At 48.0% G+C, this 115,343-nt stretch carries 109 protein-coding genes, 1 pseudogene and 1 riboswitch (1 of these 111 running past the window's edge); of the genes and pseudogenes, 48 read left to right on the forward strand and 62 right to left on the reverse strand.

What is annotated here, in order from left to right:
* Positions 1 to 243 precede the first annotated feature (243 nt).
* From gcvP to Q4579_RS10480, 3 genes are all read right to left on the reverse strand, one after another.
* A complete protein-coding gene (gcvP, locus tag Q4579_RS10470) occupies positions 244 to 3,126 on the reverse strand; it encodes an aminomethyl-transferring glycine dehydrogenase (protein WP_303563855.1) in 2,883 nt (960 codons plus the stop codon).
* Positions 3,127 to 3,231: 105 nt separating this feature from the next.
* Positions 3,232 to 3,606, reverse strand: coding sequence for a glycine cleavage system protein GcvH (gene gcvH / locus Q4579_RS10475; RefSeq protein ID WP_303563857.1), 375 nt, complete (start codon positions 3,604 to 3,606; stop codon positions 3,232 to 3,234).
* 113 nt (positions 3,607 to 3,719) lie between these two features.
* On the reverse strand, positions 3,720 to 5,015 hold the full coding sequence (locus tag Q4579_RS10480; protein ID WP_303563859.1) for a serine hydroxymethyltransferase: 1,296 nt from the start codon (positions 5,013 to 5,015) through the stop codon (positions 3,720 to 3,722).
* A 558-nt stretch (positions 5,016 to 5,573) separates the two neighbouring features.
* On the opposite strand from Q4579_RS10480, the gene Q4579_RS10485 reads away from it, so the two are divergent.
* Both Q4579_RS10485 and gcvT read left to right on the forward strand, forming a co-directional pair.
* A complete protein-coding gene (locus Q4579_RS10485; protein WP_211651578.1) occupies positions 5,574 to 6,209 on the forward strand; it encodes a helix-turn-helix domain-containing protein in 636 nt (211 codons plus the stop codon).
* Between the two features lie 224 nt (positions 6,210 to 6,433).
* Positions 6,434 to 7,552, forward strand: a complete 1,119-nt coding sequence (gene gcvT / locus Q4579_RS10490) for a glycine cleavage system aminomethyltransferase GcvT (RefSeq protein WP_303563865.1) — start codon at positions 6,434 to 6,436, stop codon at positions 7,550 to 7,552.
* Positions 7,553 to 7,679: 127 nt separating this feature from the next.
* Here the strand turns inward: gcvT and Q4579_RS10495 are convergent, their stop codons facing one another.
* Complete coding sequence (locus Q4579_RS10495) at positions 7,680 to 7,841, reverse strand: hypothetical protein (protein WP_303563867.1); 162 nt, start codon at positions 7,839 to 7,841, stop codon at positions 7,680 to 7,682.
* 232 nt (positions 7,842 to 8,073) lie between these two features.
* The gene (locus tag Q4579_RS10500; protein ID WP_303563869.1) at positions 8,074 to 8,385 is read right to left on the reverse strand and encodes a DUF3081 family protein; all 312 of its coding nucleotides are present in this window, start codon (positions 8,383 to 8,385) and stop codon (positions 8,074 to 8,076) included.
* A 235-nt stretch (positions 8,386 to 8,620) separates the two neighbouring features.
* Here Q4579_RS10500 and Q4579_RS10505 point away from each other — a divergent pair, with 235 nt between their 5' ends.
* Complete coding sequence (locus tag Q4579_RS10505) at positions 8,621 to 9,802, forward strand: amino acid aminotransferase (RefSeq protein WP_303563872.1); 1,182 nt, start codon at positions 8,621 to 8,623, stop codon at positions 9,800 to 9,802.
* Between the two features lie 73 nt (positions 9,803 to 9,875).
* On the opposite strand, the gene Q4579_RS10510 is transcribed toward Q4579_RS10505, so the two are convergent.
* The 3 genes from Q4579_RS10510 to Q4579_RS10520 all read right to left on the reverse strand — a co-directional run bounded on the left by Q4579_RS10510 (position 9,876) and on the right by Q4579_RS10520 (position 12,632).
* Positions 9,876 to 10,886, reverse strand: a complete 1,011-nt coding sequence (locus Q4579_RS10510; protein ID WP_303563874.1) for a sphingomyelin phosphodiesterase — start codon at positions 10,884 to 10,886, stop codon at positions 9,876 to 9,878.
* A gap of 284 nt (positions 10,887 to 11,170) precedes the next feature.
* Positions 11,171 to 11,674 (reverse strand): hypothetical protein, encoded by a 504-nt coding sequence (locus Q4579_RS10515; RefSeq protein WP_303563876.1) that lies wholly within the window; start codon positions 11,672 to 11,674, stop codon positions 11,171 to 11,173.
* Positions 11,675 to 11,777: 103 nt separating this feature from the next.
* Positions 11,778 to 12,632 carry a lipase gene (locus Q4579_RS10520; RefSeq protein WP_303563878.1) on the reverse strand — a complete coding sequence of 285 codons (855 nt, stop codon included), beginning with the start codon at positions 12,630 to 12,632 and terminating at the stop codon, positions 11,778 to 11,780.
* 354 nt (positions 12,633 to 12,986) lie between these two features.
* Here Q4579_RS10520 and Q4579_RS10525 point away from each other — a divergent pair, with 354 nt between their 5' ends.
* Entirely contained in the window at positions 12,987 to 13,640 is a 654-nt protein-coding gene (locus Q4579_RS10525; RefSeq protein ID WP_303563881.1) for a hypothetical protein, read from the forward strand.
* A gap of 286 nt (positions 13,641 to 13,926) precedes the next feature.
* Positions 13,927 to 15,627, forward strand: a complete 1,701-nt coding sequence (locus Q4579_RS10530; RefSeq protein WP_303563883.1) for an SgrR family transcriptional regulator — start codon at positions 13,927 to 13,929, stop codon at positions 15,625 to 15,627.
* A 24-nt stretch (positions 15,628 to 15,651) separates the two neighbouring features.
* Here the strand turns inward: Q4579_RS10530 and Q4579_RS10535 are convergent, their stop codons facing one another.
* Entirely contained in the window at positions 15,652 to 16,884 is a 1,233-nt protein-coding gene (locus Q4579_RS10535) for a D-alanyl-D-alanine carboxypeptidase family protein (protein WP_303563886.1), read from the reverse strand.
* Positions 16,885 to 17,159: 275 nt separating this feature from the next.
* Between Q4579_RS10535 and Q4579_RS10540 the strand changes: the two genes are divergently transcribed.
* Complete coding sequence (locus tag Q4579_RS10540) at positions 17,160 to 18,473, forward strand: endonuclease (RefSeq protein ID WP_303563888.1); 1,314 nt, start codon at positions 17,160 to 17,162, stop codon at positions 18,471 to 18,473.
* Positions 18,474 to 18,532: 59 nt separating this feature from the next.
* On the opposite strand, the gene Q4579_RS10545 is transcribed toward Q4579_RS10540, so the two are convergent.
* From Q4579_RS10545 to Q4579_RS10555, 3 genes are read right to left on the reverse strand one after another with little or no spacing between them, the layout of a single operon-like run.
* Entirely contained in the window at positions 18,533 to 18,988 is a 456-nt protein-coding gene (locus tag Q4579_RS10545) for a hypothetical protein (protein WP_303563890.1), read from the reverse strand.
* Positions 18,985 to 19,926 (reverse strand): ATP-binding cassette domain-containing protein, encoded by a 942-nt coding sequence (locus Q4579_RS10550; protein WP_303563893.1) that lies wholly within the window; start codon positions 19,924 to 19,926, stop codon positions 18,985 to 18,987. Before Q4579_RS10550 ends, Q4579_RS10545 begins: the two co-directional genes overlap by 4 nt.
* A complete protein-coding gene (locus tag Q4579_RS10555) occupies positions 19,923 to 20,771 on the reverse strand; it encodes an ABC transporter ATP-binding protein (protein ID WP_303563895.1) in 849 nt (282 codons plus the stop codon). The genes Q4579_RS10550 and Q4579_RS10555 overlap by 4 nt, the downstream gene beginning before the upstream one ends.
* A 204-nt stretch (positions 20,772 to 20,975) precedes the next feature.
* Between Q4579_RS10555 and nhaD the strand changes: the two genes are divergently transcribed.
* The gene (gene nhaD / locus Q4579_RS10560) at positions 20,976 to 22,418 is read left to right on the forward strand and encodes a sodium:proton antiporter NhaD (RefSeq protein WP_303563897.1); all 1,443 of its coding nucleotides are present in this window, start codon (positions 20,976 to 20,978) and stop codon (positions 22,416 to 22,418) included.
* A 43-nt stretch (positions 22,419 to 22,461) separates the two neighbouring features.
* Here nhaD and Q4579_RS10565 read toward each other — a convergent pair whose 3' ends face one another.
* Entirely contained in the window at positions 22,462 to 24,048 is a 1,587-nt protein-coding gene (locus Q4579_RS10565) for a phosphoethanolamine transferase (protein ID WP_303564157.1), read from the reverse strand.
* Between the two features lie 439 nt (positions 24,049 to 24,487).
* Between Q4579_RS10565 and Q4579_RS10570 the strand changes: the two genes are divergently transcribed.
* Positions 24,488 to 25,015, forward strand: coding sequence for a cytochrome b/b6 domain-containing protein (locus tag Q4579_RS10570; protein ID WP_303563899.1), 528 nt, complete (start codon positions 24,488 to 24,490; stop codon positions 25,013 to 25,015).
* Between the two features lie 76 nt (positions 25,016 to 25,091).
* Here Q4579_RS10570 and ltaE read toward each other — a convergent pair whose 3' ends face one another.
* From ltaE to Q4579_RS10615, 9 genes and pseudogenes are all read right to left on the reverse strand, one after another.
* Positions 25,092 to 26,138: a low-specificity L-threonine aldolase gene (gene ltaE, locus Q4579_RS10575; RefSeq protein ID WP_303563902.1), complete on the reverse strand. Its 1,047-nt coding sequence runs from the start codon at positions 26,136 to 26,138 to the stop codon at positions 25,092 to 25,094.
* Positions 26,139 to 26,383: 245 nt separating this feature from the next.
* Positions 26,384 to 28,105 (reverse strand): glycosyltransferase family 39 protein, encoded by a 1,722-nt coding sequence (locus Q4579_RS10580; protein ID WP_303563905.1) that lies wholly within the window; start codon positions 28,103 to 28,105, stop codon positions 26,384 to 26,386.
* Positions 28,068 to 28,760 (reverse strand): TVP38/TMEM64 family protein, encoded by a 693-nt coding sequence (locus Q4579_RS10585; protein ID WP_303563907.1) that lies wholly within the window; start codon positions 28,758 to 28,760, stop codon positions 28,068 to 28,070. The genes Q4579_RS10580 and Q4579_RS10585 overlap by 38 nt, the downstream gene beginning before the upstream one ends.
* A complete protein-coding gene (locus Q4579_RS10590; RefSeq protein WP_303563909.1) occupies positions 28,753 to 29,502 on the reverse strand; it encodes a glycosyltransferase family 2 protein in 750 nt (249 codons plus the stop codon). Before Q4579_RS10590 ends, Q4579_RS10585 begins: the two co-directional genes overlap by 8 nt.
* Positions 29,503 to 29,708: 206 nt before the next feature.
* A pseudogene (locus tag Q4579_RS10595) lies at positions 29,709 to 29,894 on the reverse strand (hypothetical protein); the annotation flags it as partial.
* A gap of 158 nt (positions 29,895 to 30,052) precedes the next feature.
* The gene (locus Q4579_RS10600; RefSeq protein WP_303563911.1) at positions 30,053 to 31,006 is read right to left on the reverse strand and encodes an Imm49 family immunity protein; all 954 of its coding nucleotides are present in this window, start codon (positions 31,004 to 31,006) and stop codon (positions 30,053 to 30,055) included.
* Positions 30,999 to 35,258: a DUF637 domain-containing protein gene (locus Q4579_RS10605; protein ID WP_303563912.1), complete on the reverse strand. Its 4,260-nt coding sequence runs from the start codon at positions 35,256 to 35,258 to the stop codon at positions 30,999 to 31,001. Before Q4579_RS10605 ends, Q4579_RS10600 begins: the two co-directional genes overlap by 8 nt.
* Before the next feature lie 18 nt (positions 35,259 to 35,276).
* Positions 35,277 to 36,620 (reverse strand): hypothetical protein, encoded by a 1,344-nt coding sequence (locus Q4579_RS10610; RefSeq protein ID WP_303563914.1) that lies wholly within the window; start codon positions 36,618 to 36,620, stop codon positions 35,277 to 35,279.
* Positions 36,621 to 36,635: 15 nt separating this feature from the next.
* On the reverse strand, positions 36,636 to 37,625 hold the full coding sequence (locus Q4579_RS10615) for a hypothetical protein (RefSeq protein ID WP_303563916.1): 990 nt from the start codon (positions 37,623 to 37,625) through the stop codon (positions 36,636 to 36,638).
* Positions 37,626 to 38,147: 522 nt separating this feature from the next.
* On the opposite strand from Q4579_RS10615, the gene Q4579_RS10620 reads away from it, so the two are divergent.
* The 3 genes from Q4579_RS10620 to Q4579_RS10630 all read left to right on the forward strand — a co-directional run bounded on the left by Q4579_RS10620 (position 38,148) and on the right by Q4579_RS10630 (position 41,498).
* Positions 38,148 to 38,450 carry a hypothetical protein gene (locus Q4579_RS10620; RefSeq protein WP_303563918.1) on the forward strand — a complete coding sequence of 101 codons (303 nt, stop codon included), beginning with the start codon at positions 38,148 to 38,150 and terminating at the stop codon, positions 38,448 to 38,450.
* A 253-nt stretch (positions 38,451 to 38,703) separates the two neighbouring features.
* Positions 38,704 to 39,543, forward strand: coding sequence for a 2OG-Fe(II) oxygenase family protein (locus Q4579_RS10625; protein WP_303563919.1), 840 nt, complete (start codon positions 38,704 to 38,706; stop codon positions 39,541 to 39,543).
* A gap of 575 nt (positions 39,544 to 40,118) precedes the next feature.
* On the forward strand, positions 40,119 to 41,498 hold the full coding sequence (locus tag Q4579_RS10630) for a toxin VasX (RefSeq protein WP_303563922.1): 1,380 nt from the start codon (positions 40,119 to 40,121) through the stop codon (positions 41,496 to 41,498).
* A 12-nt stretch (positions 41,499 to 41,510) separates the two neighbouring features.
* Here Q4579_RS10630 and Q4579_RS10635 read toward each other — a convergent pair whose 3' ends face one another.
* The 4 genes from Q4579_RS10635 to torC all read right to left on the reverse strand — a co-directional run bounded on the left by Q4579_RS10635 (position 41,511) and on the right by torC (position 47,604).
* Entirely contained in the window at positions 41,511 to 42,644 is a 1,134-nt protein-coding gene (locus Q4579_RS10635) for an ISAs1 family transposase (protein WP_303563924.1), read from the reverse strand.
* A gap of 406 nt (positions 42,645 to 43,050) precedes the next feature.
* Positions 43,051 to 43,776, reverse strand: a complete 726-nt coding sequence (torD, locus tag Q4579_RS10640; RefSeq protein WP_303563925.1) for a molecular chaperone TorD — start codon at positions 43,774 to 43,776, stop codon at positions 43,051 to 43,053.
* Positions 43,777 to 43,845: 69 nt separating this feature from the next.
* The gene (gene torA / locus Q4579_RS10645; RefSeq protein ID WP_303563927.1) at positions 43,846 to 46,374 is read right to left on the reverse strand and encodes a trimethylamine-N-oxide reductase TorA; all 2,529 of its coding nucleotides are present in this window, start codon (positions 46,372 to 46,374) and stop codon (positions 43,846 to 43,848) included.
* A 63-nt stretch (positions 46,375 to 46,437) separates the two neighbouring features.
* Positions 46,438 to 47,604: a pentaheme c-type cytochrome TorC gene (torC, locus tag Q4579_RS10650; protein ID WP_303563929.1), complete on the reverse strand. Its 1,167-nt coding sequence runs from the start codon at positions 47,602 to 47,604 to the stop codon at positions 46,438 to 46,440.
* A gap of 190 nt (positions 47,605 to 47,794) precedes the next feature.
* On the opposite strand from torC, the gene torR reads away from it, so the two are divergent.
* On the forward strand, positions 47,795 to 48,511 hold the full coding sequence (gene torR / locus Q4579_RS10655; protein ID WP_303563931.1) for a two-component system response regulator TorR: 717 nt from the start codon (positions 47,795 to 47,797) through the stop codon (positions 48,509 to 48,511).
* A 165-nt stretch (positions 48,512 to 48,676) separates the two neighbouring features.
* Here the strand turns inward: torR and Q4579_RS10660 are convergent, their stop codons facing one another.
* From Q4579_RS10660 to Q4579_RS10675, 4 genes are all read right to left on the reverse strand, one after another.
* The gene (locus tag Q4579_RS10660; protein WP_303563937.1) at positions 48,677 to 49,303 is read right to left on the reverse strand and encodes a hypothetical protein; all 627 of its coding nucleotides are present in this window, start codon (positions 49,301 to 49,303) and stop codon (positions 48,677 to 48,679) included.
* Positions 49,304 to 49,534: 231 nt separating this feature from the next.
* Positions 49,535 to 50,170: a protein-methionine-sulfoxide reductase heme-binding subunit MsrQ gene (gene msrQ, locus Q4579_RS10665; RefSeq protein WP_303564159.1), complete on the reverse strand. Its 636-nt coding sequence runs from the start codon at positions 50,168 to 50,170 to the stop codon at positions 49,535 to 49,537.
* A gap of 20 nt (positions 50,171 to 50,190) precedes the next feature.
* Positions 50,191 to 51,201: a protein-methionine-sulfoxide reductase catalytic subunit MsrP gene (gene msrP, locus Q4579_RS10670; RefSeq protein WP_303563940.1), complete on the reverse strand. Its 1,011-nt coding sequence runs from the start codon at positions 51,199 to 51,201 to the stop codon at positions 50,191 to 50,193.
* Positions 51,202 to 51,321: 120 nt separating this feature from the next.
* Positions 51,322 to 52,023: a cupin domain-containing protein gene (locus Q4579_RS10675; RefSeq protein ID WP_303563942.1), complete on the reverse strand. Its 702-nt coding sequence runs from the start codon at positions 52,021 to 52,023 to the stop codon at positions 51,322 to 51,324.
* Between the two features lie 193 nt (positions 52,024 to 52,216).
* On the opposite strand from Q4579_RS10675, the gene Q4579_RS10680 reads away from it, so the two are divergent.
* Together Q4579_RS10680 and Q4579_RS10685 are read left to right on the forward strand one after the other, a co-directional pair.
* Positions 52,217 to 53,341 carry a fatty acid desaturase gene (locus tag Q4579_RS10680; RefSeq protein ID WP_303563945.1) on the forward strand — a complete coding sequence of 375 codons (1,125 nt, stop codon included), beginning with the start codon at positions 52,217 to 52,219 and terminating at the stop codon, positions 53,339 to 53,341.
* 381 nt (positions 53,342 to 53,722) lie between these two features.
* A complete protein-coding gene (locus tag Q4579_RS10685; RefSeq protein ID WP_303564162.1) occupies positions 53,723 to 54,589 on the forward strand; it encodes a L,D-transpeptidase family protein in 867 nt (288 codons plus the stop codon).
* A gap of 143 nt (positions 54,590 to 54,732) precedes the next feature.
* On the opposite strand, the gene Q4579_RS10690 is transcribed toward Q4579_RS10685, so the two are convergent.
* The 4 genes from Q4579_RS10690 to Q4579_RS10705 form a co-directional block, all read right to left on the reverse strand.
* Positions 54,733 to 54,996 (reverse strand): Lpp/OprI family alanine-zipper lipoprotein, encoded by a 264-nt coding sequence (locus tag Q4579_RS10690; protein ID WP_027251090.1) that lies wholly within the window; start codon positions 54,994 to 54,996, stop codon positions 54,733 to 54,735.
* Between the two features lie 224 nt (positions 54,997 to 55,220).
* Complete coding sequence (locus Q4579_RS10695; protein WP_303563947.1) at positions 55,221 to 55,814, reverse strand: SCO family protein; 594 nt, start codon at positions 55,812 to 55,814, stop codon at positions 55,221 to 55,223.
* The gene (locus Q4579_RS10700) at positions 55,811 to 56,272 is read right to left on the reverse strand and encodes a hypothetical protein (RefSeq protein ID WP_303563950.1); all 462 of its coding nucleotides are present in this window, start codon (positions 56,270 to 56,272) and stop codon (positions 55,811 to 55,813) included. The genes Q4579_RS10695 and Q4579_RS10700 overlap by 4 nt, the downstream gene beginning before the upstream one ends.
* 103 nt (positions 56,273 to 56,375) lie before the next feature.
* Positions 56,376 to 57,287 (reverse strand): DUF368 domain-containing protein, encoded by a 912-nt coding sequence (locus Q4579_RS10705; protein WP_303563952.1) that lies wholly within the window; start codon positions 57,285 to 57,287, stop codon positions 56,376 to 56,378.
* A 229-nt stretch (positions 57,288 to 57,516) separates the two neighbouring features.
* Here Q4579_RS10705 and Q4579_RS10710 point away from each other — a divergent pair, with 229 nt between their 5' ends.
* Positions 57,517 to 57,810, forward strand: coding sequence for a hypothetical protein (locus tag Q4579_RS10710; protein WP_303563955.1), 294 nt, complete (start codon positions 57,517 to 57,519; stop codon positions 57,808 to 57,810).
* 16 nt (positions 57,811 to 57,826) lie between these two features.
* On the opposite strand, the gene pdsS is transcribed toward Q4579_RS10710, so the two are convergent.
* The gene (gene pdsS / locus Q4579_RS10715) at positions 57,827 to 60,019 is read right to left on the reverse strand and encodes a proteobacterial dedicated sortase system histidine kinase (protein WP_303563958.1); all 2,193 of its coding nucleotides are present in this window, start codon (positions 60,017 to 60,019) and stop codon (positions 57,827 to 57,829) included.
* On the reverse strand, positions 60,007 to 60,693 hold the full coding sequence (gene pdsR / locus Q4579_RS10720; RefSeq protein ID WP_303563960.1) for a proteobacterial dedicated sortase system response regulator: 687 nt from the start codon (positions 60,691 to 60,693) through the stop codon (positions 60,007 to 60,009). Before pdsR ends, pdsS begins: the two co-directional genes overlap by 13 nt.
* A gap of 239 nt (positions 60,694 to 60,932) precedes the next feature.
* Between pdsR and pdsO the strand changes: the two genes are divergently transcribed.
* Together pdsO and Q4579_RS10730 are read left to right on the forward strand one after the other, a co-directional pair.
* On the forward strand, positions 60,933 to 61,682 hold the full coding sequence (pdsO, locus tag Q4579_RS10725) for a sortase-associated OmpA-like protein PdsO (protein WP_303563962.1): 750 nt from the start codon (positions 60,933 to 60,935) through the stop codon (positions 61,680 to 61,682).
* Positions 61,683 to 61,691: 9 nt separating this feature from the next.
* Complete coding sequence (locus tag Q4579_RS10730) at positions 61,692 to 61,919, forward strand: hypothetical protein (protein ID WP_303563965.1); 228 nt, start codon at positions 61,692 to 61,694, stop codon at positions 61,917 to 61,919.
* Positions 61,920 to 62,010: 91 nt separating this feature from the next.
* Here the strand turns inward: Q4579_RS10730 and Q4579_RS10735 are convergent, their stop codons facing one another.
* Positions 62,011 to 62,967 (reverse strand): chemotaxis protein CheV, encoded by a 957-nt coding sequence (locus Q4579_RS10735; RefSeq protein ID WP_303563967.1) that lies wholly within the window; start codon positions 62,965 to 62,967, stop codon positions 62,011 to 62,013.
* Positions 62,968 to 63,518: 551 nt separating this feature from the next.
* Here Q4579_RS10735 and Q4579_RS10740 point away from each other — a divergent pair.
* Positions 63,519 to 63,872: an NADH:ubiquinone oxidoreductase gene (locus Q4579_RS10740; RefSeq protein ID WP_303563969.1), complete on the forward strand. Its 354-nt coding sequence runs from the start codon at positions 63,519 to 63,521 to the stop codon at positions 63,870 to 63,872.
* An 83-nt stretch (positions 63,873 to 63,955) separates the two neighbouring features.
* Here Q4579_RS10740 and nagA read toward each other — a convergent pair whose 3' ends face one another.
* On the reverse strand, positions 63,956 to 65,104 hold the full coding sequence (nagA, locus tag Q4579_RS10745) for an N-acetylglucosamine-6-phosphate deacetylase (protein ID WP_303563971.1): 1,149 nt from the start codon (positions 65,102 to 65,104) through the stop codon (positions 63,956 to 63,958).
* A 126-nt stretch (positions 65,105 to 65,230) separates the two neighbouring features.
* A complete protein-coding gene (locus tag Q4579_RS10750; RefSeq protein ID WP_303563972.1) occupies positions 65,231 to 65,770 on the reverse strand; it encodes a hydrolase in 540 nt (179 codons plus the stop codon).
* Positions 65,771 to 66,021: 251 nt separating this feature from the next.
* Between Q4579_RS10750 and Q4579_RS10755 the strand changes: the two genes are divergently transcribed.
* Positions 66,022 to 66,708 carry a VC0807 family protein gene (locus Q4579_RS10755; protein WP_303563974.1) on the forward strand — a complete coding sequence of 229 codons (687 nt, stop codon included), beginning with the start codon at positions 66,022 to 66,024 and terminating at the stop codon, positions 66,706 to 66,708.
* 65 nt (positions 66,709 to 66,773) lie between these two features.
* Here Q4579_RS10755 and Q4579_RS10760 read toward each other — a convergent pair whose 3' ends face one another.
* The gene (locus Q4579_RS10760; protein ID WP_303563976.1) at positions 66,774 to 67,640 is read right to left on the reverse strand and encodes a DNA ligase; all 867 of its coding nucleotides are present in this window, start codon (positions 67,638 to 67,640) and stop codon (positions 66,774 to 66,776) included.
* A 363-nt stretch (positions 67,641 to 68,003) separates the two neighbouring features.
* Here Q4579_RS10760 and Q4579_RS10765 point away from each other — a divergent pair, with 363 nt between their 5' ends.
* Together Q4579_RS10765 and Q4579_RS10770 are read left to right on the forward strand one after the other, a co-directional pair.
* The gene (locus Q4579_RS10765) at positions 68,004 to 68,681 is read left to right on the forward strand and encodes a chromosome segregation ATPase (protein ID WP_303563978.1); all 678 of its coding nucleotides are present in this window, start codon (positions 68,004 to 68,006) and stop codon (positions 68,679 to 68,681) included.
* A gap of 20 nt (positions 68,682 to 68,701) precedes the next feature.
* Positions 68,702 to 69,052 carry a cupin domain-containing protein gene (locus Q4579_RS10770; protein ID WP_303563981.1) on the forward strand — a complete coding sequence of 117 codons (351 nt, stop codon included), beginning with the start codon at positions 68,702 to 68,704 and terminating at the stop codon, positions 69,050 to 69,052.
* 22 nt (positions 69,053 to 69,074) lie between these two features.
* Here Q4579_RS10770 and Q4579_RS10775 read toward each other — a convergent pair whose 3' ends face one another.
* The gene (locus Q4579_RS10775; protein ID WP_303563983.1) at positions 69,075 to 70,583 is read right to left on the reverse strand and encodes an FAD-dependent oxidoreductase; all 1,509 of its coding nucleotides are present in this window, start codon (positions 70,581 to 70,583) and stop codon (positions 69,075 to 69,077) included.
* 418 nt (positions 70,584 to 71,001) lie between these two features.
* Here Q4579_RS10775 and Q4579_RS10780 point away from each other — a divergent pair, with 418 nt between their 5' ends.
* Both Q4579_RS10780 and Q4579_RS10785 read left to right on the forward strand, forming a co-directional pair.
* Positions 71,002 to 71,991: an OmpA family protein gene (locus Q4579_RS10780; protein WP_303563986.1), complete on the forward strand. Its 990-nt coding sequence runs from the start codon at positions 71,002 to 71,004 to the stop codon at positions 71,989 to 71,991.
* A 226-nt stretch (positions 71,992 to 72,217) separates the two neighbouring features.
* A complete protein-coding gene (locus Q4579_RS10785) occupies positions 72,218 to 73,549 on the forward strand; it encodes a trypsin-like serine protease (RefSeq protein ID WP_303563988.1) in 1,332 nt (443 codons plus the stop codon).
* 81 nt (positions 73,550 to 73,630) lie between these two features.
* Here the strand turns inward: Q4579_RS10785 and Q4579_RS10790 are convergent, their stop codons facing one another.
* Positions 73,631 to 74,425: a M48 family metallopeptidase gene (locus Q4579_RS10790; protein WP_303563990.1), complete on the reverse strand. Its 795-nt coding sequence runs from the start codon at positions 74,423 to 74,425 to the stop codon at positions 73,631 to 73,633.
* A gap of 117 nt (positions 74,426 to 74,542) precedes the next feature.
* On the opposite strand from Q4579_RS10790, the gene Q4579_RS10795 reads away from it, so the two are divergent.
* From Q4579_RS10795 to Q4579_RS10810, 4 genes are all read left to right on the forward strand, one after another.
* Positions 74,543 to 74,980 carry a hotdog fold thioesterase gene (locus Q4579_RS10795; RefSeq protein ID WP_303563993.1) on the forward strand — a complete coding sequence of 146 codons (438 nt, stop codon included), beginning with the start codon at positions 74,543 to 74,545 and terminating at the stop codon, positions 74,978 to 74,980.
* A complete protein-coding gene (locus tag Q4579_RS10800; protein ID WP_303563996.1) occupies positions 74,977 to 75,213 on the forward strand; it encodes a DUF3389 domain-containing protein in 237 nt (78 codons plus the stop codon). Before Q4579_RS10795 ends, Q4579_RS10800 begins: the two co-directional genes overlap by 4 nt.
* Before the next feature lie 278 nt (positions 75,214 to 75,491).
* Positions 75,492 to 76,382 carry a phosphotransferase gene (locus Q4579_RS10805; RefSeq protein ID WP_303563998.1) on the forward strand — a complete coding sequence of 297 codons (891 nt, stop codon included), beginning with the start codon at positions 75,492 to 75,494 and terminating at the stop codon, positions 76,380 to 76,382.
* A 71-nt stretch (positions 76,383 to 76,453) separates the two neighbouring features.
* Positions 76,454 to 77,116 (forward strand): RimK/LysX family protein, encoded by a 663-nt coding sequence (locus Q4579_RS10810; protein ID WP_303564001.1) that lies wholly within the window; start codon positions 76,454 to 76,456, stop codon positions 77,114 to 77,116.
* A gap of 258 nt (positions 77,117 to 77,374) precedes the next feature.
* Here the strand turns inward: Q4579_RS10810 and Q4579_RS10815 are convergent, their stop codons facing one another.
* The 3 genes from Q4579_RS10815 to Q4579_RS10825 all read right to left on the reverse strand — a co-directional run bounded on the left by Q4579_RS10815 (position 77,375) and on the right by Q4579_RS10825 (position 81,404).
* A complete protein-coding gene (locus tag Q4579_RS10815; RefSeq protein ID WP_303564003.1) occupies positions 77,375 to 78,202 on the reverse strand; it encodes a DUF2797 domain-containing protein in 828 nt (275 codons plus the stop codon).
* Positions 78,203 to 78,402: 200 nt separating this feature from the next.
* On the reverse strand, positions 78,403 to 80,820 hold the full coding sequence (locus Q4579_RS10820) for a fatty acid cis/trans isomerase (RefSeq protein WP_303564005.1): 2,418 nt from the start codon (positions 80,818 to 80,820) through the stop codon (positions 78,403 to 78,405).
* 131 nt (positions 80,821 to 80,951) lie between these two features.
* A complete protein-coding gene (locus Q4579_RS10825; RefSeq protein WP_303564007.1) occupies positions 80,952 to 81,404 on the reverse strand; it encodes a DUF3069 domain-containing protein in 453 nt (150 codons plus the stop codon).
* A gap of 267 nt (positions 81,405 to 81,671) precedes the next feature.
* On the opposite strand from Q4579_RS10825, the gene Q4579_RS10830 reads away from it, so the two are divergent.
* The 5 genes from Q4579_RS10830 to Q4579_RS10850 all read left to right on the forward strand — a co-directional run bounded on the left by Q4579_RS10830 (position 81,672) and on the right by Q4579_RS10850 (position 84,833).
* The gene (locus Q4579_RS10830) at positions 81,672 to 82,610 is read left to right on the forward strand and encodes a diguanylate cyclase (protein WP_303564165.1); all 939 of its coding nucleotides are present in this window, start codon (positions 81,672 to 81,674) and stop codon (positions 82,608 to 82,610) included.
* A 156-nt stretch (positions 82,611 to 82,766) separates the two neighbouring features.
* Positions 82,767 to 83,438, forward strand: a complete 672-nt coding sequence (locus Q4579_RS10835) for a YceH family protein (protein WP_303564008.1) — start codon at positions 82,767 to 82,769, stop codon at positions 83,436 to 83,438.
* A complete protein-coding gene (locus Q4579_RS10840) occupies positions 83,425 to 83,730 on the forward strand; it encodes a GIY-YIG nuclease family protein (RefSeq protein WP_303564010.1) in 306 nt (101 codons plus the stop codon). Before Q4579_RS10835 ends, Q4579_RS10840 begins: the two co-directional genes overlap by 14 nt.
* A gap of 57 nt (positions 83,731 to 83,787) precedes the next feature.
* Complete coding sequence (locus Q4579_RS10845) at positions 83,788 to 84,252, forward strand: hypothetical protein (protein ID WP_211651631.1); 465 nt, start codon at positions 83,788 to 83,790, stop codon at positions 84,250 to 84,252.
* 32 nt (positions 84,253 to 84,284) lie between these two features.
* Positions 84,285 to 84,833, forward strand: coding sequence for a YaeQ family protein (locus Q4579_RS10850; RefSeq protein WP_303564014.1), 549 nt, complete (start codon positions 84,285 to 84,287; stop codon positions 84,831 to 84,833).
* Between the two features lie 117 nt (positions 84,834 to 84,950).
* On the opposite strand, the gene Q4579_RS10855 is transcribed toward Q4579_RS10850, so the two are convergent.
* Complete coding sequence (locus Q4579_RS10855; RefSeq protein ID WP_303564015.1) at positions 84,951 to 85,562, reverse strand: glutathione S-transferase; 612 nt, start codon at positions 85,560 to 85,562, stop codon at positions 84,951 to 84,953.
* Positions 85,563 to 85,664: 102 nt separating this feature from the next.
* On the opposite strand from Q4579_RS10855, the gene Q4579_RS10860 reads away from it, so the two are divergent.
* Complete coding sequence (locus Q4579_RS10860) at positions 85,665 to 86,267, forward strand: TetR/AcrR family transcriptional regulator (protein WP_303564017.1); 603 nt, start codon at positions 85,665 to 85,667, stop codon at positions 86,265 to 86,267.
* Between the two features lie 120 nt (positions 86,268 to 86,387).
* Here the strand turns inward: Q4579_RS10860 and Q4579_RS10865 are convergent, their stop codons facing one another.
* The 5 genes from Q4579_RS10865 to thiD are packed head-to-tail and all read right to left on the reverse strand — an operon-like array spanning position 86,388 to position 90,562.
* Positions 86,388 to 87,059: a TenA family protein gene (locus Q4579_RS10865; protein WP_303564021.1), complete on the reverse strand. Its 672-nt coding sequence runs from the start codon at positions 87,057 to 87,059 to the stop codon at positions 86,388 to 86,390.
* A gap of 46 nt (positions 87,060 to 87,105) precedes the next feature.
* Positions 87,106 to 88,047 (reverse strand): ABC transporter substrate-binding protein, encoded by a 942-nt coding sequence (locus Q4579_RS10870; RefSeq protein ID WP_303564023.1) that lies wholly within the window; start codon positions 88,045 to 88,047, stop codon positions 87,106 to 87,108.
* A gap of 22 nt (positions 88,048 to 88,069) precedes the next feature.
* Entirely contained in the window at positions 88,070 to 88,906 is an 837-nt protein-coding gene (locus Q4579_RS10875; protein ID WP_303564025.1) for an ABC transporter permease, read from the reverse strand.
* Positions 88,893 to 89,663, reverse strand: coding sequence for an ABC transporter ATP-binding protein (locus tag Q4579_RS10880; protein ID WP_303564027.1), 771 nt, complete (start codon positions 89,661 to 89,663; stop codon positions 88,893 to 88,895). The genes Q4579_RS10875 and Q4579_RS10880 overlap by 14 nt, the downstream gene beginning before the upstream one ends.
* 17 nt (positions 89,664 to 89,680) lie before the next feature.
* Positions 89,681 to 90,562 carry a bifunctional hydroxymethylpyrimidine kinase/phosphomethylpyrimidine kinase gene (thiD, locus tag Q4579_RS10885; RefSeq protein WP_303564029.1) on the reverse strand — a complete coding sequence of 294 codons (882 nt, stop codon included), beginning with the start codon at positions 90,560 to 90,562 and terminating at the stop codon, positions 89,681 to 89,683.
* Positions 90,563 to 90,660: 98 nt separating this feature from the next.
* A riboswitch (TPP riboswitch) is annotated at positions 90,661 to 90,758 on the reverse strand.
* Between the two features lie 182 nt (positions 90,759 to 90,940).
* On the opposite strand from thiD, the gene Q4579_RS10890 reads away from it, so the two are divergent.
* Positions 90,941 to 91,297 (forward strand): VOC family protein, encoded by a 357-nt coding sequence (locus Q4579_RS10890; RefSeq protein ID WP_303564031.1) that lies wholly within the window; start codon positions 90,941 to 90,943, stop codon positions 91,295 to 91,297.
* Positions 91,298 to 91,359: 62 nt separating this feature from the next.
* Here Q4579_RS10890 and Q4579_RS10895 read toward each other — a convergent pair whose 3' ends face one another.
* Positions 91,360 to 93,948: a family 20 glycosylhydrolase gene (locus tag Q4579_RS10895; RefSeq protein WP_303564033.1), complete on the reverse strand. Its 2,589-nt coding sequence runs from the start codon at positions 93,946 to 93,948 to the stop codon at positions 91,360 to 91,362.
* A 477-nt stretch (positions 93,949 to 94,425) separates the two neighbouring features.
* Here Q4579_RS10895 and Q4579_RS10900 point away from each other — a divergent pair, with 477 nt between their 5' ends.
* Entirely contained in the window at positions 94,426 to 94,926 is a 501-nt protein-coding gene (locus tag Q4579_RS10900; protein WP_303564035.1) for a hypothetical protein, read from the forward strand.
* A 288-nt stretch (positions 94,927 to 95,214) separates the two neighbouring features.
* On the opposite strand, the gene Q4579_RS10905 is transcribed toward Q4579_RS10900, so the two are convergent.
* Together Q4579_RS10905 and Q4579_RS10910 are read right to left on the reverse strand one after the other, a co-directional pair.
* Positions 95,215 to 95,865 carry a hypothetical protein gene (locus Q4579_RS10905; RefSeq protein WP_303564038.1) on the reverse strand — a complete coding sequence of 217 codons (651 nt, stop codon included), beginning with the start codon at positions 95,863 to 95,865 and terminating at the stop codon, positions 95,215 to 95,217.
* Between the two features lie 249 nt (positions 95,866 to 96,114).
* Positions 96,115 to 96,540 (reverse strand): hypothetical protein, encoded by a 426-nt coding sequence (locus Q4579_RS10910; RefSeq protein WP_303564042.1) that lies wholly within the window; start codon positions 96,538 to 96,540, stop codon positions 96,115 to 96,117.
* A gap of 277 nt (positions 96,541 to 96,817) precedes the next feature.
* Between Q4579_RS10910 and Q4579_RS10915 the strand changes: the two genes are divergently transcribed.
* From Q4579_RS10915 to Q4579_RS10945, 7 genes are all read left to right on the forward strand, one after another.
* Positions 96,818 to 97,582, forward strand: coding sequence for a DUF3450 domain-containing protein (locus tag Q4579_RS10915; RefSeq protein WP_303564044.1), 765 nt, complete (start codon positions 96,818 to 96,820; stop codon positions 97,580 to 97,582).
* Between the two features lies 1 nt (position 97,583).
* Positions 97,584 to 98,918: a MotA/TolQ/ExbB proton channel family protein gene (locus tag Q4579_RS10920; protein WP_303564045.1), complete on the forward strand. Its 1,335-nt coding sequence runs from the start codon at positions 97,584 to 97,586 to the stop codon at positions 98,916 to 98,918.
* Positions 98,918 to 99,463 carry a MotA/TolQ/ExbB proton channel family protein gene (locus Q4579_RS10925; RefSeq protein ID WP_303564046.1) on the forward strand — a complete coding sequence of 182 codons (546 nt, stop codon included), beginning with the start codon at positions 98,918 to 98,920 and terminating at the stop codon, positions 99,461 to 99,463. Before Q4579_RS10920 ends, Q4579_RS10925 begins: the two co-directional genes overlap by 1 nt.
* Positions 99,463 to 99,867 (forward strand): biopolymer transporter ExbD, encoded by a 405-nt coding sequence (locus Q4579_RS10930; RefSeq protein WP_211651894.1) that lies wholly within the window; start codon positions 99,463 to 99,465, stop codon positions 99,865 to 99,867. Before Q4579_RS10925 ends, Q4579_RS10930 begins: the two co-directional genes overlap by 1 nt.
* On the forward strand, positions 99,867 to 100,490 hold the full coding sequence (locus Q4579_RS10935) for an energy transducer TonB (RefSeq protein WP_211651648.1): 624 nt from the start codon (positions 99,867 to 99,869) through the stop codon (positions 100,488 to 100,490). The genes Q4579_RS10930 and Q4579_RS10935 overlap by 1 nt, the downstream gene beginning before the upstream one ends.
* The gene (locus tag Q4579_RS10940; RefSeq protein WP_303564050.1) at positions 100,487 to 101,647 is read left to right on the forward strand and encodes a lipopolysaccharide assembly protein LapB; all 1,161 of its coding nucleotides are present in this window, start codon (positions 100,487 to 100,489) and stop codon (positions 101,645 to 101,647) included. The genes Q4579_RS10935 and Q4579_RS10940 overlap by 4 nt, the downstream gene beginning before the upstream one ends.
* A 215-nt stretch (positions 101,648 to 101,862) precedes the next feature.
* Positions 101,863 to 102,204 carry a hypothetical protein gene (locus Q4579_RS10945; protein ID WP_303564052.1) on the forward strand — a complete coding sequence of 114 codons (342 nt, stop codon included), beginning with the start codon at positions 101,863 to 101,865 and terminating at the stop codon, positions 102,202 to 102,204.
* 43 nt (positions 102,205 to 102,247) lie between these two features.
* Here Q4579_RS10945 and Q4579_RS10950 read toward each other — a convergent pair whose 3' ends face one another.
* Positions 102,248 to 102,724: a hypothetical protein gene (locus Q4579_RS10950; protein ID WP_303564053.1), complete on the reverse strand. Its 477-nt coding sequence runs from the start codon at positions 102,722 to 102,724 to the stop codon at positions 102,248 to 102,250.
* 214 nt (positions 102,725 to 102,938) lie between these two features.
* Complete coding sequence (locus Q4579_RS10955; RefSeq protein WP_303564056.1) at positions 102,939 to 103,613, reverse strand: MaoC family dehydratase; 675 nt, start codon at positions 103,611 to 103,613, stop codon at positions 102,939 to 102,941.
* Positions 103,614 to 104,089: 476 nt separating this feature from the next.
* Between Q4579_RS10955 and Q4579_RS10960 the strand changes: the two genes are divergently transcribed.
* The 6 genes from Q4579_RS10960 to Q4579_RS10985 all read left to right on the forward strand — a co-directional run bounded on the left by Q4579_RS10960 (position 104,090) and on the right by Q4579_RS10985 (position 109,308).
* Entirely contained in the window at positions 104,090 to 105,199 is a 1,110-nt protein-coding gene (locus Q4579_RS10960; RefSeq protein ID WP_303564057.1) for a serine hydrolase, read from the forward strand.
* 89 nt (positions 105,200 to 105,288) lie between these two features.
* Positions 105,289 to 105,510: an alternative ribosome-rescue factor A gene (locus Q4579_RS10965; protein ID WP_303564060.1), complete on the forward strand. Its 222-nt coding sequence runs from the start codon at positions 105,289 to 105,291 to the stop codon at positions 105,508 to 105,510.
* 128 nt (positions 105,511 to 105,638) lie between these two features.
* Positions 105,639 to 106,403, forward strand: a complete 765-nt coding sequence (gene modA, locus Q4579_RS10970) for a molybdate ABC transporter substrate-binding protein (protein ID WP_303564061.1) — start codon at positions 105,639 to 105,641, stop codon at positions 106,401 to 106,403.
* A gap of 25 nt (positions 106,404 to 106,428) precedes the next feature.
* Entirely contained in the window at positions 106,429 to 107,127 is a 699-nt protein-coding gene (modB, locus tag Q4579_RS10975; RefSeq protein WP_303564062.1) for a molybdate ABC transporter permease subunit, read from the forward strand.
* The gene (modC, locus tag Q4579_RS10980; protein WP_303564063.1) at positions 107,127 to 108,212 is read left to right on the forward strand and encodes a molybdenum ABC transporter ATP-binding protein ModC; all 1,086 of its coding nucleotides are present in this window, start codon (positions 107,127 to 107,129) and stop codon (positions 108,210 to 108,212) included. Before modB ends, modC begins: the two co-directional genes overlap by 1 nt.
* Positions 108,213 to 108,621: 409 nt before the next feature.
* A complete protein-coding gene (locus tag Q4579_RS10985; RefSeq protein ID WP_303564064.1) occupies positions 108,622 to 109,308 on the forward strand; it encodes a CAP domain-containing protein in 687 nt (228 codons plus the stop codon).
* Between the two features lie 19 nt (positions 109,309 to 109,327).
* Here Q4579_RS10985 and Q4579_RS10990 read toward each other — a convergent pair whose 3' ends face one another.
* From Q4579_RS10990 to Q4579_RS11015, 6 genes are all read right to left on the reverse strand, one after another.
* Positions 109,328 to 110,557: a site-specific integrase gene (locus Q4579_RS10990; protein WP_303564067.1), complete on the reverse strand. Its 1,230-nt coding sequence runs from the start codon at positions 110,555 to 110,557 to the stop codon at positions 109,328 to 109,330.
* Positions 110,554 to 110,742 carry a helix-turn-helix domain-containing protein gene (locus Q4579_RS10995; protein ID WP_303564070.1) on the reverse strand — a complete coding sequence of 63 codons (189 nt, stop codon included), beginning with the start codon at positions 110,740 to 110,742 and terminating at the stop codon, positions 110,554 to 110,556. Before Q4579_RS10995 ends, Q4579_RS10990 begins: the two co-directional genes overlap by 4 nt.
* A 421-nt stretch (positions 110,743 to 111,163) precedes the next feature.
* Positions 111,164 to 112,081, reverse strand: a complete 918-nt coding sequence (locus Q4579_RS11000; RefSeq protein WP_303564072.1) for a retron St85 family RNA-directed DNA polymerase — start codon at positions 112,079 to 112,081, stop codon at positions 111,164 to 111,166.
* Positions 112,075 to 113,037, reverse strand: a complete 963-nt coding sequence (locus tag Q4579_RS11005) for a retron St85 family effector protein (protein WP_303564074.1) — start codon at positions 113,035 to 113,037, stop codon at positions 112,075 to 112,077. Before Q4579_RS11005 ends, Q4579_RS11000 begins: the two co-directional genes overlap by 7 nt.
* 362 nt (positions 113,038 to 113,399) lie before the next feature.
* Positions 113,400 to 115,046, reverse strand: a complete 1,647-nt coding sequence (locus Q4579_RS11010; RefSeq protein ID WP_303564075.1) for a lambda-exonuclease family protein — start codon at positions 115,044 to 115,046, stop codon at positions 113,400 to 113,402.
* On the reverse strand, positions 115,043 to 115,343 hold the final stretch of the coding sequence (locus Q4579_RS11015) for a hypothetical protein (RefSeq protein ID WP_303564076.1). It continues 467 nt past the right edge of the window; 301 of the gene's 768 nt are visible here — the last part of the coding sequence; its start codon lies off the right edge, out of view; the stop codon is at positions 115,043 to 115,045. Before Q4579_RS11015 ends, Q4579_RS11010 begins: the two co-directional genes overlap by 4 nt.

Here is a 115,343-nt window from a genome sequence, read left to right on the forward strand (position 1 = left end):
CACCTGTTGCCTGCTCTCAGGTGACACAGGGAATCCAACCGCGGCCCGCGAACCTGAATCGGGCCGTTTTCATTGGTATAAGCAACCCTATGAGCAGCACCACCCGAAACCCTAATGTGGACGGAGTTCTAATGGTCCTGAATAAAAGGGAGAGTGAAAGCAGTTTTTATCTCAATGGATTGATAAAAAAGCAAAAGCGAGGCCAGCTGGCCTCGCTTTGTTAAACACTGAGATCAAAAACCATCAGTCCTCAATATAGTTCTCGATGCTTGGGCATGAGCAGACCAGATTCCGGTCACCGAAGACGTTGTCGACGCGGTTGACGGTTGGCCAGTATTTCGCACCTTTGGTGTGTGCCGATGGGAAGCACGCCAGCTCGCGGCTGTAGCTGTGGTTCCATTCTGCATCCATCAGGTCAACCTGAGTATGTGGTGCATTGACCAGCGGGTTGTCTTCCAGTGGCCATTCACCAGCCTGAACGCGGGCAATTTCCTGACGGATGGCGATCATTGCATCGCAGAAACGATCCAGTTCAGCCAGATCTTCCGATTCAGTCGGTTCGATCATCAGCGTGCCAGCAACCGGGAAGGACATGGTTGGCGCGTGGAAACCGTAGTCCATCAGACGCTTCGCGACATCTTCTTCAGAAATACCAGAGGCTTCTTTCAGCGGACGGATGTCGATAATACATTCGTGCGCGATACGGCCCTGCGTACCCCGGTACAGGACAGGGTAGTGGTCACGCAGACGTTCCATCACATAGTTTGCGTTCAGAATCGCCAGCTTGGTTGCCTGAGTCAGACCTTCTGAACCCATCATCGCGATGTAAGCGTAAGAAATTGGCAGAATCGATGCCGAACCCAGTTCAGCCGCAGACACCGCGTACTGAGAACCTTCTGTGGCATTTACAGATTCCACGTGACCTGGCAGGAAGGGAGCCAGATGCGATTTCACACCAATCGGACCCATACCCGGACCGCCACCGCCATGCGGGATACAGAAGGTTTTGTGCAGGTTCAGGTGCGATACATCGGAACCGATAAAACCAGGGTTGGTCAGGCCAACCTGTGCGTTCATGTTTGCACCGTCCAGATAAACCTGGCCGCCAGCCGCATGAACCAGTTCACACACTTCACGCACTGCTTCTTCGTAGACACCGTGCGTCGACGGGTAAGTGATCATGATACATGACAGGTTGTCGCGGTGTTTTTCAATTTTCGCTTTCAGATCTTCAACGTCGATGTTGCCGTTTGCATCACAGCCAACGACCACAACTTTCATCGACACCATTGCCGCAGAAGCCGGGTTCGTGCCGTGCGCAGAGCTTGGAATCAGGCACACGTTCCGGTGCGCTTCCCCATTGGCGGCATGATAACGCTGAATTGCAATCAGACCGGCATACTCGCCCTGAGCACCAGAGTTTGGCTGCAGAGAGAATGCATCGTAGCCCGTGACAGAGCACAGCATTTCAGACAGCTTGCTCGCCAGTTGCTGATAACCTTTGGTTTGATCCGCTGGCGCAAACGGGTGCAGGGCACCGAATTCAGGCCAGGTGACCGGAATCATTTCTGCCGCAGCGTTCAGCTTCATGGTACAGCTGCCCAGTGGGATCATACCGTGTGTGAGTGAGTAGTCTTTGTTTTCCAGTTTCTTCATGTAACGCATCATTTGCGTTTCGCTGTGATACTGGTTAAAGACAGGGTGCGTCAGGTATTCACTGGTGCGGCGGCAGTTTTCCGGAATTGCGGCGAACTCATTTGCTGCAATGTCGTCGGTAAACGCGGTGGCTTTCAGCGACTGGCCAGTGAAAATTTCCAGCAATTCTTCAACATCAGAAACCTGCGTGGTTTCGTCCAGGCTGACGCCCAGTTTGTCACTGTACTTGCGAAGATTGATTCCTGCAGCCAGCGCTTTTTTGTAGATAGCGTCGGTTTGTTTTGCCGTGTTGACGGTGATGGTATCGAAGAAGGTGTCATTCACCAGTTCAATGCCAGCGTTTTTCAGGCCAGCAGCCAGAATTGCAGTCAGGTGGTGTACGCGACGGCCGATTTTACGCAGGCCTTCCGGACCATGATACAGGGCATAAAATGCAGCCATGTTCGCCAGCAGTGCCTGAGCCGTACAAATGTTCGAGGTCGCTTTTTCACGACGGATATGCTGCTCACGGGTTTGCATCGCCATGCGCAACGCCTGATTGCCTTTAGCGTCTTTTGATACGCCAATGACACGGCCAGGCATGGTGCGTTTGTGAGCATCTTTGGTTGCCATGAAGCCAGCATGCGGGCCACCAAAGCCCATTGGAACGCCGAAGCGCTGTGCGCTGCCGATGACAACGTCTGCGCCCATGTCGCCCGGTGCTTTCAGCAGCGTCAGTGCCAGCAGATCAGAAGCCACAGCCACCAGCGTCTTCTTGGCATGTGCTTTTTCGATGATGTCAGACAGGTCGGACACGGCACCTGTTGTGCCCGGGTACTGAACCAGTGCACCGAATACATCGTGATTGTCCAGTTCTTCTGCTTTGCCGCGGATGATTTCGATGCCGATGTATTCGGCACGGGTCACAACCACATCAATCGTTTGCGGATGCAGGTCTGTCGAGACGAAGAATGTTTTGCTCTTGCTTTTGCTCGCACGCTGACACAGGGTCATCGCTTCTGCAGCAGCAGTCGCTTCATCCAGCAGAGAAGCGTTCGCCAGTTCCATGCCGGTCAGATCCATGATCATTTGCTGATAGTTCAGCAGGGATTCCAGACGGCCCTGAGAGATTTCTGGCTGATAAGGCGTGTATGCGGTGTACCAGCCTGGATTTTCCAGCACGTTGCGCAGAATCACGTTCGGCGTGAAGGTGTTGTAGTAACCCTGACCGATGAAACTGCGGTTGATGACGTTTTGGCTCGCAACGACTTTCAGCGCAGCGAGCATATCTGCTTCGCTTTGTGGCTGATCCAGCTTCATGGCTTCTTTCAGACGAATGGAAGCCGGGACAGTTTCTTCAATCAACTTGTCAATGCTGTCGACGCCGATGGTGTTCAGCATGGTGGCTTGCTGTGCTGCATTCGGGCCGTTGTGACGGGTGGCAAAGGCTTTGTCGTCACTGAGTGCATGTAAAAGGTTCATGTCGGTCATGGTTCTTTCCTGAACAGTTACTACACATTGCCAGCCAATTGCCGGCAATGGCGAGAAATCTCTTGGGTGGAAAAACGGCTTTCAATCCGAAAGCCGTGATGTTCCTTAGTCTTCAATCGTCGCCTGATACTGGTCTTGATCGATCAGCTTGCTCAGTTCTTCAACATCAGCAATCTTGATTTTAGCAATCCAGCCGCCTTCGAACGGTTCTTCGTTGATCAGCTCCGGGCTGTCCGACAGATCGTCGTTGATGGCAACAATTTCACCTGTAACAGGCGCGTAGATATCAGAGGCCGCTTTCACAGACTCAACCAGAGAGAAAGACTCACCGGCTTCAGTGCTGTCACCGACTTCTGGCAGGTCTACGAAAACCACATCACCCAGCAGGCCTTGAGCGTGGTCTGTGATACCCATGGTGATTGTGCCGTCGCCGTTGTCGCGTACCCACTCGTGGCTTTCAGTAAACTTCAGGTTGCTCATTTGAATCTCCTTGCGCAATGTTTCCGCATCTTTTGTTATTTATACCGGCAGGAGCAGGGCTTCCGCCGGTTGATTTCCTTCATCCGCTGCGATGTTAAATCACAGCGGCCTGATTAATGGTACAGCGGGAAGCGGCTGCACAGCTTTTGGACCTGCTGCTTCACGCGTTGTTCAACTTCACTGTTATCCTCTGGATTTGCCGCCAGGCCATCCAGCACATCACCAATCCATTCACCGATTTGTTTAAATTCGGCTTCACCAAAGCCACGGCTTGTCCCGGCAGGGGTGCCTAAACGAATGCCAGACGTGACCATTGGTTTTTCCGGATCAAACGGAATGCCGTTTTTGTTACAGGTGATGCCAGCGCGCTCCAGTGCTTCTTCAACCTGATTGCCTTTCAGACCCTTCGGACGCAGGTCGACCAGCATCAGGTGTGTGTCGGTGCCGCCTGTGACAATGTCACAACCACGTTCCTGCAGGGTTTCTGCCAGAACTTTGGCGTTGTGAATCACACGCTTGATATACAGCTTGAATTCTGGTTCCAGCGCTTCACCCAGTGCAACGGCTTTACCCGCAATCACATGCATCAGCGGGCCACCTTGCAGCCCTGGGAAAACCGCCGAATTAATCTTCTTATTGATGTCTTCGTGGTTGGTCAGAATCATGCCGCCACGAGGACCACGCAATGTTTTGTGCGTTGTTGTTGTCACCACATGTGCATGCGGCAGTGGCGACGGATGCTCACCAGCAGCAATCAGGCCAGCAATATGGGCCATGTCGACCATCAGGTAGGCATCGACTTCATCAGCAATGGCGCGGAATTTTTCGAAATCAACCTGACGCGGAATGGCCGAGCCACCTGCAATAATCATTTTTGGTTTGTGCTCAAGCGCCAGCTCACGTACTTGATCGTAGTCGATATCGCAGCTGCCTTGCTTCACACCATACTGGACGGCATTAAACCATTTACCCGACAGGGCAGGGCGTGCACCGTGTGTCAGGTGACCCCCCGCATCCAGAGACATGCCCAGAATCGTATCGCCCGGTTGCAACAGCGCCAGCATCACCGCCCCATTGGCCTGTGCGCCAGAGTGTGGCTGAACGTTGACGTATTCGCACTGGAACAGTTGTTTGGCACGTGAAATGGCAATGCGCTCAACTTCATCCACATGTTCGCAACCGCCGTAGTAACGGCGACCTGCGTAGCCTTCTGCATATTTGTTTGTCAGGCAAGTGCCTTGCGCCTGCATCACAGCCTTGGAAACAATGTTTTCGGATGCAATCAGCTCAATTTGCTGGTTCTGGCGGTTCAGCTCTGCGGTAATCCCGGCATTCACGGCGCCATCAACCTCAGCAAGGTTGGTTGAGAAGAACATCTCAAGATCATGGTTTTGGTATGAAGCTTTCATTTCACGTTATCCTCAATTCGCACTCTGAACCGGTCAATCAGCGCGGCTTGCAGAGCGGTGACTATTGTTATCGTCAGTGGTCACGCTTTGGCTTTCAGGTATGCATCTTGGTGTGCTTGCCTAACAAATGCGTAACATACGCTTCTATTGATAACGGATCAATCCGGAATTTCCAATAGTGGATATCTGTTCACTTTAGTGTCCGTAATCTTACGCAAACGTTTGCTTCTTGTCATGTAAATTTCTATGATGTGCACCAACTTTTCGGATTTTTCAGGTGAGTCATGGAAAGCTTCAACGTGCTTTTGACCCATGTAATGCCAGAGGTAGCAGGGTTTTCTGGCAAATTTTGAAATCAGTCCGCGTTTCATACAGCAACATTGAAATCTGTTTGGAAACCACAGTTGAAGGATAAATAAGATGATTTTTTGCACAAGGTTTCCTATTGGAAACTAAATTTCAAATTTGATGCATTGGTCATGTTTTTGTTATTAGCTTGCTTTCCTGTTGTGAATAGGGTGTGCCAGAATGTGCACAGAATCGCCATGGAGGGCAGAGATGAACAGTGATGACAATCATGTGGATCCATATCCATCGCTCACGGTAGCCAGGGATCAGGAAAACGACAAAGAATCCATTGAGCCTATGCAGTTAGGGAAGCGTCTGAAAGAGATCCGGATGGCGCACGGGCTGACACTGGAAGAAGCCAGTAAACGGACCGGTCTGGCCCGTTCGACATTGTCTAAGATTGAAAACGAACAGATTTCTCCGACTTTTCAGGCGATGCAAAAACTGGCCACAGGGTTGCAGATTGATATTCCGCAACTCTTTGCGCCCCCCAAACAAATTGTTGCAACGGGTCGCCGTGATATCACCCGGAAAGATGAAGGGAAACCGCACCCGACAACAACCTATGAACATGAGCTGCTGGCAACACAGCTCCGAAACAAGAAGATGATGCCGTTCAAGTCACGCGTTCGTGCCCGGCATTTCGAAGATTACCCGGACTGGATTCGCCATGACGGGGAAGAGTTTCTGCTGGTGCTATCTGGCAGCATCACTTTCTTTTCAGAGTTTTATGAACCGGTCCAGCTCGGGGAAGGGGATTCGGTGTATTACGACGCGACCATGGGCCACATGCTGGTGTCGGTGAGTGAAGAGGATGCCCAGATTTTGTGGGTGACCGCATCTTAACCAGAGAATCTTTTGAATTAAATCAATAGGGGCATTGGGTTCTGTCGCATTTTGTGACCTGCTCGGTTGAGTGACTGGAAACTTTGTCTACTATTGGAAATATGAAAACATTTTCGCTACATGCTGTCTTCATGAGAGCAACATCTTCGCAGTGATCGCCTGATTGAGGCCGTCACAAGAATTGATGGAACAACCGCAGTGCGCGGTGAATGGAGTAAAAATCAATGTCTCAGGATCTTCTCGTAACACCTCTGCATGCCCTGCATATTGAAATGGGCGCTAAAATGGTTCCGTTTGCGGGCTATGATATGCCGGTTCAGTACGCACTGGGCGTGCGGAAAGAGCACATTCATTGCCGTGAATCTGCCGGCCTGTTTGATGTGTCGCACATGGGTCAGCTGCGTTTACATGGTACGAATGCCGCCAAAGCGCTGGAAGCACTGGTGCCAGTTGACATCATCGACTTACCTGAAGGTAAGCAGCGCTACGCATTTTTCACCAATGAAGCGGGTGGTATTCTGGACGACCTGATGGTCACCAACTTTGGTGATCACCTGTTTGTGGTTGTGAATGCGGCCTGTAAAGATCAGGATATTGCACACATCAAAGCGCACCTGCCTTCGGATGTCACGCTGGAAGTGATTGAAGATCGCGCGTTGCTGGCGCTGCAAGGCCCGAAAGCAGCAGCGGTTCTGGCGCGACTGAATCCTGCTGTCAGCGAGATGCTGTTTATGGATGCCATCAAGCTGGAGCTTCAGGGGGTTGAATGTTACGTCAGCCGTTCCGGCTACACGGGTGAAGATGGTTACGAAATTTCAGTTCCTTCTGCACAGGCGGAAGCACTGGCGCGTACGCTGTTGGGTGAAGAGGAAGTGGAGTGGATTGGTCTGGGTGCGCGTGATTCGCTGCGTCTGGAGTGTGGCTTGTGTCTGTACGGACATGACATCGACACCACGACAACACCCGTAGAAGCAAGCCTGTTGTGGGGCATCAGCAAACCTCGCCGTGCAGACGGTGAGCGTGCGGGCGGTTTCCCGGGTGCTGAGCTGATTCTGAAGCAGATCGAAACCAAAGATGTGTCCCGTAAGCGTGTGGGTTTGATTGGTCAGTCCAAAGCGCCGGTTCGCGAAGGCAGTAAATTGTTTGACGCGAACGATAACGAAATTGGCATTGTCACCAGCGGCACTTTTGGTCCGACTAAAGAAGCACCGGTTGCCATGGCGTATGTCAAAACTGAGTTTGCCACGATTGGTACTGAGATTTTTGCAGAAGTTCGCGGTAAGAAACTGCCAATGACTGTTGAGAAGATGCCGTTTGTCCCGCAACGCTACTACCGCGGTTAATCGGGCACGCTTGTATCATGTGCGGGCACTGCTCAGATGCCTGTTCATGATCTTCGTAAAAGCGGAAAGTTCAGAACGACAAAAGGAGCGCCTAGCGCTCCTTTTGATCTGATACTGAGTGAAAGTGTTAGTGATCAAGCATGTTATAAGCTGATGTAAACATCAGGCTGAATCCGTCCTGAGTGATTTCCTGAGGTGTCAGCTCGGCTGCCTCTAAACGTCGGTAACACTCACACAAAGCTGCAATCACGCGCTCTTGCTCTTGTTTGTTCAGTAATTCTGCGTTCATTTTTTGCTCACTTTTGATTTTTGCTTTTATTCTTCAGGCTCATACGGCAATACGAAAACCGTTTGAGATGCAGAAAACGCTGTGATTGTCTTTGTTCAGGATGGGGCACAAAGCATATGACAGCTATTTCTGTCGGTTACATAACTTGTGATACAGAATAGTAAGTAAACCGAAAGCCATTGTCAGGAGCAGGTCAAACCTGTTCACTGACAATGACTATCAAAATCAAAGATTAATACCGCTGATTGATGTCGTGCAACTTATTCATGAAACGCTGAATCTGAGTTTCATTGTTATTGTGGAATTCAGAGGTGGTCTGATTGATCACTGTGTCCGGATCTTCATTCAGGGTATGGAAGCGATAGGTGTTGTGGAAATTCACATCCACACTCACCTGACCATCCGATAAGCTCACGCTGTATCCGTCATAGCTTTCTGTACAGATGATATCTTCCAGCTGCTTACCATTTTCAATCGGCTTTCCCTGAGTTTTCACTTTCTCATAGACGTTCAGCAGGGTTCGGATATCGACACTGTTTTTCATCTTGGCCTCCCATTCGAAAACGCCATCCTTTCTTAAATTTAGGTGTTCGGTAGATGCTTGCAAGTGAATTTGCAAGGAGGTTAATCTGGATCAAATTCCGTTGTAACATTTAAATTACATGGCGTTGTTCAGCAGACGAAACACTTGCTCAGACTATTTCAGAACAAGGTAGTGACCTCTGTAAAAGCGCGTGTTAATTTGAGTGACATCACAATAACTAAACGGAATTTTACTGATGTTCAAGCAGCTTACTGAGGCACAACTCGATCCGATTTTATCCCTGACGCAATTGTTCCGCGCAGATGCCCGTCCAGACAAAATGGATCTCGGCATAGGGGTGTATAAAAACAGTGCCGGCGAAACGCCGATCATGCAGGCCGTGCTGCAAGCCGAGCAACAACTGCTGGAAACTCAGAAAACCAAGGCCTACGTTGGCCTTGCCGGGGATGAAGTCTTCAATCAGTCGATGATGGATCTGCTGATTCAGGGCACCTCGGCCCATGGTCGGGCAGCCGCTGTTCAGACACCGGGTGCCAGTGGTGCACTGCGTATGCTGGCCGACCTGATGCGTTTGGCACAACCGGACACCACGGTCTGGATTTCAAACCCGAGCTATGTGAATCACAAGCCAGTGATGGAAGCTGCGGGTCTGAACGTGAAGTTTTATCCGTATTTTGACCCTGCGACTAAGCAGGTGAATCGTGATGCCATGCTGACAGAACTGGCAAAAGCCGGTCCGAAAGATGTGGTACTACTGCATGGTTGCTGCCATAACCCGACGGGTGCCGATATTGCGTTTGAAGACTGGCAGGCGATTACAGAGCTGGCGAATCAGAATGGTTTCCTGCCATTTGTCGATATCGCATATCAGGGCTTTGGAGACGGGCTGGAGCAGGATGCAGCCGGACTGCGTTATCTGGCTGAACATGTTGAAGAAATGATTGTGGCGACCTCTTGCTCGAAGAATTTCGGTTTGTACCGTGAGCGGACTGGCGCAGCGATCGTGATCAGTGATTCACTGAAAGAAGCCCAGAAGGCGAAAGGTCGTATTTTGCAACTGGCCCGTGCGTCTTACACCATGCCGCCTGATCATGGTGCCGCACTGGTTGCGACGATTCTGAACGATGAAGCATTAACGGCAACCTGGAAAACAGAGCTGTATGACATGAACCAGCGCCTGTTACGCTTACGTGCCGGACTGACGCAAGCTGTGCGCGATCAGGGGTCGACTGATTTTGACTTCATTGAAAAACACAAAGGCATGTTCTCTGTCACTGGCCTGAGTCCGGAGCAGATTCTGAAGATGCGTGAGCAATTCGGGATTTATGCCGTGGGCGATGGCCGGATTAATATTGCAGGCTTGCAGGAAGATAAACTCGATTATCTGGCGACAGCACTGCTGAGTGTCAGCAAATAATCAGCCGAGTCTGAAGACGAAAGATGATGACAGCAGAAGGAGCCGAAGGGCTCCTTCTTTGTTTTCAAAAGCGCTATTGTCCCGACGATGGATCCGGAAAAGTGAACATGGCCTGAACCGGATAATGGTCCGACAGATCGCTGTAATAGCCATTGTGCCAGTATTCGCCTTCAGGCAATGGCCATTTGCCTTTCAGATAATGCCAGTACCATTGCTCGTGAGACTGCAGCTTGATCACTTGCATGGCTGTTGATACTGAAGGTTGCAGGTAATCGCCATGCCACAACACGTAGTCCAGGGTGTCGTTGTAATTCAGAGAATAGCCGTCACGATAGGCGCCCGATTTTGTAACCCAGTTATATTTGGCTGAAAAGCTGCCCACCGAATCATCGGGAAAATTGAGTTTGCTGTGAGTGGTGGCGAGCATGTCCTGAATCTGATCCTGACGACGCCATTCAACGTTCAAATCACCGGCAATGATGACAGGCTCTGTGGCAGGGATTTGCTCCGCAGCAATAAAGCGTTGCATTTCCGCTAACTGAGCCATCCGGACCGGATGTTCCTTGTCGGGATTATCGGTGCTGGATTGCAAATGCGTGCCGAGCACGTGAAACCGCTGGCCGTTTTTCTCGAGAGTGATATAAGCAAATCCTTTATTGGAATAGTAATCCCAGGTGCCTCGCTCACTGGCCTGATAGACATGGGCTTTTTGGCTCAGAATCGGATAGCGGGAGAGAATTGTGACGCCCCCGCGAACCACGACAATCGAATTCGAGCAGTCACCGGTGAGTGCATCCCAGCCCTTGCCGCTGCAATCCAGGCCGACAACCGGCGTTTGATAAGGATAAAGTATCCCCAATTTACTGAGCATGTTTTCGGAATCTGCATTATACGCTTCGTTGATGATCAGGACATCTGGTGTGTTGCTGAGTGCTTCGATGGCTGATGGAATACGCTGCGCACGGTTTGCCTGATCCCAGTCACCCAATGGCAGTTGCATGGTGTTATAAGCCATGACATTCAGGGTTTCTGCAAATGTCGCAGCAGACAGCAGCAAACAGGCTGCGCCTAAAACTTTCTTCATTACTTCTTTCCTGCTTCCGATTGATTTTAGGGGTTAATCTCGAGGAAAGAGCATAGAAGCGAATATGTTAAATCAGTGTGAATTATTAGTGAAACTTGATGCGTACAAGCAAAACTGTCAACCGAAATGAGAAGTGCCTCGAAGAAACTATTTCGTTGAAAGCAGGTAAGATGCCAGCGAGGTGGCGTCAAGACAGGCCATGATGCATTGCGTTTCAAGGCGGTGGGGCAGGCTGTTCAGGAAGGAAGGTGGGCCCGCTGAACGAATGGGTGCAGGCCGAGCGATCAGCACTGCCAGATCTGGGGAGCGAGTGTCGCCGCCTGAGTCGTCAGCCATGCAGTCATGGCGTGTTCGAGTGCTTGCTGATTGGGCAGAGGAAAAGCACACACATCACTGATCAGAACATGATCCGGTACATCCGGATGGGTGAATAACATGCCGCAAGCAACAGGTTTACTCTGAAAAAAACCCACGAATAATTGCGCCGGGCTGGATTCATCCAGCATGATTTGAGTCAGAAACTCAATGATGGCTTCAGCATCCTGTTCGTCCCACTGGCTCGCCTGAACCAAGGCATAACGGATCGTCAGCGGGTGGCAATCCACCGGATAAATACTGAGCAGTGATTGTGGGGTTGTGGCAGGTGCTGGCTGGAATGGGACAATATTTCGGGCTTGCTGTGATGTCTGATACAAGGCCAGCCCTTGTTTGCTGAGCGATGTCGGAAACTCAGCTTCAGTGATGTGACTGCCCATCCAGGCGTTTTTCAGCGTAATTAATTGAGTCACTTGAGCATGCATAGGTTTTGGCTTCTTCTGAATTCAGCCCCAAACATACAGGAAAGCGCTGCACGAGGGTATGCTAAATTGCTGAAAAAAGATCATTCAAGGCTCAATGCTTGTCGAAGTAGTCTTTATTGCGGATATATTTATGCATGTAATGATAAGTGATCGGCCTGAGAAGCCAACTGACTAAAGATTTGTACAGTCGGTTTGGCGTTGAAATGTTGTCATAGATTTTTTCATTATGAAGCCACAGCATTTTTCCCACATGCCAGTACAGCAGCGGAATCGCCGGTAAGAAAGTGACGATATCCAGATCGCAGCAAATCCTGTAGGTGCAGTGCTGATAGCTGTACGCCCGTTTAAAGCTCCAGAAGCCTGCGGCGGGTTGTCCGAAGGTCACAATCCGTTTGATTGCGTCCGGAAACTCGAGGCCAAGTCGCTCTGCGGTTAATACCGCCATGGCACCGCCCGAGGAGTGACCCGTTAAAGACACGCGTTTTCCCTGCTGGATCAGTGGCGCTAACGTGTTCCGGATTTGCTGATATAAGGACTCCGCCTGAAAGTGGCGTGCATCAGTTGCCTGAAGAAAGTCGGCTTCCTGAGATGCCGACATGGACGGACGCGATTGCTCATAAGGATTGCTATCGACTTTGCTGCTTTGCTGAAGTAAAAAGTGGTAGCCCCAATGCACATGATAAGAGCGTTTACCGCTGATCATTTTTTTGGGAAAACAGGCAAAATTGAGCAGCCAGTCCCACAGATTCTGCGACCCCTTAAAGACAACAATCACCTCGTTTTTCTGACCCCATAAGACCCGGATGATGGTGCGTCCCCAGCGGTCTGTGATATCGCGCCTGCCTTCGGCCTCGAAGCCATATTGGATATGGTCAAAATCCGCGGGGTAGGCTTCCCGGCACAGGATCGCATAGCGCTCGTACTGATAGCGTTTAAGTTTCTTCATATCTGCCGGAAGGGATACCTCTGAATCACAATTCACTTCAGCAGCTTAAATTGTGAATATCGCAAATTCATGACAATGCGGTGCTCCGAAAAATTTTGTCTACACTTGAGCCAGAACGCGCTGTCAAAAATATGAATGTCGTCAATCAGTAAGCGCATCAGAGGAGTTTCAGAGAACAAGTCTATGCATGCTTGTTTTTTGTTCAAGATGCTGTCATTTTGTGTGGGTAAACTATGCGTATCAGGTATTGTGCGTAGGATGCGCCTGACTGTTGAGGGCAGACAACCTGGGTGCGGCGCCCGGGAAGTTACAAGGACAATTGTGATTGAGAAGCCAATTTTAGGAGAATGACTGATGGACAACGGTTTACAAAAGGCTTTAGAACAAAAGTGGACTTCACCCGTATTTGACCCGACTGCTTATTTCAAACCCGTGGAAACCTGGATGCAGGTTCACCGTGTTTGGGAATCGATCGCAGCCAAGCAGTTTAAAGCAGCAACACACGACAGTTTCGACAACGCGCTGAAAAATATTGAAGCAGCAGACAAAGCCTTTCATGAAAAGGTGCAGCAGACGAAAGAGCAGGGACTGGTGTTTCCTTTCGATATGATGCAGTTGGCCAGCGACAATATGGTTGCGGGCTGGAATGCCATGGCGGGTCTTACTGAAGAAAGTTCGGTTGAGCAGATTGAGCTTCTGGAAGATGCACTGGCTCAGAAAGCCGTGGAATGTGAGAAAGCCCTGAAGGCGAAACAGACAGCACAGCGGAATCAGCGGAAAGCCAAAACTGATCTGGATGCTGCCAATGAAAAGCTGAAAGCATTGAATGAGGATCTGAAGGCATCTAAAACCGAACTCGATTCTGAAAAGAAATCGGTGAAAAAGCTTCAGTCTGAATGGCAGACAGAACAGCAAAAGCTTATCAAAGAAAATGATTTGCTGAAGAAGCAGGTGGCTGAATTACAGCAAAAGCAAGCGGCGTTAGCGAAAGTTTCAGACGCCTCCTGATATTCCACGATACGTCAAAAAGAGTGAAGGGCGCCCTCGGGCGCTTTTTTTGTGGTTCGGATACGCGCAGAAAGGGCAACCGGACAGGCACTCAGGCGCTGAATATCGGGGGAAAGCATCCATCCTGACCGGTTGCCAGAAACCCAAAAACGACGGAGTAAGTCGCTCATTTCCGGATGGAAAATCAGCTGTCCGCTGTCACACGCCGGTTTCATGGTGATTTAATTTAGACTAAAATAGGGAAACAAAAAATTGAACAGTTGAAACAAAAAGGTTCCTCTTTTTTATGAGCGGTCAGCGCCTTAAAACTCAATTTCAGCGTCTTTACACCCATTTTTCCGGTCAGGACAGCGATACTAACCTCCAGGATATCTCCGAAATATTGTTCTGTACGCGGCGCAATGTGCGGATGGTCATCAATAAAATGGTAGATAAAGGCTGGATTGAATGGGAACCGGCGATCGGCCGGGGAAAGCAGTCCCGCTTGGTTTTCCAGAGTACAGATACTGAACTTCAGTATCATCATGCCCGCAAGCTGGTCGCTGATGGCAAGCTGGAACCGGCACTGGAGGCGCTGGGGAACGACGCCAACCGGCTGGCACAGCTGATTCAGGAGCAGCTTGGGCTGACCACACAGAAAGGACGGCAGATTGTCCGGGTGCCTTATTATCGGGCGTTTACCAATCTGAATCCGCTCCGGCCACTGCGCCGATCCGAGCAGCATCTGGTTCGGCAGATTTTCAATGGCCTGACCCGGATGAATGAGGAAAAAGAGGAAGTGGAGGGCGATCTGGCCCATCACTGGGAATCATTTACGCCGCGGCACTGGCGATTTTATCTGCGTCCGGCGGTTCGTTTTCATGATGGCAGTCTGCTGGACAGCCAGGATGTGTTAGTCAGCCTGGAACGGCTGAAATCACATCGCTTATTCCGTCATCTGGAGACAATTACTTCACCGTTTCCGAACACCATTGATATTCGTTTAAGTCATGATGATCGGCGGTTGCCTGATTTGCTGACGAACATTATGGCCGTCATTCAGCCCGCAATGCTGGATACTGCCAGAGAAGCCGAACTGTTTCCTGTCGGCACCGGGCCTTATAAAGTGGTCCAGAATGATAAACAGCGATTGATTCTGGAAGCCTTTGATCAATATTTTGGATTCAGAGCGCTGATTGATGTGGTTGAAATCTGGATTCTGACCGGCGTTACAGCGTGCTACCTGCAACCCAGTACGGATAAAATCGCCACACCGGTCCATGAAGTGCCCGAGCGGTTAACGCTCGATGAAGGCTGTAATTATCTGCTGATGAATCGGGTGAACGGTCTGGCCAGTGATCCGGAATGGCTGGCTTACTTCCAGAGCCGGCTTGGCCCGGTGCCTTTATTGTCGCGGATGAACCCCGGTGAAATTGGCGAAATCCGATTGATCAATGCCTATGGTCTTTTACCGGGCTGGACAGACACCAATCCGCTCATTTCACCAGCGCCGGTTCCTGCAAAGCGCATGGTTACTCTGGCATTTCCGCAGCATCACCCGGTTTATCATGAAGTCGCCAGAGCCATCGAAAGTGTGCTGGCTGAAGATGGCTTACGACTGAAAGTCATGGAAATGAGCAATACAGATGTCCTGATGGGGAAACATGCGGAAAAGATTGATCTCTGGCTGAATGGTATGAGTATGAGCCATCACAGGGATGATGCATTTCTGGCATGGTTTTATAGTTTTGACCATATTTTCCGTGTGATGCCAGAAACAGAATTTGAGGCACTGGATCAACAAGTGGTTCACTGGCGGGCAATGGCGTCGCAGCCTTGTCCGAGCCATGACATTGGTTCGATTCTGGTTCGGAGCGGGCAGGTGATTCCGCTGTTTCATGCCTGGCTGGGCGTAAACAGTGCCGGGCCAGTGCAAGGCATGGAGCCAAATTCGATGGGATGGTTTGATTTCAAATCGGTATGGCTCAAACCGGGATCAACATCCTGACCCCGGCAGATGAGGAAAGCTAAGTTATTGGGTGGTTTTCATGGTGGGTTGATCATCCCTCGAATCCCAGTCTTGCTCACTGAACCAGTTGCCAATCGGACGCCAGACGGTATCCAGAATGGATTTATACCAAGGGGCTTTTTCAGAGGCTTCCGCAGCCAAAATGGGTTGGACGGTGATCAGGCTGTCCCCCATATACCATTCGACTTTACCCACCTGCTGCCCTTTGGCAATCGGGGCTTCAAGGTTACTGTTATAAAACACCTGATGCTCTAAATTGGTTCGCTGACGCCGGGGCACGGTAATCACACCGCCATCCCCCAATTCGACCTGAACATTCGAAGGCGAACCGTACCAGACTCTGGCTTTTTTCAGCGTTTTGCTATCCAATTTCGGATTGAGATCCTGATAAAACCGGAAACCCCAAGTCAGAAGTTTTTTGCTTTCATTTCGGCGCGCGTTGACATCTTCAGTGCCTAACACCACCGCAATGAGCCGCATGTCACCCTGAATCGCAGAAGAAACCAGGCTATAGCCAGCTTCTTTGGTGTATCCGGTTTTCACCCCGTCGGCATTCAGGCTGGCATCCCAGAGCAGCGGGTTCCGGTTGCCCTGTTTGATATTGTGGTAGGTAAAGGATTTCAGTTTGAACAAATCGTAGATCTCCGGCATGTCCTGAATCAGGGCCCGGGTCAGCAATGCCATGTCGTAAGCTGAGGTTGACTGAGAGTCACTGTCCAGCCCGTGCGGATTCGTGAAGTAGGTATTTTTCATCCCGATTCTTTCCGCTTCGCGATTCATCATTTCAATAAACGCTGAAGAATGCCCGGCGATATGCTCTGCCAGTGCAACAGTGGCATCGTTCCCGGAAGAAATAATGACACCGTGGTTCAAATCATCAACCGTGACTTCATCCCCAATGTTCAGGAACATGATTGAAGAACCGGGAAATTTTTTCCCCCAGGCATTTTCACTGATCACAACTTTGTCATCCTGATGGATATGCCCGGCTTTCAGTTCCTTTCCGACGACATAAGAGGTCATGATTTTGACAAGGCTGGCGGGGGCGTGAGGCTTGTTTTCATCACTTCCGGCAATGACCTGACCGGACTCATAGCTCATCAGAACCCAGGCATCTGCCGCAATCTCGGGCGGACTCGGCATGATCGTCTCATCCGCCTTCGCAGGCGATAACCAGAAAACCGGCAGGCTAAAAGCCCAGCACAGCACAGCGGGTTTTAAGCACGTTTTCTTCATATTCCAGTGTCCCCATCGGATGACGTCGACTTACTTTCAGCTTAGTCAAAACTCTGTTCCTGAGGATAATTTTTACATGGGCGGCTAACATGAAAGTCACAGGAAACCTCACGCTGATGCATGTCATCATTCATTGATGCGAGGATTGTTATTTATTGATTCATGTATCAAAAAGAAATCAAGGTTTTCATACATTTGTTTGCGTTTTGCGATAAATGTGTAACTTTATCGCAGCACAATCATGTCATGACACCGGATGAAAGGAACCAACTGCCATGAAGCGCAACGCAATTTTGCTGGGATTACTGACTTTGGGAGCGGCGGCAAATGCATATGCCGAGATCAGAAATGGTGATTTTGAAGACTGGAATCAAACCAGCGCGGTGGGTTGGACGACGGTCGACTCGGGCATTCGTCTTCGTGAAACCAACCAGCAAGTACGTTCCGGCAATCGAGCGGCTGAGGTTACGGTGATGACGGGCGCGCAGGATGCAACGGACCTGCGCCAAAGTATTCAGGTGACTGCGGGCCAGACGTATGACTTTTCAGTCTGGGTCTTACATACCGAAGGGCAGGTGGCGGCCCGTCTTTATGTGGATGGTTATCAGGGCTACTCATTGCCTGCGAATACAGGCCAGTGGCAGCAGTTAACGTATCGTTATACTGCGTCTGTGAGTCAAACCATTGAAGTTGGACTGCGGTTCTACGATCAGCCTGGATTTGACGGCGCAGAAGTGGTTTATGTGGATCAGTTTTCACCCGCTGAAAACGCAGGAGAAGCAGGGAATCCACCGGAGTCGGGCAACGGGATTGAAAACCTGTCGAGCTACTACCAAAGTGCTGCCGGATTGAGTGGCTATGCGCTTAAAACAGCGCTTCATCAGATTATTCAGAATCACAGCGTGCAGAGTTACGGCGATCTCTGGACCTTTTATTATTCCGGCGACCTTGATTCGAGTTATGAAAAAGACGGCAGTATTCTGGATATTTACTCCGAAAAGCCAGCCGGGGCAGATACTTTCAGTTTCTCTCCAGGCAATGATCAGTGTGGCAGCTATCGTGGAGAAGGGGACTGCTATAACCGCGAACACAGCTTCCCCCGCAGTTGGTTTGGTGGGGCCGTCAGCCCGATGAATACGGATGTTCACCATATTTTCCCGACCGACGGTTATGTGAATTCGAAACGGAGCAGTTATCCTTATGGCGAAGTGATCAGCGCCGTTTATACCTCATCGAATGGTTCGAAATTGGGTGCAGCACGCGCAGGATTAGGCTATACCGGCACGGTCTTCGAACCGATTGATGACTTCAAAGGGGATATTGCCCGTGCCTATTTTTATATGGCGACCCGGTATCAGAATGTGATTGCCGGATGGGAGTCTCAAAGTAATTTTGGCGATGCAGTTCTGGATGGCAGCCGCGATCAGGTTTTTGAAGACTGGTTTTTAGTCATGTTATTAGACTGGCATCAGCAGGATCCGGTTAGCCGGAAAGAAAGGATTCGGAACGAGGCCGCATATCTGTTTCAGGGGAACAGGAATCCCTTTGTCGATTACCCGGCATTTGCGGCCGAGATTTGGGAAGACTGAATCTTGTCTCAGTGGCGCAGGACCAGAATCGGTCCTGCGCTTGTCGGGCTTGCCTTCTTTTAAGGCTGCTGATAGGCCAGATTCAGATGATTCTGACCTGACATAAATGCCACATGTAAATCAATCAGATGTTTCGATTCTTCTAACCACTTTTCATTGTGTTGGTGCTGGCAAAAATCAGACATGGCCACAACCAGCCGATCCAGTTTTTTCAGCGCCCAGCGTCTTGCGTCCGGTTGAAGGGACGTTTCAGTACTCATTGCCTGTAATTTGGCATAGGCAAACTGGAGATAGTTGTAACCCTGATCGGCATCGCCGAGATCGGTGTAATAGATACTGAGCCGCTGACAGGCGTCTAACCAGTAAGCCAGTGCTTCGCTGTCATGCGGCGTTTCGAGTTGCATAAATACACGGTCTGGTACCCGATGCACGCCACGGCGCAGAATATCAATATCCCGGTGATTGCCGCGCTCGTACCAGGCTTTGAGGTCGGTTAACCAGATGTTCAGATTCATGCGACTTGCTCCTGTGTGTGATCATAGTGGGCAACAAAGTGGTTGTCGCCAATTTGACGATATCCAGCAATGGGTTGAAGGCTGAACTGACGAATTTTTTCAGCATCCAACGCATAATTGGGTTCATGATCCACCAATTGCTGGAAGGGAAGATCCGGATTGGGCATGGCTGAGATCAGCAATTGCGTATACGGGTGCGCGGGTTGGCGAAGAATGGCTTGTGTGTCACCCCGCTCAACAATTTTCCCGCGATACATCACCGCCGTTTCTTCAGCGATGTAATGTGCTGTTGCCAGATCGTGTGTGATATATAAGAAACCAATCCCCAGTTTTTGTTTCATTTCTTTCATCAGATTCAGAACCCCCAAGCGAATTGAAACATCCAGCATGGAGGTGGGTTCATCGGCCAGAATCACCTTCGGATTGACGGCTAACGCTCTGGCTAAATTGACCCGTTGTCTTTGTCCGCCGCTGAGCTGGTGCGGATATTTGGTGAGATCATCGACCGGCAGTTCAACTTGCGTCATCAGGGATGCCAGTTTGTCACGAAGACCGGATTGACTGACCTGCTTGTGGATCAACAAGGGCCGGGTGAGATGATGTGCGATGGTATGCGTGGGATTCAGAGAGCCAAACGGATCCTGAAAAATCATTTGCACCTGACTTCGATATGATAGCAATTGCTTACGCGATTCAATGGTCCGGATATCCTGACCATGAAAGAGAATTTCACCGGAAGTCGGGGCGTGTACTTTGGTGATCAGACGGGCACAGGTACTTTTTCCGCATCCGGATTCCCCGACCAGCGCCAGTGTCCGGCCAGCATGAAGCTGAAAACTGACATCATCAAGCGCCCGAAAAGTATCTGAATGGCTGAAGCCTCCGCCAGACTGGAAATCTTTGACGATATGCTTGAGTTCAATGACGGGCTGGCTCATGCGTTGCACCCCTCTGGGTTTATGTGTGATGGCGTCGCCTCAAGATGATGGATATCCGGAAAAGATGCCCACAGTTGCTGAGTGTAGGCATGCTGTGGGTTTTCCCGAATGGCACGAGCGGTGTTGACCTCAACAATTTGCCCCTGGCGCATCACGGCAATGCGATCACACAGCTGGGTCATCAGCGCTAAATCATGGGTAATAAACAGAATCGAAAAATCAAACTCACTGCGCAATTGGTAGATTTGCTGCAGGATTTCACGTTGAACAACGACATCCAATGCGGTGGTTGGCTCATCCATAATGATGAGCTTGGGATTCAGGCTGAGTGCAATTGCAATGACCAGACGCTGACGCATGCCACCGCTGAACTGGTGTGGGTAATCTGAAAGCCTTTCCGGTGGAATATTCACCAGCTGTAAGAGTTTTTCTGCTTTGGCGACCGCCTGTGCTTGTGTATAGCCCAGATGATGACGCATCACATCGCAAAACTGTTCCCGAACGGGGAGTACCGGGTTCAGCGAGTTCATGGCACTTTGAAATACCATGGCGATGTCTTTCCAGCGAATGGCCCCCATGGCACGGTCGGACAGGGGGAGCAAATCCTGATTCTGGAAGCGAATCTGACCATTGGTGATCAGTGCGGGTGGCTTATGCAGCCGGTTGATTGCAAAGGCAATGGTACTTTTTCCGCAGCCTGATTCACCAGCCAGCCCAAAAATTTCACTTTTGCCAATATCAAAACTGACACGATCCACCGCCGTAAAGTCTCCTTTATCGGTGATGTACGTCACCTCCAGATCCCGGACTTCAAGCAATGGTTCCGGGTGAAAAGCCTGCTCCATCATTCTCTCCACAAAAATAACAAACTAAAAAATAAGAATAGAAACTATTATCATTTGCGTTTGCTGTAAAGATCAAATCAGGGATTAGTGATCCGTGTAGGGAATTTTTTCTGATTTTTCATCTCATTATTATCGGCTTGAACCAAACTGTATGTAACGAAACAGTGTGTTTTTAAAGTAGTGGGTTGTCTCAGGGAGTCGAGCATGCGAGTAGGGCTGAGTATTTTTGTTTTGTTTTTTGGTCTGGCGATGCTGCCATGGACGGCACAGGCCAGCACGGGATCCGGAGGACTGGATTTAACGCAAACCTCTTTTGGCTATCTGGCGATTGTGATTTTTGTGGTTGCGTATGGATTAGTGATGGCTGAAGAATACATTCAGCTACCGAAATCTAAGCCGATGTTGCTCGCAGCGGGTCTGATCTGGATCCTGGTCGGCTGGGCCTATAAAGAGCAGGGAATGTTAGATGTCGCCCACACTGCTTTAGAGCACAACCTCCTTGAGTATGCGGAACTGATGCTTTTTTTGCTGGTGGCCATGACCTATATCAGCGCGATGGATGAACGTCGTTTGTTTGACGGACTGCAAGGCTGGATGGTCAGCAAAGGGTTTCACTTTCAATCCTTATTCTGGCTGACAGGCTTCCTTTCTTTTTTCATTTCTCCGATCGCCGATAACCTGACAACGGCGCTGCTGATGTGTGCCGTGGTGATGAAAGTCGGGGGGGATAACACCCGGTTTATCAATCTGTCGTGTATCAACATCGTGATTGCAGCCAACGCAGGGGGCGCATTCAGCCCGTTTGGCGATATCACCACCCTGATGGTCTGGCAGGCTGGGCTGGTCCGTTTTTCTCAATTCTTTGAACTGTTTGTCCCTGCGTTGGTGAATTACCTTGTGCCCGCGTTGGTGATGTCTTTCTTCGTCCCCCGGACGAAGCCGGAAACCGTCAGTGAGTTCGTTGAACTCAAGCGAGGCGCGAAACGAATCGTTGGCCTGTTTCTGCTCACCATCATGACAGCCGTGGCTTTTCATACCTATCTGCATTATCCGCCGGTGATGGGCATGATGATGGGGATGGCGTATCTGTCTATTTTTGGTTTTTATCTTCAGAAGACGTTGCCGCGTTCACTGGAGAAAAAGCGAATGGCAGCCCTGGCGAAGAATGATAATGCTGCATTAGAGCGATTAGGTTCCGTTGTTCCCTTTGATGTCTTCCGTCGGATTTCAATGGCGGAATGGGATACCTTGCTGTTCTTCTATGGGGTGGTGATGTGTGTGGGTGGCCTGAGCCTGCTGGGCTATCTGAGTGTGGCGTCTCATATCATGTATACCCAGTGGGATCCGGTGTGGGCCAATATTATGGTCGGGGTCTTGTCGGCCATTGTCGATAACATTCCGGTGATGTTTGCGGTCTTAACCATGAATCCGGATATGTCGATTGGCAACTGGTTACTGGTGACGTTAACGGCCGGTGTCGGCGGCAGTCTCTTATCCATTGGATCGGCAGCGGGCGTCGCGCTGATGGGGGCGGCCCATGGCCGGTATACCTTCTTCGGACACCTGAAATGGACGCCTGTGATTGCTCTGGGCTACATACTGAGTATCGTCGTGCACTTACTGATGAATTCTGCGGAGTTTGGTTAATATAAAAAGGGATCACTGAGAAAGTGATCCCTTTTTGCCGCTATCAGGAACTTTTGCAGGTTTCGGTAATATCCAGCGACGGATTCTTCGCTGAGGTGACGACACCAAATAAACCAATCAGGGTATGGAAAAAATTATCCTGAGAGAAATGACGGTTTTTGGCCAGCTTTTCAAGACAGCTTTTATCAATACCTTTAGCATTGGCATATTGTTCTGGGATCCACATTAACCAGGGCACGATTGTTTGTTCATCGGGTGCAATGGTATACGGTGTCCCATGCAGATATAGACCATTTTCACCCAGTGATTCGCCATGGTCTGAAATATAAATCATGGCAACATTATATTTGTTCTGATAGGTTTTTAATTGAGTGATGAGTTTTGATAAAAAATAATCAGTATAGGCAATCGTATTGTCGTAGGTATTACGAATTTCTGCATCTGAACACTTTTCAATGTCTTTTCTTTCACAAGCCGGTGTAAATAAGCTCATCGATTTTGGGTAACGTTGAAAATAGGTTGGTCCGTGGCTACCGAGGGTATGTAAAGTAATCAGTTTGTTGCCCGGCCGATCAGCAATTTCTTCGTCTAATGCAACCAATAACTCTTCATCATGGCAAGTATCACCATCGCAGTGAGGACTGTCTTGTGTCGGATCGGTAGCAATTTTGTCAAAATTACTGGCGACTCCTTTATCGCCACCATCATTGTCTTTCCAGAGTAAGTTGACGCCAGCATGACCTATGACATTCATGACGTTGTCTTGATTAGCCGCCTTGCTCTTTTTGTAGTCAGTACGATTCATATTCGAAAACATGCAGGGGACAGACACTGCGGTAGCCGTGCCACAAGATGAGACTTGTTGGAATGAAATCAATCCCATATCGGCTGTGTAAGGATTTGTGTTTCGTTGATATCCGTTGTAGTGAAAATTCATAGAACGTGCTGTTTCACCGAGCACAACAACGAAAAGGGTCTCTTTGTTGTTAGCTGAAGGGGTGAGTTTTGCATCTTTACCAAGAGTCTGGTATGGCTCAGGGGTAGTGAAATAGGTGTTATTGATATACTTAAATGTGTTAAATGCATGAGCCGGGTTGATCATTTTGTTTAAATAAGAGTTGTTCCTGCCCACAGATGCGTAATCTTTATAAAAGAAAATAGCGATAATACAGATACCAATCAAGGCCGATAAAACTAAGGCAAGCCGTTTTAATATTTCTTTTAACCATGACTGAGAATAGACAATATCAGTCAATAAAATCAGTATGGACGGCAACACGCCGAAGAATAGGAAATAGAAGACAGAGTCGAGGTTTAAGTAAGAACCCGCTTCACTGGTATTGGTTTCAAAAATGTTTTCTATCATGCCGTAATCAAACATGACTCTGTACTTCATTGATGCATAAAACGCCATTGAAGAAGATAAAATTAGTAATATTGTGACTGGCTTATAAACATATGGCAGGCATAACACCGAGAAAATAATGATAAAACAGCAAAATAGCAGCAGAGGCGCACTGATGACAAAGTAAGAAATTTGATATGATGTCAGCTGATAAATCTTTGTTATTAAAGGGAGGTTTAATACAAAGGCGTAATAAAAAGCAGTCAGCAAAATAAAGCTGGTCATGCTGATGGGAATGCGAAGCGATTTTATTTTATCTATCATCTCATGCAAACACGTTGAACACAGACTTAGTTCATTATTGTGTCCTATGAATCTTAAGAATGCCTTAAGATTCATTACACGCCAATGTAGCTTAGTGTTCAGTGTAACAATTTACCCATATTGGTTATGAAGGATTACAGGCAACATGTGCTGATTGAGAGAGCACAATGATTATTATGTAATTCAAGGTGTTGATGATTACAGCTCAATCTGAGGTTTTACATTCATACTGTTGTTAATGTATTGATTAAAATTGAAAATACGAAAATCATCCCTAAATCTTTATTGATTCACGTTTCTTAAGTCGTTCTTAAGATTAGGAACTAATACTAGTGTGACTCAGGTGTGCAGTTTACGCCACCGGTATAAAGTCTGAATCGATTTACGCGGAAGGTCGAAGATGGAAAAGTCAAAACAACATGAGATTCTATGGGATAGATTCGTCAGGCTTATACATTGGTCTGTTGCAGCTCTGTTTTTTACCAATTTCTTTTTTACCAAAGAAGGCGGTGAGACCCATGAATGGGTAGGCTATGCTATGACAGCACTGATTATCGCACGATTGCTTTGGGGCTGCAGTGTTGATGGCGCTGCAAGACTGAGCAGTTTCAAACCGTCTGTTGAGAAAGCGCGGCTGCATATTAATGAGTTGGTGCAAACAAAAAAAGATGATCACCATGGGCATAACCCGTTAGGGGCCATGATGGTGTGGTTCCTTTGGGGGGCATTATTATTGTGTGCCTTATCAGGTTGGGCTGCACACGAAAAACTATTTGATGCCAAAAAATTGTTTGAAGAGATACACGAATTCTTAGTTAACATGACATTGGCCGCGGTGATTCTGCATATTGCAGCTGTGCTGATCATGACTAAACTGACCGGAAATAATTATCTGCGTGGCATGTTAACCGGTAAACGGAGCCAGTAACTTTGGTTTGCTGCGATGAATGTTTTGCCGACATGAATGACCTGACGCAACGAATGGGTTGCGACAGGTCAGGGGGCTATACGATTGCTTTCAATTCAGCAATCAGAGAGTCAATATCATCTCGATTGATGTCCAGATGGGTGACCAATCGCATCGGATTACCGGGGCTCAGGAGAATCCCTTTTTCTTTCAGGGTTGAAAGCAACTTAGCCTGATCTATCGCTTCATCCACTTTTGCGAACAGAATATTGGTTTCAACAAATTCAGGCTTGGTGCTGAAGCCCGTCACTGTATTTAGTTGTTGTGCAAGATAGCGGGCATTGTTGTGGTCATCGCCTAGCCTGGATACATTTTCTTTCAGGGCTATCTGGCCTGCAGCGGCGAGTATACCGGCTTGTCGCATACCACCGCCCAGCACTTTGCGCCAGCGTCTTGCTTTCGCGATTAAATCATGACTGCCGAGCAGCAGTGAACCAACAGGTGCCCCCAATCCTTTCGACAGGCAGATGGTAAACGAATCGAAATACTGAACTATTTTGGTAATATCAGCATCTAGTGCAGTAGCCGCATTGTAGACACGGGCACCATCCAAATGAAGCTTCAGTTTATGCTTGTTCACAAATTCTCTTGCTTCGGCAAGGTAAGAAAGGGGTAACACTTTGCCATTGATGGTGTTTTCCAGACTAAGCAATGTGGTTCGTGCGAAGTGGGGATCTAAAGGTTTGATGGCGGCTTCCAACTTATCAAAAGGTAATGTGCCATCTGGATTGTTTTCGATAGGCTGTGGTTGAATAGAGCCCAGCACAGCTGCGCCGCCGCCCTCAAACTTGTAATTATGTGCTTGTTGTCCGCACAAGTATTCGTCGCCACGTTCGCAGTGTGCCATCAGCGCCAACAGGTTTGCCTGCGTACCGGAACTGCAAAACACGGCTGATTCAAACCCATGCCGTTCAGCAGCCCATTGTTCGAAAGCGTTGACAGTCGGGTCGTCACCATACACATCATCGCCCACTTCTGCGTTGGCCATCGCCTGGCGCATGGACTGAGAAGGGCGTGTGACAGTGTCAGAACGAAAATCGATGTATCGTGAAGCAGATATTTGAGCGGAGTGGCTTTCTGTCATAGTGGAAATTCCATGTATTGGATGAAGGTGGCTGTCGTCACCGATACGAAGTGGTTCAATATAGCATGAAAAGTGGCTTGTTCAGTGAGTCCCATGCCATCTACGCAGCACCTGAGTTGAGCATAAATAGTTAAAAGTTAATCAGGTGTAAATGAATCTGTTTCTTACATTTTTACTCATCACTATGTTGGCTAAGGCGATATTTTCATCAGAGAGTGTATATTTTCGTCCGCACATAGAAGTTATTACCAGGGATACGGCCGCTGAGTGACGAATTTTCGCATGGATTGTGGGGGAGTACATTTAGGCTCTGCTGATGAGGGATCAAACAGAATCCAGTGACGTCGATGGGCCAGCCCCATATCTTTTCCTTTGCTCATGACAAAGCAACTGACTTCCGCAGAATCCGGGATAAGTACATACCGATCCGGCGCCTCATGCAGCCAGACCCAGGCACGTTGTTCCTGTTCGGCAATTGGGGCAAGGTAGCTGAAGTGAGTTACGGTTTGAGGTGAAAACAGAATATGCTGCTCTTTGAAATTGACCAAACCGAGCTCAGAACCATGGCCGACACTGTGAGCAATCTCTGCCATCATAGCCTTTGGAGTACGGTTTGGGTCCAGTAAATGGTATCCCCAACTGGCAAAGATCATCCAGGTGACTGCGAGTAATGATCCCATGGTCAGATAGGCGTTACGATCGCGCCTGTACCAGAGTGTCGCCAGCCAAATCCCACCTGTTATGCACAGCATGACACCGGCTTGTAAAGTCTGTTCTTCAAGCTCGCGAACGGCTTTTTCCAGCCCAGCGATACCCGCGATACCGCCGATAAACAATACGACGCCAATCAGGGTCAACACACCCATAATCAGCCAATGGAGCCACCGCTTGTTGTCCAGAAGGTTAACGGCCGGGCTGAGTGCGAGCGCCAGCATTGGTAAAGCAGGCAGGACGTAAACACCGCGTTTCCCGGGGCTAATGCTGAAGAAAAGAACCACCAGAACAACCCAGCTCAGGAGCACCCAAACAATAGGGTATTGTTTCCATGAATCGCGTAAGGGTTTCCAGAAAGCAATGACCATGAAGGGGAGTGGAAACCAGAATGCTGGGATCACCGACGAAATAAAGTAATGCCAGGGTTGCAGATGTCCCAGTGAATTGGCATAGCGCTCTGCAGTCTGCCTGAACAAAATGTTATCCCGATATGCCTGAAATTGCGGGTCTTCGCTACTTCCGGTCAGAATAAGGAGGGGGATCAACCAGACAGCAATAACGGCTAACATGACCAACGGACCAAACCAGGCTTTTTTAGCAAACGATGCAGGCAGTGCATGACGGTTCTGAAAGGCATAGATTGCAATGGGGATGAACATGAGGGCGGGTAAAAACCCCACCCCTTTTGTGATTACACCAAGCCCCATCATCACCCAGGCCAGAAAATAGAAACGCCAGTTTGGAGAGATAAAAAAGTGACGAATTAAACAATAGCAGGAAACGGTTATCCAGCAGGCAACCATGGCATCGATTTGGGCATTTTTTGCCTGAATCAAAAACTGAGGCGCCAGTAACAGCAGGAAAAGGGCGGTCCTGGCGGTTTTAACATCCCATAATCTGCGGGCTACATCCCAGACCAACACGAGCGTTAACAAGCCACATAATGCGTTCGGAAGCAGGAAAGAGACTTTTAAATTACCTGTCATCCAGTAAAAAAAAGCGATACTCCACATGAAGACGGGCGGTTTGTCCGGGTATAGTTCGCCACCTCGCATTGGAAAGAACCAATGTCCGGTCGCGACCATTTCACGGGCAACTTCGGCAAAACGTGGCTCATCAGCTGGCCAGGGGGCCCGCCAGCCAATTCCCCAGAAAAGTAGGATAATTGCTATCGAAAATAGCAGGATGCTCAGTTTATCCCACTGAAAATTTGATTCACTGATCGTATGGCTTTGAACCTGGTTTAATGGCATGCGTAGCGTCCCTGGTCGATTTTTCCCTGTTGAAGTACAGATAGATCCCTAATGCACTGGATAGCACAAAGAGTAAAATGCTGATAGTCATCTGGTTATGGTCAGACAGCCGAACGCCTGAACCAGCCATCGCAAAAACAGCGGTTTGCGGTAAAAAGCCTAAAAGAGAGCCTGTCACGAAAGCGCCCGTTTTGAGCTTACAAGCACCGGAAAACAAGTTGGTGAACAGGTTGCTGCCGATAGGGAGCAAGCGAATAATGAGAATTTTCTTGGTCGGATCACGAAGCAAGGATTTCTCGAACAAACGCAGATATTTGGAAAACCGCTGTTCAAGTATCGGACCGATGAGATGCCTTGCCAGAAGGAAACAACCCATCGAACCTGCCAGAGTGACCAGCAAAGCGATCGCGATGCCAAGTGGCCCACCAAACAAAAAACCAAACAAGAATGCGATGGCTTGACGCGGTCCGCCAATTCCGATGAAAACAATGGCTGAAACATAAAGTGACAGCCACTTCAATGGTCCGGCATGCTCCAGCCAGTGTGCAATCAGATGATGATCGGTAAATGACGGTATCCAGTCATTGCGAATCACCAGGTAAAGTACCAGAAGACAGACCAGAGTCACCGTCGCTTTGACATACAGTTTACTCATTTGTTGCCTGTTGGCTGATGCTTTCTATTTGCGGATTTTTGCTGCGGCGACTGAGCCATACCACACCACACATATCAATGAACCCAACCCAGGCACGGTTGAGTGCATTGTATTTTGATACACCTCCCCAGCGGCCCCTGTGGTTGACTGGCACCACCTCAACCTGGCCAGGTAAGCGACGGATCAGAGCCGGTAAAAAACGGTGCATGTGGTCAAAATAGGGAAGCGCAAGGTAACTGTTTCGGGGAATGAGTTTCAGGCCACAGCCTGTATCTTTGACGCCATCTTTGAGTACAGCTTGACGAATGGCATTGGCAAATCTGGACTGAAAGCGCTTCCATTCAGTGTCCTGCCGGTTTGTGCGGTAGCCTGCAATACAAAAGTGCGGGTTGCTTTGTTTGGCTGCGGCGTCCAGTAACGCCGGAATATCGGCTGGGTCATTTTGCCCGTCGCCATCCAGCGTGACTATCCACTTTCCTTTGGCCTGATGTATCGCGGTTAATAAAGCCGTACTTTGACCGACAGAACACTGGTGACGAACTATGGTTAACGCCACATCGGGGTGGTTCTGTCCCCATTCCTCACAAACGCCATAGGTATTGTCACTGCTACCGTCATCAACAACGATAATCTCGTACTGGTAGTGATCGGTCAGCGCTGATTGAATTTCACCCAGCAACGTTGGCAGATTCATTGATTCATCTTTGGCAGGAATTACTGCAGAAACAAACGGGTAGGTCACAACACATCACTCCATGAAATTCAACAATTGCGGTTTTCTGTCCAGATGAGTTGCGAGCGGCAGCGGTCCATCTGAAGCAGAAAGTCACTCATAACATATCAGCCTGATTTGACTGTTTTGTTATTCTTTTTTCACATTCAGTATCAATTGATATGGCATAAAAATCAAACGGATGGGTGAAAGGTATATCGATGATATGTATTTCATCACAATCTGGAATAATTGATAAAGCCGGAAATAAGAATGGTTTCGTCTACTTTTAGTAAACCATGACCTCCGCCAGGAAATGGTGAGGCATTGTCCATGAAGTAGCGTACCTGCTGGAGTTTCCATATTGTCTTGCATTGGTGATTGTGTGTGATTGTCTAGTGCCACGCATGCCAGAGTTTCTCGAACTGCTGCGTTTGACTTTGGATTTGGGGGGGGAGTGACAGTAGTCGGTTGCACCAGTTTGTATCACGATTGTAGTAAGGCAAAGGTGGTTGATGATTGCCACAAAAAAGACTCCGGGGAGTTCCCGGAGTCTGGTGGTTATAGTGAAACGGTCAACTTAGTTATCATATTGATGACCAAACACTTCCCGATAGGTTTTTCGTTTCGAATCAATATTGGGTTCTTTCACAATCCATTCCGGCATATACAGCGTCTCAATCTGAGGCTCAAGGCCCCAGCGGTGATAGGCGAGAGCAGCCAGACCGGTGATCGTCATCGCAAACCAATAGCCTGCATCGTATGCTTTATCTTCGCTCCCGAAATAGCTTTTGTGATCTTCCAGAGCAGCCTGAAGCTTTTCGGGATAAGCCGTTTCCCTGTTTGGGCTGTACATGGCATGAATCAGCGGGATCAGGGGTAAAAATTTGTAATTGACCGCTTCTTGTCGCTCCTCATGGCCGACGCATTCAGGCTTGAAAATTTTCTCGGCCGCATCCACCAGTAAAGCGTTCATGTCTGCATCGGGGTACAAAATGCCTTTCAGCAGGTTAAGCATGGCTTTATCAAATGCCCGATTTGAAGGACCGTTTTGCCTTGCATCCAGATCAATGAGTGCTTCATTCAGCTCACACAACTCATAGGCACCTGAATAGTCCTGCAATATCAGGCAGCAGGCAAACACCAGTACCCAGTCATCCAGATTCAGGCGGAAGTCAGTTGGTTTGCCAAACCCATCATAATGGTGCTGGTTGATACTGAAGGGGACAAACTCTCCCTGATTAAATACCAGACGGTAATAGGCCAGACCATGATCCCTGAATGATTTTAAAAACCATTCGATCTGATCTTTCGGTGCCTGTTTCACGACAAGTCTGCCAAGAATCCATAGAAGAGATTCTTGCCTAATGCCAAGGATATTTTGATGCCCTTCTGGTGCTATACCTTCCAGCGCTTCTGAAGGCATATCCCTAGCAATTAAAGGGTCAAGCCAGGCATTTATACGGCTGATAATTTTTCCATCATCAATTTCTTCATCCAGAATGTGATGGCTGAGAGTAATGATGTTATTCAAAAGCGTCTTCCTTATAATCCACAGTGATGCCATTGGCTTTCAGAGAGCCGTCTGAGTTCAGTTTGGTTGTGATTTTAATAAATGAAGCCGTCGGTGGCTTTCTATCTGTGTGCTGGGTTATCTTCTTCAGTGTTTCGTTGTGCAATACCAATTCATTTGGATCGACGGTATTAGAATGTCGGTTAGCACCTTCGTTCCATTTCTTCATGGCTTTGATGGTATCCAGTGTGTGCTCCTTATGCCCCTGCACATAACAGTTACTGCCAATCACACGACAGTTGTCAGATGGATTGGAGCCTCCTTTATACTCAGCAAAAATGAGCCTTTCACTGCCGTCATCATGCTCAATCAGATAGATGTCGTCAAACTGGTCATTCGCCTTCTTGCTACCAGGGTAGGACGCCTGGAGTTTTCTCACGCGCTTCACACCGTTCTGACCTTCAACGAACAGCTGGTTCTGAATCATGGCTTCACCTGCAAGTTTACCAATGGTATGACTCAGATTGCTCATTTCGATGCTGGCATCCACAAAGGCTTCCTGCTGGGCCGGTGTTTCCTGATGCTTGTTCGCTTCTTTTGTTGCTTTGGCTTTCTGACGCATTTCGCCTAACTGGGTCACGGTGAGTTCTTTTGTCTGTCCGTCAACATGATAAGTTGCCTTCAGCTCCCCTTCACAGTTTGGAAAACGACATGCATCGACTGGATTCATTGGTTTACTGGTGTCATAACCATTGACAGTATCGTCTTTGAATACAGGGGATACTTTGGTTGTATTGCCACTTTCCGGTTTATGCCAGCCTCTGCCATGCTCGAATTCCCAGCCATTTCGGACATAGAATTCGAATTTACTTGGCGAAATTGTCACTTTTCCAACGGAATCAATATGCGCCTGATAAAGATCTTTGATATCTGTGTCGGTCAGTTGTTCGACAGGTTTGTTGGGTTTTTTGTTTCCGCCGGAATGATTCGGATCCCCACCTGAACCAAAACCTGAGCGTGGTGCATCGTGGCTCAGTTTCTCCATCAGATGTTTATCATTTTTGACCATTCGGAGAAGGTCTGTCAGTTGCTCAACACCTTCAGCAGCGCCTATTTCACTATATTGACCATTGAGTAGCTCAAGGACCTGAAGCGTTGTCATTGCAGCGATGGTTTTTTTCCACCCCAGCATGTGCTTGGCTTTATCAACGGCACCCTCTTCAATGGAATTGACCGCATTGTCATAGGCAATTCTTTTGAGTTCTTCTGTCGCTTTTTTTCTGTCTTCTGGATTATTCGATTTCAGTAAGTCATAAACATCTGTGGCCGACTTTAATAAATCGGGTAATTCCATAATGGCGAGATAGGCACTGGCGGCAATTGCAGCGGTGTACAGGGAATCAGCTAGTAACCATAGTAAGAATGCAGCATTATTTTCGGCGGCATTCCCCGCGGCTTTCATCCCCGCTTCAACATCCCCCTGTGCTGCAAAAATCATAAGACCGCTGACAAGTCTGGAGATATCGACGCCCATTTTTTGCAGGCGGGCAATCTCTTTATCAAACTCAGCCTTAGAGATTTGGCCGCCTTCTTCCTGCATTTGTGTCAGAACTTTGGTTGCAAAAGCTTCTGTACTACCTTGAAGGTTGTCGATTTGTTCCTTGTAACCAATGTCTTCTTTATATTTTTCAGCAATATATTCCCCAATCACACCACCAGCTGCACCGCTCATACAGCCGGAAAGGGCTTCTTTACGGTTTGCGCCTTGAATACTGTTTGTAATGGATCCCAAACCGCAGCCTAAGGCTGCATGGGCAATATACTTCGCGCCGGTAGAAATTGGGTCTATCCCGGTTTCTATGACTTTTCCACTTTCGTCGACTTTAATGCCACGGCTTGCTTCACCAATCTGATTGGCTAAACTTTTGCCCAGAACATTAACGGTTGAACTGGCGATGGCATAGATAACGGTTTCATCAATGTCTTTTAAGCTCCGCAGTCCGTCACCACTTGCCAGACTTTCGAGCTGTGAGGCAACAATGGTATGAAAGACCTGTTGGCTGGCTTGCTCAGCGATAGTGCCAAGCATGCCATTTCCAATAGCATCGGAAGCTGCACTACTGACGTCATTAAACAGGGAAGTATCCAGTTGCTCCAAAATACCTGCGGTGGCTGCTGCTAATGCAACCGATTTGAGCGTTTCGGAACTGGCCATCTGATCAAGCGTTGATTTGATATCAAAACCATTCGCCAACAATGATGCGGACGCCTGAAACGCCAGGCTGTTCACTGCAGCCGCCATCACAGTATTCGTGACACCCATAAGGCCAGCAACGCCTGCTCCACCTGTTGCGACCGCGACCGCAACGGCCAGAATTGCCATTGCAGCTGGGCTTAAACCACTTTGGTCATAATCCCATTCATCCAGAATGAGTTTCACTTCCTGCCAGTTGACATCGGGGGAGTCTTTTACTTGCTTAAGCCAACTCATGCCATCTGAGTCAGCCATATGATCGATATAGCTGTCCAAATCAACAAACGGTTGGTTGGGGTAGGTGGGAAATTCAACTTTAATGCCGTGTCTGGCATCAAGCATTAAGCCACCCTGAGTTCTGAACAGGTTGTAATAGGCGATTTGCTTCTTGAATCCGTTGCCTTGAAACCTGAAGCTGAGTGATCCTTCATAGGATTCTTCATAGCTGTAGACATGGTCTGCAAGCTCTAAATCAAAATCGATATTGTCGGCAATGATTTTGGTAACGCCCTGACTGTCGACTTCAACAGCCCGGAGAGTGACAGGCCCAACTTCCGTATGAAGCGTGATGTCATTCCCGGCACGAAGGAGTGTACGAACGACCTCAGCACGTTGCTCACTTTCTGCTGTTTTCTCTTTGGAGCCGAAAATACCACCCGATTTGCTTTCAAATGATTTACTCCAACTGAATTCATCTTGAGCTGCGGTTAAATAGATTCCTTCGCCAGCAAGCAACTCCAGCATGCCTTCACTTTCGATGATGGCACCTTGGGTGATGATCTTTTCATTGGCGACGATCGAAATCATATCCACTGCAGAAAGCTTGGTTTGCAAATTCACCAGAGACTGACTGGAATCCGTCCATTTCTTACCGGATTGTGCATGTTGCTGGCGGACCTGCTGGGTTAACAATTGAACACTGCCACCGGCATTGATTTGCAGGGTTCCCTGTGAATCAAACTGGCCACCTTTGCTGATCACATCACCCGCCGTGCTCAGGTTGAGTGAGTTTAAGCCCGTAATTTTGGCGAGATTCCCTGCTAATTCTGAAAAGCCGTATTCATAGTCGTGTCGGAAAACGAGCGTTTCATTTTTAATGGCATTGGCAATCAGTTTGGTGTCCCGGCCTTGAATTGTACCGGAATAGTTTTCAATATTATTGCCTGCCTGTATTTTCAGATTTTCCTGAGCTTTGATATTGCCCTGGTAATTGATGAAATCCTGTTTGGTTTGAATGAACAGATTTCGTCTGGCTAAAACTTCTCCACCATTGACCGTAAAACTTCCTGCATTGATCACGCCATTGCCGACACTGAAGGTGGTTTTATCAACTTTATTGGTCGCAATGGTTGTTTTCGACAGATACACAAAAGGAATGACAACTTTCTTTCCTGTCGGTAATGTTCTGAACTCAGGCCAGATCACATCGCTGGAAATACTGTTAATTTGTGCGGAGGTCAGATTCTGGCCAAATTTGTAGCCTTTCTCTTGCATCAATGTCAGGGCGTTGTCATACAGCGACTTGATCATGTCATTGTAATTTTCATATTCGCCTTCGCCGACAATATAACTACGATTTAAAAGCTGATTGAGCTGCAGGCGAACGATATCCCGCTCGACATAAGGGGTGCCAATGAATAGGGGCTTTTGGGGAGCGACTGGGATCATGGTGGTAATATCACCCACACCAATCGGCACCCATTTCATGCCATTGAATTGTTTAGGATGCTTGGAAGCCGCAAGTTGATAAAAATATCCGAAACCATCGAAAATATCTGCCAGTGGTGACATGAAGACTTCTTCATAGAGATGTTCGGAGACACGGCTGGCTAACTGATAGCGTGCAGATGAATCCAGTGCGGACTGTAACTTATTGACATCCCGGGTCAGTTGAATATTTGCATAAGCCGGAAATGCCAGCTGCATCGGAATCACCCAGGTTAAAACTGATGCCGTTGCTTTTCTCCAGACAGGGGGTTGTTTCATCTGGGGATGGATAGGTTGATTTTGTTTTTTCATGTTGATTGTCATCCCTGATTATTTGCCGAAGGTGATATTGCCGGTCGTGATTTTACCGTTTGCTACATTGATATTCGCTTTATTGATATCAAAAAGGGCAGGGAATTGTGCTGTTACATCATGCTTGATTAATTGATGGCTTGTTGTCGTCCATCTTTCAGTTTTTCGTTTTAAACACGCCCCAAATACACGTCGTGAGCAGTAACGTTTTTCATGCTGTGTGATCTGTTGTTGAACAATTTTTTCTTTCAAAACTAAACCGAGTGACTTAATTTCTTTAAGAGAGCCATTCATTTTACCCCAAATTTCAAAGTTACTGGCTTCGTTCAGAATCTTGTTTCCATTCAGAATGAGGTTGCCTGCAACCAGCATACGGCCAACGGGAGATAAAGCACTAATATATTGCTCATCAATGATATCGGTTGTGTTCTTAATTTTACTACATTTGCTTTTGATATCTCTGACTTCTTCATGCATCTCTGGGTAGTCAATTGGCGCCATTACATCGTCATAACCCATATCAACCATCCATTCCCAGAATCCATTCTCTGTACAAATGTGTGGTAGTGGTTTCTTCACATGTTTGGTATGGGTTTTTGCATGGATAAAGTAGCGCTGATTGTTAATGGATGGAGCGTTGATTGACATATTCCCATTTAGAACTTCAATAACACCGGAACCATTTTTTAATGCATTTTTTGCATGAATAACCATTGCATTTTCTGCTGATATGGAAACAGTGTTAGAATCTGTTATTTGCATATTTACAGTAGGGTCTTTGTATTCTTTTCTTTGTTTAATGTAAGGATTCGAGTTAATGATTTCAGGTGCACTTAGCGATAAGTTAAAACCAAAAATACTGGCTGTTCTCTGCGATTTACTCCAGTCAGTGAGTAAAGCAGAACCTTTGCAAGTATTGATGAAATCTTTGATGATTCCTTTCCCGGATCCGATTTCAATTTCATCTTTCGGATGGTGAACATTGCTGCCAAACTGTGATGAGCTGCGAGGTTTCTGGCAATTCCATGGCTTGAATATGCCATTGATGATTGTATTTTGACTTGTTAAGGCCACATTACTTCCAACAAATATGCCTTGATGACTGTTTTGAATCGAAGTGATACCGTTCACATAGAGAGAATCAAGCGCAAAGGCTTCACCGCCAGAATGGACGATTTTGTTGGCTGCAATTTTTATATTTTCAGCATAAATCAATCCGGAGGATATATATGATTTCTCTGCAGATATTTCTATATTTCCAGCTTTGATACTATATTCTTTATAATGTTCGTTAGGCTGGATTGTGATATTCTCTGATTCCAAGTAAACATTAGATTGTGTTTGTACCGTGTTTTCTCTCATTGAGAATTGACTAAATTATTTTATATGGATGTTTCCATTTGGAATAATGTGATTGCCACGATAGCTATCGACTAAAGAAACATCGCCACTGGTGTTCACATTTCCTTGGATATTAATTTGAGTATTTAATCCCGTTGATTGGATAAAAACACTTCCTGAATCAATATTGCCATTGATCTGCAGGGACCGCGGAAGTTGTTTTGCGTTATTAATCGTGACTGACGCCGTGTGGTAATCCATCGATGTCAGCCCCGTAATCATCTGCAGATTCCCTTGCGACGCCATGAATTTACCGTTGTCTGGTGCCACTTCGTATTGGCCCGCTGAGTTTTTGTTGACGCGGGCAAAGGTATTAATGTCGGCATTGATATTCATTCGGTCGGCGAGTAAATCAACGAAGACTGCATCCTGTGTTCTCAATCCGCTACCGATGATCTCCAGTAAACCTTGCTTGGTTTTGGTGCTTGCCAGATTACCGTTATTGAAAATAGGCGAACCTGTTGTCAGGACCACACGTTTCGCATTTGTAAATTGACAAGAATCGCAGATCAGTCCGGCAGGGCTGGCAATCACAATATCGCTCGCGGGTCCCAGCACTTCAACGTCGCGAATCGACAAGGGTTTGGCTGAGGTATTGTGAATCACGGTCACTTGTGCTGGCTTGGCTTTGACGCCCCGGTTCAGGATTGGGTTATTGACTAGTAACAGGCGCTTGACGGTTTGACCATCGCTGGCCACCTGAACGTTTGCTGTACCATCCGGGCTGAGTTTCCCCATAAATACAAGCGTTTCGTCTTGAAGTGTGTCAGCTTTTTCAGACGTCACAATCTTTGTGTTTTGCGAGGTAAGTGATGCGAAAACGGTATGGGGCAAGAAAAGGGAACAGGTGACCAGCACGACTACTGGCCACTTTTTGCGCAATTTTATTGTCATGATATTTAGAATAACCTTTAGGGTAATTTCTCTGTGAGTGAAAAACTTCTTAACTGCATGAAAAACAGTCAATTCTTCCTTGTGCGAATAGGTGAACGATAATACTTCTCACTTCAATCATGAGCAAGTTGATTCATGTGCAAACGGAATGATTTTTGCTGGCGCATTGATTCGGGTCATTTTTGGGGAGGGAGAGCGGACACGAAGCAAAGAACTTTCCCTGCCTGTCTGACAATTGAGACACGCAATTCGTTTTTCTCAGGCTTCAATCATAAGAAGTATGAATATGAAGAAACGATGACAATGCATCATCGTGACGTGTACAGCATCCCGAGGAAATTGTGTCGTGATATTTCCGGAGTGATGTATTGCTAAAACCAAAGTATTGAGTGAGAACAACATGATATAGCATCTTCCTCACCAAATTGAGTGATGTATTGTTTTTAATACGAGTGGCTCGATGTGTGGTGTTTACGAGAAAAAGTATTATTTTTCCTGTGTTTAGAAGGTTTTCTGGCTGGGAAGAAAATCCTCGCGCGTCAGAATCTTTGACTACACTTTTAGTTGCGAGTCAACTGAGTGGAGGAAAGGAGGATGTTAGCTGAACACCGGCAATACCTGTTACCAGAGGGTAACGGAAGCCATTTGGATGTGACAGTCATACCCACTGGCTTTCTTGAAGTTGAAATTATGGAAGAACACGATAAATATCAGGCAGAATTTGATGAGCTGTTATTTTTAGCGAACGGCAAAAAGACTGAACTCATTTGCCGTGATCATGCCGGTGGTGAATGTGTACGCTGGCAAGTTAAAATGGCTAGTGAAGATGCCCGGGAGCTGGCCAAATTAATCGAACTTGCTGAAGATGAATTTGAGCTGTTAATGCGTGATCTCTGACGGATTGCCAGCATCAAAATCCATAACAATTAGCCCTGCTTTGGCAGGGCTATTTCTTTGGCGAAAATTCTTTGGCGCGCAATCGGTTGGGCAATCGATTGATTGTTGCGTGAGGTCAACACTCTGTTTCTTCAAGGCCCCGCCTTTCGGGTTGTTCATGCTGTGGGGACGGTCTAAAATTCCCGTCACAATATACGAAAAACGTATGATTCATAAAAACCTACGCCCTACCGCCGAGATAAAGAAGTACACCATGAAATTAGAAGCAATTGATTTTACCGCACCCGACGCTCAAGAACGTTTCGTTGAATCCCTGCGAGAAACTGGATTTGGCGTTCTGAAAAATCACCCGTTGCAGCAAACCCTCGTCAGTTCGATTTATAACAACTGGCAGGGCTTCTTCGATTCGGAAGCGAAATATGACTTCCGTTTCAATGTCGAAACTCAGGACGGTTTTTTCCCGCCGGACGTTTCTGAGACGGCAAAAGGCCATACGCAAAAAGATATTAAAGAGTTTTTTCACTATTACCCTTGGGGCCAGTGTCCTGAAGCACTGAAAGCTGAACTGCAAGATTACTATGATCAAGCGAATGCGCTGGCATCAACACTGCTGGGCTGGGTTGAAAAACACTCGCCAGCGGACGTTTCTGCACTGTACACGCAATCGCTGTCGAGCATGATTGAGAATAGCGACAGCACATTGCTACGCGTGCTGCATTATCCGCCACTGAAAGGTGAAGAAGAGCTGGGCGCCATTCGCGCTGGCGCGCATGAAGACATTAACCTGCTAACTGTTCTGCCAGCGTCGAATGAGCCAGGCTTGCAAGTGAAAGCGAAAACCGGTGAATGGCTGGATGTACCGTGTGAATTCGGGAATCTGATCATCAACATCGGCGATATGCTGCAGGAAGCTTCCGGCGGTTATTTCCCATCGACCACGCACCGCGTGATTAACCCGGAAGGTGCGGATAAGACCAAATCCCGCATCTCTCTGCCGCTGTTCCTGCATCCGAAGCCAGAAGTGGTACTGTCTGATCGCCATACCGCGAAAAGCTACCTGATGGAACGCCTGAAAGAACTGGGCCTGATTTAATCTCACTCTCCATCTGATTTGACCAACGCCAGCCATTCGCGCTGGCGTTTTGACGTGGTGCGCCTGCCTCACGTAATGATTGCGTCCTGCTCAACCTGCTCATACGGGATGGCTTTTTCAGCGAAGCGTTTTTCCAAAAGTTGATGCAATGCTTCAAGATATTGGAAAAATTTCTGAGTTTTTGGAAAGGTCTGCCACGAAAATACTGTAACATGCTGATTTTTATAGCGCTGAATTGCTGGCGCGAATCTTGCTCTTATGCATGCTTGAATCGTAATCCGAAGCAGAGAATTTCAGTATGACAGGTAAAAACTTCCCTTATCCACCCAAGGCATTCAATGTACTGGGACGATCATCAGTACACATATGACGAAGCAAAAAACTTGTATGAGCAAGGGGAAATACCTGTTTCTCACCCGAACGATCTGAGTGCAAATGGTGGAGAGGCTGTCACGAATCCGCCGAAAAATTCGATGATGTGGGAAAACGAGAAGCTTGAGTAGCCGGTTATTGAACCGCAAGAACCGATGAGAAAAAGACAGAAAAAGTCGGTTGTTCCCTGTCATTTTTTCCCGGTGCGTTACGCGCTGGATGAAAATGATGATGCCGGAGAGCCAAAACACGGGCTACCGGACGCCTGGCGTGGCAGGGGATATTTCTCTCATCGTTCCACAGACCCCTACCACTATACATTGCGTCAAATGCGTGATGGTTGGTTGTATGTCTATAACGAAACCGATAAAACGCTGGATGAGTACGAATTTAAAGGGGTGACGCTGACACAATACGTCCTGGAAAATTACGATTATAAGACCTTAGATCCGGTTCAACGCCCGACAGAGCGGGGAACGCCTGGAATCAGTCAGCCATTCCTGACTTATCAGAGTGATGCTTCTATACGTCTCGTCTGGAGCAAAACGCGCTGGTCATGGCCCATGTTTTATCGTTTTGCCACAAACCCTGATGCTCGATTCTTTGCACGCCACATTGATGTTTCCCGAGTCGCAGTGTATCCGGGGGACCATATTGGCAGTTTGGACCTGCTGGAACAGGTGTCTGATATTGATCCGCAGGGCGGTGAAATCGAGCGTTTTTCTGGTCTGATGAGCACCAAGATGCCAGAAGAAAAAAGTTTTGTTTTTGAAGACCCGGATTTACCCGAAAAAATTGAAGTGACTCTCGAACTGGAAATCAAGCCTGTTGCATCTTCTTCAGAGATTACAGAGAGCATTCCGGCAGATGAAGCGGCTTACCTGGTTGCAATCAATGATTTGTTCAGTGATTTGGGCGAAATGGGCGTTCGTTTTACGGCTATTGTTACTGAGTGGCAAGACTGGTTGGAAGGCCAGGCACTCCATAATCAGGTTTTGGAAGCTGCAATGCAGCTCACGGCGACCGGCATTCCGAAAGGAATGGATATTCCGCATCCTACTTTGTTAGAAGAATTACCTCGGAGTGAACAGTTAACTGTATATCAGGAGATTTGTGCGCTCTATGAACAACGACGTATGTATGAAGCCGCAACAGAACTGGGTGGAAACAATACAGTAACTCGAGCGGAAGGCTTGTGGGTCGAGTTGCAGAGAATGGAAGAAGCTTTCAGGAAAAAACACGGTTCTATTGATTACCGGCAATTTTATAAAGATTGGTTTAACCTGAGAAAAAATCGCCGCATGGTCGATCCTGAACAATTGGTGAAAGACAAAATTACTTACTATGAACAGGAAGATTTTCGGTTCCCCTGGGTTGAAAAACACCGGGATGCGACGCTCGCAATGCTGCGGCAGTTTGGAAAAGATGTCACTGAAAAAGGATTCGTTGATATTTTTTCTCTCTCTGGTCAGATGGTCATGCAGTCTTTGCATCAAAGCCTTGCTACTCCGTTATTATTCAGCAGACTTACCCAGCCACAGAGTGAATGGCTTGGGAGTGAATATGATAATCCAACAGGGTGAGAGCATGAATGCTCATTTTTTACTCGCCGCCTTAAAACCAGCCAGTAATACCTTATCCAGATAAGTAGTATTCATGGCTGCAATGTTCTGTTTGCGTCGGATGCTAGCTTTTTTCGAGGTTTCTGCTCGCAGTATATTCAGTGCAATGTGCCGAAAACAGGCCATGATCTCAGCGGCATCTCCACGGTAAATCTGGCAAGCATCTTCGTTCATTGATGCATCAAGTACCCAGTGCAGGTTGTTTTCAATTCCCCAGTGACCACGCACTGCGGCGGCAAAACGCTCTTTCTCCAACTTAGCAGAGCTGATGTAGTAGCGGTATTCAAGTGATTCTTTACCCGCTTTATCAATGCGATAGCCAACAGCGACACCGATGCTCTTTAGCCCTTTCCAATCAGAAAACTGGTGAGCCAACTCACCTGCAGGTAGTACATGGTATTCTCGGGCTTCGATTCGTCCGTGACTTTGTTCAACTGTGACATCTTCAGGGTGACTCTGACCCGCAGTCTTCGCAGACAGCGCCTGACGTACAGCTTTAGCCAGTGTTTCCTGGTTACCTTTAACGGCAAGTAAATAATCACCACCGTTATCAATGATGGTTGAAGCAATGTTGGTCTGGCAGGCTATCGCATCAATCGAAACCAGGCAGCCTTTGATGTCCAGCAAGTTAAGCAGTTCCGGTATTGCCGTGATCTCGTTCGACTTCGCATTGGTTTTGAGCTGGCCCATAACTACGCCGTTGGCCGTGGCGAAAGCACTAACCATATGAATAGTGGATTGTCTGCTTTCACGGTTATATGAGCCGCGCAACACCTTACCATCGATAGCGATCAACTCACCGTCTGAGCGCTCAGTAACGGCTTGCATCCAGTTGATAAAACACTGCTGAAACTGACCTGGATCTAGGCGCGAGATAACGCGAGCAATGGTGTCGTGAACAGGAAGTCCGGATGTAAAAAGACCTTTTTGCTGAAACCACTGAAAATGCGCTTCACCGAAATCTTCAATGTCTTCCCAGCCTTCAGCTCCGGCAATCGTCGCACAAACAGTAAGAAACAGGACATCGAAGAAGGGATAACTGATTTTCGCAGACTGACGTGGGTCTTTCAGATCACCAAAATACTGAGAAAATGCCTCGATACTCACTTTAGAACTCCCGAAAAAGGGAGTATAAGATCATAATTCGATCTGCCGGTCAAACTCACATAATTTGGTCAGAAAACGTTCGTGATCTCACCCTGATATACCGCCATCATTTATCACGAAAAAAGTGAGATTGACCTCTCCCTATGAGGCGCATGAATTAGATGATTGGTGACGGATTGGAAGTAATATCCGTAATAAATTTGGATATGAATTGATGTTAGGTAAAGATTGGTCATCGAAAAATCAGCCATCCCTGAAGACGTGATTTCATCCCTATGAACAAATCCCCAGTGATCATAAGAACTTTTTAAAGCTGGGGAAGCCTTGTGCCAGATGATGCCAGTGTGCTTAAGAGAGCCACATTTCCTTATCGTGACTCACTCAGTGATGGATAAATGACTGATATTTACATCGGATGGCTTTCAGATGAGCTGATGCCGGAATCAGCCGCATGATGATGTGAGCCAGTTGAGTCCATGCCACTCTCTGTCCCTTGCAAGAAGTGCTGGTCAGCCTGACAAAAGGCGAGCAGTAATCCGGCAGCAGCCGCGTAAAAACCGAATTTATCCTTTTGGCGGATATCAGCGACAAAGTCTGGCAACCAGTTCAGCAGCATGGTTTGCAGAAGATTGAGTTGGCTGAGCATGCCTTGTTCTGCATCAGTTTCGTTTCCGTGCTGATTGGTCAGCAGGATGAGGTTCCCCAGATAATCCAGAATGACGGCAAGATGATCGGCCGGCTCATTGAAATGCTTCCGTTGCGCTAAACCACTGTGAGCCAGCCACGCTTCCATGTCGCAGGCGGGCTGGCTGTTCATCAGGCCTGAGCCCGGTGTATAGACCGAGGCATAAGGCAGCGCGCCGGTTTTCGGAGAACACAGAAATAAACCACAGAAATCAGCGGCCAGTTCAAGTTGTGCATCCTGGCGGCGATTCAGGTGTTGCACGGCTGTTTGCAATGCCATGGCTGGCTGGGACAATGCAGGGGTTTGCGTGAGCACCTCAAACAAGGTGTTCATTGCAGGGCCTTGATACAGCCTGATATGTTCGGATGTTAATTCCTGCGCAAACAGGGTCGACATCCACCAGTAAAATTCTGCACGTTCTTCGTTAAAGGCGATGAAATCTTTCATGGTCATCCTTACAGTGATTGAACATGGCAAAGGAAGCACCGAAGTGCATTCCTTTGATGTCAGGTTGGATCAGAGGTCCATTGCCGGAAACAATGGGTTGATATCTGTGACTTCCGATGGTCCGTGAAAACCGGTGACGGCAGGGACAGCGCCGGTATATTTTTCAATGTCCACCAGTGCTGATGCCGCCGAGGTTGCCTGCGCCAGCCGGGATGAACCGATGTCCTGCGTGAGCACATTCGGATCGCCATAGGTGCATAAAGTGCCTGGTTTTCCGCCTTCCAGCGGACTGTACCAGGCGCCTTCATGGATCCGGCACACGCCCGGCATAAAATCGTCGGTGACGACGGCCCCTGCCAAAACCTGCCCGCGATCATTAAAGACCCGGACAACATCTCCGTTGCGAATGCCGCGGCTTTTTGCATCCTGTGTGTTGAGATACACAGGTTCCCGGTCTGCAACCGCATAGGTCGCACGATGCTCTGTCGAGGAGCAGAGCTGCGAGTGCAGCCGGTGCTTGGGATGCGTGCTTTGCAGGTTGAGCGGGTAGGCTTGTGAGCCGGGTCCGCCATGGCTGCGTTCATTTTTTTCAAACCACATGGGATGCCCCTGACAGTCGTCATAACCCATGTCGGCAATCGTTTTACAGTAAATCTCGATGAGGCCAGATGCGGTGCCCAGAGGTTCGAGGTCAGGTTCTTTCCGAAAAGATTCATGACGTACCCAGGGTTGGCCGCCCGAAAATTCGACAAAGCCTGTTTCGTCCCAGAACTTTTTAAAGTTGGGTAAACGAACACCAAGACCTCGGCCCTGCAATCGGGCGCCATTGTAGATGTGTTCAATCCAGTCCATTTGAGATTTGCCTTCAGTGAAGGCTTCTTCCCGATCAAAACGGCGACAGAGTTCACGGAAAATGTCGAAGTCATCCTTCGCTTCAAACATGGGTTCAACCACCTTTGGCAGGGCAAGAATCCCGGCATTGGAGTGGTTGCCATATTGTTCAATATCATCCCGTTCATGTGTGGTTGTGGCAGGCAGCACAATATCCGCAAAGCGGCAGGTCGCGGTCCACTGATGATCCACGCAAATCACGGTTTCCAGCTTTTGCCAGGCGTTGATCATTTTGTTGCGATCCTGGTGATGATGGAACGGATTATTACCGCAGAAAATGGCCATTTTCATCAGCGGATAAGTGATGTCGTGACCATTCCACTGGATGGTCTTTCCCGGATTTTCGATGCAATCGACAAAACGGGCCACCGGGATGTACGGAGAGTATCCCCGATATGAACCGTTATGAATGGGGTTGACGCCCGTGACACCGCTGAACCCGGACATGAGCGGTCCAGTGGAGGTCATCGCCCCGGCATCGTTGTAATGCCAGCCGAAGCCGAACCCACCGCCGGGCAGGCCAATATGGCCGAGCATCGCAGCGACGACAACCAGCATCCACGCATACTGTTCGCCATGCTGCATGCGTTGCAGACACCAGCCTCCGATGATCTGAGTTCTGCCTGAAGCCATCTGACGGGCAAGTTTGCGGATCTCATCGGCGGGCACGCCACAAAGTTGCGCCGCCCATTCAGGCGATTTCGCAATACCGTCGTTTACGCCCAGTAAATACGGCAGAAATTTATCAAAGCCGGTGGTGTAATCGGCGATGAAGTCTTTGTCATATCGCTGCTCCGTATACAGCGTGTGGGCGATGGCCAGCATGAGAGGCACATCGGTTTGCGGGTTCAATTTGATCTGGGTGCCACCGACCATTTTTTGTGTTTCGGAAACCACGGGGTCAACGTAAATCACCTTGATTTCACCGCGTCTGACTTTTTCTGCCAGCTGCTCATAATAAGCATAAGGGCTGTGATCCGGTACAAGCCAGCCAACCTGAAGGTTTTTCACCGGATCGGATCCCCAGATCACAATGGTTTTGGCATGTTCAAGCACCAGTGGCCAGGACGTTTGCTGCTCATAGACTTCCATCGCGCCAGCCACGTAGGGCAACACCACCTGCGCCGCGCCGGTAGAATAGTCTCCGGCTTTCGACAGGTAGGTGCCATGCAGACCAATGGCTCGCATCATCATGGTGCCTGCCGAATGCAATTTTCCGACGGACTGCCAGCCTGTATGGCCAGCATACAGGGCGCTCGGACCATATTCGTTCTGCACCCGCTCAAGCTCATGGTAGAAAAAGTCCAGCGCCTGAGACCAGGGCACCCGGACGAAACGGTTATCACCGCGCTGGCTTGTATCCGAGCGAAAGCCATGTTTCAGCCAGTCCAGACGGACCATGGGATATTTCACCCGGGCCGGGTTATAAACCACTTCGCGTACGGCCTGGATCATGTCTGTCGGATGTTTGTCTTTTTCGAACGGCACCGTTTCAACCCAGATGCCATTGACGACTTTGGCGCGAAATGCGCCCCAGTGGGAACCGGAAAGGACGTGACGATCCATGATGGGTTTCATTTCCGAGGCGGCCAGCGCGTTTCGGGGGGCCAGCAAACTGCCGCCAATCACCGACGCGGCTGTGGTTGCAATCATACCTGCCAGAAAGCGGCGGCGGCTCACGCCTTGATTCATTGTCTCAGTCGACATGATATTCTTCCTTCATTCAGTAGCTGAAGTGAGGGAGAGTCTGGCTCTCCGTCAATTCTGGAGTCAGTGGCTGTTCGCGCCACCTGTGTCTTTTCCGTGGTTTTGCAGGTATTTGAGTAACGTCCGCTCTTCGGTTTTACTCAGGCGATAGTAGGCACTCATCGCGTTCAGACCGGAAATCCAGCCATTGGCCGTGAAATGAGCCGGGTCGGGCGCGGCATGGCAGGCATTACAGGTCGCGTCATACATGGTATTGGCGTAATTCCAGACTGGCTGAAGACTGTCCAGCATGTTGTCAGCTGTGATCCAGGCTTCAACGGTCACCTGCTGCCAGACGATCTCTGTCGTCGGGTCGGTCTTTTCTTCGAGCAGGGTTTGTGTGGCTTTGACTTTGTCCCGTATCGTGGCTTTGAAAACACGTTTCCCCATGTATTCTGTCAGAACACGCCCTTTCCCGGATTTTTCCAGCCAGCCATCAATGCGAATTCTGAGCATGTCATTCCGGCGTTCCAGCACGGTGACTTCTGATGCTGGCAGTAGCTGACCTTCAGCTTTGCTTTGCGGATCGGCACTCGCATAAAGAGATTTCTCGCTGAGTGAGTACAGCGTGTCTGCTGCTGCGCCCTGAGATTGGGCCGTTTGCTGCAGGTGTTGGAAGTCTTTCTGGAATCCGCCTGCCATGTTTGGCAGTTCATGGGCAATGCCTTTATGGCAGGCAATACAGTTCATCTGTTCTGCGGCAGCCTGCTGCATTTCAAATGCAGCTTTAGCGGATTGTTTGCTGTGATCCATATTCTCATAGGCATGGCAGCTCTTGCAGGTCTTTGAGTTCTGACTCTCCATGCGATCCCAGACTTTCTGCGCCATTTCTAACCGGTGATCTTCGAACTTTTCCGGAGTATCTATTTTTCCTGTGATGAAGTGGTGATAGAGATCTTTCGCTGCTTCCAGTTTTCGCAGCACTTTCCCGGGGAAATCTTTGGGCTGATGGCAGTCCGTACACACAGCCTGTACACCTGAGGCATTTTTGAAGTGTACCGATTGACGGTATTCCTCATAGTTCTGCTGCATGGTGTGGCACGACGTGCAGAACTCAAGTGATGAGGTCATTTTGAATCCTTTGTGAACCACAAAGGTGCCAGCGAGACAAAGACCGATGCCAATCAGGAGTAAAGCAAGAAGTGAGTATTTTGTGCTCGGTCTGGTGAGTTGATGCCAGATGTGTTTCATAGTGACTACCCGTAAAAGAATATATCCCGCATCTAAATCAATAATGCAGGTGATTTTCCCGGGTAAGCTTACGGAGTATTTATGAATAAGGTTATTAGTAGCGGTGAACAGGGAATGTGGATTTGTGAAAGATCATGAACAGGAAGAATAACGCATCACACGAATTTGTTCGTAATCTTGTGAGGTTGTAATGAATCAGCATATTCTCATTGTCGAAGATGAAATCGTGACCCGGTCTCAGATGGCGGCATATTTTAAAAGTGAAGGGTATTGTGTCAGCGAGGCAGAAAGTGGCACCGAGATGCAGGAAATACTCGTAAAAGAGCGTGTTGATCTGGTGCTGCTGGATATTAACCTGCCGGGTGATGATGGTTTGATCCTGACCCGGAGGCTGCGCGGCCAGTCAAACGTCGGCATCATTCTGGTGACTGGCCGCAACGACAACGTTGACCGGATTGTCGGGCTGGAAATGGGGGCGGATGACTATGTAACGAAGCCATTTCAACTGAGAGAGCTTCAGGTGCGGGTGAAGAATCTGTTATGGCGTATCTCATTGATAAATAAGGCAGTCAGGCCCGACGAAACCGCGAAGGATCACAAAGGGGTGTTCCGGTTTGACGGATGGACGCTGGATACGCACAGACGTTTGCTGACCTGTGGTGATCAACCGGTCAAGCTGACGAAAGCAGAGTATGAACTGATGGTGTCATTTACATCAAACCCGAATACGGTACTGACCCGTGAGCGACTGCTGAATATGCTCAGTCACCGGGTCGACGCACCCAATGATCGGGTTATTGATGTATTAATTCGGCGTATGCGTTCAAAAATGGAAAAAGACCCCAAGAACCCGCAACTTTTTATTACTGTTCACGGTGAAGGGTATTTATTTGCCACGAGCGAATAGGCGCATGAAGATGCGTTGAAATAAATGGTTACATTTAGGGTTTGGCATAATGAATGGCTGGTGAATGAATCAAAAGATTCATTGACTGAGATCAATTTCTATCGAGTGGTATCGCTCACATGAAAATAGATCATGCCGGGGCTGCGCCGGGCTAAAAAGAAACAATTAAAAGGCGGAAAAATAGGCCGTCATTACGGCATAGCGATGTAAGGTTTGCTGGCTGTTCAGCCGCTTTAAGGGGTGATGCAGACTCGGTTTTCCATCCAGCAGACCAAACTGAAGCTGGAGCTGATCGCACAGGGATAGCTCGCAGGGAAGCAGTTTGATCCCATCCTGTAAGTAGCCCTGAATGTTGTCTGGCATTTGCCCCAGCCACCAGGACGGCAGCTGTTTACTGGCCTTGCTGCGATCAAACCAGTGATCGGTCAGCAGCAGTAACTGGTTGTTTTCATCCCGGTTCAGTTGTTTCAGGGTGAGATCGACGGCCTGAAGCAACGCATTTCTTCTCGCTCGGTTCGCACTCTGTAACCGGTGCGCGATGACCCAGAGCGTGACGTCCGGGGTCTGGATACGGAAAACAGGCGGCATCACAACATCTTCCGTTTGGCGCTGTTCAAGGTTGGCCGTCACACCGGCTTTTTCTAGGGTCGCCAGAATCCGACGGCACATCAGCCGCCCTAAGTGGCGATCACGCATCCCCCGGTTATGGACCGTTGGGTAGTGTTGTGAGCAAAGCTGTAAGCAGTCTGATTGAAATTCTTCAATACTGGCGCTGATAAAATCGCTGAACAAAGACGTTGAACCTCAAACTGAGTTGAATTGAAGCCTTTTCATATGTTGGTTAATCATATTGCCAGAAAGGATGGCAGAAAAGTGTTATGTGCCTGAATAACCTGAAGCTGTATCAAATTTATGCGCTCGCGTTGTATCGCTACGTGCGAGAAACTTCAGTTAGGCATCAGAGAACACGGGTTCAGCGGAGTCTAACAAAGACGTCCGCTGATTGGCAGATGTGACAGGGAATTAACTTTCGCTGGATATCTGACGGAAGGATTTGGGCACCCAGCGAAGCAGGGTTTTCTTGCGGAAGCTTAGTAAAATCAGTGCGCCGAACAGATACAGTGCCGGTTCAGTCACGCCGGATTTGACGGACCAGAAATAATGCACAGGGGCGAGCAACACGGCCAGATAAACCCAGTTGTGTAACTGCTGCCAGCGTTTACCCAGCTTGCGCTGTATCTTTTGTGTGGAAGTCACAGCCAGTGCACACAAAATCAACCAGCATACCGCACCCACAGTCAGATAAGGCCGCTCGGCAATTTCGCTGGCCAGTAATGCCCAGTCCAGATTCAGATCCAGCAGGATATAAACCAGTAAGTGCAGCACAGCCCAGAAAAAGCTGTAAAGACCGAGCACACGGCGGACTTTGACCAGGCTTCCTTGTTTCCACCATTTTGCAATGGGGGAGACCATAAGCGTGATGAACAGCGTGTTCAGCGCTGCTTTTCCGGTAAAATGGCTGAGTCCCTGAACGGGATCAGCACCGAACTGACCTTGCAGCGTCTGCAGCACCAGCAAGGCAACATAGAACAGCGACACCGCATGAATCACGGTTTTGAGCGCCGTGATATGACTGGGAGTCAGACGAATTTTTCTCAGTCGCTCAACGGGGGAGATCATTAATAGAACTTCCTTAAATCCATATCTTTGTAAAGACTGGCCACTTCGTTGGCGTACCCGTTGAACAGCTGAGTTGGCTGACGGCGGCTGCTGAAGAGATTGCCTTCACCGATGAAACGCTCACTGGCCTGACTCCAGCGCGGATGATCCACACTTGGATTGACATTGGCATAAAAACCGTATTCCTGAGGCGCGAGCCGGTTCCAGGTTGTTGGGGGTTGTTTGTCTGTCAGGGTAATTTTGACGATAGATTTGATGCTTTTGAAGCCATATTTCCATGGCACAACCAGTCGCAATGGCGCACCGTTTTGTGGCGCCAGTGTTTTCCCATACAAGCCGACTGCAATCAGTGTCAGCGGGTTCATTGCTTCGTCCAGACGCAACCCTTCGACATAGGGATAATCGATGCCGCCCCCGATACGACGGGATGCCTGTCCCGGCATACGTTCGGGATCATACAGTGTCTGAAAAGCAACATACTGAGCGTTGCTGTTTGGTTGTGCCTGCCGAAGCAGAGCGGCGAGCGGGAATCCGATCCAAGGAATATTCATCGACCAGGCTTCCACACAACGTAATCGGTAGATTCGCTCTTCAATCGGGTAGCGTTTGAAAATGTCTTCGTAATTGAGCTTGAAGGGGCGGGAAACCATACCGCCAATCTCAACGCTCCACGGATCGGTGACAAAATTGGCTGCATTGCGGGCCGGATCAGATTTGTCGGTGCCAAACTCATAAAAGTTGTTGTATTTCAGAACTTTATCTTCCGGGGTTAAAGATAAATCCGGGTGAAATTGTGCCGATTCACGGGCATTCAGAACACGACGGCGATCGGGTGTTTTCTCATCACTTTTTAAGACATCAAACAGCCCCGCCTGTGCCTGTGAAGCGAGGGGAAGTGCGGCCAGCGTGATCCCTAATTTTTTAAGAATATCCCGCCGTTGCTGGTAAACAGATTCGGGGGTGACTTCACTTTCCTTGATGACCCAGGATGGCTTGGATTGAATACGCATGGGAATCCCTTGTAAGAAAAACGGAAAAATGGTCTGTGTCATAAAAGACCCGAATTCCATCAAATAATTTCATGGGATTTGAGCATTCACGCAAGTGATGTCTATCTTCCGTGAACAGTCTCAGAAATGACCTGTTTTGAACAACATCAGACACCCTTCCTGCGTGGAAGGGTGGTGGTAGCTCCCCGGTGGGGTTCTGAGCCAGAATCCTTGCCTGTAGGTTCCCCACTCATCCTGAAAACTCCCGGCCAGAATATACATTTCAAGTCCGCCTTCATAGATCTGTTCAGGCAAGCTTGCCCCTGCTTGCCATTGAACCAGCAGCGTTTTGTCTGCTCCGAAGCCGTGGAGTGGCAGCACTGACTGGCCCTCGTCATGGCTGGGTTGCCATCGGGCATTGTGGGTATCAATTCGGAGTGTTTCCAGATCGCCTTCTGCGAACATATTCAGTTTGACATAGAGCACACAGCCGTTCTGACTGGCCGGGGCATGTTGTGTCTGAGCCGGGTTTCGCAGATAGGTACCCGCAGGATACCGGCCAAATTCATCTTCAAAAACACCACTGACCACGAAAATCTCTTCGCCATTTGGGTGAAAATGCACCGAGAAAGAGGTTTCTGGTTCATACCGGACAATACTGGTGACCTGGCCGGACTCTTCGGCTTCACGTTCCAGTGGGATTCGCCATACGCCAGAGGCAGGAGAAGGGATCCAGTTTTCGGTAAGGGTGTTGATGACCACACGCTGATCTCTGTCCATATTGATGGGTTTGAAAGAGGCGTCTGAGCGCGGGTTCATGGTGTTTGCTCCAATCGAATACATTTTCACACTCAATAGTGTAGCCAAACTTCCTGAGTTTGGTTTCAACCCCCCATATTTTGTCTGGTGCGTGATTTCGTTCATAGAAGGCGCTGAAGCTGTGAAGCAGCACATCAAATCACACACTTTTACGATTGACCTCAGAAGAATGCTTGGTATTCTAGCGAACACTTGTACGCCGAATGCAGAGATTCACATGTCCGAAACCAAACCGCCGATTATCTGGCTCAATGTAATGATTTTCACCCTGACTTTTCTGGTTGCAGCCATCGGTGCGCCTGTCTATACCTATCTTGTCGGATTTGACTGGCAGCAAGGCTTGATGCTGCTGGCTGCATTTACCTACTGTGGTATGTCGATCACCGCGGGTTACCACAGGCTCTGGTCTCATAAAGCCTACGAAGCCAATGCCGTGGTCCGCTTTATTTTTGCAGTTGGTGGCGCTTTTGCATTGCAAAACAGTATTCTGCACTGGTCGTCTGATCACCGGATTCACCATCGTCATGTGGACAATAATGATGTTGACCCTTATTCGGCTAAACGTGGTTTTTTCTACAGTCATATTGGCTGGATGCTGCGTGAGTATCAGTCACATCGCTACACGGATTACTCCAATTGTCGTGATCTTCAGAAAGATAAAATCGTGATGTGGCAGCACAAGTACTACGTGCCTCTGGCGATCGCCACAAACTTCGGCATCCCGCTGTTATTTGGCTTATGGCACGGCGACGTATGGGGCGCACTGTTGCTGGTGGGCGTGGTTCGATTGGTGCTGAGTCATCATACAACCTTCTTTATTAACTCGCTGGCCCATATCTGGGGGGATCAACCTTACACGGACAAGAATACGGCCCGTGACAATGGCTTCCTGGCATTCCTGACTTTTGGTGAGGGCTATCATAATTATCATCATATCTTCGAGAATGATTACCGGAACGGGATTCGCTGGTGGCAGTTTGATCCAACGAAATGGCTGATTCGCACTTGCGCCTGGCTCGGTCTGGCAAGCAACCTGCGAACCTGCCCGGAAGATAAAATTGAAAAGGCGAAGGCAACCATGATGCTCAAACGGATTCAAAACCGATTGAATCAGGGCCCGGATCAGTCGGCCATGCTGCATCGTGTTGAGGCTGAATATGAGGTTCTGATTCAGAAGATTTCTGAATACTATGCGACGAAGAAGCAGATGCTAGAAGCCCGGAAGAAAGAGTTGCGTGAGCAGTACGAAAACCTGGAGTTTGTTCAGCATTATCAGGAAGTCAAAGTGAAGCTTGAACAACAGCGCCGCTCCTGGAAGCTCCTGACATCGCAATACGCTTAATTCATCCATTCTAATGTCAATAAAAGCGGGCAGTGCTCGCTTTTTTTGTCATTTTTTTCTGATAATTCTTAAAATATTCCTATCAAACGCCACTTTTTTGACGTACATCTGACCTTTACTGCCCCGGACAAAAGTAAACTGAGATTAAATTCAGGGGAGCTCTGAGAGGTGATCATTCTCTCATTCTGTGTCATAACTAAGAATGTAGATGTCACTTCCTGAGTCAAAATCAAAATTTGCCATAATCATAAGTGGTCTGTAAATGCATCGTTTGTGAGAGTCCACTTTGTTCAGATGGTTCTGGCAGTTGAACCAACACATCGTATTGGAGGCGCTTCCGTGTATCGTACATTACTTTGTACTTTGATTGGCTTAGCCTCAATGAGCGCAAACGCTATTGAGTACCGTATTCCTGCTGACGGCGGAAAGCTCGTTGGTGCGGTGGAGTATTATCAGGTTCCGGAGAACGAGAAAGAAAGCATCGCAGACATTGCCAACCACTTTGATGTGGGTTTTCTGGCTGTGATGGAAGCGAACAAAGGGGTGGATCCGTTCCTGCCTGAACCGGGCACCATGCTGACGATTCCGACCCAATTGATTCTTCCGGATGTCCCTCATGAGGGGATTGTGATTAATCTGGCTGAGTTGCGACTGTATTACTTTCCACCGGGCAAAGATTCTGTTTATGTTTTCCCGATTGGTATCGGGCGAATTGGCCGGGAAACACCGGTGATGACCACATCTATCAGTCAGAAAATTGAAAACCCGACCTGGACACCCACGGCGAACATTCGCCGCGAATATCGGGAAGATCGGGGAATCGAACTGCCTGCCGTGGTTCCGGCTGGCCCGGATAACCCGCTGGGTGAATATGCGATGCGTCTGGCGCATAGCCGTGGAGAATATCTGATTCACGGCACCAACAAAGATTTCGGGATTGGCATGCGAGTCAGCTCAGGTTGTATTCGCATGAATCCATGGGATATTGAGTGGCTGTTCCCGCAGATTCCAAAGGGGACGAAAGTCAGAGTGATTAATCAGCCTGTGAAAGAAACGCGTGAACCCGATGGCAGCCTGTATGTGGAAGTGCATCAACCGTTGTCGAAATCTGAAGCGGAAGCGGGTTCAGCAAAAGTCGTGAATGCTTCACGTTCACTTGTGAGTGCTGTAGAAAGTAACCATCAGGCCGTGACGAAGTTGTCTCAGGCGCTGGAGTCGCAGGAAGGGCTCCCAATCGCACTGGATTAATCAGCAAGCAATCTCTTCAGCTTGATACATGAAACAGGCCGCATTTGCGGCCTGTTTGCTTGATGGGGGTTGGCCAGCGATTCAGAAACAACAGACAAAAAAAAGAGTGGTGCATAAGCACCACTCTTTTTGTCGGTTTGATATTACTTACGATACGAGCTAGCCATGTTGTCAATACGCTGGTTAGCACGCATTGCTTCCTGGTAAGCAGCATCAGCAGATGCACGAGCGTCGTTCACGGCGCCTGCCATCTGATCTTGCTGACTTTGCAGAGCACCTACTTGGTCAGAAAGCATGTCTACTTTGTTGGTGAGTTGTTGCATTTGGTCTACTTCATCTGAGCTAGAACAGCCAATCAAAGTTGCGCTCAGAATGATACCAGTAAGGATAGATAATGAACGGTTCATTTTTCTTTCTTCTCCTTTGTTTTGCCACTACAGACCGAGTGTAAAATTTTTCAGTCGGCAGAGTTAGTATGGCATATGTTATTCAAATTGCTCATCCAAGAAGCTTTTTTCCAAAAAAAAATTCTCTCAAAGACGAGAAAGAGCCCGTGGGCAACAGAGAGAATGCGACTTTCAGGAATTTTAGTCAATGCTCGCTATGTGAATGATATGTCAAATCTTATTGTTCAATTCTCAAATAAGAGACGCTCGTTTTTGGTGATGGCGTCTACCAGAATGTTTGGGTTCAAGGTGTGCGGGACTTTTTCCAGCAAGGTACCGTCTGGTTTTAATAGGTAGAAGTAGGAGCTGTGGTCGATGGAATATTCAAGCGCCGAATCTTCCTGAGTCGATTTCATATAAAGGACGCCATACTTCTTGGCCAGTAATTGCGTCTGCGCCTGGGTTCCCGTCATCCCGGTAATCTCAGGATGAAAATATTGCGCGTATTGTGCGCTTTTTTCCGGTGTATCTCTTTCCGGGTCCAGTGTAATAAATACGGGCCAGACTTTACTGAGCTCATCTTGAGAGACGGCTTTTAATGCGGCGCCTAAAATTGCCAGCGAGGTGGGGCAGACATCCGGACAATGGGTGAAACCAAAGTAGACAACACGAAGGCGCTCATCGCTGGTGTTGAAGAGGTTGAGGGTTTCTGAGCCGCTTTCAAGCTGTCCGCTGGTTTGTTCAGCTTCAGCAACACGGGTTTCGTGACTATCTACAAAGTAACGGGTGGCTAAGCCGGCGATCAGCGCGACGGCCAGAATTATCCATTGGAATTTCACTGTGTCATCCTCAGGGAAACGTAAAGCGGTGAATGGGAACCGGAAACGGGTGTAATACTGCCTTGCCATGTCATTGAATCTTCCGTACAGAAAGGCAGCATGAGTTCACCAGAAAAACTGCGATCCGGTTGTCGTATTAATTTCAGTTGATACTGCCCCATCATCATTTCATGGCCTTCCAGACTCAGGAGCAGCATGTCTGCCTCTTCAGGGAGTGCTGGCCATTGGACAGTCATTTGCGTCGGTTGCAACGGATGAACGACATCGTGACTTAACCGGACGATGGCGTCCTGCTGCAGGCAAGCCTGTTGGCTCAGTGTACAGGCGAGGTCAGGCTGAAATTCAGAGGGTTTCTTGACGAGATCGGGTAACCACTCAATGGCAGCAAAGCCGAGACCAAATGCAAGAACCAGTTTCAGTGGTAAGGCCCACGGTTTAAAACGAAGTGTCTGAGACATGGATCACCTGAGTGTGAACATCAACTGATGTATGGTATCACGCTTTTTTCAGCAGAAGCAGTCAGATAAAACAAAGACCACACACGGTGGTCTTGGTGATGGGTTACGCGTCGGTAAACTTTTCCAGCCCCCACACGAGGAAAATGCCCAGTAACATGGCCAGAATTGCATACGCCAGTAAGGCCGGCTGGCCCGTGACGTGTTCAAAACTGAAGGGCGATAGATTATGTTCCAGCAGTGGGACTTGCTCGCCACTGGAATTCGTGCGCCAGGTCAGTGTTTCTTTCCATGGCCACACCTTGTTGAGTGTACCCAGCATCAGCCCCGTCAGAAACGTCAGGGTCAGGTCGCGGTAATGCCTGAGCAGCCAGGACAGGACGTGAGAAAAACACAGCAGGCCAATGGCACAGCCTGTCGCAAACAGGCCCAGTGTCCCAAGTTGCAGCGACTTCGCTGCCGCCAGTATGGGAGCATACATTCCCAGAAGCAGCAGAATAAAACTGCCGGAGATGCCTGGCAGGATCATGGCACAGATGGCAATCGAACCGGCCAAAATCACGTTTGTACCGGTCGGAGCCATGTCGATTGGATGCAACACGGTAATCCCGTAAGCAAAAGCAGCACCGGCAAGAATGCACACAATGCGTGACAGCCCCCAGTGTTGCACTTGTTTGAACATATGCACTGCAGAAATCAGGATCAGGCCGAAAAAGAACGACCAAAGCGGAATCGGATGGGTATGAAGCATCCAGGTGATCACACGAGCCAGCGTGAGGATGCTGGTCAGAATACCCGCCAGCAGAACAATCAGGAACCCGGCATTAATATGACTCAGGACGGCTTTTATCCCTTGCTGACGCCAAAGGGAAATCAGGCTCGGATTGATACGTCGTATGCTTTCAAGCAGGGTGTCATAAATACCTGTAATAAAGGCAATTGTGCCACCTGATACACCCGGGACGACATCCGCCGCACCCATCGCTAAACCTTTTAAAAATGTAAATACTTTGCTCATTACAACTCAGGAATCGTTTTTATGAAAGTGGGGGCATTATACCGTTTCAGCGTCAAAACGGTATGCGCACTTTGTTGCTTCTGAGTAAAAGTTTGTGATTGTTCCTGGCAAACCAGCCCGCTAACCGGATAAATGATGAAATGTCTCAATATCCGGTCGAAATTTGTCGTCGATTTGCTTAACTCTAAGTATGAGCCTGAAAGGCTCGACTTGTCGTAAGGTGACCACAATGAAATGGAACAGTGTGCTTTTGGCGACGCTGGTTGTTTCCGGAATGTTCGTGGCAGGCGCTCAGTCAGAAAGCCGGCTGATGTCTTATGAAGATTATATGGAACGTTGCACGGAAACTTATGGTTCCGACCGGGTTTCAACCAGTGTGTGCGAAAACCAGTATCTGACGATGTATGCCAGAGAGGAAGAGTTAACCGCACAGGCGGATACCCGGATGCCTGAAGCGACTTCTCTGGAAGATGAAGCAACATCGCCGTCTGTCTCAGAACCTGAAACAGAACAGCCGGAGTAACCGGCTGTTCTGAGGTTTAGTGACCGTGGATGGGGCCGAGTGGCAAGGTAATGCTCACCGTGACCCCTTGGCGGTCATCCCGGTTGTCGATGTGGATCTGCCCATGGTGATATTCCACAATCAGCCGGGCGATATAGAGTCCTAATCCAAGATGCGGCTTGGTTTGGTGCGCTTGATTGCGAACTGAAACCATGGAATGAAGCAACTGATTGGTCATGTTCTCTGGCAGTAATGGCCCCAGATTACTGATTGAGAGCTGCGCATGCGCCTGATTTTGTGACAGCGTCACTTCAATCGGGTTTCCGGGTTCACTAAACTCTGTTGCATTCGCAATCAGTTTATCCAGCAGTTGGGCCAGAAAATCAGGTGCCCCGTGCATCATCATCGCTGAATCTGTTGTTATCACTCGGAATTCATCATCTGGAAAGGCGAGTTGATAGCCTTGAATACAGCCCCGGACAAGTTCATCCAATGCGAATTGTTCCCGATCAGCCCCTTGTAAGCTTTGCTCAATCCGTGTGGCTTCCGTCATGCTGGACAAGATCGTGCCTAATCGCCGGATACCTTCCTGAGCCCGGTCGATATATCTCTGCGAGTCTTCATCGTGTTGAACCATGGCCAGATTATCCAGAGAAGAACGGACGACAGCAACCGGGGTTCTCAACTCATGGGAGAGGCGCGAAGATAAATTCTCCAGATAGTGGTTGTATTGGCTGAGCCGGCTCACCATATCTGCAAGGCTGCGGGATAAATCCCCGATCTCATCTCTGGAGGTGGACGATGCAATGGCTTCCCGAATCCGGCCCTGTGCATCAATGGATTGTTCAGCCTGATCCCGGAGCTGGCGAATGCGGTTCGACAGACTGGACGCAAACAGAAACAGAATGACTGCTGCAATCAGGATGATAATCAGCAGCACATTGAACAGCTGCTCCAGAGCTCGGTTTTTGAGGGTCTGGACCCCGGCGGTGGATTCTTCAACAACAACAGCCCCCATCACCTGATTCTGCAGCCAGATAGGATAGGCGGCGGACAGGATCATGGCATTGCCGTCTGAAGAAGGACGCCAGTGTGCATACCCCCGGCCATGTAATGCCTGATCAATGTGGACCCCCTGAAGTCTGGCCGGATTCGCGGGCTGATCATCAAACGGCTCCGGTTTATCCAGCAAAAAGGTATAGTACAACGGCCGGAGCGCGTGCTCTTCAATCCAGGACTGAATCCCTTCCGATGCTTCATCGTAACGGATGGATGTCGCCCAAACGCCATCGGAATGACGGATGTCCCCGGACTGCGCCAGGACTCGCTGATGCCGGTCCAACACCCAGATCCGTGAGCTGCTGTGTCCCATTCCCTGAACAATGCGTTCGATTTCCGGTGAAGGCAGTAACACGGTGCCTAATGTTCGTTCTGATTTCGGGTTCGACGTTGCGATGACCCGCTCAACATCCCGGCTTGTTGCCTGATCAACCTGATGAACGGCAATGGCCAGTTTCTGGCCCAGATGGTCAGAAGGGACACTGAATTCAAGGTCATAGCCTGTATTGCTCGGCTGCCATCGGGCCTGGATCAATGCAGAAGGGGAATACAAATCCGGTGAGTCCAACTCATCTGTGATTTGCCAGACCGAGGTTTGCCCATCGCTTTCCAGCGCAATCAGATATCGCTCAAACGTGCCATCCGGCGTGGTGAGTGAGAGGGTCAGATGGTCATTCCGGTCGACACGCAAGCTGCCCGAGCGGCGTGTCATGAGATGTCCATCCTTCACTTTCAGCGCGCCATAAATGTGTTGTTGTGCACTGCCGAGAATCAAATAAAACCCGTGTTCTTTGCGAAGATCCGGACGTGTGCTGAACAAGACAAAAGGCTGACCGTAATACTGCATTTTGGTGGGCAGATCGTCCGGCCAGTCTGCGAGCTGGCCATCGATTTCTATCGTCGAGGGTAAATCATAAATGTAGAGATCCCTGCCTTGCTGGATTTTGGGCTGCATACTGGCTTGCTGACTGAAGAGCGCAGGGCGCTCGTTAAGTGCAGTTGCGATGGCTCTGGCTGTGCCGATCAGGGTCTGTTCCTGACCCTGACGGAGTAACTTTTCCATTTCAAGCACGAATCGATAGCCAAACCATGGCAATGTAAGTAACAAACTGGCGATGATGATGATTTTGACGCGCAGGCCAATCTTAAATCGCTGAATCAGGCGCCCCATCGGTATCCCATCCCGTAGACTGTGTGGATCTGGTCAAAATCAGGGTCCTGCTGCAGGAATTTTTTGCGGATACGCTTCACGTGCGAGGTAATGGTACTGTCATCAACAACGACTCTGGCATCGTCCATTAAATCTTGCCGGCTGCGAACATGTCCCGGACGTTTTGCGAGTGCATACACCATCCAGAATTCTGTAACGGTCAGATCAATGGGTTGTTCCCGCCAGAAAATCTGCATCTTGTTCTGGTCGATCGTCAATGCATCCCGGTAGAGCAACGTTTCAGCTGAACTGGGGACGGCCAGCAGTTCGCTGCGACGGAACAATGCTGCAATTCTTGCGATCAGGTGTGGCAGGCTGATGTCTTTCGTCAGGTAATCATCAGCCCCCATCCTTAAGCCACAGACGGTGTCAAAGTCGCTGTCGCGGGCGGTCAGAAAAATGATCGGCAAAGTGGGGGACAAGGCTCGTAAGGACTGGCACAGCGTAAATCCGCCATCAATTTCATGTCCGAGCCCGATATCAATAATGGCCAGATCCGGGAGTTTCACTTCAAATGCGGCCTGAGCCTGCAACCGGTCAGCATAGCCCTGCACAGCGTAGCCATGTTTTTTCAGGACATCGGTGTAGTTTTCCCGGATGGCTGTTTCATCTTCAACAATTGCGATCTGCTTCATCTGCTACTTCGTTCTTCATTTTGAATAATGCAGACTATACCGCAACTCAAAGGCTAAAAAAGTGCAAATGCATGCTCAGATGCAATTGCCATTTTTTTGCCACAATTCATCTGCACATTGCCTTTTTTCATCCCGCTTGAAGCCAGAACTTCTTGGTTTAATTCACTCATCGGCACACCACGGCAGCAATGCACTGGGTGGCCTCGTTGAATACTCAAACACACATGAAGGAAAGATTGATGAAAACGATGATGAAAAAACATGCGCTGTCTCTGGTGGTCGTTGCGGCAATGTCAGCAGGTTCGGGCCAGGCTCATGCAGCCTCTGCAGATGTTCAGGCACCAATTCAGCAGGAACAATGGGTTGGGATGGGTTCCGGTGCAGCAATGGGCGTGATTGTCGGGGGGCCTGTCGGTGCCGTGATTGGTGCTATGGTGGGCGGTATAGTCGGGACAGCTGTCGGTCAGGATGGGTATATCATTTCACAGCAAGCCCAATTGGAGCATCAGGCGGAAACGATTAATCACCTCAATGTTCGCAACGCAGAATTGGAACCGCTTCAGGAGAGCTACAGTGCGTTGCAGCAGGAGCTTGCAAGTTTGCGAGTGACACAGCAACAACGGGATTTAGCGCTGGCAATGAATGTGCACTTCCGTACAGGTTCTGCAAAGATAGAGCCTCATTTTCAGTCCCAGCTGGATGAAATCGCTGAATTAATGAAGCAATCACCCGAAGTGAATTGGGAGCTGTCTGGCTATGCGGACCGTCGCGGCGACACAGAGCGAAACCTGTCGCTGTCAGAAGAGCGAGCGAACCGTGTCCGGGATTATCTTGAATCACGCGGGGTGAATCCTGTTCAGATTGTGACCATTGCGTATGGTGAAGAAGAGCCACTGCAGGTTGACGAAACAGGCGAGTATGACTTTTTTGACCGCCGAGTCACTTTGCGCAGCCAGCAAGGTCCGGTCCAGACGGCTCAATCGCAGTAGGAGCTGGCTATGAATACGACTACGCGTTTTACACTCAGCAGTTGTCTGATTCCGATTGCAATCATGGTGTTATTTACTTTGCAGTTGGCGATTAAGGGGGATAAGTCGACATCTTCAATGAATTATCTGATGCAGATAAAAGGAGTGAACCATGAAACATGGCAGCATACGGAACATGCGAATATCAGTGAATCCGATCAGACGATCATTGCGTCACGGGGGCCCACTGGCCCCTGATTCCCATTTTGTCTTTCTTTTTAAGATGACCGTGCTTCACTTGAGTATAATTTACTGTTAACGCCCAGCATTTAATGAGTAATGCCTGCATTCAGCGTGCTTCGGAGGACTGCAGGCTCTCTCTCAATCTGTCTTGTACCACTTCAACCAGCAGATCGGGCTGGAATTTGGAGATAAAGCGATCACAGCCGACTTTTTCGACCATGGCCTGATTAAAGCTGCCACTCAGTGATGTATTCAGCGCGATAAACAATTCATTCATCCGCTGGTCCTGGCGAATTTCATGCGTGAGACGGTAGCCGTCCATTTCAGGCATTTCTGCATCCGTGAACATCATCAGAATTTCCTGATAGATATCTTTGCCTTCATTGCACCAGGTTTTCAGTAAGTCCAGAGCTTGCCTGCCATTGGTTGCTTCAATGACTTCAAGGCCCAATTGTGACAGGGTATCGCGGATCTGAGCGCGCGCGGTTGATGAATCATCCACGATCAGTACTTTCTGTCCATAAAGCTGACTGACGAGTGTCTGATCTAACACGGCGTCTGAGATTTCTGTATTGTAAGAGACAATTTCGGCCAGCACTTTTTCGACATCCACAATGCTGACCAGCCGTTCATGATTATCCCGTTTCACACGGGTAATGGCCGTCAGGTAATTGTTTTTTCCGGCATGCAGTGGTGGCGGCTGAATATCTTGCCAGGTCAGATTGGTAATGTTCAGGACCTGTCCAACCAGAAATCCCTGAACACTTCGGTTGTACTCAGTAATGATCAGGTTGGTTTCACTGTTTTCATCTGTTGCCCGGACACCAATCGCCTGCCGTAAATCAATAATCGGGATCGATTGCCTGCGTATTGTCGCGACACCACATACACTGGGGTGGCTGCCCGGCAGGGAATGTAAATGAGGCTGTTTCACAACTTCGCGAATCTTGAAGACATTAATCGCAAACAGTTGCGCTGAGTGGAGCCTGAAAATCAGTAGCTCCAGGCGGTTTTCTCCAACAAGCTGTGTTCGCAGATCGACTGCATCAAGAATGGTCGTCATCTTGTGATCCGATACGTTGAGTATTTATTTGGGATTTCAGGAAATTATAGAGATTTGCAAGTTAAAGTCATAAAGATCGATAAAAGCTAAGAGCAATATCTCAGTTTCAATGAGTCGAAGCCTGGACAAGGCTTTCCAATTGTTATCTCGATGAAGAACCGGGCTTCACAAAATTGAGAACTCTTCTGTATTTGTGACAAATTCAGTATTTCATCCCGCAATTCATAGCCTCAGTAACATAACTCATTGACACTGGCGGCAACCTTACCTCAAAGAGTAAATATTATTTTTCAAAAGTCACTATTTGGATGATTTTTGTCTGAATGAATGTTTGTTAACCTTTTTTTAACCTTTGCCTGGAAGCGCTTATCTGTCATTGATTTATCATGTTTCAAAATGTAAATGCATGAGTTTGAAACATTTTGACAACATCTTTGGTACGTAAGGTGACTATAAATTCGCCAGAAAAGCTGGAACAATACCCGGAAATGAAGCGGCCAGCCTAAGAATTGGCATGTGATGTTGTTCTTGGATGTTTCAGTGAGGTGTTGATGAAATTCTTGTTCATTCTTCTGATTTCAGTCATTGCTGGTGTGCTCTCGGGTGAGCATTTTCATTCGTTTATGGCTGGTTTTGGCGTCGCTTCTTTGGCTGTGGGTGTCGCTTACTGGCTGGCTTTTCGTTCAACGCAATACCCGCAAATGGCTTTTTTGCTGTTACTGACCGGATTAATGGCAAAACTGGGTGTGACTGTATTTGGCGTGATGTGGGGCCTTGAGAATCAGGTGATTCATTCACCATTCGTGTTTGCACTCTCTTATCTGTTCTTCTCGATTGTTGCCACTTATGGCTACTTTAAGCTACGTGAGTTTCAACTGAACCGTCTTGAAGCTGCACGCGCTTAACGCGAAGTGGTAGGGACAGCAACGAATCTGAATCAGGGACGTTTGAAACGGCCCTGATTGGTTTTTTGGGGAAAGGAAGTACCTTAGCGTTGTAAGAACGGGTGACGCTGACCCATTTGAACGGTGGCTGCCACGTCAAGCGTCTCGGTCAGTAATGTCAGATTGGCTTTGTAACCGGGTTGGAGCACACCATAGCTTTGATCAATGCCCAAGGCTTTCGCCGGGTACAGGCTGGCCATCCGCAAGGCTTCTTCCAGACTGAGCCCTACATGCTGAATCAGGTTTCGGACGCCTTCAATCATAGTAATCGCTGCGCCAGCAATGGTGCCATCTGCATAGTGACATTTTCCATCGGTGACGAAAGCCGGTATCCCCGCCATGTTGTATTCGGTCAGGTTGGTTCCGGCTGGCGTCACAGCATCTGTGACCATAAACAGGTGCTCTCCCAAAAGCTGGTGCGCAATTCGTACCGCTGCGTAGTCGACATGAATGCCATCCACAATAATGCCCGCAAAAGGTTTCTGGTCGAACACATAACCGACCGCACCGGGTTCCCGCGAATCGAGCGGGCTCATAGCATTGAAGAGGTGCGTTGCCATCTGAATGCCGTTTTTGGCCATCAGATCGGCGTATCTGGCATTCGTATGACCCATGGAAACAATGATTTCTGCTTGCGTCAGGATATCGATCACGGCTTGATCACACTGTTCCGGGGCGAGGGTGATGACCTTGATGCGGTCGGCATGCGACGCGAGAAAATGTGCAGTCTGCTCATCCAGCTCCCGGATACAGTCTTCCTGATGCGCCCCTTTCTTTTGCCTGCTGATAAACGGGCCTTCGAGATGTAACCCTAAAATGCCTTGATTGGCGGGTTCGTGAATACTCTCTGCCAAGGCGATGACTTCAGAAAGAGACTCAGACTGGCTGGTAATAAAAGTTGGTAAATAATGCGTTGTTCCGAAGCGCAGATTGGTCGCATTCATGGTGTCTAAGGTGGCCTGAGAGATATCTGTGTTGAGCAGAACACCGCCGCAACCATTCAATTGAATATCGATGAAACCTGCTGTGGCAAGAAGCCCGGAACCATCCAGTGTATCTGCCGGGATGATCTGGGATTGCTCGGCAACGGACATAGGCAGGATGGCATTGATGGTATCGCCGTCAATCAGGATGGCTTGGTCTTTTTCAATCGTGCTGCCATTGAACACGCTGATATGGGTAATTGCGTACATGGGCCGTTTTCCGAATGTGAAGGGAGATGGCGCAGTGGCTATCTTATTTTTCTTATGAAAATAAGATAGCCTGCATTGACCCGTGAATCAATGCTTCTGTGAAGCATTTGTTACGCGAAAACGGGGTTACTTAATCAGGTTTAAGATGGTTTTGAAGCTTTCACCCGAGGCGACTCGCTGCAGTTCAAAGAGCGCCATTTCTGTACTGCTGAGCGTGACACCAGCTTGAGACATGCGGTTCAGCGCAATGGTCTTATTATTGCCAATCCGGGAAGAAACAGCATCTGCGACCACTTCCACATGAAAGTCTTTGTCCAGTAGATCCATCGCCGTCTGATAAACACAGATATGCGCTTCAATTCCAACAAGCAGAACACTGTGGCAGCCTGATGATTTCAGAGCATCCATGAAGGCCGGGGATTGGCAACCACTGAAACAGTTTTTGGCAATGGGGGAAAGATCGGTTAGGTGTTCAGCAACTTGCGGAATTGTGGGGCCAAGTTTGTCGGGTAATTGTTCCAGCCAGAGAATCGGCAGGCCTAATGCTTTTGCGCCTTGAGTCATGACAGAGAGATTGCTGAATAAGGTTTCAGCGTCATCCATAAGTGTCGCCAGCTTTCCCTGTACATCGACAATGACAAGTGCGGTTTTATTGCGATCCAACATAGGAATATCCTTTTCAATTTTTGATGATGAATATCTTTTACATGAGAAGTTTAGTCGTTCTGTGGGGCAGGAGATTCACCGCCTAGACCATGTGCCGTTCAGACTGAAAAGTCAAGGGTGGCACTACAGCCCGCATAAGAGGGAGGTTGTCTCATTTCCCGGGCTGGAATATACCTTGTAACCTGTTTCACCTTTACATTGCGGGAAAATGGCGAAACAATGTGGCGATTCTGAAATGTACTTGATTCAATATGACTGAAAAAAAATCGAACCCGCTTACCGATCTTATCTTTAATGTGATTGTGCCCTCAGTTGTTCTGATGAAACTGAGTGGTCAGGACTATCTTGGTCCGGTAAATGCACTTGTGCTTGCTTTGGCTTTCCCGGTCGTTCTCGGGGGATATGAACTCCTTAAACATAAGAAATTCAATTTTATCTCGCTGCTGGGCTTTATCAGTGTCCTGCTGACCGGGGGAATTGGTTTACTTGAGCTGGATACGCAATGGCTTGCCATTAAAGAAGCCCTGATTCCTGGCTTAATTGGTTTGGTTGTATTCGGTTCTACCTTTACCCGCTATCCGATTGTCACGAAAATGATCTTTAATGACACGGTCCTGAATCTTGATCTGATTAAAGAGCATCTGAACAAGCATGATAAACAGGCTGAATTCAACAAGTGTCTGACGCAGTCTAATTATCTGTTTGCCAGTACTTTTGTGTTTTCTGCCGTGATGAATTACGTGCTTGCGACCACGATTGTCACCAGCCCGGCGGGCTCTGAAGCCTTTAATGAAGAGCTTGGTGAGATGACGCTGCTGAGTTACCCGATGATTGCAATTCCATCCATGCTGATGATGTTTGGAATTTTCTATTATGTGTGGCGTTCAATTCGCCGGATGACTCATCTGGAAGCGAATCAAATCTTTAAAATGCAGTAATTGCTTTGATTTGACGGAATGCACATAGGCCTGAGACATCAGGCCTTTTTTACACTTGTATTTTGTTAAAGTCCATCCGGACGGATTCTCAGGAATCGGGCAAATCTTGGAATCTGATTGCTTGTATACCCATTGTGTCTGAAAGTGATTTGGCTGCCGATTGCCGGGGGAGACAGGCGATCAGCATCCGTGAACCCTGATCCGATTTTAAACGGAGGGTGCCCCGCCATTTTGACCCAGATTGCACCCATCATCCCCTGATATTTACCTTTGCCTGGCTCATAGCCCATGACCGTGGCTTCGGCATCTTGGAAACGCTTTAACTTGAGGACGCCATCCGTTTGACCGTGCTGGTAACGTTGTGCATCCCAGTGCAACATCAGTCCTTCACCGCCGTGTTTTTCTATTTCAGTCAGCAGATTGTCCAGTGCCAGCACGGTATCCACTTTCTGTTGAGGGAGCACTTTCACGTGCGGCAGATCCAATTGGGCGACGTGTTTACTGAAATGCTGGTGGCGTTCTCCAAATGTTCCGTCATGCGCCGGTGCATCAAATATCATGAACTGAATCTTTCGCCATTGTGAGTCGTTCGGCTGCCCATCCAGTACGGTCTGCATCACCAGCGGGTAGTTTTCACGGCCAGCCCAGAGTTCGCCTTCCAGTGGGAAGTCAGGAAGGGATTCGGTAAACCAGTGCGGCGCAATGATGGGGTGACCAGACCGTGTCAGCAGTTGTTTACCTGTCCAGTGAGCTCGGATTCCATCCAGCTTTTCGCTGACCCAATAGTCTGAGAGTCTTCTGCCTTTGGGCAGGTCAATTTCTGGTTCTGAGCCACTGAGCGCCGTGGCTTTCATGACACTGAATCCCGGTGTTGCCTGAGACACTGGCGATAAAGTCAGTGTAATCAGGAATGCTAAAACAGAGTATTTCATGCGTGATGTCCTTTGAATCATTTCAAATCAGTTAAAGCACCATAAGTGAAATTTTTGTGGTTGCAGTGCAGGTGATGGAACAGGCTGCAGGAATGCGGCTGGCCTGAAGGCTTACATGATATCGGTGCAGAGTCTGTCAACGGAATTGCGAGTGATCTCCTGATAGATAGTGTTTTGTGAACCGGGGTAGAACAAGCGAATATCGCGGATAAATGAAGGTTTGACGGGTGAGATGCGCTGAGTTGAGCATCATAGAATCAATTGATTATAATATTGAAATTGTTCTGACATCCATGAAAGTGAGTATGTTAGGCTTTGCCGGTTTATGATTGCTTGTCCTGTTAGGAGTATGGAATGGTTTTGATGTCGAACTGGAAGGTGGCATTGGTTGCAGGGGTCATTGCAGGCGCTGTACTGGCGTCATCAATAGGTTATATCCGGCAACAGCCTCATTCGGCAGAACTGCAAACCCTGAGAGTACAAAATGCCGAGCAGGTTGAGCAGATTCAAAGCCTGAGTGAGCGTTTGGAAACGTTGGAATCCTTCCAGACTGATAAAGCACTGGCAGTGAAAACACTGCAGGAGGCTCTGCAAGAAAAGCAGCTTGCGCTGGATGCATTGCAAAAAGAGCATGCAAAGGAGTTAGCTTCTCTTAAACAGCAAAAGCAGCAACTGGCAGTCAGCAAAAAGAAACTGGACACCAAAGTGGAGACCCTGACGCAAGCGACGAAAATACAGCAAAGCGTATTGTCTAACTCCAAAGCACTTTACCAGCAGCAATTAGAGCTTCAGAAACAACTGAATCAGGCCGAATCGGACCTGAAGCAGGCACGTCGTGTCGCAGATGAATTCAAGAAACCCTGTGAAGAATTCAAATCTGGCAAAAGCTGGAATTGGGTGTCTCAGGCGGATTGCGATCGGTACGAGCAGAAGCTGTCGAAAGTCGCAGAAGCTGAGGTTGAGAAATCGGCGCTTCAGCAAGAACTCGACGTCCTGAACCAGAAAATTGAAGTCGCATTACCCGAGAATCAATCCGAGTAATTTCCTGCGAGAGGTGGCACATGGACCTGTGCAAGATGAATCAGGTGTCTGTTCAGAATTTACTGGATGATATCCCGGTGCATTTACCCGAGGAATGCATTCAGAACTTGATTGTGTCTCCCCATGTACGCGTGGAACGTATTGTGTCCAGAGGACACCAGACCCCGGATGGAGACTGGTATGATCAGGAAGACAACGAATGGGTCATGGTGATTCAGGGACAGGCCGAACTTGCATTTGATGGTGCGCGGCCTCCAGTCCAGATCAAAGCGGGTCAGGGGCTTTTTTTGCCAGCCCATTGCCGTCACCGGGTCAATTGGACTTCACCGGACGAGGACACACTCTGGCTGGCAATTTTCTTCCCTGCCTGAGCAATGGCCTTGATGACTGCACTCAGTCATTGACAGGTGTTTTAAGTTGTCCAACGGGGAGCGCAAGTGCTGTCGGGAAGCAACGCGCGGCAGCCAGTTGTTCCGCTTTTTCCACGATAGCCTCAAGCGACAATTGTTGTGTGGTTGAAAAGCGTTCTTCCCAGCGATTGCAGGCGCCACTTGCTGACTCTGAAATCATCCCTTCGCAGACCAATTGTTCCAGAATTCGTTCGGCTGCCGCCAGTGCCGAAGATGCCTTTACAATTTCAGCCCTCGCATAACGTTGCCCGGCAAACGAGACGTCTGCGGCGCGTAAGGACGGGTCATCCCCCGGAATTTGCTGGGCGCCAAAAAGTGGCGGACCACCAATCACCGCGGACTGATACGCCGGAATGAATTGGGCCAGATGAGCGATTGCACGCTGAGTACGTGCTTCAGCTTCCTGGGGCTGCCAGCCGTTTTTCAGCTTGGCTTTGAATGATTCGCTAAGCTCGGGTTGTGCACTTGTTGCAGTACTGCGGACAAGACCATCCTGAAACAGCGTGATCTCCGGCGTCATGCCATGGAGCTGGAAATAACCATCAGGGTAGGGAGTGAGCTGTGCCATGCCTTCAGGCGTACCACGCTGGCCGTGAAAAATAACTTCGGGCCAGTCTGCTTGGCTGTCTTGCCAGTGGGTGACATATGCGGCTTTAAATTCCACCAGACGTTGACGAGGGTGCGATGCCAGATTGTCCAGTGTGCCAGTACGATATCCACAGGCATTGATGACATAATCAACCTCGATCTCACGACTGATCACATCAGTTTTGTTTTCATCAAAAGACTGATAGGTGATCCGCCATTGATTTGGTTGCGGTAAGTGCGCCAGACCGGTGACTTGTGTGCTGGTATGTACCTGACAATGACCAAGTGCATCCAGCGCCAGAGAAACGGTCGCGGCAAGCCGGAAGACGCTGACACCATATTCCTGTACCAGGACAAAAGGATATTGGAAGTTATTCAGATCTAAGTGTCGGGCGACCGGAATCATCCAGTCATCGGCAGTCTTAGCGCAATCGGGGAGCTCCCGCTGTGCAAGCCGTTCCATGTCTTCTCGGGAATACAGTCGAAAATATTCATCAGGGTGCCCAAGAACCGCATTGCATTCATCTTGTGTCACGAGTGCCTGATAACGCTGTTTCAGCAGCTTGAGACGTGGAATGAGATGTTCCGGATGTTCTGGATCCTTGCGTGGTACAGCAATGACGGTTGGACGGATGTTGGCACTGTGCGGATACACGCGTAGTGTCTCGATGGATTGCTCCAACAGTTGCAGACACTGTTGATCTGAAATGTCCCGATATAAATTCCCACCGGCATGAAGATGGCAGATTGGCGGACCATTCACTAAGCTTGGACCTGCTTCAAACAGACTTACAGCGAAGCCTTGCTCGGCAAGCCGAAGGGCAATGGTGGAACCAGCCATTCCTCCGCCAATCACCCCGATTTTAAGATGGTTATTGGGGGGGGTATTGCTTGCGTCAGTCATATTCAATGGGAATTCATCATCATTTCAAATCTCGTACCCGGCATTTTACTCACCATTGGCACGCTTTGAAACCGTGTAATCGCGTTCAAAGGACTGTTTGTACATTTTTCTGTCAGAAATAATTTACATTGTAAATTCCCGTGAATTCTTTGTCCTTCGTCTTTGCGAACGGAGCGATCGAGATGTTTGTATACAAATGGCGCATTGTGCTGTTTGTCCGCATGAAGAGCTATGAATGACGGTTTGAACAGACCATCAATCGTTCATTTCAGTGGAAGCTGCTCATATTCTATTTCCGTCGAAAAAATGTCTTAGAAAAGATAAAGCGTCGAGATAACTTGCTCATTCCCTTGTCAAATTGGCCTTCTGTGTCTAAACCCTTAGTTGGTAGTGGTGAAATGAAAACAAGGAAATAATCATGATAAAAATAGTGAAATTCGTTCCGTTGGCGATCTTTCTTTCCGGTGCAACCTATGCTGCCACAGAGAATCCCTGGTATTTCGGTGCCCGGGTCGGTGGGACGCACTTTAATAGTTTCGATGGTGCATTGGATGGTCAGAAAAGTAATTTCGGACAGGATGACTGGGGTGGTGGGGTATTCCTTGGTTATCAATTCTCTCCATTAGTTGGCTTAGAAGGTGGTTATACCTATCTTGGAGAAGCCGATTATGATTTGGCAAGCGGTGGCTTTGAAGCTTATGGATTGGATTTGGTTGCGAAGCTGACCTGGCCTGTATCGGATGCAATCGATTTGTATGCGAAAGGCGGGGCTTTCTTTTTTAATGTCGATAATTCAGTGAATGATACAGATGGTGATGGTGTTTCCGGTACTGCAGGTGTCGGTGCTGAATTCTTTATGAATCCCAGCCTGTCTACCCGGCTTGAATACCAATATTACAATCAGGTTGGCCGTAGTGAGCCGGGCAAAGCTGATATCCATTTCTATGGTTTGAGTCTGGTGTATCACTGGGGAGCGCCTGCTGCAGCCGCAGTTGTTGAAGAAGCTGCGCCATTACCTGAGCCAGCCCCATTGCCGCCATCAACCATTCAGCCGATTCGGGTGGCATTGCCATTTGATTTTGACAGCAGCCAGCTGACACAGGAAGACTTTGACAGGTTACAGCCTATTGCGGATCGTCTTGTGAAATATCCTGACAGTAAGTTACAGGTGATTGGGCATACCGATGCTTCAGGTAAGCCGGCTTATAACCAGAAACTTTCTGAAGAACGGGCGGCAGCGGTTGCCGGTTACCTTGCCGGATACTTTAGCATTGGTATGGATCGGATTGAGATTAAAGGCTTTGGTGAGCGTGATCCGATAGCGCCGAACAATACTGAGGACGGCCGAGCGCAAAACCGCCGTGTGGAAGCCTTTATGCCTGGCATGACCATGGATAATGGCCAATAACACAATTCAACTTTCGGATAAAACAGGCCTCCTGACGCGAGGCCTGTTTGTTTTTGAGATTTTGCGATCGACGTTATGAAACGATGATTCTTTGATCCAGGTTTTTCATGTTTATTCTCTTATAAATTCCATGATTGATTAAAAGTTAGGCATGTTTCTCTGATTTCAGTCAATTTGAGTTGCGCGCAGTTCTGCGCTGAAATCTCACTGATTTAAAGGATTAATCATGAAGCAGAGAATATTTCCGTTAGCGACACTGGCTGCAGTGTTTGCCTCATTGCCGGTACAGGCTGAAACCGGTGTGAATGAGTTTGATGTAAATTACAGCCCGCGTATTGTGGGTGGAACGGATGCCGTGGCTCAGGACTGGCAGTTTTTTACCCAGATAGTCTCCAGAAATGGGAATCGGCCATTTTGTGGTGCCAGCTATCTAGGTGAGGGTTATGTCCTGACAGCAGCGCATTGTGTCGATAATGATCGACCCTCGGACATAGCGGTTAAAATTGGCGCCCACCAGTATAATGGTCACGATGGGATTCGTGCCGAAATCAGCCAGATCCATATTCACCCACAGTATCGGCGTGCAACGCTCACCAATGATATTGCAGTGCTGAAACTTACCTCAAATGTGATTGCCCCAACGGTTGAAATAGCCGCAGGCAGTCTCTCTCAGTATGTCTCGATTGGTGATGATTTACGGGTTGCCGGTGTGGGCAGACTGTTTGAGAACGGCACTAGTCCGATGATACTGCAGGAAGTCACTGTGCCATTGGTCAGCGATGCGGTTTGTCAGCAAGGTGGGGGAAGCTACCAGAATGTCGGTCTGGATAACTTCTGTGCCGGGTATGCTCAGGGACAAAAAGATTCATGCCAGGGGGACAGTGGCGGACCGATCATCGTGAAACGAAACGGGCAAATCACGCAGTTGGGAATTGTCAGTTGGGGAATTGGTTGTGCACGACCGAATCAATATGGTGTCTACTCGGATATCGCGGCTTTAAGGGATTGGGTTGATACGGTGATTTCAGGAACGGATACACCTGTTGCACTGAGCTATGAAAAACAAGTTGTTTTGCCTGATTTTCATGTGGGTGAACTGCGCCAGCACGAATTCAAGTTTACCAACACCGGCGTGGCTCCGATTTCAATCAGCGAGGCAATTGCCAAATCAACGGGTGTGACTGATGCTGCTGTCGTTGCTTCAGATACGTGTTCAGTGGCGACTTTAACTCAGAATCAAAGCTGTGCTGTTCGGGTTGAATTCGGCGCAAGTGCCGCAGGTCAGGCGGGTGTCACTGTGACGCTGCTTGCAGACCAGATTCAAGGGCCAGTCGAAGCGCATGCGACGGCGACGGCATTGGATAAGAACGGTGGCGGTCAGTATGACTTCATCTATCCGAATGGTCTGGGGCAATATCGTCCGGGGACGATTGTTTTGGCAGCCGATGGTCAGCGCTATCAGTGCCGGCCTTACCCAAGCAGCCAATGGTGTAATTTTGGTGGTGCATATGCCCCGGGCACCGGCTGGGCTTCGAAAGATGCCTGGTTGGCGCTGTAAACAGGATGGAGTGAATCACAAGCGCTTCTCTTTCAAGGCATCCTGCGTGAAGCGGATGCCTTGTTCAGCACATGATGTCTTCTATGAACGAACTGGGGCTGGGCAATTCGGGCGCTTGGCAGTCGATGGGGGTAAACGATTTATTTCTGCCCGCAGATCATCAATACGGGTTGCGTGAGCAGGGTGTGTAGACAGGATTTCAGGCGGTTGATTTCCACCGCTTGCTTTGCTCATGTTTTGCCATAAGGTAACGCTTTCACGGGGATCAAACCCAGCCTGTGACATCATGCGCAGACCAATGATGTCTGATTCTGACTCTTGCGCTCTGCCGTAAGGCATGAGTATCCCATATTGAAGTCCGAGTCCCAATCCGGCCATGGCCATTTCCTGATATTCTGTGCCACCGAGCGCAACACTGGAAATCTGCAAGCCGAGGTTGGCTAACTGGGAACGAGAGAGACGCTCATTGCTGTGTTTGGCCAACACATGCCCAATTTCATGACCGATAACAGTCGCGAGTTGGTCCTGATTCTCAGCCACATCGAGTAACCCTGTGTAAACACCAATCTTACCGCCAGGCAGCGCAAAGGCATTGACCTGGTCACTGTCGAACACAACAACCTCCCATCCTGGGAAACCATCCTGATGGCCCAGTTGAGTCGTTAATGCTCGCGTGACGCACTGTACATAACGGTTGACCTGGCTGTCTGAGCTGATTTTTTCCTTCTCCTTCATTTGTTCGAAGGACTGTGCACCCAACGTTGACATATCCTGCTCAGAAAACAGCAGAACCTGTTGTCTGCCTGTTGGAGAATTGCTGCAGGCCGCAATAAAAAGGCTCGTTGCTATCATTGCGGACAGGCGAAATGTATGCATTGCTCTCATCCTGTTCACTCCTTTGTATTTTTAGTATATGTCATGAGATCCTCCGCTTATCAGTCAAATTCAGAGATGCTATGCTGATGGGCGAATAACAATGGCTAAGGAACGTGAATGTCAATCTGGCAAAAACAATTTGACCTGAAAGATCTGAATCGGTCGTCCAAAAACACCTTGGTTGAACATATCGGCATCGAATATTGTGCTTTTGATGACAATAGCTTAACTGCAATGATGCCAGTAGATAACCGGACTCACCAGCCTTTTGGCATGTTACACGGCGGTGCTTCCGTCGTGCTTGCGGAAACTTTAGGTTCAATTGCGGCAAACATGTGTGTGGATGAGGAAAAATACTGTGTTGGTCTGGATATCAATGCGAATCACGTGCGTGCTGTCCGGACTGGCATCGTGAAAGGGACAGCAACACCGGTACATCTGGGAGCGACGACGCAGGTCTGGCAGATCACAATCACCGACGAACGGCAGCAGTTAGTTTGTACCAGCCGTCTGACGATGGCGGTTTTACGCCATAAAAAGCAGGTGACATCATGAACCTGAATTTCAGTCAGGGCAGAGTGATTGCAAATCAGCATGAGTTGGTGATTCGGCTTGAGGGGAAAAACCGAGTGACTTTGCAGGCCAGAACGGATGATATCCGGTTGATTCGTCAGCCTGTTCTGTTGACGGCCAGTGGGAGTGGTGTTCACTGGTCTGTTCATTTAGATGACGATGCTCAGTTAGCGCAATTGTCTGATGAACTTGGGATTGCAATCGAAGAAATGTGAAGTACACAGGATGTCGAACGGATTGTTGGCAGCTTTCCAGTTTTGGGGCTTGTATCGCGAAGTTCAGTTGCGTGGCTTTGAAGTGAGTATCATTTGTAACAGAATTGCGACGCTTTCCTGACTTGGAAAGCAGAAAAAATATAAGGGTAAGTACTCATTGATTTCACTGTAGAACCATCGAATCAAGAAGATATTCAAGGCGAGTGGGTCTGGAGGACCTGTATACCTTATTTTGAGTCGTACAGTGAGATAAGTTCAAGGCGTTAGAAAGGAAATCTATGCAAGAACAAAAATTGAACCAAATTGCTGTTAAGGCGTTTCGGAGCCTTTTTTCAAGGTGTCCTGACTTTTGTAATTTACAATCAACATTTTATGGTTGGGTTGCCTTCCTTTCATCAGAGAAGCAACGTGTTGTCATCAAGTTTTGTCGCCAGCCGGGAAGGCTGTGTAAAGAAATCCAGGCTTTAAAGCGTTTAAAACTATTGATTGATTGTAAAGTGCCGGAAGTTATATTTTTCGGTCAGGAAGAGGGGCAGGAATATATTGTGATGGACTGGGTGGAGGGGGTGCCCGCTTATGAGTTGCCTCAGAAAAAACAAGCGATTGATATTTTTTCTGAACACCTGACAGATTTGTTAATTGAAATGCATGATCAGCCTCAGGATCACGGCTTTGAGTTAATGGCGAATCAATATGATGCGCATTTCATACCCGCGTTTGAGACCTGGATGTCTCCTGTCCTGAGATATCTGACAAGCCAGAATTCTCCCTTCTCAACTGAATTAAAGAAACAGTACGAAAGATTATGGGAGTCGCGTGTTGAAGTGCTGTCGCCGATGAACGATGTTCCCTCTTTTGTGCATGATGATTGCCATCTGGGCAATGTTTTATTTGATCCGGAAACGTATCGGGTCACAGCGATATTAGACCCGGCGGATGCCGGTGTAAAACATCGTGAGTTTGACTTATTTCATTTGAATGATGTGCGGCCAGAACTGGACCTGATGTCACGCTATGTCGCCAAATCTCCTTTAGCCGAAGGCTATGAGGCCAGACGATGGTATTTCAGCTTATGGGATGATGCGAAGCATGCTTCGAATATTGGCTGGTATGATGAGCAGCACTTGCTGCATAAAATGAAAGCTTACCAGCGACTGTCCAAGTGTTAAAAAGGAGACTTTGAGCCAAATGCTCGAATTGTTTATGATACCTGCGAGTCAGAATTCATGGTGACGGCTGTATGAAGAAAAAGAGCTTATTGTGTTTAACCCTGTTATTGACGGGGTGTGTGTCAACCGAGAGTCATCAAACGCCAGACGCTGCAGATACGAATGGAATCCCGCCGGAACCCGAATCGATCGTCCAACCAGTCAGCCCGCCTGAAGTTGCCACGCCAGTGGAAGATGGACGGGGTGAACAGGTTGCAGTGCTGCAACCTGTCTCGAAACCAAAACCATCGGCAGTGAAGCTTAAGCCCCAACCGGCCTATCTTAAAAAAACAGTGCTGAAAACAAAAGATGGCAAACTGATTTTGGGACGCCAGGAGTGGGTGTGGTTGAGCCCGGAGAAAAAATTCGTTCGTGCGTATGTCGAACTCGATCAAAAGGAATCGACACTGGGGGTCACTGCGTTAACACCGTTTGAACGGGATGGACGGGCGTGGGTGAAGTTTAAATCTCGAGGTAAAGCATTCGAATTACCGGTTGTTCGCTGGCAGGGCAGTGAGGAAAACAAATTGGCTGTGGTTCAGTTTCGAACCCGACTGGGTGAACTGAATGATATGACAGATTTTGTTTTGGTTGATGGCAAAGAGATTCGCTTAGGGACTGATTTTACACGTGATGTTGCGATTGTCGATCTGACCCGGGAATATGTTCAGCCGAAGCAAAAGCTGACTCAGTAAAATGCGACTCGATTCGATTCAATCTCAATAAAACGCCTTGAGGTTCAGGCAGCCGTGAAATGGCTGCCTGAATTATTTACAGGGTCTTGATGAGTCTTATACTAATCGCAGTCAATCACTGGTCATCCTAGCTTGTTCAAATGTTCGATCACTGCGTTAGATTTTCTGATTGTAAAATAACTACTTATCTAAAAAATTGCCTTGTTCTCAAACATTTTTCCTGCGCTATTTCTGATCATTGACTTACTTTGATTGGTATTACTGATGGCTATCAGGCACCACAACAGAAACGTCGTAACTGGTGAATTTACGGATGTTAATCACACCCGTATCAAAAATCAGATATTGCCCTTTGATACCGAGTAATACGCCAGAGACCACAGGATCTTTGTCAAAGTTATGGGACGCGATTTTTGTTGGGTACTGATCGACCGGATAGTTGATCTGGATGACATCTTCATCGAGCCGTTCAATGGCATCCGCGCCAAACTGCAATAAGAGATCCTGCAATCTGGATTCAATTTCAGGCAGTAAGCGTGCTGCTTCGGACTTCAGATCGATCGTTTTCGCATCACCTTTGAGCATGGCTCGCCAATTGGTTTTATCGGCAATAAATTCAGCGAGTGCGATTTCGACCAATCCGGATAGGTGCCGGTTTTTCACTTTGAGAATTGGAAGTGCCTGTGTGGCACCCTGATCAATCCAGCGGGTTGGGATCTGGGTGTGTCGGGTGATCCCAACTTTCAGGCCGGATGTATTCGATAGATAAACATAATGGGGCACCATGCAGTGCGTTTCACCCCATTCTGGCTCCCGGCAGGTGCCTTGTGCATAATGGCAGGTTTCCGGCTTCATCACACACATGTCACAGCGGGCCAGCTTCTTCATACAGGGGAAGCAATGTCCCTGAGAATAACTTTTTTTGGTTTTCCGGCCGCAGGCATCACAGTAGATGTTGCCACTGAACGTGAGCTGGAGCGGCTGACCAATCAGCGGATTCAGCGCAAGTGCTTCTTCGCCGACCAATAGCTGATAATTCACGACATCGCCCAGCGAGGCGCGCATTTTACTCAGAGTACCTTGCATATCATTCTCTTACACATTGCTTGATGGGGGCGCTTTGGCCCTTATTTCAGTTCATTCTTATGGATGACAGTCACCTGAAGATTGCAGGAGAGATGACCTGTCTGAACTGAATTTTTTGTTTTTGGATGAATCTGTTGAGTTTATCATCCCGAAGAAGCAGATGAAAAAACCGACTGTACTCAGCCGGTTTCTGCGTCGAATTAGCGATTTTCCAGTCTGTTGTAGTCCAGTAATCCCCCTTCGATTGGGTGGTTCTGACGAAAGAGCGCATTGAGTTGATCACTGAACGTCCAAAACTCGGGAGCCGTTCGGCGCACCGCGACTTTATCCAGCAGTGCACGATAGTCCGCTTCACTGTAAATTCGCTTGGCTTGCTGAACGATATCAGGCAGATCCGACTCTTTGACTCGCCAGAAAACGCTCGGATAGCTGCCAATCAGGCCATGAACCAGTGTCAGGGAATCTTTCGAGGGCTGGCGGTTTTTTTCTTCTGCAAACAGGCTTGAGATGTTTTTATGCGCACTGTTGCGAAGCAGTGTCAGCAACTGCGGTTGTACGGCAGGATCCTCGGGTTCCACCATAATAAAGGTGAGTTCCGGGTACAGTGTCGCCTGTCGTCCTTGTATTCTCGCCAGTGCCTGCAGCTGGTAGATGCTGTCTTTTTTCAGTTGCACGTTTGCCAGTGAGTAACGGGACAGATCCTGATCAACGGGGGCCAGCTTTGATTTCAGCATACCCATTAATTCAGCTTTCGGATGTTTCGTCTGGTACACGATCCCTGAGGGCTGGGAAAAGTCATTAATATCGCCTTGCAGGAACTTCTGCAGATGCTGATCGGCATCCTGATACCAATCAGCCAGTTCTGCACGCCGTGTTTCCGGGGGGAGCAGTGACAGGAAGTTGGATTCACCTTCCATGCGCAGGAAATCCATATACATTCGGGTCAGTAATTGGTGTCCGAAATTGCCGTACACATCAAAACCAGCAACCAGCAGGTAGTGGATCCGTTCAATCAGTGAATAATCGATCACCCAGGCTGTTTTCGTCGGTTCACCGACTAAGCCTTTGGTCACGGTTGCACTGTCAAAATGACGGAAAATTGTTAGCGCCGCGTTGTCATTAAAGCCGTCACCATCCCAGATTAAATCTGTGGTGAGGTGCTCTCCATGCTTGAAGGTCTCATTCATGAAGGCATTTTTTGCCCGCAGAAATTTGCCTTGTTCTTTGGAAAACTTGATCCAGTTATGTAAAGGCAGCGTGGTGCTTTCAGCTTCTGCTGGCATGCGCAAGTGGCTGGCCTGAGAGGTGTAGAACGCGGCGACTTTCGGCAGATCAGCCATATCCGGATCCACGAAAACAACCCAGAATCTGTCGTTAATCACGTTCAGCGCCAGTTGCCCGCGACATACAGGCCCTTTGATGAATCCCATGATGGTGTGTTGCGCGTTGTCGATCATATATCGATAGCGTGCATTCACCGGTAGTTGTTCAAATGCCAGCAATGGGTTCGCAGCCAGCTCAGGCTGGTATCCCGGCAATGCACTGACTGTATATTCCGGTGTAATGAAATGGGCATTCAGTCGTGCCAGCCGATCATCGGTCAGTGAAAAGGGCATATGTGTTTTATCAACAATGGTTTCACGAACCGGTAATATGCGGTAGTACACCCGGCTGACACCAGGGTCATCAAAGGGTCTGCGAGTGGCGATTGGGTCGACAGGTTGTCCCGGTGCTGTTTTTGAACGCACAATGCGGAAAAACGTTGTCTGTCCGTTTTCTGTCGCAATATCCGGGAAATACAGATGCGAGACAAACCAGTGTTCAAACAGATACCGGGCGGTAAGCTGATGTTTGAAATCATTCTGGTTGAGGAAGCTTTCCCACTTGCTGATTTCAGCTTTAGCGGCTTCCGGGATCTGATTTTGAGTGGCCATCGGCGCGCCAGCTGCAACCCAGTCCATCAGCAGTTGATGTTCCTGAACGGCCAGTTTCGGCAGACCGTAGGGCATTCCCCACAGCGGGTAGGATTGTTCATAAGCAGACATTTCTTCAATGGTCGGGCATTGCTGATTCCGATCCAGTGAGAAATCCCAGTCTCCGGAAAGAATTTTCTGGTCTGGAAGCGGGTGGTTTTGCTTTAACGTCAGCATTCGAGCCAGCACGCTGAGTTGCGTATTGGTTTCCGGCGTTTGCATCCGTTCGTTCAGGACTGCCTGAAACCCTTTCTGACGCCAGGCCTCTGTGTTGTGGGCATCGTCAAACATCCGGGTTGTGTTCGCAGCGATCAGGCGGGTTCCCTGATAGACTTTTTCTTTATTGGCGCCGCGATCGATCCCTTCAGCGGATGACATTTTAAGTTGGCATGGGGCGTCATAACAGGCATGGCAAACCACACAACGATTCTCAATCAGAGGCTTGACCTCACTCAGGTAGCGTTGTGCCTGACTGGTTTCTATTGGCAGTATGCGTTGCTGCGGGACGGGCTTTCCGTAAAGTTGATCAAAGTTAAACCCTGCGTAGGTTGCACAACCGGAGACAATCAGTGTCAGGAGCAGGAAGAGGGGCCGCTTGGCCAGTTTGGATAAATGGAAAGTCATGGGTCTTTGGAAGTCTGCCATCAAAAACATTCAGTATAAGTGACCAATACATGATCTCAACTGTGAATAAACATTGTTCGATTCCGCAGTTTTCTTCGGATCTGAATGCTATCGATCAAAAAAGGGAGCTGATCGCTCCCTACGAAATGTGATTATTTGTTGAAGATAGCCTGAAATTCTTTCTTCATCGGTGGATGGCGACGCGCTTGCTTTAATTGCTTGCTCAGATCTTTAACGCAGTTACGCAGAACTTTGTCCAGCAACACTGCTTTATATTCACTTTGCTCTTCTTCACTCATGTGATCCGGCAGTTGCGTTTCTTGCATTTCGCCCAAAAAATCAACACCGGCATAACTCTGGCTTAATGCAACCAGGGCATGGAACTGCTCAAAATTGTCCAGAATATTCTGGGCACTGGCAGGCAGCTCATCCCAGGCTTCACGTGATGTAGGCTCTGAGACTTTGTATACGTTGACCAGCATGTTGAGCAATTCATCTGGCACTTGTTCAAATTCAACAACCTGGCGCAGTTCCGGTGAACAATCGTCCAGTGTGTACTCAGTCGTTTCAACTTGGTCAAGTTCTTGCTTTTCAATCTCAGACATACAAATTCCTAAGGATATAAACGTAAAGGAAGCGAATGCTAATGACATAGTGCTAAATGTCAATATAGATGAGTTTTTCAAATGAGAAGAATCTGGTCGCTTTCTTTCCGTGTGTTTGTGAAATGCACACAGCTGTGTGAACTTGATTGTGAAACACAGAGGATGTGAGTTGTGTTGATTAACTCATAATTTTTTCATGATGACTCTGTGCTATAAATGGTCAGAGAGAATGCGGAATAGATTCAACAGGATGCCTAAATGGATGCAATGCGAATATTGCTGGTCGATGATGTACAGGTAGAAAGGTTGCAACTTGCGGTGCGATTACAACGTCTTGGACATGTCGTTGAAGCGGTAGGCTCTGGTGCTGAAGCGATTCAGCGATACCCAAATTTTGAACCTGATTTGGTTTTAATGGATATCAGTATGCCGGATATGGATGGCGTAGAGGTCGTCCGGCAACTTCGTCGTCAGCATACGGAATGGGTTCCCATTATTTTTTTGAGTGGTCATGATGAACCCGAGATGATTGCCGAGGCCATTGATATGGGGGGCGATGATTATCTGGTGAAACCCGTGAATAAAATTGTACTGGTTTCGAAGCTCAAAGCAATGCAGCGAATTGCAAATATGCGTCATCAACTGAAATCGACGTCTGAGCAACTTAGTATTGCGAACGAAAAGTTGTCAGAGCAGGTCAATGAAGACGGATTAACAAAAATCGCGAACCGGCGTTATCTGGATATCAAGCTGGCCGAATATATCTCGACCCATGGTCGGAGTAACAGTGCACTGACGGTGATTATGATCGACGTTGATCACTTTAAGCCGTACAACGATCATTATGGTCATTTGGAAGGTGATCGCTGCCTGCAAATGGTGGCCAGAGAACTGAAAGATAATTTCAGTCGAGCCGGGGAGCTGGTGGCTCGTTATGGCGGCGAGGAGTTTGTGGTTTTGTTGAGCCAGTGCGGTCAGGAGCGCGCTCTTAAAGAGTGTGAACGGCTGAAAAAATGCATTGAGCGGCTCGGCATCCCGCATACCCGTTCCACGACATCTGATTTTGTGACGGTCAGTCAGGGGATGGTGTCCTGGCATCCGACTGGGCTGGAAACACCGGAGCATATTTACTCCATTGTTGATAAAGTTCTGTATCAGGCAAAAGGGCAAGGACGGAATTGCTTTATTGCTGCTGAATTTACCTGATTTCACGACCGATTGGCGAGACCTTCACCAGGCTTGATACGGTGATGGACTTTTCGCTTGTCGGAATATCTGACCATGCTAATCTCTCTTCAGGTCCGGCATGGCGCCGTCAGTCGCCATGCTGCTCTCAAGTGACAAGAAGAAGGATAATAAAGTATGGAAATGTCTCTTAGTTCGCAGGAAGCCAGAGTGATTGGCTGCTTATTAGAAAAAGAAGTCACCACCCCAGATCAGTACCCACTGACGTTAAATTCCCTGACCACAGCCTGTAACCAGAAAAGTAACCGTGAACCCGTGATGTCTCTGGATGAAGCGACCGTTTTGGATACCCTCGAAGGGTTAAAATCGAAGCGCCTGATTCAGGAAGTCACAGGTTTCGGTAGCCGGGTGACAAAATATCAGCACCGGTTCTGCAACACCGAATTCAGTACGTTTCAGTTTACGGAGCAGGAAAAAGGCGCACTGTGTGTTCTGTTGTTGAGAGGCGCACAAACGGCCGGTGAAATCAGAACCCGCACAAATCGTCTGTGTCATTTTGCCGATGTCAAAGCTGCTGAACAAACGTTGGCTGCACTGGCAGAAAACAGCAAAGGTCCCTTTGTTTTGAAACTTCCCAGAGAGTCGGGGAAACGCGACTGTCGTTATATGCATCTGTTCAGCGGCGAGGACTTCAGTGATTTACCCGCTGAATCATTGAGCGCTGTCTCACCAGCGCTCAATGATGAAACAGAAGAGCGGCTGACATCTCTGGAGCAAGAAGTGGCTTCTTTGAAAGAAGAGCTCGCTATACTGAAAGATAAAATCAGGGAGTTAAGTGAATCTGCGTGATCCTGTACCAATCTGGTCTGTCTATTTAATACGTACACGCTGTAATCGCCTATATTGTGGAGTAACGACGGATGTGAATCGTCGTTACTCTGAGCACCAGACCGGTAAAAAAGGGGCCCGATTTTTAAAAGGCAAGGGCCCTTTGACGCTCGCTTGGAGTGCCGGGGTTGGGGATAAGCGCAAGGCGATGCAGCTGGAATATAAAATCAAACAATTGACCAAGCCCGTGAAAGAGGCATTGGCTGCCAATCAAGTTGATCTTGCTGAATTATTCCCTGCCTATTTTGAATGAACGCTGATTCAGTCAGTCGTTCATCATTTCTGACTTGCGTAGAAGTGGGGGTATATCGTGAAAGCTTCCTGGATTTCACGACCAGCAGCCGGGATCTGTCTGCTAGTCGTCTCATCTGCTTTGCCAGTGAATGCCGCTGGCATCAGCAACCATCCAAAACCCGGACAGCCATTGAGTGACAATGCTGTTCGCCTGATGAATCTGTACACCACTTATATGCTGAAAGATGCGGTCTTACAGGGATGCTCCCGAAGCGGGGATGAAACCCGCCGACAGGTGAATCATCAGTACATTGAGTATTCCCGTCTTGCATTGGAGTACATTCAGGCCGGACGTTTTGTGGTCAAAGAACAGCTGCCAAAGGTTGAATTGATGGCCTGGCAGGAAAAATTAGCCAGCTCACAACATTATTATGCAAATGGCTTTAGTGAATTTTCGGATGAGCGTGTAACATTGGAGTGTCAGCATCTTGCGAACGCTCTGGAAGCAATGAACCAGCGTTTTGCAGCACTCCGACGCTGATCTTATTGACTCAATTATCTGGAATCCCAAATATGGCTCTGAAAGCCACGATTTATAAAGCACAAGTAAATGTCGCTGACATGGACAGAGACTGTTATCTGGACGGTTCTTTCACGTTAGCATGCCATCCATCTGAAACCCTGCAACGCCTGATGCTACGCGTTCTGGCGTGGGGACTGAATGCGGATCCTGAATTAACTTTTACCAAAGGCCTTTGTGAAACCGATGAGCCAGACCTTTGGAAAAAGAATTTGAATGACGAGATTGAAATCTGGGTAGAACTCGGCCTTCCTGATGAGAAAAGGATCCGAAAAGCCGCTCAGAAATCGGCACAAGTCGTCATTTATGCATACGGTGATCATGCTGCGCCAGTCTGGTGGCAAGCGATGAAGTCCAAAGCTGCGCAGTATAAAAACGTCACGGTTGTTTTTATTGACGATGAAGTGATGGATAGCATGGCGGACATGGTCGAGCGAACCATGCAGCTGCAGTTGACCATTGAAGGTGAGCATGCCTGGTTATCATCTGCTTCGTCGAACTGTACGATTGTCCCACAGTGGTGGCAGCGTTCTGCGTCATGACTTGAAAAGTGAAAACAGAAGAGTGGTCTCACGCCACTCTTTTTTTTGCCGGACGATCTTCATTTGCGGATCGAACGTACGGTGTCGAAATCATCCCAGATGATGCAACGCCTGTGTTTACTGGTTCACAGAAGGGCGCTGACTGACTTTCGTAAACCATGCGTGCAACGATGGCAGTGATGGATTGACCGTGATATCTAGATTCTTCATGAAATTACACATGACGAATGCTGTAATGTCGGCGACAGAAAATTGATCGCCCGCAATATACGCCGACTGAGACAGACGTTGGTCTAATTCTGGCAGAAAAGCCAGCAGTCGTTCTCTGGAAACTTGTCCCCAGCTTTCCACGCAGGTTTCTCTGTCCTGATAGATGCCTGTTAAATTTCTGAATGCTTGCATTGCAACGAATAAGCCTTTGAATTCAACGATTCGTTGCCACATTTCAATGTGAGCTTTTTCGAGGGCGGTCCGGCCAAACAGTGAGTGCTCAGAAGGATACATTTCATCAAAATAACGGCAAATCGCAAGAGATTCACAGATCGTTGTGCCATCCTCTAATTCCAGAACCGGGATCAGACCATTTGCGCTTTTTTCCTGGAATGATGCAGACAGATTTTCACCTCCCCGAATGTCAACGGAAACGCGTTCGATATTAAGGTTCATTTCAGCGAGAAAAATGCTGACACGACGTGCACTCGGGGATGGAGCAAGTTCATAGATTTTCATGGTTTCCTCTTTATCAGAATGAACGTTTAGAATAGAATCTATAGCCATAAATGGCTTTGCGTCAAGTCTGTATACGGAAAAATAAAGCCTGAGAGAGAAAGTATGGCTAGGACTAAAAATTTTGATAGAGAAGAAAAGCTGATCCAGGCGATGGAACTGTTCTGGCAGAAAGGCTACGCCGATACTTCCGTTGCTGATTTAGTCGATCATCTGGGGATTAATCGGTTCAGTCTTTACAACACTTATACAGATAAATCGACTTTGTTTAGTGAGGCACTGGATTATTACCTGCAGCAGATCGCATTTCCGCCATTGCGGAAGATTCTGCATGATGAAGCCGGTTATGCGGATATCCTGGCTTACTTAAATCGATTTGTGAATCTGCAGCGTGATCAGACATGTGGGTGTTTTATCCAAAATGCCTTGCTTGAACGTGCGCATTGCGATGCCAGTGTTCTGGATTCCGGCGCATTGCTGTTTGAAGCCCTTGCGGAGCGATTCCAGCGGGTAGTGCAGAATGCTCAGTCTGCTGGTGACTGGGATCCTTCTGCTGATCCGGTCCGGATGAGCCATTTTCTTGTGATGCAAATGCAGGGCATTCGGGTGCTTGGCAAAGCTCGTCAATACGACATGATGGATCATGGCGTGAAGATATTGTTTGGCATGATCGAGCAGATTCATCAGGCAGGTCGCGAGGCAAAATAGCGCAGAAGCTGGCTTTGACATTGAATGGCCAGTGAGCCGGGTTTTAGTATCAGGCCAGCATTGCGCTGGCCTTTCATGTTGATGGCGTATCACTGAAAGAGAAATGAACAACGGCGGCGATTAACGGGCCATTGCCGCATTCAATCCCTGTTGCCAGAAAGCCACTTCCATTCGCGTCGCGGTGCGGAAAATATGAATGAGTTGCTGACCCCGCGAACTTGCGACCGGAATATCTGCCAGCAATTGATTCAGAAACAGAGTGCTTTGCTGCACACTTTGCTGAAATTCTTCTCCGCCGTACATGGCGACCCAACTGTAGTAGGGGTTCCCTGCCTTAAGGGTGTCCTGTGCGTGAATCAAACGTTCTCCAATCATGGCATAGCCAATAGCGCACGGGGCAAGAGCCGTGAAGAGATCCGCTAAATCGCCTGCCATACCCGTATCCAGAACATAACGTGTGTAGGCGACAGTCCCCACATCTTCCGCTTCGGCTTCCATGTCTGATTCCGTCAGTCCCCATTGCTGGCAATAGCTGATGTGATGATGCATCTCACTGCCGATCAGGGCTTCCAGACTTGGTAACGGTCGGCGCATTTCTTCGAGCGTTTTCGCTTTGAAAATGGCCAGTGCATAGGCTCTGGCATAGTGCTTAAGAAAGAGAAAATCCTGTTTGAGATAGTGTAAATAAGCCTGCTGGCTTAAATCACCCTTGGCGAGCTGAGTGACAAACGTATGGTGAGTGTACGCGTACCAGTCTTTGTCGCAGGCTTGGATTAAATCCAGATGGTTCATCGAAGACTCCAAAATTCAGTGGGATAAAAATCCGCAAAAAGGTGCATTAAAAGGCCGGTACAAAGTCTTTGGCTTTGGGTGCATGGCTGATGATTTTGTGCTGGTACATGAAGGTCGCAAATTGATCGTAACGCGCTTGATCCACTGCCGCCGGACGCAGCGCAAAGCGGGGGAGTGTATCGCGCCATGCCAGCTGATTCAGCTCATTGTTCAGGGTGTCTGGTGAGTAAGCAATGAAAGTCTTCCAGGCTTTGTCCGGGTGATTGATGATAAATTGGGTGGCTTTTTCTAACGCCAGATTGAATTTCTGAATATCCTCTGCGTTGTAGGTGTTTTTATTGGCCACGACAACCAGTTCATCATAAGGCGGTACACCATGCTCTTCCGGGAAAAAGGCTTTGGACTGATAACCTTCCAGTGCCAGCTGATTTGATTCAAAGTTTCGTAAACCGCCCCAGATAGCATCGACTTTGCCTGACGCCAGCGAAGAAGACAGCGCCCACCCGACATTGACGATTTTTACATCCGTAAAGCTCACACCGGCTGTCTTGAGCATGGTGCCAATGGTTGCCTCTTCGTTTCCGGCGATAGCGATGCCAATGGTCTTGCCTTTCAGATCGGCCAGTGAGTGAATCCCTTTATTTTCCAGTACCATCAGCGTATTCAGCGGCGTTGCAATCAGCGTGGAAGCACGAATAAGCGGCAAGCCAGCGGCAACATCAATGGTCAGACTGGTTTGATAGGAAATGGCGAGATCGGTTTTTCCGGCAGCAACCAGTTTTGCGGGCATGGATGGATCGGCAGGTTCCTGAATCTCGATGTCCAGGCCTTGTTCTTGAAATAAACCGTTTTCTTTCGCAATAATGATTGGGCCATGGTTTGGATTGACAAACCAGTCCAGCATCAGCGTCAGTTCTTTAGCCTGAAGCTGAAAGCTGGTTGCAGATACGGCAATCGCGAGCGCAGTACGCGCCGGGAAATTAGTCATGTGAATTTCCTTTGTAAATGAATTAAGAGTCAGACTGGCTGTTTTCAGACAACCAAGGGATGGCTTTTTTTAAGAGTGCATCTGTGATGAAGTACAGTGCGACGGATAACCCGGCCAGGACCAGCAAGGCGGCAAACATTTCGTCAATCATCATCCGGGCATTTGCCTGCAGCATCAGGTAGCCCAATCCTTCGCTGGCTCCAACCCATTCGCCAACTACGGCACCAATTGGCGCGACAACAACCGCGACGCGAATCCCGGATGCCAGTGCGGGTAGGGCTGCAGGTAATCGGATATGCCAGAGGATTTGCCAACGGGTGGCATTCATGGTTTTGGCTAAGTCCAGATACCCCTGCGGGGTGTGGCGTAATCCGTCAAAACAGCAAGTGGTGACCGGGAAAAAGATGATGATGGCAGCCATAACAACTTTGGATGCAATGCCGTAGCCCAGCCAAAGCATCAGAATCGGTGCCAGCGCAAAGACAGGTATAGCCTGGCTGGCAATTAATACGGGTAGCAACCAGCGTCGTACCGGCGTAAACAGTAACATCAACAGGGCACAAAACAGGCCGAAAGTGAGCCCGGTGAGCAGCCCCAAAAAAATCTCAGTGGCCGTCACCCAGGCATGCCGGAACAGAACATCGTGCCGTTGAATCAGTTTGTTGAAGACTGCCAGAGGCTCGGGCAGGATAAATCCCGGCAATTGAAACATCACCACAACCGCCTGCCAAGCCAATCCGAGTATCAGCAGCGTGATGACAACCCGGAACGCCGGATGCTGCAACAGCCCGCCAGTGGTTTTGACAAATGAACGAGGTTGTCCGATGGGAGCCTGCGTGATCAATTTAGTCATCTTCATTTCCCATCACGGCCAGCTTTGTCATCAATTGGTGTTGTGCATCTGCCATGACTGCGTTGATGGGCCTGGGAATTTCTCCCTCAGGTGCCCCGAAGGCGGTAAGACGGGCTGGTTTCCCCTGCATCAAAAACAGATGATGACCCAGCCGCAGCGCTTCTTGCGGGTCATGTGTAATCAGGAGCACGGTCCGGTTCTGCAGGAGTTCTGCGGCCAGCTCCTGAAGTTTGTAGCGCGTGACGGCATCCAGTGCTGAAAATGGCTCATCCATGATGACAATGGGTTTTTCCTGCATCAGTGTCCGGACTAAAGCGACGCGTTGGCGCATTCCGCCGGAGAGCTGGGACGGGCTGGCTTGCGCATAATCAGCTAACCCGACCTGTGCCAGCAAGTGCATGGCACGTGTCTGAGTTTGGGGATTCACTTTTCGATACCGGAGTCGATAACTGAAACAGACGTTATCCATCACGTTCAGCCAGGGCAGCAGTAGATCTTGCTGCGCCATGTAAGCGATCTGCGGGCTGACCGGGTTGCCGTCAAACGTTGTGACCTGTCCGCGGTACTGAACATCTTCTGGCAACAGATTGGCCAGAAGCCTCAGTAAAGTCGTTTTTCCGCAGCCGCTCTGACCAAGAATGCAGTGCCACTGGCCGGGAGACAAGGTCAAAGACAGTTGCTCGAACAAAGGGCTGGAGGCATTCGGGAAATGAAGATTGACCTCAGACAAATGCACGCCAGGTCCCTGTATTTCTCGGTTCATTTGGCTCGCCTGCGTGATCATGCAAGATCCCCGGATTGCGGTTGAAATGCATGAAAATGATGGACCGGGCCATGACCCTGACCAATCTTTAACTGGTCGGCAAATTTCAGCGCTAAAGTCAGGTAGTTTTTCGCTTCTGCGACGGCACCGGTGAGTGTGTATCCCTGAGCGAGATAAGAGGCAATTGCAGCAGATAATGTGCAGCCCGTGCCATGGGTGTTTTGGGTCTGAATGCGCTGGGCACTGAAGGTGACAGTGTCACTTTTGGTGAGCAGGTAATCCGTGCTCTGGCTTTCGGTTTCCCAGTGACCGCCCTTGAGTAGCACTGCCTCGGTATTGAGTGATTGTAATTGTGCAATGATTGTCTCTCTGTCACTTGAGTCAACAGAGGGAACTGGTGCCGCATGATTATCTGACCTGGTGAGCGCAATCGCCTCCGGTAAATTGGGGGTGATGAGGGTTGCTAAAGGCAGAAGTTCAGATTTCAGCGTCGTGATGGCTTTGGTTTCCAGCAGCAGATCACCGCTGGTGGCCACCATCACTGGATCAAGCACGATGTGTTCGGGCTGGTACTGGCGTAGTTTTCGGGCCACCGCCTCAATGACACCGGCGTCACTGAGCATCCCAATTTTGACTGCTTTGACATTCAGATCACTAAAAACTGCATCTAATTGCGCTTCAATAAAATCAGGAGAGACAGGAAAGATGTCGGTAACTCCCAGCGTATTTTGGGCGGTCAGGGCTGTGATGACAGAGCACGCATATCCACCCGTCGCGGAAATCGCTTTGATATCGGCCTGTATACCAGCGCCGCCACCACTGTCGGATCCGGCGATTGTCAGAACGATAGGCGTTGTGTTGCAGTTCGAAGAGTGTTGGCTTTGTGCTGGCTTGTTCATCTGCTTCCCTTTGCATCAATACCAGTTTGATGGGCAGGGGTGACGTACAGTCGCCAGTGAGCCGATTCGAAAGGACCATGTTATTGGCAGTTTCGGTGGCAGGCTATCTGCTAGTTCCCTCCGCCAGTGCTAACTGGATCAGGTTCAACGGGTCCCACAATGTGGTCTCAGCCTTCCGGCTCCCCGACTAACGTTACTTTGATTCTCTGATAACGGTTGTGACGCTGAAGAATAATCTCTCAAGCTTGTTATCGCGCGGCCATTCTAACCTTGTTTTTTCCATGAAAGCAAAAGAATTACGCGAAATTTGTCTGAGTGATTTATTCCTGGTGATTTCAGCCTATGATATCGGTAACCCAATTAAACCGGAGCAAGCTTGTGAATATTCACCATAAAATTAATTATGTAGAGTTTCCTGCCCGCGATATTCAGAAAACAAAAGATTTTTTTCAGTCGGTTTTTGGCTGGTCGTTTACAGATTACGGTGACGAATATACCGCGTTTTCTGATCAGGGGCTGGATGGCGGATTTTATGCTGCGCCTTTGAAATCGGATGCCTCGCAAGGGGCGGCGCTCATTGTGTTGTTCAGTGATGACCTGGAGGCGACTGAGCAGCAAGTCATTGCAGCTGGTGGTCAGATTATCCGGCCCATTTTTGATTTTCCCGGCGGAAGGCGCTTCCATTTTACCGAGCCCAGCGGGAATGAATTTGCAGTGTGGGCAGAACCCCGATAAATGATGCTCTATGAAATGAAAAGAGCTCCTGCCCGGAGCTCTTTGATTCATGGATTGCCAGATTAATTTACCGTTGCAACACGGCTGGTCCGCTGGCCGGAAACCGTTCTGATCTGAACACCGGCCGAAGCTGCGGGTGGGTTCAGGACATCAAAGGTTTGCCAGCTTGCGCCTTGATCGGCCGAGAACTCAATGGTCAGTCCTGGGAACGTGGTATTTGCTTTGAGCACGCCATTTTCAATCACACCACCAGGTACTGGCAGGTTGAAAGCAATACCAGCCTGTTCCAGTTTCGGCAGAACTTTCTGGCCCAGCAGGTTGGCGAAGTGATTGTAGTCGCTGTTCCGTGCTGCTTCATCGGCCGGAATACCAGCATTATCGTTGGCTTCCCAACTCGCTGTATGCCAGGCACGTTCAGCCAGACCCAGCACACGCGGGAAGGTCATGCCTTCAAACTGATCTTCCGTACGCACCGTTTCCGCCCACAGAGAGCCCTGAAGACCGAGTACATTTTCAGGCTTCAGGAGTTTTTTCACACCAGCAGAAGCCACAACTTCTTCTTTTGTAATTGGTGCACCGGCACGGGTGAAGTCTGCATTGGCAAAGACATCATCCGGCATATAGCCAAAGGTTTTCCGGGTATCAGTAAACCGCGGTGCCCAGTAGTAGCCGCGCTCGTTTGGATCGGGCTCGTACGGGTGGTCGAAATACAGATGAGAGGCATGGTTATAGACGACTTTATAATCGTTGTTGGCCAGATTATAAGCGCGATCTGCGACGCCCCATTCCCAGATGTTTTGCCATGCGTTCCCCCACAGCGTGGTGTTGGCCATTTCAGAACGCGGATAGACCTGACCATCATGCATCAGACCATCTTCCCAACCAGCCATATCCAGACCATAGTTCGCGGTGATGACAGAAATTCGCTCCACGAAATAACGGCTCAGATCCGACACACTGTTCACACCATCGGTGTTATTGGCAATGAATGCCTCACAGACCGGAGAGTTCACCCAGGCACCGGCAATTTCGTCACCACCGAAATGGAAGGTTTTGAGTGGCTGAACCCCCTGATGCAGGTCGACCAGGCCTTTGACCACGGCATCCACAAAGTTGTAGGTTGAATCCATGCAGACGTTGATCGCATTGTCGGTAAACATCTGAACAGACAGATATTGCGTGGTGTCATCAAAATCTGTCAGCAGATATTGGTTCGCTTTTTCAAGATTCCCCTGTGCCGCATAGTGATCGTAACGCGCTTCCATGGCTTTGATTGCAGCATGCGCATGTCCCGGAATATCAATTTCTGGCACCACTTCAATATTCAGTGCAGCCGCGTGTGTCAGGATCTCACGATACTCTTGCGCAGTGTAATAGCCATTGGATTCAGGTGTACCGTCCGGCCCTGCGCCGAGGAATGGCAGCAGACAGGCTTTTTCTTCAGGATCGTGACAGCGTTTTGAACCGACTTCAGTTAACTCAGGTAAACCGTTAATCTCAACACGCCAGCCTTCATCATCAGCAAGACGCAGATGCAGTTTGTTCAGTTTAAAGGCAGCCATTTGATCAAGCAGTTGAAGAATGGAATCTTTGGTCCGGAAGTTCCGTACGGAGTCTACGGATAAACCCCGGTATGCAAAACGTGGTGCATCTGAGATTTGAACAGCCGGAACCTGATTTCCCTCAATCAGCTGCAGTAAAGATTGTGAAGCATATAACGCACCAGCGCCGTCTGCTGCGCCAATTGAAATGATGTCTTTTGCCGGATCAACATGAAGGTTATAAGCTTCGTCCCATTTCTGAACGCCATTGACCTGTACCTGGCTCCAGCCAATCTGGATACGTTTTTGAGTTGCAGGTGACCAGGGTACCGCGGTTAGACCCAGTTGGTCTGCCAGAAACATGGCCTGATCTTCATAGCCATTGTCGTAAACAATGACCCAGTTGGAATCCAGTGTGACCTGACCTGAACCCATGGCGATTTGAGCGGGGGTCGGAATCACGCCTGTCGCTTGACTCAGGACGCTGAGATCTGCATTTCGCTGATATCGGTCTTGTGCCGTAAAAGGATCGTAATAGTCGGTAATCGCGGCACTGCCGTATCGTTTCCATTGTTGAGGTGTTGAGAAATCAGAAACGAAAGCGAGCTCCTCTGAAGGCTTGGTCGGAACCGAGCCATTGATATGGTTACTCGTGCTGGCAATCAGCGAAGTTAACGTTTCTCCGTTTTCTTCTGAGACCAGATACCAGTTCGGCATGATGTCCGTTTTGGCCACTTGCCAGTCAGACGCATCGAATTCAATGGTCAGGGACTGGCCCGGTGCCAGTGGAACGAAGCTTGCTGTAGGCTCCAGCTTAAACATATCGCCATTGACGTGAGAAATCTTCACCTGATCGGTGAGAACATTTTTCACCATCCGTATATGGCTGAAATAAATAGCCCAGCCTGAGGCGGGTAGTGTTTGAGCGCTTTGATTCGTGAAATCGAGTTTGGCACGGAAAGAGACCCAGTCCTCCTGAGTGTTATCAACAACAGTGTATTGAACATCCAGCCCCTGACCGAGTTGGTCAAGTGTTGTGGCTGGGATGGCGAACGCAGGAGCAGCAAGTGCAGCCGATAAGGCAAATGCCAGTACTGACGTTTTCATCATCTTTGGTTCCTTTTTTCGATGAGTAAAAAATCAGTTTTCAGCCTAACGAGCAGATTTGGTTAATAAAAATATCAATAGACGAAGTTGCAAGGCTGTTTTTCGAAATTGTCGGGGGTCCCAAGAAAAGAGTACAACCCAAGGATTTTTTCATCATTTATTCGTGATAGGGATTGTAAATTTTATGCTCACTGTCAAGGCATTCACCTGAGTGATAACATAAAAACTATGATTCTATATGCGAATTATTGCGTTATCGCGCCTCAAAAAGTCATGCCGATTTTTCTGAGGGGAGAGTGGGCCATGCAGCAAAGAGAAATGCGACAGGATCTGGTCGAAAAGTAATCACATTTATGCCGTTAATGACAAAAGTGTTAAAAATGGCAGCCAGCTATCAGTTTCGGGATTGGAAGTGGATTTCCGCTTATCTGTAGAAGATACTCGCCCTGCAACAACCAAATAACGATAAAGGATAGACATATGACAAGAGCAGCAATCGTTCTGTGTTCATTACTGGCTCTGGCCGGTTGTGATGAAGAGACAGTCGAAAATTTACTTGAGGGAAAAGTTGAAGTATTCACCATCCACAGCGCTGATATTCAAGGCGTGACGGGTGTGCAAGATGGTTACTATACATGGGTAGAGCTACAAAATTTAGATCAAACTTATAACATTGGCCTGCCTGAAAATGTACCTGTGGCCACACGTGCAGATTTGGTGAATGTTGCAGGTTCTGTTGAAGATGCAGGTTGTGCTAAGATTCCGAGCACAGCTGGTATGTGTTTTGATGAAGCCGATAATAGCAGCTGCCTTCCAAATGAATTGAATGAAGTTGGCCTGAAAACCTATAAGATTGACCTGGACAATCTTAAAGCGGCGATTGATGCCGGTTTTTATCCAACAGCAGCACAATACTTGATTGAGTATAAATTCAATTCGAATCTGACGATTCAAGACGCAGAATGCTCAAGTATTGAATAAAATTTCAATCGATGTTTTTGAAAGCGAAGAGCCGGGCTGTCAGCCCGGCTTTTTTGATGACAGAACAGCGGGTTAATCGATTGACTTCTCGGTGTGATGACTTTGAGATCATGCTTTGGTTATCCACAAAAGTTGTGCATAACTCTGTGGGAAATGCTTCTAAGCCAGAAGCCGTGACGACTTTGCCAAAGTCAAGCACTCGACTAGCAGATTTTTATTGTATTTTTTTGCTTTGTGAAACTGAGCAAAATACAACTTAAGTGGCTGTATTTTATTCAAAAAAATATTTTACAGCGTGTTAATCGATTGAGTGGCCTGATTTTCGACTTTCAGAAGTGGTGACGGGCTCTTTTCTAAGGCAGCTTTTTTGAAAAAAAGCGCAGATAGTTCCGGGTGTTGTTGGTAAAGAAAAGCCCGGTCTCTTTGTTCAGCATCACTATGCGTCAGATAACCCCGGCCATTCGGGTATTCGGTATTCCAGAGCTGACTTTTCGAAACCATACTGCTGGCAATGAATTGGCCAAGGTAGGTGATTTCACCGGCTGAAATACTGAAATGGACGTTGAGTGGCTTCTCCGTTTGGGAAAAGACGGTTTTTCTGCCATCGGTGCCTTTAAAGGTGATGCTGTGTAGCTCGTAGTTTCCGGCGGGCAGGGGAACAGTAAACAGAGAACTGGTTAAATGAGAGGTTTTGAAATCACTGTCGTTATTGTTATTGGAAACCGCGAGATCGGTGTCGCTGCCCTGGCGACGAAAATATAAGGTTGACTGAAGATTTTCTCCGGTCGATGGCCAGATTGTAGATGCGCCGAGACTGCCAACCAGGTAACCCTGCTCACTTGAGTTGGAGACATGGTAATTTTCAGGAACTGAGACGACGACGCCGTTACTACATCCAGTCAGTAACAAACCTAACAGACTGTAAACCAAAGGCTTCATGCCTTACCCATCCTATGGCTGTTGAACGATTGTATCAAAGGCCGGATGATCATACCGATCAACCAATCCCATATGAGTATTGTATTACAAAGCACATTTATGCCATATAACTCACAAAATCTCACTGGATTGATGAAAAAAATACTGCATTAAAGGGAAGTTTGAGCATTAGCTCAAGTTTTTCAAGGAAATAGCATGCACGCAGACGGAGGATTTGACTGGCAAATTGTGTTGCCAGTCAAAGTTGACTCAAGACGTAATGACGTTTTTGAATTTACTTTTTTTGCTCTGGATATAATCAACATCAGGCGGAAAGTCTTTGTTCGACTTAGCATGCCGTATCATATCAAACACAGTAAATTCAGTTAGAATTGCGAAGGTGTAAGGGGTGAATTCACCCGCCGCTTGCAGGGTTGGGTCAAAATACTGGTCCCCGAGGCGGATCAAAGCATGATCGATCACGGGATCTTCACAGCGGAAGCCAAGTACGTAGCGATCCCCTTTGCCATAAATGACATTCATATAACTGTTATAAAAACATTCATTCTCTTGCGTTGTACAGGCATCCAGCTGTTCTTCCGTCATCGCTGAAACCGTTACAATACGCATGTTTTCAGGACGATACCCTAGATCTCTGAGTTGTTTTTGAATGGATTCGTTAGGAAGCTCTGTCACTTTACTTTCCGATAGACTGATTTTTCGCGCATTATAGCTTTCCTTCTCGCATTGGTCACTTTCTGCTTTGAACTGAAGCCGTTTGATTTCAGAAAAATACTCTGCTTTTCAACGTCCCCTGAGGAGGAAGCAAAATTTCCGGATTGATAGTTTAAATGAGATTTGTTTTCAACTAAGATGTGTGACCAGTGACTCAGATAACTGAGTATCAGAACAGTTACAGAAAGTGTACCGCTATGCGCTTTCTGAACCGGATGCTTAAGGTAACCGTTCCAAAATGAATATCATGAAATCCAGTCTTGCCGTTGTTGCTATTGGCCTGAGCGTCAATACAGCAGCCAGTACGCTCGACTCTGCACGAGTCATTGAAAGTCAAATCAATCAGTCCGCCGCGCAAAGCCAGGGGCGCATTGATCAAAGCGCTGAAGCTTCTTTAAGTATGAAGGCAGAAATCGAAGCCCTTCGGGAAGAGGTCAAGAATCTGACCGTTTACCGTGATCACTTAGCCCGTCTTGTGGACAGTCAGGAAGGTGAAAAATCCAGCCTGAAAGAGCAAATTGCGGGGATTCAGGAAACACGGCAGGGTGTTGTGCCTTTGATGTATCAGATGATTGATGGCCTGAAAACGTTGATTGAAACAGACAAACCCATCAAACGTGATCAGCGTCTGGCCCGTATTGCTAAGCTGGAATTTATGATGGCGCAAGCGGACATCAGTGATGCTGAAAAATACCGTCGTATTCTTGAGGCGTACCAAATCGAAATGGATTACGGTACAAAACTGGGTCTATATCAGGGGAAAGTTGCGCTGTCACCTTCGGAAAGTATTCAGGCAGACTTGCTGTATCTAGGCCGGGTGGCGTTTGTTGCGCGGAGCTTGGATGGTCAGCGTTACTGGGCCTGGAATGACAGTACGTCACAATGGCAGGCACTTGAAGCCAATGTTGGCGCTGATTTGGATAAAGCCTATGCGATGGCTTCGAAGCAAATTGCACCGGGGCTGATTTCGCTGCCCGTGTCTGTCAATGTAGAGGGCCAGTAAGATGCAATTGAAAACTTTGACCTTCGCATTTTCTCTGCTGGCAATGTCTGCAAATGCATTGGCGGTAGACGGGTTAGTTCAGCAATCACGTCAGGACCAAAAATCCGAGAAAGCTCATCAGCAGGTCCGGGAATCCGGTTTCAAACAAACGGAAGCGCAAATTCGTGCTGAACGGGATACCCTTTTGGCTGAGCGGAAAAAGCTGAACGAAGAAACGGATCGCCTGAGCGATATTTTTGGTAAAAATGAACAATCGCTGGCTCAGTTAGAAGATGAACTCCGCCTGGAATCCGGAAGCCTTGGCGAGCTGTTTGGTGTGGTTCGCCAGACTGCAAAAGATCTGGATGCAGAGCTGGACACATCGGTGACAACAGCAGACCGGAATCAACATACGGACGTTGTGAAAAAGATCGTCGATGCGAAAGCTTTGCCATCTCTGAAGCAACTGAACGGCCTGTGGCAAGGCATGCTTGAACAAATTCAGGCCAGTGCTGAACTTCGAAAAGTATCGGTGCCGCTCGTGAACGGAGAAGGCTATGAGTCTGAAGTTGAAGCTTACCGTTTGGGCAGCATAGGCCTGATTGGTGAGCAAGGTTATCTGGCCTGGCATGGTGACCGTCACGTGGCAACCCCCTATCTGAAGCAACCAGAGCATGCCCCTGTTTCCAGCCAGATTGCTGCGCTGTCAGAGTCGGGTGTCCAAATGGCTGTCGTTGACCCGTCCCGGGGCAAGATGCTGGCGCAATTAGCGCATACGCCATCGTTGATGGATCGTCTGGCACAAGGGGGCGTCGTGGGTCAGATTATTCTGGGTCTGCTTGCGATTGGTGGCGTGATTGCCTTGTATCGTGGCGGAAAATTACTGGTCATTCGTCAGCAAATTCAATCTCAGCTGAAAAACCCTCAGCAGCCGGGCAATAATCCACTTGGCCGGGTCCTGAGTGTTTACGACAAAGAACAGAACCGATCTGTTGAAGCCCTTGAATTACGTTTGCTGGAAACGATTGTGGATGAACAGCAAGGTTTGGAACGTGGACTGTCCATGTTGAAACTCCTGGCTGCACTGGCACCGATGCTGGGTTTGCTGGGGACGGTGACCGGGATGATCGAAACCTTCCAGGTGATCACTCAGTTTGGGAATGGCGATCCGAAAGTGATGGCTGGCGGGATTTCAATGGCTCTGGTGACAACGGTTCTGGGGCTGGTGTCTGCGATGCCATTATTGCTGGCGCACAATCTGCTCAGTACGCAGGCGGATGCCATTCGTAATATTCTGGAAAAGCAAGGAATTAGCCTGGTTGCTGCTGAGGCTGAAAAAACAGGAAGCCCAGCGTAATGAATGTTTCCTTGTTCAGTACAGCATTTGCTGAAAACTGGTGGTTTTCCCTGCAGCATTTTATGCAGCAGGGAGGACAGGTGCTCTGGTGGCTGGCAGCGGTCGTTTTGTTCAGTTGGCTTTTGGTGACGGAGCGTTTGCTGTATCTGGCATTCACTTACCCGAAACAAAAACAGCAGTGGCTGACCCAATGGCAGGCCCGCAGCGATCAAACGTCCTGGTATGCTCATGCCATTCGTTCTGGCTGGCTAAATGAAGCGCATCTGGCACTCAGTCAGAATCTCAATGTGATCAAGGTGCTGGTGGCGATTTGTCCGATGTTGGGGTTACTGGGTACGGTCACCGGCATGATTTCTGTGTTTGATGTCATGGCTAATCAGGGCAGCAGTCAGCCTAAACTCATGGCTTCGGGCATTTCTCTGGCCACGTTACCGACGATGGCAGGAATGGTTGCGGCACTTGCAGGAATGTTTGTTCATGCCCGGCTGGCAAAAGCATGCCGGATGCGTGAACAAAAATTAGAAAAGTTATTAAGGAGTCAATGATGAGATTAAGTCGTCCATCTGCCGCTCGGGAAGAAGCACAAGTCGATCTGACGTCGATGCTTGATATTGTGTTCATCATGCTGATTTTCTTCATCGTGACGAGTTCATTCGTGCGCGAATCCGGTGTTGAAGTCAATCGGCCTCAGGCGAGCAACGTCGTCAGTCAGAAAGATGCAGGTATTTTCGTTGCTATTACCTCTGCTAACGATGTGTACATCGATAAGCGTGTCGTGGATGTCGAGCGTGTTCAGGCAACGTTAGAAACCATGCTGCTTGAACAGCCGGATGCTTCGCTGGTGATTCAGGCTGACGAACATGCTTATAGCGGCACTGTGGTGAAAGTCATGGATGCCGCAAAAGGGGCAGGGGTTCAGAATATTGCTCTGGCGGCGGAGAAGCGCTGATGTTCAGGCTGTTGATTGCTGCGCCAATTGCCTTTGTGATGACGTGGGGCTTATTTAGCTTTATGGCCTGGATGGTGGATGACGGCCACCGTCAGCCACCGGAGAAAACAGAAACGCTGGCATTCAACATGGTGATGGTGGAGCAGGAACGAGAAGCACAGCGACGTCAGCGTGCTGTACCGGAAAAGCCTGAAACGCCTGAACCACCCCCGGAAGCCATGCCAAAGCAGTCGAAAGCAAGTGCGGTTACCCCTTTGGCATCGCCAACCATGCCTTCTGTCGCACTGAATGCTTCCGTGACAGGGATGGCGGTGAATATCCCGACATTTTCTGACATTGGCAAAGACCAGCAGGCGATGCCGTTGTACCGGATTGAACCCAAATATCCGCCGCGGGCATTGAAACGGGGCATTCAAGGGTACGTGGTGCTGTCTTTCACCATTGATCCACAGGGACGTCCGACTGATATCCAGGTTGTTGATGCTGAGCCAAAACGAATGTTTGATCGTGAAGCGATTCGAGCCCTTCGAAGCTGGAAATATCAGCCAAAACTGGAAGGTGGGCAAGCGTTAGCTCAGCCGGGCCAATCAGTGAAACTGGAGTTTAAACTGAACAAATCATGAAAAAGTATGCATTAATACTCGCACTGCTTTTTACGCCTGTCGCTTTATCTGCTCAGTTATCACAGTATTCAGCGGGAAAAGTTCAGCAAGCGCAGAAACTACAGCAGGAAAACAAACTGAATGAAGCGATTTCGGTTCTCAAAGGCATGGATATCTCTCGTGCTTATGACCGTGCCTTCATTGATCGTGTCCTTGGCGTGTATTACTGGCAGGCAGAAAAACCGTCAGAATCGATTCGCCATTTGAGTCAATCTGTAAGTAGTGGTCTGCTGGAAGATGAGCAGGCGCGATCGACGCAACGTATGCTGGCCGATATTCTCTTATCTCAGGCGCAATATAAAACGGCTCTGAAGCATTATTACCAGCTCAGCCAGTCGATTCCTGCGTCAGAAAAAGCAGATGAGCTCTGGCTGAGAATTGCGCAGGCACATTATCAGATTGAAGAGTGGCGACCGGTTCTGTCGGCTTTGCAACATTATGAGCGCTTGCATCGGAAAGACGAAGTCCAGCCGCTCACGATGAAATTAGGGGCCCAGTTACAGTTGAAGCAACTTCAGTCAGCACTGCCCACGTTGAATCGCTTAATTGTGCTGCAACCAGAGAAGAAAGTGTGGTGGCAACAAATGGCGGGCATTCAAATGCAGCTGGATCGTCACCGGCATGCCATGGAGACACTGGCATTGGCACAGCGGCAGGGCGTTGATTTATCTCAGCAGGATTTGAAAACGCTGGGACAACTGTATGCCCAGCAAGGCATTCCTGAAAAAGCGGCACGCATTTTTGCGTCGTTAGAAAACAGCGACTCAGATGAAACCTTACTGGTGTCACAGGCCACCTACTGGCAAATGGCGAAAGAGTGGGATAAGTCGATTTCGAGTTGGCAGAAAGTCGTTCAACTGAACAGCAAGTATCGCTGGCAATTAGCGCAGTTGCTGATTCAGGAAGGGCAATATCAATTGGCCTTAAATGAACTGAATCAGATACAAGATTCAAAACGAAAAGCTGATGTTGAGCTGGCCAAAGTTCGAGTATTTTACAAATTAGAACAGTACGAACAGGCAATTGTTCATGCCAAAAAAGCCGATCAAATTGAGTCGTCCAAATCTTCTCAAAGCTGGATTAAGTACTTGAATCAGATTCGAAATATGAACTCCTGATTGAATCTGCAATATTTTGGGGAAATAACAAACGAAAGCGGCCTTGTGTGCCGCTTTTTCTGTTGTCACTTCTGGTCGGAAATAAGCTTCGTATTTTATCTGATTGAAAAATAATGCTATTCTCCATCACCAAGTTTTGAGTGTAAATGCATCTTGTGGAGTATGGGTGTGTGCTTTTGCTGGGTTGTCTGAACAGTCACGGAAAAGAGAAGATGTTGTTTTTAATCAAAATAATTTTGCTGCAGAACTTGCTTGCTGGTGGGGCAGTTTGGGTGGGTTATCGTTTTTTTGATGTGCCATTCATGCTCGGACAGGATGCACTTTTTTACATGTTTGCTTTGCAATGGGGCATGGCTGCGCTGGTTTGGAGTGGTGGGCGTAGCAGTGCGAAGTATGATCAGGATCCTGCTGCGAGAACCACAAACCAGATGTTGTCGTCTGCACAGGTACAGGCCGATAAAAAGAAAGAGTTCGCAGCAAATTATCATTTGGGACTGCAGCTATTTCTTTCTGGCCTGCTGCCCTTGATTGTTTGCGTGATGTACTCAGTGTTGTAAGACACGCTACACCAAAGGCGTAGCGTAACGATGCAAGATTCAGTCAGGCTGTGTACGGCAGGTATCCTGTGAATCCACAGATTTTCCAGCCGCTGGTCGTGTGTTTCAGGTAATAAATGGACTGCCAGAGTAATTCATCAGCCTGGCCGTCTGCCCGTTGAATGGTGCCACAGAACTGTTTCCGGGCTATTGCCCGCCCGTTTTCAATGGTGATTTCATTGAGCGTTGTGGCGCGATGTACAGCTGTTTTTAATGGTTCAGAATAGGCCGTATTTTGAGCCGCTAAGGCTTGCTTGAGCCACTCCTCCCGATAGTCGGCCAATGTAGAAAAGGCGAACGTCCATTGCGCAGGGTCCTGACTGTTGTTGGCATTGACGGCGTAGAATTCCTGTTCAATAAAATCTTCAGCAACCTGTGTCCAGTCAGCATCACAATAGGCCTGAATATCACGTGTAACCAGCATGTCCCAGATCTCGGCGCGATGGGTATCTTGTTCCGAATATGGATTGGTCTTTATCATGTCTTCTCTCCCAAAAAACAGCTTGATAGGGCGTCACAAAAATTGTGGCGAAACCGTCGGCTATCAAACTGGATTTTCGGCGGAATTGGAACTCTGGGTGTGAGATGTTGGGATCTCAGGCAAAGAATTGAGTTTTAGGGGAAAAGTGACGATTGCTGCTTGATGCTCTCAAAGAAAAATCCCGCTTTATAACTGAGATATAAAGCGGGATTTGTTAGAAGTACAGTCTGACAACAGATTCGGCGACACAGCCTGGGCGACGGCAGCCTTCAATTTCGACTGAAATTTCCTGAACAATTTCCAGTCCCCGTTTAATTGGCGTGACTGACTGAATTTTGGTTCGTGCACGAACACGATTTCCGGATTTGACCGGGTACGGGAAGCGCACCTGATTCAGTCCGTAATTCACCGTCATCTTCGCCGTCGGAAACTTCATGTTATCCGGGTCAACGCTATCGGTCAGAACAGAAAGTAAAGACAGCGTCAGAAAACCATGCGCAATCGTGGTTTTAAACGGTGATTCTTGTTCTGCGCGCTCGGGATCCGTATGAATCCACTGATGATCTTCTGTCACGTCAGCAAAACGATTGATTCGGTCCTGATCAATCGTCAGCCATTCACCCACATGAATTTCCTCACCAAGCGAAGCATTTAATGTTTCCATGAGCTTGGCAGCTTCCGGGTGCAATTCAACAGGTGCAGGGGCAGCATTCTGGTTTGCAGTGCCATTCGAAGCAATGCTTTCAGTTTTTGTCCAGCCACTGACATGCGCTTTATTTAAAAACTCAATCCAGTAATCACGGATTGATGGCGACAACCAATCTTTTAGCTCGAATGGATGCTTGGCCAGAATTTCACTTTTTTGTTTGAGAAAGTCGACCACTTTCATGCGTACCAACCTTTATCGATTTTTCTTCGTATGATTGAGGCGGCATATTGAATCTTGGCTGATCAGCGTCAGGATCAAAATGTGCCCTTGATCTCAATAAACTCATCGGATGAGTTGCCATTATTATAAATCAAAGTCTTTTAGTCACTGTAAACTGTGCGTCAAATCATGTTTCTGATACTTATTGTGATGTACGTCACACTTTATGCGATGTCACTCATGGTCAGAGTTCATATTCTATACAGTCAAGATTTTTTATTTTTAAATGAGATTTATGTCATAAACATTCGGGTGAATATGACTGTTGATACTTTGGAGTATAGATTGTCGCAGGAAAAAGAAGCGAAAATTGTGCGACTGGTTCCTTTTTGAACGACATGCGTTATACCTAGGTTATACCTGTTCTGCAGGGAGAAACGTTGTCAGGTGGGGTTGTGTGTTGTCGAACCTGGTTGTGGTGTTGTCTGATTCTATGGGTGTCTTACAGGGTAAGTGCTGCACCTGGCGATGAAATTGTTTTTGCGCTGGATAAATCAGTGAACCAGGCTGTTGAGCAGTCAATTCCTGGTGCGTCTCTGGCAGTGATTGTGAATGGCCAGATTCGGCTCTTGAGGGGTTACGGCGTCACAAAGGTGGGTGGCGTAAAGAAAATTGACTCTGCAACCATCTTTCCGCTGGCTTCCATTTCTAAAACGTTTGCCTCTGCGGCAACAGCGATGCTTGTGGATCGGGGGTTACTTGAATGGGACACCCATGTTGTTCCTTATCTCGACAAAATACAGTTCAGCGACCCGGCTCTGGGAAAATCGGTCACCTTAAGAAATGTGCTTTCACATACCACTGGATTGGTTCCGCAAGCCTATTCAGATTTACTTGAAAACGATGTGAGTTATCGACGTATCCTTTCGATTCTGGATCGGGTGAAGTTCGTTTGTGATCCCGGGGAATGTTATGGATATCAAAATATCGTGTATAACCTGAGTGCCGATATGATCACACTGGCTGCAGGCATGGATTACGCACAGTTCGTCAGCGAGCAAATTTTTATTCCATTGCACATGCAACATGCCAGTTTTGGCCTGAAAGCTTTCCTGAATGCAGAGAACCGGGTAGAGCCACATGTCCGCGTGAAAAAGGGATATGCTTCTGTAAAACCTGCACCTTATTATTATCAGGTACCTGCGGCAGCTGGTGTGAATGCAAGTTCACAAGATTTAGCACAATGGATGCTGGCACAGTTTGGTCAGTACCCTGAAGTGATCAGTGATGAGAATCTAGCATTACTGCATCAGCCTGCCATTCGGGCGAACCAATACCGCTACCGTGCAAAACTGGATAATGTGTATTACGGTCTGGGGTGGAGAACCTTTGATTATCAGGGGATTACCGGGTTTGTACACCATGGCGGCTGGGTGCGCGGGATCAGAACAGAAATGTTATTTCATCCTGCAACACAAACAGGCATGGTGTTTCTGACCAATTGTGAAACAGACTACGCCCGAGAAATTGTGCTTGAATTTTTGGATTTGTATCAACGTTATATCGAGTCTGTTGCCTCTGAAGGGGAAGTCGCCACAGCCGAATAAAAATTTTTGTGGATCCCTTGATATTTAGTCCTGCAGGCGTACACTTCGCTTGAAATTTGCCTTTTAGATGAACGACAAAGGAGCACATGATGGCAAAGAAACATAAACAATCCCTGCAGCAAGCAGTGGTGTCCGAACCGTCTGAAAGTCTGACTGAACATGGACGGGGTGCGATTCAGGATAATGCCCTGAAAGCTATCGTCACGAGTAAGATTTTTCGCAGCCGTGTTGAAAAATCCAAAAAAGGTAAAGGCAGCTTTCAACGGAAGGCAAAACACGGCGGACGAGAGTCCTGGCCAATCGCCGCTTAACTGAGTTGTGATTGCCCAGGACTCTTTTTTGATATGAGCCACATTCTGACTTTGTAGTCAGGATTCATATTGTCGGGTATAGTGATTTCTATCTCTGCCTGAGTAATTGATTCGAAAGGAGTCTGATCGTGAAACGAAACTGGCGACACCTGCTCTCGCTGTTATTTTTCCTCAATGTCCAGACAGTCCACGCAGAAGAAAAAGTATTGGTTTTTGCTGCCTCTTCCTTAACGAATGCCTTGACTGAACTGGCTGAGCAATTTGAAACCCAAACGGGTGATCAGGTTGTTCTGTCCTTTGCTTCCTCCTCTGCACTTGCCCGTCAACTGGCGCAGGGCGCTCCAGCTGATGTTTATCTTTCTGCAAACACCAAATGGATGGACTATGTCGTGGCCCAGCAGGTGGTGAATACGGATACACGACAAGACTTGTTGCACAACCGTTTGGTGTTAATCGGTCATGCGTCGTCGGCTATTGAGCCAATAGCGCTGGATAACAACTGGAATATTGCTGCGATGCTGAACGGCAGCCGGATCGCTGTTGGCGATCCGAATCATGTACCAGCAGGAATGTATGCGAAACAGGCGCTGACTTCCTTAGGACTGTGGCAGCAGGCTGAACCTCGGTTGGCGAGGGCAAACAATGTTCGTGCTGCTTTGCTGTATGTTGAGCGACAGGAAGCTGCGTTAGGGATTGTTTATCAGACTGATGCCCTGATTGCTGCGAACGTTCGTGTGCTTGCCCAGTTTCCGCAAGAAAGCCATGATCCGATTACTTACCCGATGGTTTTAACGCAAAAACAACCGACTGCAGCGGCACAGGCATTTTATCGCTTTCTTGAATCAGACCAAGCGGCCGACGTGTTTAAAAAATATGGCTTTTCCGTGGATTAACCTGAAAAATCAAGAAGACTGAATCATGGATGTTTTGACTCTGAGCGAATATGAAATCACAGCACTCCAGCTCAGTCTGAAAGTTGCGCTGACGGCTGTATTGATCAGTCTGCCCGCTGGCATTGCCTGTGCCTGGGCATTGGCAAGAGGGCGATTCTGGGGAAAGTCCCTGCTCGATGGGTTGGTTCACTTACCTTTGGTGTTACCCCCTGTTGTTGTCGGTTATCTGCTCTTGGTACTGATGGGCAGGCAAGGGCTGATCGGCGCTTATCTGTATGATTGGTTTGGCCTGACATTTGGTTTCAGTTGGCAGGGAGCGGTGCTGGCTGTTGCTGTTGTCGCTTTCCCGCTGATGGTCCGATCAATTCGGCTGGCATTGGAAAATGTCGATCCCAAGTTGGAGCAGGCTGCCCGGACTTTAGGGGCAAAACCCGTACAGGTCTTTCTGACCATCACGCTTCCGCTGATGCTGCCGGGTATTCTTACTGGTACAGTTCTGGCTTTCGCCCGCGCCTTGGGTGAGTTTGGTGCCACGATTACTTTTGTCTCAAATATTCCCGGAGAAACACAGACGATCCCGCTAGCGATGTTTTCTTTTATCGAAACGCCGGGCGCAGAAACAGAAGCGGCCCGTTTATGCGCGATTGCGGTTGCCATTGCTTTATTGTCTCTTGTGCTCTCAGAGTGGCTCGCTCGAGTCGCGCGGCGCCGTTTGGAGGGCTGATGTTCGAACTGACAGCAATAAAACAGGCCGGGCAGTTCAGGCTGAATGTTGATCTCAGATTGCCTGATACCGGGATTATCGCGATTTTTGGGCGTTCAGGTGCCGGAAAAACCTCACTGATTCATCTTGTCAGTGGCCTGACTCAGCCGGACGAAGGAAGAGTTGTTCTGGGGGAGCATGTCTTGTGTGACACGTTTCAGGGCATTGATTTACCGCCGGAAAAGCGCCGAATCGGTTACGTTTTTCAGGACGCCAGATTATTCCCGCATTATAAAGTTCGAGGAAATTTGCTGTATGGCGGGCGGGGAAAGCCCGATCCCTCTTTTTTTGATGAAGTGATTCACTTGCTCGATATCGCGCATTTGCTCAATCGTTATCCTTCAGGTTTGTCCGGCGGTGAAAAACAGCGGGTTGCGATTGGCAGAGCGCTCTTAAGCCGCCCGGACATGTTATTGATGGATGAGCCATTGGCTTCACTTGATTTGCCCAGAAAGCAGGAACTGATGCCTTATCTGGAGTCGCTGGCAAAAAGCGTCAAGATTCCGATGCTTTATGTGAGCCACAGCCTGGACGAGATTTTACGGCTTGCTGACCATATGGTTGTATTGGACCAGGGAAAAGTGGTTGCGAATGGACCGCTGACCGACGTGTGGGGTTCATCTGTGATGCAGCCCTGGCTGAGTACCAGGGAGCAGAGCTCGATTCTGCAGCTCCGTGTCCAAGGACATCATCCGGATTACCCGTTAACCGAGCTGGAAATTAGCCCTGATATTCCTTTATGGGTCAGCCGGGTACGCCGTTCGGCAGGAGAGTCGGTTCGTGTTCGTATTCACGCCAACGATGTTTCTGTGACTCGGATCAAGCCTGAGCAAACCAGTATCCGAAATGTGATGCCTGCCCGGATCGAAGGCATCGAGCAGCATCGCTATCAGGCGGATGTTGCTGTGATTCGTTTACGGATCGGCTGCTCTGTTTTGATGGCGAATATTACGACCTGGGCATTGGATGAACTCAATTTACACGTCGGTGACTCACTGTATGCACAGATCAAAGGGGTCAGCCTGAGCCAGCAAGATCTTGCCTGAGTCCATTTTTCTTTGGTGCTCTAAATGATCTGAACGATATTTTTGCGGGTACCCAAAACAGTTCCGGGTCTAAAAAAGAACAAATTGATTAAAAAATAACCAACCTGTTCAGGTTAACTTTTGAACAATGTACAAGCGCTTTAACCAACTGTTTCACTGCGACTAAAAGCAATTTTCTGCGCGAAAAATGGCAAATATTTGTGTCAAATGATTGTCAGGAAGTGTGTTTTTTAATCACCGACTATTGCTAGTCTTAGCCTCCAGTCAGTATATTCTTCCACCGTTGTTGGCTGATTTGATAGTTGCACCTGTAAAGGTTGCCTATTGCAGAGACATATTTCTGAAGCATCTTTTTTTGATGCCTCTGCCTTATCAATCAGGATCTTATTATTACTAAGTGGAAGTACCCATGCGAATTCTTACAGTTTTGATTCTTTCAATGGTTGCACTGGTTGGCTGTGGCGGTTCAGGCAGTGATTCAGGCAGTTCATCTTCATCGCCTTCAGGTAACAGCACCACAACCAATAGTGGCACTTCAGAAAGACCTGAGACAGGGGATTGGAATCAGAATACCGGCGGTTCAACCGACACGGGCTCAAATGGTTCAGGCTCAGGTTCTTCAGGATCTGGCAGTAACGGTGGATTAGATACCGGCTCGAATACCGGTGGATCCGATCAATCAATGGCAGACGAAATGCTGGCCGCAGTGAATCAGGCTCGAGCGCAAGGTCAAGACTGTGGTGGGACCTGGTATCCGGCCGTTGGTGCACTGACCTGGGATTATGCTCTGGAAGAAGCTGCATTCGTTCATTCAAGCAATATGGCGAACTATGATTTCTTTAATCACACTGGTTTGGATGGTTCCACACCAAGTTCCCGTGTGACGGCTCAAGGCTATAACTGGAAAACCGTGGGTGAAAACATTGCGGCCGGTCAGAAAAGTGTTTCAGCTGTGATGCAAGGTTGGTTGGACAGCCCTGGCCATTGTAAAAACATCATGAATGGCAGCTTTACACAGATGGGCGCTTCCTCTGTGACCAACTCCGGCAGCCAGTACGGTATTTACTGGACTCAGGTGTTTGCCGCGCCGAAATAATCTGAAATAAAACAATGCCTTAGTTTTCTCCAGAATATTCCTGGGGCAAAATTGGGGCATTTTGCTTTAGGGCTTGCCAGGCTTTCTCACTTTCTGAACGAGAATGATCTGGCATCCATTTTCCGTATACTCTTGCGAGCATTTGAAAATTAGCGTGTCCCATCTGGGAAGCAATGAAAGCAGGGTTTACGCCCGACGTTAACATCCATGATGCGTAAGTATGCCTTAATTGGTAAACACGGCGATAACGGATACCAGCTCGCTGACTAATTGACTTCCATACTTTGGTCACACTGGTACGAGATAGAAAAGTATTCTCGCTACCGGGTAATGTAACACTCGAAAGAAAAACGAATCTCAAAGTCTCAGTGATATGGGTTTTATCTGAAAGCTCTACATCGTAATGCTCGGCAGGCATCATATAGCTGAACTGCATCTGAGATTTTAAAGCTTCCAGTGCAGGAGGGAGTAAAAAAATAGTACGACTCTTATCCGTTTTGGGTGTTTTGAGACCTCGTTGAAACGTCACTGCTCGGGATACTTTCATCGTCCCAGCCTCAAGATCAATATCTTCCCATGCGATTCCACATAGTTCACCAACCCGCAATCCTGAGTAAACCATCAAGGTAATGATATTTGCATGCTGCTTAAAGCGGCAGTGCTCAATGGCCCGTGCGATCTCTTCATGTGAAAAAGGATCAGGGTCCAGTTCTGGTTGCTTAACGGCTTTGAGTTGCTCACTGAGCTTCTCTGAAATGTATTCATAGTCGAATAAGAAATTCAGAAAGTTGCCAATGACACTCAGGTAGGCATTGGCTGTTCTTGCTGTTTTCCCCATGATAATTTTACTTCGCCATGCCATGACACTAGCTTTAGTTAGTGTGGAAGATGTGCGACTTTCACCGTATAGGTTCAGACAGCTCTTCATTGTGCTCTTGTATCGATATAACGTAGTCCCTCTGATATCTGCTTCCTTCAAGCTTAAGTATTCAGCAGCTAAGTCTGACAACCGCAAATTACATCTGTTGCCTTTTGCCCTTGGTGAATTAGGGAAGTGGTCAGCATAGTTGAAGCTACCAATCGCAATTTCATGCTTGATTGCGGCCAGTTTCCCGGCCGCGAATTTGATATTCTGTTTTGTAGGGCGAAGGTTCAGCGTTTCCCGGCAACGCTGATGGTTGTGAGAAAAGCTGATACGAAGCGATTTACCGTGAATTTCCACTCCTGGCGGTAGTTTTTCATTGCTCATCGTGCACCTTCAATCAAGCGGTCGAATTCATCAAGATTGATGTACCAGCGGCCCATGCGCTTTTCAACAACGCGGCCAACAGGTAAGTCGCCTCGTTCAATTTTTCTGCGTATTGCTTTCACCGTGTGGCCTGTAAATTCGGCACCTTTGGTGATCAGCATCCATTTACTTCTATGATGGGTCATTGGTCGTTACCTTTGGTTGTGTAGATGAACCGTTCCCGGCCTTGGTCGCTGTATTCGAAACTTTGCACCTGCTTGAGAGAGTAGGGCGATTGGTTAGGTCGCCATGCTTCATAATGGCGTCTGATGCAGGCAATAGCGTTTCTAGATAGGCAGTTGGTGCAGAGTTTCTCTCGGTAACCTCTATTCAAAGAGGTTATTAGTTATGTTGCAATTAAGGAAGGGACTTTGATTTACGTAGATTTTTTACATGATCACACTTAGGAGAAATCCATAAACACTCTTCTCTCAATTTAGTGTCTCTACCCGCGAAAATACGAGAAACTTTTACTGTCTTTCGCCAACCTTTGAGTAAATCGTTATAAAGTTCGGAGTCGTAAATACAAGATCTAAAATTAAAATTTCCATATTATTACAGGGTGCATTAAAGCTTAGTTTGAATTATGTCTCTAATGATGTTTGAACCATATTTCATGCATAAACTATTGATAAACATTGGGTCAATATGCTCTACGTAAGATAAATAGCCAGACAGGTGAACTTTTTCATCATCATTGAGGTTTTCCCAATTGTATATTTTACTCCTTATTTCTCTCTTTTTCTTTCTGCCTACTGAGACATTCCCCTGATTTGTTATTACTAATCCAGTGATAATAACTCTTCTTTTATGTGAAGAGTGAAATGTTTTACTTGTGTTGATTTTTAAATTACTTGGGCACTTTAGATTTTCAACAATTTTAATTACTTCATTTTCAACATGTTTTAGTAAGTTTTTCTTATTGGTAGAAAAATAAAGATCATCGGCGTATCGGCTAAAGTGCACATTCACTTTTGTGCAATAATTTTGAATGAGAGTATCTAATTCAAAACAAATTGCATTACTCAATGCCGGAGAGGTAACTGAACCCATGACTAATTTTTTTCTTCTACAGACTAGTTTTGTAAATGAGATACTGTCATCTTTATTCCAGCCATTTATTAAAGTAGGCATTTCCCTATCGATGAAATCATAAATGTCTTTTGATGTGATTGATTCAAAGAAGGATTTAAAGTCCATTCTAAGAAAGTATTTATTATGTGAGTGTACAAGAGCGTTATTTTTTGTGCTACATCCTTTTTTATATGCTTTTGATGCATCGTGAGTTGGAAGTTTTTTTATTATGAAGTCATTGAGCACAATTTGTACTAGCTTAAGCTCTTTAGACGGATGATAAATTATTCTTAATCCACCATTGGGCTTTGATTTTGTAAAGAATGAATACAAATTGTTAGACTTATCACAGATCTGACTCACCTGATCAAGATCTAATAAGGTTAATTTTGATATGGTTTTTTTTAGCATTTTATTATCGCTTCTAAAACTTTCTTAAATTCGTCAATATAAAAAAGATGACTTAAACATCGAGACCTTATATTTTGTGAAATTCTTGAAAATGTACTCATTGCACTATTACTGCTTAACTTTGAGTAATCATGGCAATAGTAATATTTATCATTATTAAATTTGAATGAGCTTACAATTTCAAGCGCAACAGATAAGCTAATAATGAATCGAACATCTTCAATATCTTTCCTACCTTTGATTCCATAAATGTATTTGCATATTTCAATTATGTTTTCTTCGTCTAAAGGGCCTAATGATACAATTACTAATACCACCATAAAAAGCATTTCCTTTTTATCCAGCTTATAATGGCCATATGTATCATCTTCATCTCTAGAAGAATATATTTTACTACGTCTAACATCAACGCGACTTAAAACAATTGGCATGGATGTAAGGATTGAATTGAAGTCTGTATATATAGTTGGACCGTACTTTGAATCTTCGTTTACCCACCGAACAGGCCCTGTGTTTATAAAGGATTCATCATGTTCGAATTTCTTTTCTAGAATAGGAAGCAATTTTTTTCTTAGAGAATCTGACATTGAAAATGCACCCAGTTCAGCCACTGTTCCAAATGACTCAACAAGAATTAATACAGTGTCTGAAAAATCAGCTAACCATTCTTCCAGCTTCAATGCATTTACAGTGCTTTTTGCTTCAACAATAGTTTCCCATGCATATTCTGCTCTAAATGTCAGTAAGTTTTTAGAGTGTTTATTAATGTACTCTTCTATTATAGACCTATTTTGACAGTAATTGGGATCTCCACCACAAATGAATAATATTTTAGGGAATGGGTGATGACCAAAAAACTTGGTACGTCTTAAGTCTTTATTTACGGAATGCGGATCTGGAAGATGAGAGGCTAATTCATCTAAAGCTTTATGATATTTTGGATGATTTGACCACATAATAGGCTCATTTTTAATAAAAAGCCCTTACCGACAGTGGCAAAGATTTGAACCAAGATTCGAAGAAGATTGGTACTAATCTTTGTTACTGGGTACTAAACTGAAGATTGAACTGCGGTGGAAACCGCAGAGCTAGATTCAGTTTAGTGCCACATAATTTGGAGCAATATCGTCGGGTCGGCTATACACCAACCACAGAAGTTACACATATAAAATATGACATAACTTCAAACTAAGGGCTGAAAGAAAGAGTAACTTTACGAAAATATCTTGTCTATCAAGTAATGAATTTTCCTATAAAAATCAGCGATTAATTTGATCTGAGTCGTGTTTTTCTATGAAATTAATTGAGTTTACATTTGTTAAGTGATGTGTGAATAAGTGATGTGTGAATCAAAATTTTCTGTGTGGCAAATTGAATTGTTTTTCTTTTCTATTTCTGATATAGCACTTACATATCCTGACCATTTTTTCACACCTGAATTTTCCAGAGCAGTCAAAATCTCATTACGATAACGTAAATATTTTTCTTCACTTATTGGTATCTGAATCGTTTTTACTGTTTTTTTGGGGGAAGATTTCATAGTACTGTTGGTATGTGACTTATCCTGTTTTTGATTAAGTGCCTTCTCTACAGATATATGACATACCACAGCTTTGTTGAGAGGCTCTGTAAATTTATCTGGTTGAAATGAATTATTTTCTGAGATGAAATTATTTAGGTGCGTAGTGATCCGATGCTCTAGTTCATACTGAAAAGCCAAAGGCTCAAGGAACGCGATTTGTGGCCAGTCATTAAACAGGAACTGATAATCGCCAGCTGTTGATTCCAGGTAGCCTTTGTTGCCCATTGCACGCTGATGGTGCTGATTGGCTTCAACTTTGGCTTCCGCTACTGCGGCAGCGGCTGCATCTTTCAGACTGGAGACACTCTTTTTGCCCTTCATTGCGTCGGTAACGGAGACAGTGACTTCAGGCAGTTGGGCGTTAATCTCTGTATTCAATGCGATCCGATGTTGGTGAATTTCATCGATGGCCTTCTTCAGGATTTCTTTTCGAATCTGTTCTTTACGCGCTTTTACCTGTTTGTCTGTCGCCAGACGGGCCTGCCGGATTTGCTCGCCAATGAATTTCAGGTCTTTGACGAAAGTGTCTATGTCCTGAACTTCTCCCAATACTTGATCTGCCAGACTATTGATCTTGTCTTCTGCGCCCTTGAACACTTTCACCATGCTTTCCGCGTTGGCGAAGTCCTGATCGGTTTTGATGGGCTGCTTTGACTTTTCAACGAGTGATTCAGCGGCTTCTTTGAAAACGTTCAGGTTCGAAGTGAGCGATAGACCATTCATTCGGTAGGAGATAGCTGGTAACTCGCGAATCGCTTCAGCTTCCACTGTTTCCTTTTCTGGTTCTGGCTGATAGCCGTCTAAATCAGTCATGAATTGCTGCCAGCCAGCAATTAACGCAGCACGCCTTTCAGTGCGTGATTCATACCAGCAGAAAATGAAGTTTTCACCTTCGTCGGGTTCGCTGCCATCTGTTAAGTCTGAGCACACGAAAATTGCTTTATCCGCACCGGAGACCAGCAATTGCTGTTCCAACTGCCAGTAATAATGGGGCTCAAGTTCATTGGAGGCGACCGCCAAGGCGAGGTTTTCATTCCAGAGCTTGTGTTCGAAAACAACATCATCCAGCATGGTGACACCATCGAAGCTGGCCAGCATCCAGTCATGCTCATCACTGATTGCTGTTGCCGGGAATAGTTCTTCACCGATGATTACTTCAACATGAGGGCGGGCGGCTTCTTCTGCTGCGTGCCCCTTATCAAAAATGCGTTGTTGTGCGGGACTGACTTCAGGTGTAACACCCGTCGCTTTGATTCGAAGCAGCTCAGCGCGAGACATATATTTGCTCGCGTTCATCATGGCCGGTGCTTCGCTGGCTGTCATTTTAGTTTGGCGTAGGGCATGCCATTCCTGGCTGCCCTGAGTGACGTTGATGACTTTCATGCGGCTTCTCCTTGCTCGATGTTACGGATAGCGGCTTTCTGGCTGTCGGTGAGCGTGCCTTTGCTCTCGATTTTGGTGATCAGCTGTTCAGCATTCATTTTTCCGGCCTCAATGGCAGCAGCCCACTGAGTGAAATTGGCTTCGAAGTGGGCAGCAGGGTATTCGGGCTTATCGGCGATCAGTTGTTTTTCTGGCTTTGGCTGTGCCGGAGTGATATCCCGCTCTTGTCGGTTGACGGGAATATCCTGAGCTTCTTCAGCTAGGCTGATGCCGCGCAATCGGTCTGCGTAGGCTTTA

This window comes from Photobacterium sp. 1_MG-2023 (assembly GCF_030547945.1).
Taxonomy (GTDB): domain Bacteria; phylum Pseudomonadota; class Gammaproteobacteria; order Enterobacterales; family Vibrionaceae; genus Photobacterium.

Bases quoted from the DNA above. Each gene is read 5' to 3' on its own strand.
- Q4579_RS10520 (WP_303563878.1), bottom strand. From the start codon at position 12,632: ATGAAGAAACTTAAACGCTATCAGTACGAGCGCTATGCGATCCTGTGC.
- Q4579_RS10920 (WP_303564045.1), top strand. From the start codon at position 97,584: ATGCAATTGAAAACTTTGACCTTCGCATTTTCTCTGCTGGCAATGTCT.
- Q4579_RS10900 (WP_303564035.1), top strand. From the start codon at position 94,426: ATGACAAGAGCAGCAATCGTTCTGTGTTCATTACTGGCTCTGGCCGGT.
- Q4579_RS10780 (WP_303563986.1), top strand. From the start codon at position 71,002: ATGATAAAAATAGTGAAATTCGTTCCGTTGGCGATCTTTCTTTCCGGT.
- Q4579_RS10610 (WP_303563914.1), bottom strand. From the start codon at position 36,620: ATGAGAGAAAACACGGTACAAACACAATCTAATGTTTACTTGGAATCA.
- Q4579_RS10735 (WP_303563967.1), bottom strand. From the start codon at position 62,967: ATGACGACCATTCTTGATGCAGTCGATCTGCGAACACAGCTTGTTGGA.
- Q4579_RS10805 (WP_303563998.1), top strand. From the start codon at position 75,492: ATGCAAGAACAAAAATTGAACCAAATTGCTGTTAAGGCGTTTCGGAGC.
- Q4579_RS10830 (WP_303564165.1), top strand. From the start codon at position 81,672: ATGCGAATATTGCTGGTCGATGATGTACAGGTAGAAAGGTTGCAACTT.
- Q4579_RS10905 (WP_303564038.1), bottom strand. From the start codon at position 95,865: ATGAAGCCTTTGGTTTACAGTCTGTTAGGTTTGTTACTGACTGGATGT.
- Q4579_RS10760 (WP_303563976.1), bottom strand. From the start codon at position 67,640: ATGAAATACTCTGTTTTAGCATTCCTGATTACACTGACTTTATCGCCA.
- Q4579_RS10765 (WP_303563978.1), top strand. From the start codon at position 68,004: ATGTCGAACTGGAAGGTGGCATTGGTTGCAGGGGTCATTGCAGGCGCT.
- Q4579_RS10505 (WP_303563872.1), top strand. From the start codon at position 8,621: ATGTTCAAGCAGCTTACTGAGGCACAACTCGATCCGATTTTATCCCTG.
- Q4579_RS10485 (WP_211651578.1), top strand. From the start codon at position 5,574: ATGAACAGTGATGACAATCATGTGGATCCATATCCATCGCTCACGGTA.
- pdsR (WP_303563960.1), bottom strand. From the start codon at position 60,693: ATGAAGCAGATCGCAATTGTTGAAGATGAAACAGCCATCCGGGAAAAC.
- Q4579_RS10985 (WP_303564064.1), top strand. From the start codon at position 108,622: ATGCGAATTCTTACAGTTTTGATTCTTTCAATGGTTGCACTGGTTGGC.
- Q4579_RS10480 (WP_303563859.1), bottom strand. From the start codon at position 5,015: ATGAAAGCTTCATACCAAAACCATGATCTTGAGATGTTCTTCTCAACC.
- Q4579_RS10685 (WP_303564162.1), top strand. From the start codon at position 53,723: ATGAGCGCAAACGCTATTGAGTACCGTATTCCTGCTGACGGCGGAAAG.
- nhaD (WP_303563897.1), top strand. From the start codon at position 20,976: ATGCGAGTAGGGCTGAGTATTTTTGTTTTGTTTTTTGGTCTGGCGATG.
- Q4579_RS11010 (WP_303564075.1), bottom strand. From the start codon at position 115,046: ATGAAAGTCATCAACGTCACTCAGGGCAGCCAGGAATGGCATGCCCTA.
- Q4579_RS10815 (WP_303564003.1), bottom strand. From the start codon at position 78,202: ATGCAAGGTACTCTGAGTAAAATGCGCGCCTCGCTGGGCGATGTCGTG.
- Q4579_RS10820 (WP_303564005.1), bottom strand. From the start codon at position 80,820: ATGGCAGACTTCCAAAGACCCATGACTTTCCATTTATCCAAACTGGCC.
- Q4579_RS10940 (WP_303564050.1), top strand. From the start codon at position 100,487: ATGAAAAAGTATGCATTAATACTCGCACTGCTTTTTACGCCTGTCGCT.
- Q4579_RS10625 (WP_303563919.1), top strand. From the start codon at position 38,704: ATGAAATTAGAAGCAATTGATTTTACCGCACCCGACGCTCAAGAACGT.
- Q4579_RS10785 (WP_303563988.1), top strand. From the start codon at position 72,218: ATGAAGCAGAGAATATTTCCGTTAGCGACACTGGCTGCAGTGTTTGCC.
- torC (WP_303563929.1), bottom strand. From the start codon at position 47,604: ATGAAACACATCTGGCATCAACTCACCAGACCGAGCACAAAATACTCA.
- Q4579_RS10965 (WP_303564060.1), top strand. From the start codon at position 105,289: ATGGCAAAGAAACATAAACAATCCCTGCAGCAAGCAGTGGTGTCCGAA.
- modC (WP_303564063.1), top strand. From the start codon at position 107,127: ATGTTCGAACTGACAGCAATAAAACAGGCCGGGCAGTTCAGGCTGAAT.
- Q4579_RS10875 (WP_303564025.1), bottom strand. From the start codon at position 88,906: ATGAAGATGACTAAATTGATCACGCAGGCTCCCATCGGACAACCTCGT.
- Q4579_RS11000 (WP_303564072.1), bottom strand. From the start codon at position 112,081: ATGCTAAAAAAAACCATATCAAAATTAACCTTATTAGATCTTGATCAG.
- Q4579_RS10530 (WP_303563883.1), top strand. From the start codon at position 13,927: ATGAGCGGTCAGCGCCTTAAAACTCAATTTCAGCGTCTTTACACCCAT.
- Q4579_RS10995 (WP_303564070.1), bottom strand. From the start codon at position 110,742: ATGACCCATCATAGAAGTAAATGGATGCTGATCACCAAAGGTGCCGAA.
- Q4579_RS10810 (WP_303564001.1), top strand. From the start codon at position 76,454: ATGAAGAAAAAGAGCTTATTGTGTTTAACCCTGTTATTGACGGGGTGT.
- Q4579_RS10525 (WP_303563881.1), top strand. From the start codon at position 12,987: ATGGACAACGGTTTACAAAAGGCTTTAGAACAAAAGTGGACTTCACCC.
- Q4579_RS10790 (WP_303563990.1), bottom strand. From the start codon at position 74,425: ATGCATACATTTCGCCTGTCCGCAATGATAGCAACGAGCCTTTTTATT.
- gcvP (WP_303563855.1), bottom strand. From the start codon at position 3,126: ATGACCGACATGAACCTTTTACATGCACTCAGTGACGACAAAGCCTTT.
- Q4579_RS10870 (WP_303564023.1), bottom strand. From the start codon at position 88,047: ATGACTAATTTCCCGGCGCGTACTGCGCTCGCGATTGCCGTATCTGCA.
- Q4579_RS10605 (WP_303563912.1), bottom strand. From the start codon at position 35,258: ATGAAAAAACAAAATCAACCTATCCATCCCCAGATGAAACAACCCCCT.
- torD (WP_303563925.1), bottom strand. From the start codon at position 43,776: ATGAAAGATTTCATCGCCTTTAACGAAGAACGTGCAGAATTTTACTGG.
- Q4579_RS10955 (WP_303564056.1), bottom strand. From the start codon at position 103,613: ATGAAAGTGGTCGACTTTCTCAAACAAAAAAGTGAAATTCTGGCCAAG.
- Q4579_RS10705 (WP_303563952.1), bottom strand. From the start codon at position 57,287: ATGAGCAAAGTATTTACATTTTTAAAAGGTTTAGCGATGGGTGCGGCG.
- pdsO (WP_303563962.1), top strand. From the start codon at position 60,933: ATGAAAACGATGATGAAAAAACATGCGCTGTCTCTGGTGGTCGTTGCG.
- thiD (WP_303564029.1), bottom strand. From the start codon at position 90,562: ATGAACAAGCCAGCACAAAGCCAACACTCTTCGAACTGCAACACAACG.
- Q4579_RS10585 (WP_303563907.1), bottom strand. From the start codon at position 28,760: ATGAGTAAACTGTATGTCAAAGCGACGGTGACTCTGGTCTGTCTTCTG.
- Q4579_RS10835 (WP_303564008.1), top strand. From the start codon at position 82,767: ATGGAAATGTCTCTTAGTTCGCAGGAAGCCAGAGTGATTGGCTGCTTA.
- msrP (WP_303563940.1), bottom strand. From the start codon at position 51,201: ATGCGTATTCAATCCAAGCCATCCTGGGTCATCAAGGAAAGTGAAGTC.
- Q4579_RS10895 (WP_303564033.1), bottom strand. From the start codon at position 93,948: ATGATGAAAACGTCAGTACTGGCATTTGCCTTATCGGCTGCACTTGCT.
- Q4579_RS10700 (WP_303563950.1), bottom strand. From the start codon at position 56,272: ATGTCTCAGACACTTCGTTTTAAACCGTGGGCCTTACCACTGAAACTG.
- Q4579_RS10540 (WP_303563888.1), top strand. From the start codon at position 17,160: ATGAAGCGCAACGCAATTTTGCTGGGATTACTGACTTTGGGAGCGGCG.
- Q4579_RS10775 (WP_303563983.1), bottom strand. From the start codon at position 70,583: ATGACTGACGCAAGCAATACCCCCCCCAATAACCATCTTAAAATCGGG.
- Q4579_RS10680 (WP_303563945.1), top strand. From the start codon at position 52,217: ATGTCCGAAACCAAACCGCCGATTATCTGGCTCAATGTAATGATTTTC.
- nagA (WP_303563971.1), bottom strand. From the start codon at position 65,104: ATGTACGCAATTACCCATATCAGCGTGTTCAATGGCAGCACGATTGAA.
- Q4579_RS10580 (WP_303563905.1), bottom strand. From the start codon at position 28,105: ATGCCATTAAACCAGGTTCAAAGCCATACGATCAGTGAATCAAATTTT.
- ltaE (WP_303563902.1), bottom strand. From the start codon at position 26,138: ATGACAGAAAGCCACTCCGCTCAAATATCTGCTTCACGATACATCGAT.
- Q4579_RS10930 (WP_211651894.1), top strand. From the start codon at position 99,463: ATGAGATTAAGTCGTCCATCTGCCGCTCGGGAAGAAGCACAAGTCGAT.
- Q4579_RS10950 (WP_303564053.1), bottom strand. From the start codon at position 102,724: ATGATAAAGACCAATCCATATTCGGAACAAGATACCCATCGCGCCGAG.
- gcvT (WP_303563865.1), top strand. From the start codon at position 6,434: ATGTCTCAGGATCTTCTCGTAACACCTCTGCATGCCCTGCATATTGAA.
- Q4579_RS10740 (WP_303563969.1), top strand. From the start codon at position 63,519: ATGAAATTCTTGTTCATTCTTCTGATTTCAGTCATTGCTGGTGTGCTC.
- Q4579_RS10510 (WP_303563874.1), bottom strand. From the start codon at position 10,886: ATGAAGAAAGTTTTAGGCGCAGCCTGTTTGCTGCTGTCTGCTGCGACA.
- torR (WP_303563931.1), top strand. From the start codon at position 47,795: ATGAATCAGCATATTCTCATTGTCGAAGATGAAATCGTGACCCGGTCT.
- Q4579_RS10565 (WP_303564157.1), bottom strand. From the start codon at position 24,048: ATGACCAGCTTTATTTTGCTGACTGCTTTTTATTACGCCTTTGTATTA.
- gcvH (WP_303563857.1), bottom strand. From the start codon at position 3,606: ATGAGCAACCTGAAGTTTACTGAAAGCCACGAGTGGGTACGCGACAAC.
- Q4579_RS10770 (WP_303563981.1), top strand. From the start codon at position 68,702: ATGGACCTGTGCAAGATGAATCAGGTGTCTGTTCAGAATTTACTGGAT.
- Q4579_RS10500 (WP_303563869.1), bottom strand. From the start codon at position 8,385: ATGAAAAACAGTGTCGATATCCGAACCCTGCTGAACGTCTATGAGAAA.
- Q4579_RS10860 (WP_303564017.1), top strand. From the start codon at position 85,665: ATGGCTAGGACTAAAAATTTTGATAGAGAAGAAAAGCTGATCCAGGCG.
- Q4579_RS10755 (WP_303563974.1), top strand. From the start codon at position 66,022: ATGACTGAAAAAAAATCGAACCCGCTTACCGATCTTATCTTTAATGTG.
- Q4579_RS10570 (WP_303563899.1), top strand. From the start codon at position 24,488: ATGGAAAAGTCAAAACAACATGAGATTCTATGGGATAGATTCGTCAGG.
- Q4579_RS10710 (WP_303563955.1), top strand. From the start codon at position 57,517: ATGAAATGGAACAGTGTGCTTTTGGCGACGCTGGTTGTTTCCGGAATG.
- Q4579_RS10550 (WP_303563893.1), bottom strand. From the start codon at position 19,926: ATGAGCCAGCCCGTCATTGAACTCAAGCATATCGTCAAAGATTTCCAG.
- Q4579_RS10935 (WP_211651648.1), top strand. From the start codon at position 99,867: ATGTTCAGGCTGTTGATTGCTGCGCCAATTGCCTTTGTGATGACGTGG.
- Q4579_RS10990 (WP_303564067.1), bottom strand. From the start codon at position 110,557: ATGAGCAATGAAAAACTACCGCCAGGAGTGGAAATTCACGGTAAATCG.
- Q4579_RS10865 (WP_303564021.1), bottom strand. From the start codon at position 87,059: ATGAACCATCTGGATTTAATCCAAGCCTGCGACAAAGACTGGTACGCG.
- Q4579_RS10495 (WP_303563867.1), bottom strand. From the start codon at position 7,841: ATGAACGCAGAATTACTGAACAAACAAGAGCAAGAGCGCGTGATTGCA.
- Q4579_RS11005 (WP_303564074.1), bottom strand. From the start codon at position 113,037: ATGTGGTCAAATCATCCAAAATATCATAAAGCTTTAGATGAATTAGCC.
- Q4579_RS10915 (WP_303564044.1), top strand. From the start codon at position 96,818: ATGAATATCATGAAATCCAGTCTTGCCGTTGTTGCTATTGGCCTGAGC.
- Q4579_RS10555 (WP_303563895.1), bottom strand. From the start codon at position 20,771: ATGGAGCAGGCTTTTCACCCGGAACCATTGCTTGAAGTCCGGGATCTG.
- torA (WP_303563927.1), bottom strand. From the start codon at position 46,374: ATGTCGACTGAGACAATGAATCAAGGCGTGAGCCGCCGCCGCTTTCTG.
- Q4579_RS10850 (WP_303564014.1), top strand. From the start codon at position 84,285: ATGGCTCTGAAAGCCACGATTTATAAAGCACAAGTAAATGTCGCTGAC.
- Q4579_RS10545 (WP_303563890.1), bottom strand. From the start codon at position 18,988: ATGAATCTGAACATCTGGTTAACCGACCTCAAAGCCTGGTACGAGCGC.
- Q4579_RS10800 (WP_303563996.1), top strand. From the start codon at position 74,977: ATGAACCTGAATTTCAGTCAGGGCAGAGTGATTGCAAATCAGCATGAG.
- Q4579_RS10925 (WP_303564046.1), top strand. From the start codon at position 98,918: ATGAATGTTTCCTTGTTCAGTACAGCATTTGCTGAAAACTGGTGGTTT.
- modB (WP_303564062.1), top strand. From the start codon at position 106,429: ATGGATGTTTTGACTCTGAGCGAATATGAAATCACAGCACTCCAGCTC.
- Q4579_RS10795 (WP_303563993.1), top strand. From the start codon at position 74,543: ATGTCAATCTGGCAAAAACAATTTGACCTGAAAGATCTGAATCGGTCG.
- pdsS (WP_303563958.1), bottom strand. From the start codon at position 60,019: ATGGGGCGCCTGATTCAGCGATTTAAGATTGGCCTGCGCGTCAAAATC.
- Q4579_RS10620 (WP_303563918.1), top strand. From the start codon at position 38,148: ATGTTAGCTGAACACCGGCAATACCTGTTACCAGAGGGTAACGGAAGC.
- Q4579_RS10690 (WP_027251090.1), bottom strand. From the start codon at position 54,996: ATGAACCGTTCATTATCTATCCTTACTGGTATCATTCTGAGCGCAACT.
- Q4579_RS10880 (WP_303564027.1), bottom strand. From the start codon at position 89,663: ATGAACCGAGAAATACAGGGACCTGGCGTGCATTTGTCTGAGGTCAAT.
- Q4579_RS10675 (WP_303563942.1), bottom strand. From the start codon at position 52,023: ATGTATTCGATTGGAGCAAACACCATGAACCCGCGCTCAGACGCCTCT.
- Q4579_RS10535 (WP_303563886.1), bottom strand. From the start codon at position 16,884: ATGAAGAAAACGTGCTTAAAACCCGCTGTGCTGTGCTGGGCTTTTAGC.
- Q4579_RS10750 (WP_303563972.1), bottom strand. From the start codon at position 65,770: ATGTTGGATCGCAATAAAACCGCACTTGTCATTGTCGATGTACAGGGA.
- Q4579_RS10855 (WP_303564015.1), bottom strand. From the start codon at position 85,562: ATGAAAATCTATGAACTTGCTCCATCCCCGAGTGCACGTCGTGTCAGC.
- Q4579_RS10825 (WP_303564007.1), bottom strand. From the start codon at position 81,404: ATGTCTGAGATTGAAAAGCAAGAACTTGACCAAGTTGAAACGACTGAG.
- Q4579_RS10730 (WP_303563965.1), top strand. From the start codon at position 61,692: ATGAATACGACTACGCGTTTTACACTCAGCAGTTGTCTGATTCCGATT.